Raw genomic sequence first — 115343 nt, 5'->3', positions numbered from 1 at the left:
CCTGATCTGGTTTCGTCTGCCACTGGCCAACGATCGCCGGGCCTGGAGCCTGACGACCCTGGGCGCCGTGGCGCGTGGCGATACCCTCGACAGTCACCTGGCACTGAATCTCTCTGAGCAAGAAGGCCTCTATGACATCAGTCTCAGTAATCAGGGAAACCTCGACAGCGCCTGGCCCGAACGCCTGACACTCGCGGTGCAGGGCTGTGACGGCGCCGATGCGCTGGCCGGTTATGCGTTGCAACAACGTCCGGATCTGCTTACCTTCACCCGCCTGCGCGACGGTCGAATACCGGCCGGCGAGCGGCGTGCCATTGGTTGGGCTCGTTGCGCACATATTGATCAAGGAGGTTCGAATGTTGACCCGTAACTGGCCCCGCCATCTGCTGTGCCTGAGCCTCAGTCTGCCGCTGGGTTCGGCGCTGGCCTGCGGGCCGGACTTCCCGATGCGTCTGTTGGACAACCGTGGCCAGTCGCTGGCGGAGCTGCCGGAAGGTAACTTCAGATTTGAAATCAGTCGCCTCGGGCATGCGGTCGCCGGGCTGAAGAACGTCACCGAAACCGCCTATGGCGTGGATGCGCCCGACTACGCAGAGCAGCGGGATAAGGCCGAGCAGATCGGTTTGACGGCTGAGCAGCAAACGCTGGTGAAACAGCTTCGCACGCTGACCGATGCGCATCAGGTCGAGATTCAGGGCGCGAGCCTGCCGGCTGAGCTCAAGCTTTATCTGGCCGGCGCTGTGGCATTCAATGCCGGTGATTATGGGCGGGCAGCTGAGTACTTTCAGATGGTGCTGGCATTGCCGGCGGATCAACGGGCGTTGCGCAGCACCTGGGCTGCTTATTCATTAGGTCGGACGCTGTTTGCCATGAACTCGGAAGCGGACGCTGGACCCGACCTGTTGGCTCTGTCTCGAAAGGCCTTCGAGCAGACCCGTCAGCTAAGTATCGACGGCTTCAGTGACCCACTGGAGCTGGGTGTCGCCAGTCTTGGCGAAGAGGCCCGCGTCGCCCGCACGAGCGGCGACTGGAACAGCGCCATCGAACTCTACGCCACGCAAAACCTTCAGGGTTCGGCGGTGGGTTACACCTCGCTGAAGCTGTTGATGGCCGATCTGGCGGCGCTGCCGGAGGATCAACTGGCCGGTTTGCTCATCGGCAAACCGGTGCAGCAACTGGTCACGGCGTCCTTGATCAGCCGACTGGGTTGGTCATTCGGTGATCAACCACCGAACGAATTGAAACTGATCAAATTGCTGCAAAACAGCACCCGCGGCAGCCTCGATAACGCTGATCGCCTGGCGGCGGTGAATTATCAACAGGGCGATTACGCGAGTGCGAAGGCGTTCCTCGAACACGCCGGTGATGGCGGACTGGCGTGGTGGTTGCGGGCCAAATTGGCAGTGCGCGAGGGCGATAAAAACGCGGCTGCCGCGGCGTATGCGAAGGCTGCCCAGGCCTTCCCGCAGAATGAATCCTGGGGTGAGCGACGCACGCCGGATTGGGATTTCGAAATGCTTCAGCCCAAGTGTCGGGTCGAGGGTGAAAGCGCGATCCTGGCGTTGCAACGCGGGGATTACCTGCAAGCGTTCGATCAGCTTTATCGCAGTAAAGATATCTACTGGTTCGACGCCGCCACGGTCGCCGAGCGGGTGTTGACCGTCGATGAGCTCAAGCAGTACGTGGACACTCAAGTGCCGGCGCCGCCACCTCTGACTCAGGAAGATCGCGATAACTATGTGCAGTTGCCGGTGGCGGCGAAATTGCGCAATTTGCTTGGGCGGCGTTTGTTGCGCGAGGAACGTTACGACGAAGCACCGGCATACTTTGACAGCGTCGAGTTGCAACATAAGGCTACGTGGTATGGACAGTTGCGCCACGACGCTGAATCAAAATGGTGGCCGACCAAACGGGCTTTCGCTTATTACCATGCCGCGACAATGGCCCGTTTCGACGGAATGGAGTTGTTGGGCTACGAGATGTCCCCGGATTACGCGACCTTCGGCGGCAATTACAGTCTGGAGGCTCCCGAGCTGAAGGTCGGATTGCTGATGGCCGAGGGTGAAGTGCAGCGCCAGCAAGCCACGGTGGCGCAACCTGATGCGCGTTTCCATTACCGTTTTGTCGCCACGGCGCTGGCGAGCAAAGCCGCTGATCATCTGCCCCACAGCAGTCAGGCGTTTGCTTCGGTGCTGTGCAAGGCTTCGTCGTGGGGCACCAGCCTGCAAGAGCAAAGCGCGCTCTACCGTCGTTATGTCGAGGAAGGTCCGTATGTGGTCTGGGCCGGCGATTTTGGTCATCAATGCCAGGATCCGGACTTTCAGAGCGCCGACAAGCGCTATGTGACCCAGGTCACCGACGCCGCGCGCTCACAGCTGCGACCCTACAAAAAACCGCTGCAGATTGGCGGTGTGATAGCGGTCTCGGCAGCGGCGCTGTTGCTGATCAACCGCCGCCGGCGTAAGGAGAGGTAGGAATCAAGTCTGTTGCACAAAGGTCAGCCGCACGGCGAAGCCGATCAACAGGCTGCCAAACAACCACTGCTGCAGGCGCTGGGCTGAAGGACTGCGTTGCAGCCATCGGCCCAGCGCTGCGCCGGTCAGTGCGTAAGCGCTGTCGAACAACAAACCGACACCGACCAACACCACGCCCAAGGTCGCAAACTGCGCGAGCACCGGCCCGGCGTGTGGATCGATGAACTGCGGCAGCAGCACCGAGCAGAACAGCAACGCTTTGGGATTGAGCAGGTTGGTCAGCAAACCGCGCTGGATCGCTGCGCGCCAGCGAGGTTTTTCGGTGGTGGTGTCTGCTCCGTTCAAACTTGGCAGCATTGTGGTTCGCAGGCATTGAATGCCGATCCATAGCAGATACGCGGCCCCCGCCAGGCGCACCACGTCGAACGTCCAGGGCGCTGCCTTGAACAGTGCCGCCAGCCCAAGCGCCGCCAAGGCCACATGGCAACCCCGGGCGATGCCCAGACCCACGGCGGTGGCCAGCGCCGCGCCTTTGCCCTGACGGGCACCGGTTTGCAACAACAGGATCATGTCCGGGCCCGGCAACAAGTAAACCACCGCCAGCGCCATGAAAAACAGCCAGAGTCCTGCCACGTTGCACCCCATTCGTTGTCGATTCAGTACGGCCAGTCTAGGGCTGAAGGGCAGGGCAGATGGTTGCGTAGTTCGCTTCTAAAATGCATCTGGTTGGCATAACCTGCCACTGAACTGCATTTAAACCATCAGGATCTGCCAAGCCATGAAACTGGATGCCTACGACCGCAAGATTCTCGCAGCCCTGCAGCGGGACGGTCGCTTGAGCAATGTGCAATTGGCTGACGAGATCGGCCTGTCCGCTTCGCCGTGTTTGCGCCGGGTGCGAATGCTCGAAGAAGCCGGGGTGATACGCGGTTACCAGGCCAATCTGGATCGCGACGAAGTAGGGCTCGGGCTGACGGTGTTTGTCGGGGTCAAGGTCGAACGGCACAACGATGAGCAGGCCGAATCCTTTCGCCTGGCGGTGACCGCGTTGCCCGAGGTGATTTCGGCCTTTCTGGTGTCAGGGGAATCGGATTTTCTGCTGCAGGTGGTGGTGCCGGACCTGCGCGCCTATGACCGTTTTCTCACGGGGCGTTTGTTGAAATTGCCGGGTGTGAGCGACATCCGCAGCAACTTTGCGATTCATACGGTGAAGACGCCGGGGGCGTTGCCACTGGAGCATTTACCGCTTTAGACCGAGTCGCCCCCTTCGCGAGCAGGCTCGCTCCCACATTAGATCTGTGGCGCTCACAAAACCAATGTGGGAGCGAGCCTGCTCGCGAAGGCGATAGACCAGCCACCGCCAATCTCCAGGCTTACATCTGCGTCGCCATCCCCTCCACATTCATCGCCGCCTGGCGCAAGGCCTCGGAGCGGGTCGGGTGTGGATGGCAGGTCAGGGCAATGTCTTCGGCAGAGGCGCTGAACTCCATGGCCACGCAGTATTCGCCAATCATTTCACTGACGCTTGGACCCACAAGGTGCACGCCGAGAATCTCGTCGGTGCGCTCATCGGCCAGCACTTTGGCGAAGCCTTCGGTCTCGTGGTTGATCTTTGCCCGGCTGTTGGCGGTAAAGGGAAACTTGCCGACCTTGTAGGCGCGACCTTCGGCCTTCAGTTGTTCTTCGGTCTTGCCGACACTGGCCAGCTCCGGTTTGGTGTAAATCACGTTGGGGATCAGGTCGTAATTGACCTCGCCAGCCTTGCCGACAATCTGTTCGATGCAGGCCATGGCTTCGTCTTCGGCCTTGTGGGCGAGCATCGGCCCGGACGTGACATCACCGATCACCCAGAAGCCAGCCGCTTCGGTGCGATGACCTTTGTTGGCGAGCATGCCGCGCTTGTCCGTGGCGAGACCGACGTTTTCCAGCCCCAGGCCTTGGGTGTAAGGCCGGCGTCCGATGGACACCAGCACGTAATCCGCTTCCAGCAGTTCGGCGGTGCCGCCAGCCGCGGGCTCGACGCTGAGCTGAACGCCGGTTGCCGAGGTCGTGGCGCTGGTGACTTTGGAACTCAATTTGAAGCTGATGCCCTGTTTGCTCAATGAGCGTTGCAAGGTTTTGCCCGCTTCACCATCCACACCGGGGCAGATCCGGTCGAGAAACTCGACGACGGTCACCTGAGCGCCCAGACGCCGCCACACCGAACCCAGCTCCAGACCGATCACCCCGGCGCCAATCACCACCAGATGCTTGGGCACTTCGGCCAGCGACAGTGCGCCCGTTGAATCGAGGATGCGTTTGTTATCAATGTCCACGCCGGGCAGGGGAGTGGGCTCGGAGCCGGTGGCGATGATGATGTTCTTGGCGTTCAATTCGGTCTTGCCGCCCTGGCTGTCGGTCACCGTCACTTTGCCGGGCCCGTCGATGTGGCCCCAGCCCTTGATCCAGTGCACTTTGTTTTTGCGAAACAGAAACTCGATACCTTTGGTCAGCCCGGTAACGCTTTCATCCTTTTGCTTCATCATCTGCGCGAGGTTGAGTGTGGGCTTTACTTCAATTCCCAGGTTGGCGAATTCCGCACCCATGGCGGCGTCGTAGAGTTCGGAAGCGTGCAGCAGCGCTTTTGACGGCATGCAACCGACGTTCAGGCAGGTACCGCCGAGGGTGGCCCGTCCTTCTACGCAAACCGCTCTGAGGCCCAACTGACCGGCGCGGATCGCTGCGTTATAGCCGCCGGGGCCACCGCCCAGAATCACGACGTCATAGGTGCTCATGGTTGTACTCCTGGAGTGAAAAGGGATCGAGAGGGGTAAACGTAGTTCCTGAATAAAATTACGAACGTAATATGTACGTCCCGCAGCATTTCGGTCAAGGCTTCAGCCGAGCGACAGGTTGAGCGCCTTCAGATAGTGCATTTAAGAACGGAAATTTCACGCCTTTCGTTATATCGTAACGAATTGTGATGTGAGCAACGATAAACACTGGGGTGGTATGCAAGTCGATCTCGATGTCGATGGGACGCAAGTAGCCGGGCTGCCGCGTTTTCAGCAGGCGGTTTTTCAAGGGCGGCGCTTGCGTCAGTTCGCAATCGGTCTGGGCGCGCTTGCGGCGACAGGTTGGCTGCTGGCGTTTTTTGTCGGGCTGTTTGCACCGCAGTCGCTCTGGCCGGCGTTGCTGGTCAATCAGAGCGCCGGTTTGCTGGTGCTGGTCGCTGGTTTGCAATCGGCTTGGTGGGTGACGCAGTGGCGTGCGCGGGCGATGAACCCGGTTGCGCAGGTCATCGTCGTTGACGAAGTTGTTGTCCCGGAGGGCTGGTACGAACGGCTGTTGGATCGGATCAGTCAACGATGGTTGCGAATGCTGGTGCAGATTGGCCCGCCGACACTGTGGCTTGGTGGCTGGTCGCTGTTGACGCTATTCACCATCGGACAGGTCTGGAACCTGGCACTGCCGCCGACCCCACTGGGATTGTCGGCCAGTGTCGGTGCGGCGCTATCGTTGTTGCTGGCCTTCGGTTTGCTGGTCCTGGAGCGGCAACTGGCCCAGGAAAACATCGCCCAATGGCCCGAAGCGGGGCCGTTGGCGCAGCTTACTCGGGTGGCAATCATCTGCCTGGTGCCTGGTGCTTGGCGCTTTGTGCCTGCTGTTGGGTAGCGAAACTTCGGTATGGCCGGCGCGTCTGGCGGTACTGATCGGCCTGCTGCCGGGGCTCGTCGCCGTCGAACTACTGTTGCGCGCCATGCTCTCGTTGTTCAGTCCGCAACGCGAACAACTCGAGCCTGCCTTGCTGGCGCGAAGCTTCGTCGCCGACATGCTGCGCTGGCCGCCGCAACCTTTGCTGGCGCTGCAGCACGAATTGCACAACCGCTTCGGCATCGACCTGCGGCAGATCTGGGCCTTCACCTACATGCGGCGGGCATTTCTACCGGTGCTGGCCGTGGTCTCGATTGTGGGTTGGTCGCTGACCGGCATTCACGAAATACCGCTGCAAGGGCGAGGCATCTACGAGCGTTTCGGCAAACCGGTGGAGGTATTCGGTCCCGGTTTGCACGCCGGTTTGCCTTGGCCTCTGGGCCGAGTGTTGAGCGTCGAGAACGGTGTGGTCCACGAGTTGGCTACCAGTGTTGGCGAAACACCGGCGCCGGTCGTGGCCGAACCCGCCGAAGGCCCGGCGCCCGCCATTGCCAATCGCTTGTGGGACGCCAGCCATGTGAACGACAAATCCCAAGTCATTGCCAGCAGCCGCGCCGACAAGCAGAGCTTCCAGATCGTCAACATGGACGTGCGCTTCGTCTATCGCATCGGCCTGAGCGATCAAGCGGCGTTGGCCGCGACCTACAACAGCGCTGACGTCCCGACGCTGATCCGTAGCACCGCCAGCCGGATTCTGGTTCATGACTTCGCTTCGCGAACCCTCGACGGGTTGCTTGGCGAGGACAGGGTAGGGCTCGCCGAAGAGATTGGCCGGGCGGTGCAGGCTGACTTGCAGAAACTCGACAGCGGCGTGGAAATTCTCGCCACGGTGGTCGAGGCGATTCATCCGCCGGCCGGTGCCGCCAATGCCTATCACGGTGTGCAGGCTGCGCAGATTGGCGCCCAGGCATTGATTTCCCGCGAGCGCGGTGCGGCGGCGGAGGCCACCAATCAGGCGCAACTGCAGGCCAGCATCGCTCGTGATCAAGCGACGGCCAGCGCTCGTGAAATCAACGCCACCGCCCAAGCAGCTGACTTGAGATTCGGCGCCGAGCAAAAGGCCTACGCCAGCGCCGGCCAGGCCTTCGTGCTGGAACAGTACTTGAGCCAACTCTCTCAGGGCTTGGCCAATGCCAGGTTGCTGGTGCTCGATCATCGTCTGGGCGGCAGCAGTAACGCGCCGACCATCGACCTCCGTACATTCACGCTGCCGGCTGACCCCGCGCCGCCGCGTAAGACCGCTCAGCCAGGAGCTGCCAATTGAGCCAGTCGCACACTCACGATCACGATGACCACACCGGCCACGATCACGGCCATGGTGGGCATCACCACGGCCATCACCATCACCACCACGGTGATCCACAAGAAGCGGGTCCGTTCCCGTGGCGGCGAATGGGCTGGGCGGCGTTGCTGGTGGCGTTCGCCATCGCGGCGGCAAGCCTGGTGCAAGTGCGTTCGGGGGAGGCCACGGTGATCACGCGTTTCGGTAATCCTTCGCGGGTATTGCTGGAGCCGGGTCTTGGCTGGCGTTGGCCTGCTCCTTTTGAAGCGGCGATTCCTGTCGATATGCGTCTGCGCACCACGTCCAGCGGTTTGCAGGACGTGGGTACGCGCGATGGTTTGCGCATCATCGTTCAGGCTTACGTGGCCTGGCAGGTTCAGGGCGATCCGGACAACGTGCAACGCTTCATGCGTGCCGTACAGAATCAGCCAGACGAAGCGGCGCGACAGATTCGCACGTTTGTTGGCTCTGCTCTGGAAACCACGGCCAGCAGCTTTGATCTGGCTAACCTGGTGAACACTGATGCCAATCAAGTTCACATCGCTGATTTTGAAGCGCAACTGCGTCAGCAAATCGATCAGCAGTTGCTTACGACTTACGGTGTGCGAGTGCTGCAAGTTGGCATCGAGCGTCTGACCTTGCCGTCGGTAACCCTCACCGCTACGGTCGATCGCATGCGCGCCGAGCGTGAAACAATCGCCACCGAACGCACGGCTATCGGCAAGCGAGAAGCGGCGCAAATCCGTTCCGCTGCCGAGCGTGACGCGCGAATCGTGCAGGCCGATGCCACGGTAAAAGCGGCGGACATCGAAGCACAATCGCGCGTCGAAGCCGCGCAAATTTACGGCCGCGCCTACGCCGGTTCGCCGCAGCTCTACAACCTGCTGCGCTCCCTCGACACGCTAGGCACGATCGTCACACCCGACACAAAATTGATTCTGCGCACCGATGCTGCGCCGTTCCGGGTGTTGGTTGACGGTCCGCCGACCGTCGATAACAAGTCCGGGTCGCAGCCATGAAATTAGTTCCACGTGGAACAAATGAGTTAAGCAGTCCCTGGATTCAGGCGGGGCGATTGGCTTTTTTGGCGCTTTACGCTGTTACAGTGCTCGCCGCTTTGGCGTGGGCGTTTTCCAATGTGCGGCAGATCGACCCGCAAAATCGCGCTGTGGTTTTGCACTTCGGCGCGTTGGATCGAATTCAGAATGCTGGCCTTTTATTGGCCTGGCCCCGTCCGTTTGAGCAGGTGATTTTGTTGCCCGCAGCAGATCGGGTGATTGAGCGTCGGGTGGAAAACCTGCTGCGCACCGATGCCGCGTTGCAGGCCGACCGAGTGGCGAGTTTCGCCAGACCGATCAGTGATGCACTTGCCGGCTCCGGTTACTTGCTCACCGGTGACGCGGGTGTGGTGCAACTGGATGTGCGGGTGTTCTACAAAGTCACCGAGCCGTATGCCTTCGTCCTTCAAGGTGAACATGTGCTGCAGGCGTTGGATCGATTGGTCACTCGCAGCGCGGTGGCCCTCACTGCCGCGCGAGATCTGGACACCATTTTAGTGGCGCGACCGGAACTCGTCGGCGCGGATAAACAGGCTGCGGAAAGACGCGAACGTCTGCGCGGTGATCTGGTGCAAGGCATCAATCAGCGCCTTGCGGAACTGACCGCGACCGGGCAGGGGATAGGCATAGAAGTGGCGCGGGTAGACGTGCAGTCGAGTCTTCCCGGCCCAGCGGTAAACGCCTTCAACGCTGTTCTGACCGCCAGCCAGCAAGCCGACAAAGTCGTGGCCAACGCTCGCACTGAAGCCGAGAAACTGACTCAGACCGCCAACGAACAAGCCGATCGCACGCTGCAAGTTGCCCATGCCCAAGCGAGTGAACGGCTGGCCAAAGCCTCGACCGACACGGCCACCGTGTTGAGCCTGGCCAAGGCGCAGCAACAGGGCACCGACCCGCAAATGCTGCTGCGTATCTACCGCGAGCGGGTGCCGAAGATTCTCGGACAGGCCGGTTCGGTGACCACGGTCAATCCGAAAGACGATTCCCGCCTGATCATTCAGGGAGCTGCACAATGACTACCCAAACCGCCGCCACGCCGAGCATGTTGTCCTCGGCTGAACAACGCAGTGCTGCGCGGCAATTGACCCTGGCCATGCTCGCTCTTGGTCTGCTTGCGCTTGGTTTGACCTGGCGCTGGGTGTCGCCGGAGCAGACTGGCGTGAGTCAGTTGCTGCTGGGCTTTGCTTCGTTATTGGTGGCCGTGCCGGTGATGCGTTCAGCCTGGTACAGCCTGCGTTATCCGAGCCTGCACGGGATCACTGATCAATTGATCGCCCTGGCCATGCTGGGGGCGTGGGCCACGGGTGATCTGCTGACCGCGGCGTTGCTGCCGATCATCATGATCTTCGGCCACGTGTTGGAAGAGCGCAGCGTGATCGGCTCCCAGGAGGCGATTCGCGCCCTCGGCAAACTGACTCGCAGCCACGCGCGCAAGGTTCAGGCCGATGGCGCCATCGTCGAAGTCGATAACGGCACACTCAAGGCCGGCGACCTCGTCGAGGTGCGCGCGGGCGATCGGGTGCCGGCGGATGGTCGGGTGTTGTCCGGTCAAGCAAGTCTGGACACTGCTTCGATTACCGGCGAATCGGTGCCGATGGAAGCAGACGTCGGTATGCAAGTCTTCGGCGGCGCGATCAACCTCGACGGTCTGCTGCGCATCGAAGTGACCCGCACCGGCAATGAGTCGACCCTCGGCAAAGTCATCGCGCTGATGCAAAGTGCAGAGCGCTCCAAACCACCGATCACGCGTCTGCTGGAACGCTACGCTGGCAGCTACATGGTGCTGGTGTTGCTGCTGGCCGCCGTGACCTGGTTCGTCACTAACGATGCTCAGGCCATGCTCGCGGTGTTGGTGGCGGCCTGTCCTTGTGCATTGGTGTTGTCCGCGCCGGCCACGGCGATTGCCGGCGTGGCGGTGGCCGCTCGTCACGGGATTCTGATTCGCAGCTCCGCGTTCCTCGAAGAGTTGGCAGACCTGACTTCACTGGTGGTCGACAAGACCGGTACCCTGACCTTCGGCACCTTGCGTTTGCAATCCATCGACAGTCCGCTCGAGGATCGCGGTCACGTTCTCAAACTTGCCGCCAGCCTCGGCTCCGCCAGCAGTCACCCGGTCAGCCGCGCGCTCGCCGGGTTGGTCACTCAGGAGCATTTTCTGCTGCTCTCTGACATTCACGAGCGTCAGGGACTTGGCGTGGTGGCGATGACCGAGCAGGGCGAGGCGGCGCTTGGTCGTCCGGAGCTGTTCGCGCAATTGGGTATCACCACTTCAAGCGTCCCCGACCACGATGGCCCGATTGCCGGGCTGGCGCTCAACGGTGAATTCCTCGCCTGGCTGTTGCTGGCCGACAGCGTCAAACCCGAGGCTCGATTTGCGTTAAGCGAGCTGCGTGAACTGGGGTTGGGGAGGCAGTTGTTGCTCACGGGTGATCGGCAAAGCGTGGCACACACGCTGGCTCGCGATGTCGGGATCAGCGATGTTGAAGCTCAGGCCTTGCCCGAGGACAAACTCAATCGTGTGCTGAAGGAAATCGGCAACGGTTTCCGGCCGATGGTGGTGGGCGATGGCATTAACGATTCATTGGCGCTCAAAGCCGGAGTGGTCGGCGTCGCCATGGGCGCGGGCGGGGCGGACATCGCGCTGGCCTCGGCCGACATCGTGTTGATCGGCAGCGATCTGCGTCGGCTCGGCACGTGTGTGCGTTTGAGTCGCCAATGTCGGCAGACGTTGCAGGTTAACGTGATCATCGGTCTGGGTTGGACGCTGGCGATTGTTGCGTTCGCCGCCTTCGGCTGGCTCGGCGCTGCGGGAGCGATGATTGCTGCGTTGCTGCACAACCTCAGCACGTTGCTGGTGTTGGGTAACGCCGGGCGTTTACTGCGATTTCAGGAGCCCTTGCTCAAGCTTAAGGATGGGGATTGAGTTCGGCTGGTGAAGCTCTAAACAGCGGGATCACGGGCGAATTCGAATTTTCAGAACTGTACGCCGAATCCGTAGTCATCTAGGTGAGGGCAATCACTTCTGTGAATTCGCGGCGGTTGGTTCGAACGCTACGAATCATAGAAAAAGGGCTATTAAATCGATAGCCAGCTATTTTTCAAGGATGGTCTACCCTCACATCAGACGTCTGAAACAAGGGGGATCCTCCATGCTCGCGCATCTTCCACCGGCCTTACAGAATCTGCAGTTACCGTTACGCCTGCGACTCTGGGACGGCCATGAATTCAACCTGGGGCCGACGCCCAGCGTCACCATTGTGGTCAAGGACCCACAAATGGTTACCCAGTTCACTCATCCAAGCCTGGACGCGCTCGGAACGGCGTTTGTCGAAGGCAAACTTGAGCTGGAAGGTTCCATCAGCGAGGTGATTCGCGTCTGTGATGAATGGAGTCAGGCGTTGCTTGGAGACCAGGATAGTCAGCCAGTGCGCACTGCTCACGACAAGGAGACCGACGCCAAGGCGATTTCCTACCACTACGACCTTTCCAACGCGTTTTATCAGCTGTGGCTCGACAGCGACATGGCGTATTCCTGCGCCTATTTCGAGACCGGCAGCGAAACGCTGGAGCAAGCTCAACAAGCCAAATTCCGTCACCTGTGCCGCAAACTGCGGCTGCAACCTGGCGAATACCTGCTGGATGTCGGTTGCGGTTGGGGCGGGCTGGCACGGTATGCCGCCCGGGAGTTTGGCGCGAAGGTGTTCGGGATCACACTCAGTAAAGAGCAATTGGAACTTGCCCGTGAACGCGTGACGGCCGAAGGCCTGGACGATCTGGTCGAACTGCAACTGCTCGACTACCGCGACCTGCCTCAGGACGGTCGCTTCGACAAAGTGGTCAGTGTCGGCATGTTCGAACACGTTGGCCACGCCAATCTGGCCGAGTACTGCAAAACCTTGTTCGGTGCGGTGAAAGAGGGCGGCCTGGTGATGAACCACGGGATCACCGCCAAGCACATCGATGGTCGTCCGGTGGGGCGCGGTGTCGGTGAATTCATCGAGAAGTATGTGTTCCCCAATGGCGAGCTGCCGCATCTGTCGATGATCTCTGCCGAGATCAGCGAAGCAGGGCTGGAGATCGTCGACGTCGAGAGTCTGCGTCTGCACTACGCGCGTACCCTGGACCACTGGAGCGAACGCCTGGAGGACAATCTGGAAGCTGCTTCCCGGCTGGTGCCAGAGCAGGCCTTACGGATCTGGCGGCTGTACCTGGCGGGATGTGCTTACGCGTTCGCCAAGGGCTGGATCAATCTGCACCAGATACTCGCGGTGAAAGCCCACCCCGATGGCAGCCATGAGCTGCCATGGACTCGCGACGATATCTATAACCCTTAAATTAAAGTATCGGTGAAATAAGCCGGGCGATCCGCATGCCGACCTGTTGCAGGCGGTGGGTCTCCCGGCTTTCTTCTTTGGCGATCTCATGGGCTTGGGCGAAGTCATCATTGAGCATCTGTTCTACTTCGGCGGCAAACGCGCTGTCGACCGTCAACAACATCACTTCAAAATTCAGCCGGAACGAGCGGTTGTCCAGATTGGCACTGCCAATGGCGCTGATTTCGCTGTCGATCAACACCACTTTCTGATGCAGGAAACCAGGCTCGTAGCGGAACACCCGCACGCCTGCGCGCACGGCCTCGAAGGCATAAAGGCTGGAGGCGGCGTAGACGATCCGGTGGTCCGGTCGTGAGGGCAGCAGCAGCCGCACATCTACGCCACGCATAGCCGCCAGCCTTAACGCAGCGAACACGGCTTCGTCGGGGATGAAATAAGGGCTGGTGATCCACACCCGTTTGGTCGCCGCATGGATGGCTTCGACGAAGAATAACGAGCAGGTTTCGTAGGAATCTGCCGGGCCGCTCGCAAGTAATTGGCAGAGCACACCGTCGTCCGGATAAACGTCCGGCAGGATCAGCGGTGGTAACGACCGCGCTGCCCAGAACCAGTCTTCGGCGAAAGACTCTTGCATGCAGGCCACCACCGGGCCCCGTACTTGCACATGGGTATCGCGCCACGGCGCCAGGGGTGGTTTCTCGCCCATGTATTCGTCGCCGACGTTGTGTCCACCGACGAAGCCCAGTATTCCATCAACCACTACAATCTTGCGGTGATTGCGGAAGTTGACCTGGAAGCGGTTGAGCCAGCCGCTACGGGTCGCAAAGGCTTTGACCTCGACGCCGGCATCGCGTAACGGCTGCACGTAACTGTGAGGCAGAGAGTGGCTGCCGATGCGGTCATACAATAAATAAACCGCCACACCTTCGGCGGCTTTCTTCAGCAGCAAGGTTTGCAGGTGTTGGCCGAGACGATCGTCGTGGATGATGAAAAACTGAATCAGCACCGCTTCCCTCGCGTTGCTGATGGCTTCAAAAATGGCGTCGAAGGTGGCCTGGCCGTTAATCAGCAAGCGCACTTCGTTGTTCGCCAAGCAGGGCATGCGCCCAAGTTTCGGCATCGCCCTCAATGACGCGTAAGCATTCGAGGCGCGAGCGGTCAGCGCCTCTTCTACCCAAGGGCGCCAGTTGAGCTCGGAGATGGCCTTGCGCATCTCTTCGTTGGCCTGGCGCCGAGCGTTGATGTAGCCATCGAAGGTGCTGCGGCCGAAGACCAGATACGGGATGAGCGTGAGGTAGGGAATAAACAGCAACGACAGGGCCCAGGCGATTGCTCCTTGGGCGGTGCGGACAGTGAGCACGGCGTGGATGGCAGCGATCAGGCCCAGCGTGTGAAGTAGTGCAATCGTGTAGCCGAAAATATGCGGTCCAAAGTAATCCATGGGGGCAGCCTTGCTCCTGAAGATTCAATGCTTAACAGACCATGTTCCGTGCAGAATGTCGCTATTTAATTGGCCCATGAACCGAAGCCACTGGCTGACGTCTAACGGCCACTACTGATCAGGAGTTACTCGATGAACGTTCGTCTTCTGGGTTTGGCCATGGCTGTTGGTTTGTCACTTCCTGTGGTCGCTCAGGCGCAGATGCTGCAGCCCGGCTTGTGGGAAATGACCACAAGCAACATGAAGGTCGATGACCAGAATCTCCCGGATTTGCAGCTGATCCTTGGCCAGATACAGAGCCAGATGACCCCTGAACAGCGCGCGCAGCTCGAAAAGCAGGGCATCACCATGGGCGGCAAAGGGATTCGGGCTTGTCTGACTCCGGAGCAGGTGAAGACAGACAATATTCCGCTGACCGATCCACAGTCGGGCTGCAAGCAGGAAATCACCGACCGCACCGGGAATCAGTGGAAATTCCGCTTCAGCTGTCCGAAAGCGCAGGGCACCGGTGTCGCCACTTTCCTCAGTGATCGTGAGTTCACCACCAAGGTAAATGGCACGTTCAACGCCACCGGCATTCAGCAGAAGGGCAGCCTCGATAGCCGCGCCGTGTGGTTGGGGCAGGATTGCGGGACGGTTAAGCCGAGAGCCTAAAAGCTTTGCGGGCAAATCGGATCGCCGCACCGCCCGCTCCTACAGGATTGTGTAGGAGCGGGTTTGACTCAACCATTCACACATGGCTTCGATCGCCATCCTGCCGAAATCCTCTCCTGTGCGACTTCGCACGCTGACAAACCCGCCGTCCTTTTCTTTCTCCCCGATCACCACCAGATACGGCACATGCTGACTGTGCTCGCGAATCTTGTGGCGGACTTTCTCGTGACGCAAATCCGCGCGGGCGCGCACGCCACTTCGGCGCAATGCCTCGGTCACCGATTGCGCGTAGTCCGCCTGACGTTCGTCCATGCTGACGATGATGACGTGTGGCGGCGTCCGCCAGTTTTCCAGCTCCTGTTGGCAGGGCCAGCACGTACCATAAATCCGCTGCTGCAACGTCCCACTGATGTGGTCGATGGTGAACGCTTGCAGCACTCTGGTGGCGGGGACATGCGGGCCCACTGTCGTCGATTCGAAGTTCCCCAGGCGATACAGCTGCGTCTTTCCTTGACGGCGAATCGAATGATTGGTCGCCGCCAGAGCCTGCATGCGCGCTTCGATCAGTGGCAAGTCTGTCTGCGTTAAAGATCGCTCGGCAGAAAACTCATAAAAGAACCCGTCCCCCAGCGCCATGCCTGCGTGCAACTGCACTTGTGGATAGAGTTGTTTGACGGCCATGGCGAGCATCAGTGCACAGGAGCGTCGCAGAATCTCCAGCCCATCGGGCTCTTGAGGCGTGACGATGCTGACACGGGCATCGGCCTCGATCATGAACTCACAGTCCACCAGCATGCCATCCACCCGACCCGCGACTGCCGCTTTCGCCAGCCCCGGTCCGATACTCGCGGCGAGCTCGTACACCGACAGTGGCTGGTCGTATTCGCGCAATGAACCATCGCTCAGGGTGATGTGAATCATGTCGGTGCTCTCGAGTGCTAGCGCATAAACCGTAGAGGAAAACCCTGACAGTTGTCATTAAGACGTTTGTCGTACCAGGCAATTTGCCCCGACACAATCGTGGTACTGACGCTGTGGCGAAAACGCTGTCGGGCGAAAGGTGTCCAGCCGCGACAGGATCGGCTGCTGGGAAACGGCGACACCGCCGGGTTCGGCTTTGATCAGAACGAGGTCGGCCCAATAGCCTTCGCGCAGATAACCGCGGTCGGGAATGGCGAACAGATCGGCGACGCGATGACTGGTCTTGGCCACGAGCGTGGTGATCGGCAGAATTTCATCCGCGACCAATTCCAGCAGCGCGGGCAGGGCGTGTTGCACCAACGGCAAGCCGGCAGGCGCCTGGTTGTACGGCCGCTGTTTTTCGGCCCAGGTGTGTGGCGCGTGATCACTGCCGATCACGTCGAGTCGATTGCTTAGCAATGCTTCGCGCAAGGCATAGCGGTCGGCCTGGGTTTTGATCGCAGGGTTGCACTTGATCAGATTGCCGAGGCTCGGGTAATCCCGATCATCGAACAGCAGGTGATGCAGGCAGACTTCGGCGGTGATGCGTTTCTGGTCCAGCGGCTTGTCTTCGAACAGCGCCAGTTCGCGGGCGGTGGTCAGGTGCAGAACATGCAGTCGGGTGCCGTGACGCCTGGCCAGGTCCACGGCCATTGAGGAGGAGCGAAAGCAGGCCTCGGCGTTGCGGCTCAGCGGGTGGGCCGCAGCTGGAATGTGTTCGCCGAACAAGTCACGCAGGTTCGCGGCATTGGCGTCGATGCTGGGCGTGTGTTCGCAGTGGGCCAACAGAATGGTTGGCACCTCGGCAAATAGCCGCTCGAGAATCCTTGGGTCATCGACCAGCATGTTGCCGGTCGAAGCGCCCATGAACACTTTGACGCCAGCGACTTCACAGGGATTGAGCTTGGCGACGGTGTCGAGATTGTCATTGCTCACGCCGAAATGAAAGGCGTAATTGGCGACAGAGTTGATCGCCGCACGCCGCTTTTTGTCAGCCAGTGCGCTGAGGGTCAGGGTCGCCGGATTTGTGTTGGGCATGTCCATGAAGCTGGTGATGCCGCCGGCAACCGCAGCCCGGGATTCGGTGTAGAAGCTGCCCTTGTCCGGCGAGCCAGGGTCGCGGAAGTGCACTTGGTCGTCGATCATGCCGGGCAGCAGCCATTGCCCTTGTGCATCGATTTCAACGTCGGCATTTTCACCGTGGATGCTGCTGGCGATCTTCACGATTCGACCGTTGCTCACCAACAGATCAGCGTCAAACTCGCGACCTTCATTCACCAGCCGGGCATTGCGAATCAGCACGCTGCTCATGGTCAGAACTCGTTCTGCAGGGCTTTGTAGCCGCGCACCAGGTCGACGTTGGTACGCGCTACGTCCTCGGAAAACTCCGAGGCGCTGACGCTCACCGGTGGGAACTGCGATAGATCTGTTTGCGGGCCGATGCGGGTGGTGGAGGGCACATAGAAGTCCTCAGGCAAATCGCGACCGTCGACCACCGAGTTGTGTCGCACCACGCAGCCGTCACCGACTGCGCAGTTGAACAGCACGCTGTTGAACCCGATAAACACCCGGTCGCCAACCTTGCACGGACCATGAACGATTGAGCGGTGGGCGATCGAACTGAACTCGCCGATAGTCACTGCCGCTCCGGACTTGGAATGGATCACCACGCCATCCTGGATGTTCGAGTTGGCGCCGATGGTGATCGGCTCCATCTCGCCCGAGGCATCCACCTCGTCGGCCCGAATCACCGCGTAGGGGCCGACGAAGACGTTTTCGCCGATCACCACTTTGCCGCAGACGATTGCGGTTTTATCCACGTAGGCGGATTCCGCTATCACGGGCAAATCACCCGAAGGGTTCTTGCGGATCATGGCTGCCTCAACGCGTCATACAGGGTGTTGAGGTTGTACTCGAACAACCCGACAAAAGTGCTGGCCGGACCGGTAGCCGCGAGGGCATCGGAGTACAGCGTGCCACCGATGTGCGCGCCGCTTTCATCGGCAATCTGCTTGAGCAAGCGTGCATCTTTGATGTTTTCCATGAACACCGCCTCGACCTTGGCCTGGCGTATCTGGGTGATCAGAGCAGCGACTTCGGCGGCGGACGGTTCGCGTTCAGTGGACAGGCCTTGAGGCGCCATGAAGTCGATGCCATAAGCCTGACCGAGATATCCGAAGGCGTCATGGGACGTGACGATTTTGCGATTACCCGGTGGTAGCGGGCCAAGTTTTGCCTTGGCTTCGGCAAGCAGCGCGTAGATCTGTTTCAGGTAGACCTGACTGTTGCGTTCGTAGTCAGCTTTGTGGGTCGGGTCGGCGGCAATCAGTGCCTTGGTGATGTTGCTGATGTACAGCTCAGCGTTCGCCAGGTTGTGCCAGGCGTGTGGGTCGGGCACCGTCTCGCCGTCCTCATCCAAGGAGCGCGGAATGACGCCAAGAGTCGCGTTGATCACAGGCGCTTGGGTTTCGGTGCTCGTCACCAGACGGTCCAGCCATGGCTCGAAACCCAGGCCGTTTTTAATGATCAACTTGGCTTTGAGCAACGCCTTGGCGTCGTCTGGAGTTGGCTCGTACGTGTGAGCATCGGCGTCCGGGCCGACCATGTTGGTGATCTGGATATGCTCGCCGCCGACTTGATGGGTCATGTCCGCGAGGATGCTGAAACTGGTGACTACCTGAAGTTTTTCCGCAGCAGACAGCGACATCGACAGCATCAAACTGAACAGCACGAGTAAAGCGCGCATCGGGAAACACCTCATTGGGATGTGAGCAAAGGTGGGCGGCGCAGCAAACCGTGCACCGGTCCGAACACCACGGACAGCAGATACACACCGCCGGCCACCAGCACGATCGCCGGTCCGCTGGGCAGTGAGTAGTAGAACGACAGCAATAAGCCGAGCCACACCGAGAGGCAGCCGAACAGGGCGGCAATGGCCATTAACGTCGGCAAGCGACGACTCCAGAAGCGAGAAGCGGCGGCGGGCAACATCATCAAGCCGACCACCATCAGCGCTCCAATGGCCTGGAAACCGATTACCAGGTTCAGCACCACCAACATCAGAAACACACCGTGGGCCAGTGGTCCGAGGCGGCTGACGGTTTGTAGAAAGAGTGGGTCGAGGGTGTCCAGTAACAGTGGTTTGTAGATGAATGCCATGGCAATCAGGCTGAAGCCGGAGACCCAAAACATGCCGATCAACGTCGGTCCATCGACCGCCAGCGCCGAGCCGAACAACAGGTGCAACAGGTCCAGGCGTTTGCCGGCGATGCCGAGGATCAGTACGCCACTGGCCAGTGAAATCGGGTAGATCGCGGCGAGGCTCGCGTCTTCCCGCAGGCCGGTGCGACGGGTGATCCAGGCGGCGAGTCCGGCCATGCTGAGGCCTGCGCCGAGCCCGCCGATGGTCAGTGCGGGGAGACTCAAACCTGCAAACCAGAATCCCAATGCGGCCCCCGGCAAGATACCGTGCGCCACCGCGTCACCGATCAGGCTCATGCGTCGCAGGATCAGAAACACACCGAGCGGTGCCGTACTGCACGCCAGGACCAATCCACCAAGCAGCGCCCTGCGCATGAACACGAACTCGTGGAACGGTTGCCAAAGATGAACGGCAGCGAGCATCAGGCCACCCGCGCTTGTGGTTGTTGATGGATGAGCTCAACGCTCGACCCGAGGACGCAGCCGGTGCTTTTGATCAGCAACGTCTGAGGAATGTGTTGGCAAATGGCGGCCAGGTCATGACACACGATCACCTGGGTTCGGCCTTCGGCATGCCAGGCGTGGATGTGTTTCCAGAGCAGTGCCTGGCCGAGTTCGTCGAGGGCGGCATGGGGTTCGTCGAGCAATAGCAATGGTGCATCCGCGAGGCTCAAACGGGCGAGCAGGGCACGCTGTAGTTCGCCGCCGGACAAGGCCATCAATGGGCGCTGCTCGAGTCCGGTCAGGCACCAGTTTTCCAGAATGGCTTTGAGGCGTTGGCTGCGAATCTCTGGAGACTGTGTGCTGCGCCAGAAACCGGCGGCCACTAACTCCTGCAAGCTGATGGGGAATTGGCGATCCAGGTGTTGTTGCTGTGGAAGGAACGAGAGGCCGCCCTTGAGTGGAACATCCAGTACGACTTTGCCGGTCAGCGGTTTTTGTAAACCCGCGATAACTTTCAGCAGGCTGCTTTTACCCGAGCCATTGGCACCGATTACAGCGGTCAAGCTGCCCTTGGGCAATTCGAAATCTACGGGTGGCGTGAGCGGTTGACCGGGTGCGCCCCATTGCAAGGCTTGGCAATGAATCATGTGGCCTCCCAATTCCAGCGGCTTTCGGCAACCGCGTCGTGTGCGTGGAGGCTTTCGGCGTGGACGACTCGTAGGTGGAAGGCGTTGATGCCGGGGGAGCGTTTCAGGGCCAGGTTCAAACGTCGTGCGGCGTCTTCGCAGAACATCAGGTTCTGACCGTTTGCCAGGGCGAAGGCTTGTTCGTCGGCGCGTTTTACGGCGGTTTGTACGGCGGTACCGAGGGCCGCTTCCGCGTCGTTGATGATTGCGATCAGCGGCAAGTCATCCAGATAGTCATCCAGTCGAAGCCGCAATTTCGCATTGCTCCGTTGGCTGTGAGGCGTTGCGATGATGCCTTTTGTGGAGCCGAGCCAAGTCAATACATCGGCGTGTTGCAGCGGCTTATTGGCGAAGTCTTCGACGAATTGCTGCTGAATCAACTGCCGGGAAAGCGCTGCGGAACACGGGCAGGTCGAGGAATAAGGCACGGCGATTTTTAGTTCCACGTGGAACATCGTGTTTTCCAAACAAGCTTCGATGCTCACTGGGTACGATTTCCAGCCGGCCAATGGACTGATGAGTGCCGGTCTTTTGAGCAGTAAATCGGTGTGAATTTTTAAATACGCGCTGGTCGACAGTCCTTCATGAGTGTCGAGAAAACGTTGCAAAACTCGCCGCAACAAGGCGGGTGTCAGGTTTTCTTGCTCGAGCACTTCCAGCGCCAAATACAGCCGCGACATATGAATCCCGCGCGCCTCGCCATCATCGAGGTTAACGCCCGCGTCGACTTTCGCACTCAGTCGTTGGCCGTCGAATAAAACAGGAAGAGCAATGCCGCACATGCCCACCCAGTCCAGTGGCAGGGCTTGGCGTGAGGCCTGCGCGGCAATGTCCGGCAGAGTCAGCGCATTCATAAGCAGGTCCATCGTGGGAGTCGATTTTGTATGTTATGTTATTACATTGAAATCAACCATGCCTTTTTTATAGCCCGACATTGCGACCGGGCATCCCTGTGAGGAATACCTGATGCCCAATCGTCTCCCCGTGACCGTTCTGTCGGGCTTTCTCGGCGCTGGAAAAAGCACGCTGCTCAACTACGTGCTGCGCAATCGCGACAACCTGCGCGTTGCCGTGATCGTCAATGATATGAGCGAAATCAACATCGATGGCAGCGACGTCCAGCGCAATGTCACCCTGAATCGTGCGCAAGAAAAAGTTGTGGAGATGAGCAATGGCTGCATCTGCTGCACCTTGCGCGAAGACTTGCTGGAAGAGGTGAGCAAACTCGCCAAAGAGGGTCGCTTTGATTATTTGCTGATCGAATCCACCGGTATTTCCGAGCCGCTGCCCGTAGCGGAAACCTTCACCTTCCGGGATGAAGAAGGGCAGAGCCTGGCGGATATCGCCCGACTCGACACCATGGTCACGGTCGTTGATGGCATGAATTTCCTGCTCGACTATCAGGCCGCCGAAAGCCTCGCCTCTCGTGGCGAAACGCTGGGCGAGGAGGACGAACGCTCGATTACCGACCTGTTGATTGAGCAGATCGAATTCGCCGACGTGATTCTGATCAGCAAGATCGACTTGATCAGCAGCAGTGAACGCCAGGAGTTGATTGCGATCCTTGAGCGGCTCAATGCCCAGGCAGAAATCATTCCGATGGTCATGGGCGAACTTCCCTTGGAGAAGATTCTGAATACCGGACGTTTCGACTTCGACAAGGCCGCTCAGGCGCCAGGTTGGTTACAGGAAATGCGCGGCGAGCATGTGCCCGAAACCGACGAATACGGCATCGCTTCGACGGCCTACCGAGCACGCCGACCGTTTCACCCTCAGCGCTTTTTCAGTTTTATCGATCGCCCGTGGGTGAACGGCAAACTGCTGCGCTCCAAAGGGTTTTTCTGGCTGGCCAGCAAACACATGGACGCCGGTAGCTGGTCACAGGCCGGCGGTTTGATGCGCCATGGTTTCGCCGGACGCTGGTGGCGTTTCGTGCCGAAACCTCAGTGGCCGCAGGACGAAGAAAGCACAGCCGGGATCATGGAAAACTGGACCGCAGCCACCGGCGATTGCCGTCAGGAACTGGTGTTCATCGGTCAGAACATCGACTTCGCGCAACTCACCACCGAACTCGACAATTGCCTGCTGACCGACGATGAAATGGCGTTGGGTGTCGAGGGCTGGCGATTACTGCCAGATCCATTTGGCCCGTGGCGTGAAGAGGCGGCAGCCTGATGTTGGCACCCCGTCCGACAGCGCGGCCGTTCATTCATCAGGTTCAAGGTGAGACGCCGCAAGCGCTAACCCGAATACTTGATGACGGCGTAAATCTCGCCGTTTGGCAGCGCCAACTGCCGGCACAGCTCTTTGATTTCGGGAGTTTGCTGCTGTCCCTGAACGAGCCGCTGGCCGAGTCGCTGGTTTTGGACCTGCCCAGCGATGACACTGAACCCAATCTTCACGGATTGGCCTCAGGTTTCAGTGACCTCGAAGGTTACGAGGGTTTCGTCGCCGACGTCTCCTGGCTGGTCAGTGCTTTCGCCTGTTTGCTGGGCGCCAAGCGTATCGGCCTGCGCCTGCGGGTTCTGGACAAGGCCATGTGCCCGCGTTTCCACGTCGATCATGTGCCGGTGCGGTTGATTACCACCTATGCCGGGATTGGCAGCCAGTGGTTGAAAGAAGGCGTGATGGATCGCCGTCAATTGAGCAAGCCTGAGGCCGAGCCTCAGGACGGTCCGCTGATCGAGCAGATCGCCAGCGGCGACGTCGCGCTGCTCAAAGGGGAGAAATGGCACGGCAACGAAGGCTTCGGCCTAATCCACCGTTCGCCACAGCTTGCGTCCGGTGAGCGGCGGTTGATTCTGACGCTCGACTGGCTTGCCTAGCGCTTCAAGGCTTGAGCCAGGTTCCCTGGCTCTGGGCTTCGCAAAACGGCTTTAAATACGCCGCATCCGTGGCTACGCCGTAATAGTGAATATCCTGCCGGTAAGGCATATTGGCGACTTGGGCGTTGCTGCACACGCCGAATGCGCCGGTGGGGCATTGATCGACGTACTGCACCTCGACTTTCTGTCCCGGAAGGTTAGGTTGGCAGAAACCATCGGCGAACAGCTTTTCCGGGATGTTGCGGTTCTGCTGGCAGACCTTTACGTCGAGTCGCGCACCCGTACTATGTACCATGCAAGCCTGGGCCAGGACTTCGCCTGAAGTGAGCGCCACGAGCAACGACAAGCCCATCAACCGCATCCTCTACCTCCTCAGAAAGCATCGACCATGTTGCAGAATATTCCCACTCACGTCATTGCTGGCCCGTTGGGTGCCGGCAAGACCAGCCTGATCAAGAATCTGCTGATGCAGCGGCCGGTCGGTGAGCGCTGGGCAGTGCTGATCAACGAGTTCGGCCAGATCGGCCTCGACGCTGCGTTGCTGACCCAGGACGCCGATGGTATCGCACTGGGTGAAGTGGCCGGGGGCTGTTTGTGTTGCGTCAACGGTGCACCTTTTCAGATCGGTCTCGGGCGTTTGCTGCGCAAGGCGCGCCCGGATCGGTTATTCATCGAACCTTCCGGGCTGGGTCATCCGGCGCAGTTGCTCAGGCAATTGAGTGAGGCTCCGTGGCAAGGCGTGCTGGCAGTTCAGCCTTGTGTGCTGGTATTGGATGCCCAGGCACTCGCCGCTGGCAAACCACTGCCCGAGGCGCAACAGGAGGCGTTGAGCAGCGCTGGTTTGTTGTTGCTGAACAAAGCGGAAGGTCTCGACGTCCATGATCGCCAGCGAATCGCCGCGCAGCTGCCTTCTCGGCCTCTGTATTGGACACAGCAAGCCCTCTTGCCGTTGAGCGAATTACCGGGGCTTTGGGTTCAGGCTGTGGCGGGTGTGGATAACTTCATCGCGCCCAAAGGATTGGCACAGATGCCGGCCATTTGGACGGATCTCGCACTGCCAATTTGCTTGAGTCAGGAACAGGAGGGCGGCTGGAGCGTCGGCTGGCGGTGGCATCCGAGTCAGACATTCGATGCGGCGCGCGTTGGCCAGTGGCTTGAAAGCCTTGTCTGGCGGCGGGCGAAGCTGGTTATCCACAGCGTCGACGATTGGGTTTCAGCGAATGCACTGGAAAACTCGGTGCTGGACTGGCAGCCCAGCGAATGGCGGCGTGACTCGCGTATCGAGCTGATTTTCAGTGAACCGCAGGATGTTGATTCGTTGCAAAGTGATCTAGCCGGCTGCCGAGTGAGCCCGACTTAAATCAAGGACGCCATTTAGTGTGTTCTTGCCGCCACTGGCTCAGCTCGATCACCTCAGCGCGCGGCTTCACGACATCGGCCACCGCAGGCGTTTCGTCGAACGGCATCGGGTAGGGCGCCAGCTCAATCTGTGCAGTGTGGGCACCGAATTGGGTGATGGTGCCGTTGTGACGGGTTTCACCGGTTACGGTGAATTCGAAGTTATACACACGGGCGAGACGCCGCCGGTCGTTGGCGTCTTTGATGAATGCGATCTTTTTCAATGCCACATTGCCGTCGAGCAGCTCGATTCCGAGTTTTGCGCAATGCTGATTGACCCGCTCCAGCGCACGCTCGCGCATGCCATGGTTGTGCCACAACCACGCGCCACCGGTGGCAAGCAGCATCAGGACGAAGATATTTCCAAGGGTCAGCATTAACTGGTTGCTCCAACAAGATAGTGTCAGCTTAACTGCGTCGCCGGTCTGTCGTACAGGCTGTGTTTAGTCGCATACTGCGCGGCTTGAATTTCAATCGGTTTACGGAAAACTCACCGCATGAAACGTACGCCCCATCTGCTCGCCATCCAGTCCCACGTGGTGTTCGGCCACGCCGGCAACAGCGCCGCGGTTTTCCCGATGCAGCGGGTCGGGGTGAATGTCTGGCCGCTCAATACCGTGCAGTTCTCCAACCACACCCAGTACGGCCAGTGGGCCGGTGAAGTGCTGGCGCCGCATCAGATTCCCGAGCTGGTCGAAGGCATCGCGGCGATTGGCGAGCTGGGCAACTGCGACGCCGTGTTGTCCGGGTATCTCGGCAGTGCGGCCCAGGGCCGGGCGATCCTGACGGGCGTGGCGCGGATCAAGTCGATGAATCCCAAGGCGCTGTATCTGTGTGACCCAGTGATGGGCCATCCGGAGAAGGGTTGCAGCGTTCCCGCGGAAGTCAGCGATTTCTTGCTGGAGGAAGCGGCTGCGGTGGCGGACTTCATGTGCCCGAACCAGCTGGAACTGGACAGCTTTTCGGGGCGCAGGCCGCAATCGTTGTTCGATTGCCTGGCCATGGCGCGAGCGCTGTTGGCGCGCGGTCCCAAGGCTGTGTTGGTCAAGCATCTGGACTATCCCGGTAAGCCGGCGGATGTTTTCGAGATGCTGCTGGTGACGGCCGAAGGCAGCTGGCATCTGCGTCGTCCCATGCTGGCATTTCCGCGTCAGCCAGTGGGCGTTGGCGATCTGACATCCGGGCTGTTTCTGGCTCGTGTGCTGTTGGGCGATAGCCTGGTGGCGGCTTTCGAGTTTGCAGCGTCGGCGGTGCATGAAGTGCTGTTGGAAACCCAGGCCTGCGCCAGCTATGAGCTGGAATTGGTACGGGCTCAGGACCGGATTGCTCATCCACGGGTGCGGTTCGAGGCGACGGCGATCAGCCTTTGAACCGCGTTGGCCCCATTCGCGAGCAAGCCCGCTCCCACACTGGATCTTTGTCGTACACAAAATATGTGTTCACTAAAGATCAACTGTGGGAGCGGGCTTGCTCGCGAAGACTATCTGAAGAACACCATCAGTCCGCCTGACCTGCTCAGGCGTCGTCCTTGATTTCCTGATAACGCTTTTCCAGTTCCTGACGAATCTGCCGACGTTGCTGGGCCTGCATGAAGCGGCGTTTGTCTTCGCTGTTCTGCGGTTGCAGTGGCGGGACCGCAGTCGGTTTGCGGTCGTCATCCACTGCGACCATGGTGAAGAAGCAGCTGTTGGTGTGGCGCACCGAGCGCTCACGGATGTTCTCGGTCACCACCTTGATGCCCACCTCCATGGAGGTGTTGCCGGTGTAATTGACCGAGGCCAGAAAGGTCACCAGTTCGCCGACATGAATCGGCTCGCGGAAAATCACCTGGTCCACCGACAGGGTCACCACGTAGCGGCCGGCATAACGGCTGGCGCAGGCGTACGCCACTTCGTCGAGGTATTTGAGCAAGGTACCGCCGTGGACATTGCCAGAAAAGTTGGCCATGTCGGGGGTCATCAATACCGTCATCGACAGTTGTGCGTTTCCGGGTTCCATAGCGTTCTCACGGTTCAAGGCAGAATTTCGGGAGGGCGGCACCTCTGCGGGGGCCTCGTCAGCTTTTCATACCAACAGTTATCGGGACGCCGGGCGGGTGGCTGCCGTCACGCTCGGATCGATCTGTTTTCCGGACAACCACAAGGATTCGTTCGGGCATTGACCACGCGGCGCGTCAGGTGGATCAACTTTCCAGCCAGACATCCCGCGCCCAGTGCCATACCGATTCCCAGGTTTCTTCGGCAACCAGCTCTTCTTCGGCCAACCACAGCACCACGGTGCCGTCTTCTTCGACCAGGTAGTAGTTGTCACCGTCCTGGCAGATCGGAATCATGCTGCGATCAACACCCGCATCCCAGGCATTGGCGGCAACGTCCGGCAGGTAGGTGTGGGATTGCGGGTCGGTAACGGTCACCGGCTCCAGGCTGCCGTAGACGACGTCGCTGACGGTCAGCAAAAATTCTCTGAAGACAAACGGAATGTCGATGAACAACTGTTCTTCGATTTCCACCAGTTGATCTTCGTCGGGCAACTCCAAGGGGACCGGTACCGGTTCGTTGGCTTCACGCAGTTGTTCGATGATTTCTTCCACGTCCGGGATCCTCTTGCTTGATGGCGCGGTTTAGTTGGGGCGGTTTATACAGTAGCTCGCTATAGATGCAACCGCGAAATAGAAAACCCCAGCCGAGGCTGGGGTTTTCATTACAGCATGCTTAACGCAGGAAGGATCAGCCGTTCTGGCGGATACCGGCGACCAGCCAAGGCTGGTTCTCGCCCTGCGGACGTTCCATGTTCCAGCTTTCGCTGAACACTTCGCCCTGGTCAAAGCGCGAGGTCTTCGACACACCGCTGAAGGTCAGGGTGGCGATGGTCTTGTCGGCGCGATCATCCACGCCGTCCAGTTGTACATTGAGGTTATCAATGTAGGTGGCCTGGAAACCGTCGCCCAGGTCGGCACGTTCGCGCTTGAGGAACTCCAGGAGCTGTGGGGTCACGAACTCGGAGATCTTGTCCATTTCATTGGCGTCCCAATGCTGTTGCAGGGACTGGAAGTGGTTGCGGGCCGCTTCAATGAAATTCTTTTCATTGAACCAGGCCGGAGCATTGATCACCGGACGAGCGGCAACAGGTGCAGCCGAGCCGCCGAAGATCGAACCCATGGCTGTTGGCTTCTGCTCGAACACTTCACGCTGCATCGGCGCGCCAGCTGGAGACAGATGCTCCTGTTGCTTGCGACGACGAGCGGCGATGAAGCGGAAGACCAGGAAGGCGATGACGGCCATGATCAGGATGTCGAAGATCTGCATGCCCTGGAAGCCGTCGCCCATGAACATGGAGGCCAGCAGGCCACCGGCCGCGATACCGGCCAGAGGGCCGAGCCAGCGAGAAGCACCGCCGGCCTTGGCGGCAGCGCCAGCGGCACCGGCCGCGCCGGCAGTAGCAGCAGCGCCACCTGCGGCAGAAGAGGGAGCCATTTGGCTGGTCTGGTGAGTCGGCGCAGCGCCGGAGCTCTTGCCGCCACCAAAGCGCTTGGCGGCATTGGCGTCGAGGCTCATCGTCAGGCCAATGCACAACGCCATGGCGATGCTAAGAAAACGTTTCATAAAGGGAATTCCCATTTGTGGAAGGCACGCGCGCCATGTTGCACAGCTGAAGTGTTACTGGCTAGCGGCAGAGTGTTTCGGGCTTTTGCCTGACAGGTTCCGTTCAGCTTCAGTCAGCGCAATAAGGCCTGTTAACTTTGGTCTGTAGGATTCGGGATTTAGTTCGGTAGGAATGAAATCCTGTGGGAGCGGGCTTGCTCCCACATTGGACCTCTGTGGGCTTTAGATCGCTTCCAGCTTCGCATAACCCAGCATCAGCCACTTGCTGCCTTCACCGAAGTTCACCTGCACCCGAGCCTGTGCACCGGCACCTTCGAAGTTCAGGATCACGCCATCACCGAACACCGAATGCCGTACCGCTTGGCCGAGGCTGAATCCGGTATCCGGGATCTCGCTACCGCCAAACAGGCTGCTGGAGCTCTGTTGCTGGCCGCCGCCGAACGGACGGCTGACGCTGTTGGACAGCCGCACTTCCTGGATCAGACCTTTCGGTACTTCACGTACGAAACGCGACACCTTGTTGTAGGTCTCGCTTCCATACAGGCGTCGGGTTTCAGCATAGGTCATCACCAGGTTCTGCATGGCCCGGGTGATGCCGACGTAGGCCAGACGGCGTTCCTCTTCAAGGCGGCCAGGTTCTTCGAGGCTCATCTTGTGCGGGAACAGGCCTTCTTCCATGCCCACCAGGAACACGTAAGGGAATTCCAGGCCCTTGGCGCTGTGCAAGGTCATTAACTGAATGCTGTCTTCGTGCTCGTCGGCCTGAGTATCCCCGGCCTCCAGCGACGCATGTCCGAGGAACGCCGCCAATGGCGTCAGATCTTCGTCTTCTTCAGCATTTTCGAAGTTGCGTGCGGCGCTGACCAGTTCCTCAAGGTTTTCTACCCGGGCCTGGCCTTTCTCGCCTTTTTCCGCTTCGTGATAGGCAATCAGCCCGGATTGCTCGATGACGGTCTGGGTCATCAGGTGCAGCGGCATGTCCATGCACTTGGCGGCGAGGTTCTCGATCAGCTCGATAAACGCCCCGAGCGCGCCAGCTGCACGACCGGTCAGGCCTTTATTGGCGACCAGCAGGCGCATGGCTTCCCACATCGACACATCGCTGTGACGGGCATGGTCGCGAATCGCTTCAACGGTTTTTTCGCCAATGCCACGGGCCGGAACGTTGATCACCCGCTCCAGCGCCGCATCGTTGCCACGACCTTCGAGCAAACGCAGGTAAGCCATAGCGTTCTTGATTTCTGCCCGCTCGAAGAAGCGCTGACCGCCATAGATGCGGTACGGAATGCGCTCGCGCAGCAAAGCTTCTTCCAAAACGCGCGATTGGGCGTTGGAGCGGTACAAAATCGCGATATCGCTGCGGGCCAAGCCTGTTTTCAGCGCACTTTCGATGGTTTCTACCACGTAGCGTGCTTCGTCGTGCTCGTTGAATGCGGCGTACAGGTTGATCGCTTCGCCTTCGCCGCCGTCGGTCCACAGCTCTTTGCCCATGCGTCCGGTGTTGTTGGCGATCAGGGCGTTGGCGGCCTTGAGGATGCCAGCGGTGGAGCGGTAGTTCTGCTCCAGACGAATGGTCTCGGCATCCGGGAAGTCGTCGGAGTACTGATAGATGTTCTCGATTTTTGCGCCACGCCAGCCGTAAATCGACTGGTCGTCGTCGCCGACCACCATCAGGCTGTCGCCGCCCTTGGCCAGCAAACGCAACCAGGCGTACTGCACGGCGTTGGTGTCCTGGAACTCGTCCACCAGAATGTGCCGGAAGCGCTTTTGATAGTGCGCCAGCAGACCCGGGTGATCACGCCACAGATCGAGGGCGCGCAGCAGCAGTTCGGAAAAGTCGATCACGCCGGCGCGCAGGCACGCGGCCTCATAGGCTTCATAAATGCTGCGCATGGTCGCCAGGAACAGGTCGCCGCTGGCTTGAATGTGCTGTGGACGCAGACCTTCGTCTTTTTGCCCGTTGATGAACCACTGGGCCTGCCGGACCGGCCAGCGTTGCTCGTCCAGGCCCAGCTCGCGGATCACCCGCTTGACCAGCCGTTGCTGGTCGTCGCTGTCGAGAATCTGGAAAGTCTGGCTCAGGCCGGCTTCCTGCCAGTGCGCACGCAACAAGCGGTGCGCCAAGCCGTGGAAGGTACCGACCCACATGCCGGCCGGGTTGATACCCATCAGCTGCTCGATGCGATGACGCATCTCGGCAGCGGCCTTATTGGTGAAGGTCACCGACAGGATCGAGTGGGGCGAGGCGTTTTCGACCTGGATCAACCAGGCGATACGGTGCACCAGCACTCGGGTTTTACCGGAACCAGCACCGGCCAGGACCAACTGACGACCCACGGAGGCAGCTACGGCCTGGCGTTGGGCATCGTTGAGGGAGTTCAGCAGAAGGGAGAGATCATCGCGCATCGGGGCATTCTAGGGTGCGCGGTCACACCGGGCAAACCGAGCTTTACATTAGCCGATGAAAGAAGCACGGATGACGACCGGTCGGTCATTGGCTGCAGGCGTTGGCGGGGCTCGCTCCAAGCCTTTTCCGCGGCTAAGAAGGGGGGCAGTTTTTGTCGATTTTATGATCTGGGGCAGTTTGGTCCGGGCAGTTGCTTGTGTATGCTCCGTCGACGTTTCGGGCTCATGCTCATCATTATAAGAACAAGAACATTGCCTATGACCCTCAGCACCGACCTGTCGGGCCCCGTTGTGGAGCCCCGGGTTATCCGCAAACAGTACGCCATGGAAATGGCGGTCGAACGCACGCGTCTGCTTTATCAGGGCTCGTTGCTGCCCACGTTATTCATGTTGATCAATGGTCTGGTCTGCGCTGGCTTGCTTTGGAGTCCGCAGCGCTACTTCCTGGTCAGCGTCTGGCTGGTGTGGCTGTTGTCGCTGGTGGCGTTGCGGGTGATTCAAGTCGCGGCCTTCGATTCGGCGATACCCAACCGTCAGGCCCATCCGATCTGGCGCCGCATGTTTTTGCTGGGTTCGGCCATGACCGGCCTGACCCTGGCCGGTGCCGGCATTGCCCTGGTACCTGCTGACAATTTCATGCAGCAAGCCTGGGTGTTCGGCCTGATCGGCGCAGCGGCCCTTTCGGCCAGTGTTGCCTACGCGGTCAGCCTGCCGGCGTTCCTTTCCTTTACCTTGCCCTGTTTGTTGCCGGCCATCGGCTATCTGTTCTGGGGCGGCGATGAACAAGGTCAGGGATGGGGCTGGTTCGGGCTGATTTTACTGGGCGCGCTGAGTGTGGTCGCCTGGCAGGTCAATCGGCTCATCGATAGCGGGCTGTTGCGACGCTTCCAGAATCAGGCATTGATCGAGCATTTGCAGCAGGCCCAAAGTTGCAGTGGCCAGCTTAATAACAAATTGGCCAAGGAAATCGACCAACGCCGTCGTGCCGAAGACGAACTGCGGCAAATTCAGGTCGAGCTGGAAAGCCGCGTCGCCCAGCGCAGCCTGGAGCTGGACGCCGCCAACCAGGCCCTGAGCAAGAGTGAGGCGCGTCTGGCGCTGGCGTTGAAGGCCAGTGAGTTGGGCTTGTGGGACTGGAACCTGCAAACCGACGAGGTCCATCACACCCACCTTCAAGAGCTGTTCGGCCTGGAGCCGGAACTCGTGACGGCGATGCTCCGCCACCTCAAGCCGCGACTGCACCCCGATGACTTGCCGTCACTGAAGCGCGCGCTGGTCGAGCATTTGAAGGGACGCAGCGAGGATTACCAAATCGAGTACCGCGTGCGCCACGGCGATGGCCATTGGGTCTGGATCGAGGACCGTGGCCGAGCCGTTGAGCGCGGCGAAAATGGTCGAGTGACGCGCATGGTCGGCACCCGTCGCGACATCAGCGTCAGCAAAAGTCTGGAAGAGCAGCGGCAATTGGCCGCGACAGTGTTCGAGGCCGCCAGTGAAGGAATTGTGATTTTTGATCCGAATTACGCGCTGATTGCGGTCAATCAGGCCTTCAGCCGAGTGACCGGCTACGACATTGAAGACATGATCGGACGCAACGTGGTCGAGTTGCCATGCAGTCGCGATGCCCGCCGGCACTACACGGTGATTCATCAGGCGCTGGAGCGGTACGGCAGTTGGCAGGGCGAGCTGGTAGAAACCCGCAAGAATGGCGAGGTGTATCCGCAATGGTTGCAACTCAATGCTGTGCGCGATGCTCGGGGAAATGTGAGCCATATCGTGGGCTTCTTCGCCGATTTATCGGCGCGCCGCGAATCCGAAGAGCGCATGCGCTACCTGACTCATTACGACGAATTGACGGGGCTGGCTAACCGTTCACTGTTCCGCGAACGGCTAAGCGAGGCCCATCAGCGAGTGCGCCAGGGCGGCCACCGCAATCTGGCGTTGCTGCATATCAATCTGGATCGTTTCAAGCTGCTCAACGACAGCCTTGGCCATGAAATCGCCGACCAGCTCTTGCAGAAAATGGCCCGGCGGATGATCAATGCGTTGCCTGAGGCGGACACCATTGCCCGCTTATCCGGCGATGAGTTTGGCGTGTTGTTCAATGCCTACGGCAACCTGTCGAGTCTGGCGCGGGTGGCGACCCGACTGTCGACCAAGCTGCGTTTGCCGATCACTGTCGATGGCCATGAACTGGTGATTAGCGCGTCCATGGGCATCAGCATGTTGCCGGACAACGCGCGTGAAATTTCCGCGCTGGTCAGTCAGTCGAATATGGCAATGGAGCACGCCAAGCACCTTGGCGGAAATAACTTCCAGTTCTACACCGACAGCCTGCAAGCCAGTACGTTGGAGCGCTTGCAGCTGGAAAATCAGCTGCGTAAAGCCATCGAAGAGAAGCAGTTGAAGGTGTTTTACCAGCCGAAGCTGTGCCTCGCCACGGGGCGGCTGAATGCCGCCGAGGCGCTGGTGCGCTGGGATCACCCGACCATGGGGCGCGTGCCGCCGGGGGACTTCATCGGCCTGGCCGAGGAGACCGGGTTGATCAGCCCGATCGGCGAGTTCGTGTTGCGTCAGGCCTGCTGGCAAGCCTGTGAGTGGCAGCGTCAGGGGCTCGCGCCGATTCGGGTGTCGGTCAATCTGTCGGTGCATCAGTTGCGTCAGGGCAAGCTGGTCAGCCTTGTCCGCCAGGTGTTGGAAGAAACCGGCCTGGCGCCGCACTACCTTGAGTTGGAGCTCACCGAAAGTCAGTTGCTCGACAGCGTCGAGCACATCATCGCGACCTTCCAGCAATTGCGTGATTTGGGGGTTAAGTTGGCGATAGATGACTTCGGCACCGGGTATTCGTCCCTGAGTTACCTCAAGCGCATCCCGGTGGATTACGTGAAGATCGATCAGGCATTTATCCGCGGTCTGGGGGAGGGCAGCGAGGATGCGGCGATTACCCGGGCGATCATTGCCATGGCGCACGGCTTGTCGTTGAAAGTAGTGGCTGAAGGGGTGGAGCGGCCGGAGCAGCTTGAGTTCTTAAAAACCGAGCACTGCGATGAAGTGCAAGGCTATTTGATCAGTCGTCCGGTCGAGGCCGATGGCCTGGCCGAGCTGTTGCGTGCGGACGCGAAACCCTTGTAGGGGCTACATGGAGCGCATGTGGCGTGAAATGGGGACATTGAGTTACGCATTGAGCAGGCAAAAAGCCGATTCTTGTAGTATAACTACAAGCGCGCTACATCCCCGGCACCTGCCAATAACAAAGAGTCCAGCCCTTTGAATCTGCTGCAACACATCGCCCAGTCACGCCACCTCTTACGCAAGTCGGAGCTCAAGGTCGCCGACCACGTGCTGCTTGATCCTGCGGCGGTGATGCACAGCTCGATGGCCGATCTGGCCCACAACGTTGGCATCAGCGAACCGACCATCGTGCGATTTTGCCGCGCTATCGGTTGTTCCGGTTTCCAGGATTTGAAGCTAAAGCTGGCGCAGAGTCTTGCTGCCGGCGCGAGCTTCGGCCAGTTCGCGATCCATGAAGACGATTCGGTTGCTGACTACAGCCTGAAAATTTTCGACACCACGCTGCACACGTTGATGGAGGTTCGCGAGAAGCTCGATCCGGTGGAGTTGCAGCGGGCTGTGTCGCTCATGTCTCAGGCCCAGCGGGTCGAGTTTTATGGCTTTGGTGCTTCGGGTGCAGTGGCGGCCGATGCCCAGCACAAGTTCTTCCGTTTGTTGCTGACTGCGGCGGCGTATTCCGACCCGCACATGCAGGCGATGTCGGCGGTCACGTTGAAACCGACCGACGTGGCGATCTGTATTTCCCAGTCCGGGCGTTCCAAAGACCTGTTGATCACTGCCAATCTGGTGCGCGAAAGCGGCGCTTCGCTGATCACCTTGTGCCCGAGCCAGACGCCGTTGGCTGAGCTGTCGACCGTCAACCTGGCGATCGATGTGCACGAAGACACCGAGATCTATACGCCGCTGACCTCGCGCATCGCTCACCTGGTGGTGATCGATGTGCTGGCCATGGGCGTGGCCATGGCGCGCGGGCCGAGCCTGGTCAATCACCTCAAGAGCGTCAAGCGCAGCCTTCGCAGCTTGCGGCTGTCGCCTAAATCGGTAAAAGCGCTGGACGACTGACGTCGTCGTAAGGTCGTTCCGACCTTAATCGCGAGCAGGCTCGCTCCCACACTTGACCGCGATTTAATGTGGGAGCGAGCCTGCTCGCGATGGCGTCCTCGAATACGGCAACATTCATCTCCCTGTAACCCACCCGCCGCCAAACCGTCATCCCCAATGCCCATCCTGTAACTCCCGTAATCGCCTTGGGAGACTCGAAATGGCCCAGCCCTACGAAGAACGCAACAGCGCCGTCAGAACCCGTCGTCAGCAGGAAGACCAGCGCCGCATGGAATTTCGCCGCGCTATCGAAGATCGCTGCGAGCGCCGCCAGCTTCTGGCCGAGATCGGCGATTTTCCTAACGATCTGGAACTCAACTACTGGCAGGCCGCACCGGTAACGTCCCGTCGAAACGTTCAACCAGCGCGCTGATCTGCACCCGCTCGCTGCGAATAAACGCAAGGAACGCGTGCGCCACCGGTGACAGCCGTTTCGCTTTGGCCTGCACCAGGCACCAGCTGCGGTACAGCGGCAGTTCTTCGATCGGCAGCTCGATGAGTGCGCCGGTCGCCAACTCAAGGTTCAGGGCGTGGCGCGTCAATAGCGCCAAGCCCAGTCCTGCCAGTACGCATTCACGCTGGGCTTCGGCCGATGCCACCTCTTGGGTCTGCGTGAAGTGCACGCGCTTTTCCTTGAAATACTCCTCGCACGCCAGCCGCGTACCGGAGCCCGGTTCGCGCAGTAGCAGCGTGTAGGGCTCAAGATCCTGCAAGCGCAGCGGCCCCATATGGGACAGTGGATGATCCGGCGGCGCCACGGCCACGATTGGATTGTTGAGAAACGGCAGAAACTCCAGCCCCATGTCTTGCGGCACCATCGACATGATCACCAAATCATCGCGGTTGTCCGAAAGGCGTCGAATCACTTGTCCGCGGTTAACCACCGTCAGGTGCAGGTTCACTTCCGGATGCTGGCGTTTGAACGCGGCAAACAGATGCGGCACGAAATACTTGGCGCTGGATTCGACCGCCAGTTTCAGCTGACCTTGCAGCGATCCCTGCATGTCCGAAAGCTGCATGTCGAGGTTTTCCAGGCGTCCGAAAATATCCCGGCTGGCGCGCTGAAGGGCTTCAGCTGCCTCGGTCATGTAGAGCTTTTTACCGACGTAGTCGAACAAAGGTTGACCAATCAGCTCCTCAAGTTGACGAATCTGCAGGCTCACGGCAGGTTGAGTGAGCGACATTTCGTCGGCCGCGCGGCTGTAAGACCTCAAATCACAGACTTCATTGAAGATCTGTAATTGACGCAATGTCATACGCATCAAGGACTTACGCATTTTATAGGCGCTCTCACCGCAGGCTGATGCTTCAACTATAAGTCTTTACTTATGCCTGACCCAATAATTATTCATTTTTGTTAATCCCTTGCGGGGGCTAGTGTGGGGCTGCGACTGAATCGAAACATTTGGTCACGCGTCGACCTGGGCTACCAGGTCGTGGGTACCACCGGCTCAAGGGAACCTCCAAGTGATAAAAAAGATCCTGATCGCCAACCGTGGTGAGATTGCCGTACGAATCGTGCGTGCCTGCGCCGAGATGGGCATTCGCTCGGTCGCGATCTATTCCGACGCCGACCGCCATGCCTTGCATGTGAAGCGTGCGGACGAGGCCCACAGCATCGGTGCCGAGCCACTGGCCGGTTACTTGAATGCGCGCAAGCTGGTGAACCTGGCTGTCGAAACCGGTTGTGATGCGTTGCATCCCGGCTACGGATTCCTCTCGGAAAACGCTGAACTGGCCGACATCTGCGCCGAGCGCGGCATCAAATTCATCGGTCCATCGGCTGAAGTGATTCGCCGCATGGGCGACAAGACTGAAGCACGTCGCAGCATGATCAAGGCGGGCGTGCCGGTCACGCCGGGCACCGAAGGTAACGTCGCGGACATCGCCGAAGCCTTGGTCGAAGGCGACCGTATCGGCTATCCGGTGATGCTCAAGGCCACCTCCGGTGGTGGTGGTCGTGGTATCCGCCGCTGCGACAGCCGCGAAGAACTCGAACAGGCTTTCCCCCGCGTGATCTCCGAAGCCACCAAGGCCTTCGGTTCCGCGGAAGTGTTCCTGGAAAAATGCATCGTTAATCCGAAACACATCGAAGCGCAGATCCTCGGCGACAGCTTTGGCAACGTGGTGCACCTGTTCGAGCGCGACTGCTCGATCCAGCGCCGCAACCAGAAGCTCATCGAAATTGCCCCGAGCCCGCAACTGACCCCGGAACAACGCGCCTACATCGGCGACTTGTCGGTGCGTGCGGCCAAGGCTGTGGGTTACGAGAACGCCGGCACCGTGGAGTTCCTGCTCGCCGAGGGCGAGGTTTACTTCATGGAGATGAACACCCGGGTGCAGGTGGAACACACCATCACCGAAGAAATCACCGGCATCGACATCGTTCGCGAGCAGATTCGCATCGCGTCCGGCCTGCCGCTTTCGGTGAAACAGGAAGACATCCAGCACCGCGGTTTCGCGCTGCAATTCCGGATCAACGCCGAAGACCCGAAAAACAACTTCCTGCCGAGCTTCGGCAAGATCACCCGTTATTACGCGCCCGGCGGCCCCGGCGTGCGCACCGACACGGCGATCTACACCGGCTACACCATTCCGCCGTACTACGACTCCATGTGCCTGAAACTGGTGGTATGGGCGTTGACCTGGGAAGAGGCGATGGACCGTGGCTTGCGCGCCCTGGACGACATGCGTCTGCAAGGGGTCAAGACCACCGCCGCGTATTACCAGGAAATCCTGCGTAACCCGGAATTCCGTAGCGGCCAGTTCAACACCAGCTTCGTTGAAAGCCACCCTGAGCTGACCAACTACTCGATCAAGCGCAAACCCGAAGAGCTGGCCCTGGCCATCGCCGCCGCCATCGCCGCCCACGCAGGCCTGTGAGGAATATTCCAATGACTAACTCTTTACCTACAAAGCGTATCCACGTTACCGACACAATCCTGCGCGACGCCCACCAATCGCTGCTTGCCACCCGCATGCGCACCGAAGACATGCTGCCGATCTGCGACAAGCTCGACAAAGTCGGCTACTGGTCGCTGGAATGCTGGGGCGGCGCGACCTTCGACGCCTGCGTCCGCTTCCTCAAAGAAGACCCGTGGGAGCGCCTGCGCCAACTGCGCGCCGCGTTGCCTAACACTCGCCTGCAGATGCTCCTGCGTGGCCAGAACCTGCTGGGCTACCGCCACTACAGCGACGACGTGGTCAGAGCTTTCGTCGCCAAGGCGGCGGTCAACGGCATCGACGTGTTCCGCATCTTCGACGCCATGAACGACGTACGTAACCTGCGCGTCGCTATCGAAGCAGTAAAAGCGGCCGGCAAACACGCCCAAGGCACCATCGCCTACACCACCAGCCCGGTGCACACCATCGACGCGTTCGTGGCCCAAGCCAAACAAATGGAAGCCATGGGTTGCGACTCTGTGGCGATCAAGGACATGGCCGGCCTGCTGACCCCGTATGCCACGGGCGAATTGGTCAAGGCTCTGAAAAGCGAGCAGTCGCTGCCAGTGTTCATTCACTCGCACGATACCGCTGGCATGGCAACGATGTGCCAACTCAAGGCCATCGAGAACGGCGCCGATCACATCGACACCGCGATCTCCAGCTTCGCTTCAGGCACCAGTCACCCAGGCACTGAGTCGATGGTTGCCGCCCTTAAAGGCAGCGAGTTCGACACCGGCCTGAACCTGGAACTGCTGCAAGAGATTGGCTTGTACTTCTACGCCGTGCGCAAGAAGTACCACCAGTTCGAAAGCGAGTTCACCGCCGTCGATACCCGCGTTCAAGTCAACCAGGTCCCGGGCGGGATGATTTCCAACCTGGCCAACCAGTTGAAAGAGCAGGGCGCTCTGAACCGCATGGCCGAAGTGATGGCCGAAATCCCGCGCGTTCGTGAAGACCTCGGCTTCCCTCCTCTGGTGACCCCGACCTCGCAGATCGTCGGCACCCAGGCGTTCTTCAACGTACTGGCCGGTGAGCGCTACAAGACCATCACCAACGAAGTGAAGCTTTACCTGCAGGGCGGCTACGGCAAGGCGCCGGGCACTGTGAACGAAAAACTGCGTCGCCAGGCCATCGGCAGCGAAGAAGTGATCGACGTGCGCCCGGCCGACTTGCTCAAGCCGGAAATGACCAAACTGCGTGCCGAAATCGGCACCGTGGCCAAGTCTGAAGAAGACGTGCTGACCTACGCCATGTTCCCGGACATCGGTCGCAAGTTCCTCGAAGAGCGCGCCGCCGGCACTCTGGCCCCAGAAGTGCTGCTACCGATTCCTGAAGCCGGAGGCGTGACCTCGGCCGGTGGCGAAGGCGTGCCGACCGAGTTCGTCATTGACGTCCACGGCGAAACCTACCGCGTCGACATCACGGGTGTCGGCGTCAAGGCTGAAGGCAAGCGTCACTTCTACCTGTCTATCGACGGCATGCCGGAAGAAGTGGTGTTCGAACCGCTCAACGAATTCGTCAGCGGCGGCAGCAGCAAGCGCAAGCAAGCCACTGCACCGGGCCACGTCAGCACCGCCATGCCGGGCAACATCGTCGACGTGCTGGTCAAGGAAGGCGACACCGTGAAAGCCGGCCAGGCCGTGCTGATCACCGAAGCGATGAAGATGGAAACTGAAGTCCAATCGGCCATCGCCGGCAAAGTCACCGCCATCCACGTGGCCAAGGGCGACCGGGTGAACCCGGGCGAAATCCTGATCGAGATCGAAGGCTGAGTTAACAGCCTCGATCCACCGCTTTAAACCTCGGGGGGGCATGTGCTCCCCTTTTTTTTCGCCCCGGATTTGTGGAGGTTAGAAGCTCATTCGCCATTGGCCGGTTACGCCATGATTGCGGCTGTCGGTGCCGATCTCACCGTTAAGGCCAACGCCCAACGTATGTTTTACTGACAAGCCAAGGTCCAGGCCTGCATCGACCAGCAAGCTGTCACGATCCAGCGGCGCACCGGAAACGGTGTAATTTTTCCCACCCGTTACCAGTCGTTGGCGGGTATCGCTGTAGACATCACCGTAAGTATGTTTCCAGCCGGCACTGAATCGCGGCGTCAGTTGCATACCGTTATCCAGCGTGTTGAGTTTCGCCAGTCGCAGGCCAAATGTGCTGTTCATGTTGTTCCGGGTTTGACCGTGAACTTTCAGCGCTGCTGCGCCACCTTTTTCCGTGTAGGTGTCGCGCTGATAGCGTTGGTAGCCCAGGCTGGCGAACGGTTCGAGGCTGACGTTGGCGCGACCCAGGTTGTAACCCACCTCCGCAAAGGCCTGCTGGGTGTTGGCATCGTAACGGCCTTCGGGACGGTCGCTGAAACCATTAAAGGCGACCCGGCGTTTAGTGCTGCCGTCGTGATTGCTGTAGGTCGCGCCCAGGCGCAGGGACATTGGTCCGTTCTGGTGCAGGGCATAGGCGCCCAGGTGCCAGCTGTCGAGATTGCCGTCGAATCCGCGGCTATCCAGACGAGTTTCGGATTTACCGCTCATCACCCCGAGTCGCCATTCCTCATCGATGCCCCAGTCCGCTCCCAGTACCAGGCCTTGGGTTGTGTGTTTCAGAGCGTCGTAGCCGCGATCCAGCGTCCCACCGTGACCCAGTGCTTGAAGCCAGACTCGACCATTATCTTCGCTGCCGGCGGCCAGGCGTGGTGCATTGCGCTTGGTGGAATTGCTGTAGTTACTGGCGCTGTCCAGCTGACGCATGGCTGAGAGCATGGTCGCGTTGACTGGGCTGTCACTGTTCAGGGTCGCCTTCGCAAGGTTGGCGTTGTTGCTGCCGGCCAGCTGTTCTATAGCAACAGATGCCGTTTGTTTGTCAGCGCTGAGCAGGGCTGCAACAGCAGCGTTTGTGGGGTTGGATGCCTTTGGCGCTGTAGCGACGGGATTGGTAGCTGGAGGTGCGGTTGAGGCTGTGACGGGCTTGTCAGTGGTGGGTGGAGTTGCGGCTGTCGAGGGTTTTTCAGCGGTAGTTGTCGGCGTGGAGACGGGAACGGATGTGTCGGAGCTTGTAGTTGGATTCAGGGCTTCAGCGATGGGGGAGGAATTGTCAGGTGGCGTCTGTGCTTGAGGTGTGTCCTTCGGCTCTTCAATACTTTGGGCGGCTTCCCTCCCGTTATCCGTGGTTGCGACACTCTCGATCGCCACATCGTTACGGACGAGAATCAGGCCGACTCTCTTTTCTTGGTAGTCGAGTTTGGGCGTTAAAAAGGCAAGGTTGTTGAGGACTTCCCCAAATTCGCCTTCGACTTTATTGGCAGAAAGGATGTGGTTTTCACTGATTAACGGGTAGTCACCCGGTGCTGCAACGATGTTCAGTGTGGCGCCGCCGAGGTTGGCGGTGCCACCGACTAATATCGTTTCACCTTTGCGGTCGGCATTGACCTCGTAGGTTAGCTCGGCAGTTTTGGAGAGATTCAAGTCACCTTTAACTTTCGGTGCGCCGTGCAAACTGTCGACAGAAAGCTTTCCGTTTACCTTCAGGGAACCGATTAAACCGTTGCCCGCAAAAGCGCCTTTTTCATGGATAACGACGTCGCCTTCGATAGCTCCAGGGTTGTTCAGGGTGCCTCCTGATTGCACGGTCGCGCTGCCGCCAATCTTTCCGTTGTTGACAAGCGTTCCTTGGGTCAACGCCCCACCTTGGATATGCCCATTATTTATTAGCATTGCTTTTGGGCGTATCCGGACACCGGTATTGAAATCACCAGAACCGGTCATGGTCCAAGTGCTTCGTTTGAGCTCCAATCCTTCAAAACGACGACTATCGCCTAACGTGCCACCGCTCGCAGTATCGAGTTGCAGGACGTTGATACCGTCACCACCGTCAATCACTCCGGCAAGAACTCCGCGGCCAGACACAATGACCAGATCGTCTCCATCACCGAATATCCGATCAATACCATCCGCTGCTTTGTTGATGGTGGTCTTGGGGGTGGCGGGATCATTTATAAATGCGTCCAGCGTCGCTATGAGCTGCTCCGGCGATTGAATTGAAGGAGTGGTGGCATCGATGGATACTTGCTGAGCAAGCGAAATTTCAGTGCAACCCAACGCAAGCGCAATGGCCAACGCCAGGTGTTGTGGTCGGTATTTATGTTGATCGGACATCGGATTCAGCCTCTTTTGAAATGAGGCCAAACTCTAAGAGGGAGGCTATAGGTGCCGATGTCAGCTGCTTCCGGCGGGCTTGCGGGGGTGGTCAGAAGGTTGTGTAGAAAATCGCCAAACACCTGAGGTCAGTTGTTTTTTGTCGTTTCGGGCTAACGCTTTTTCTTACAACAAATCGAGACGCTGTCGGCTATCGCAAACTCGGAAATCCATCTGCCGCTGACTGCTCAACCAAGACTCAACGTGTTGCTGCCGATACTGTTGAGGGTTCGTATCTGCATTATTCTGCGTATTTTCTATATAAGCTTTAGGTTATCTGCATTTTATTGCGTATGGATACGGTGCTTGGTGACAGTGAATGCACTATATTGCAGTTATAATGCGCACTAGCTTCTGAGAGCTGCATTTAAATGCAGGTGATAACGACATGTACGACCTGACTTTACAGATTTATACCGCCGGGAATTGGCACGATGCCATGGTCTTAAGCTTCGACAGCCCTGAAAAAGGTTTCGAAAGTCGATGCAACTTCGGCCCAAAGCAACAATGAATCACCCTCGAATAGCTTTGAAAAATCTGGAGCAGCGTTTGAAAGAGTGGGGCCTGAAATGAGCATCACCGTTGCCGAGCGCACTCTGCTCATAGAAAGCATTCAAGAGGCACTGGCCCAAGGCACTCTTGAAATTGGTGAAGCAGTCCGCCGCTTGCGAGTGGAAGTCACCGGTTTGCACCAAACCCAGTTTGCCAAGATGTGCAAAATTTCGGTGCGCACGCTGGTGCATATCGAACATGGAGAAGGCAATCAGACGCTGAAATCGCTGAATGCAGTGTTCCGCCCGTTTGGATTGAAGATGGGCGTAGTGCGTATTCGACGTGATCTCAGCTGATTCGGCTCTATGTAGATACCCTCTTGAACCTCACCGGGCAAGCGCAAGTTTCGGGTTATAGGGTTGGCCCGACTTGCCCGAGAAGGCGCCCGCCCAAGCTCCAAAGAATTACCCGCGGCACTCCGCCAGGGTCTTCACCTGCCCCGAATCCGTCTGGTTCTCATCGGACAACCAGCGCTCAAAGCCCGCCCCGATCGCTGGCCATTCCGAATCCAGAATCGAGTACCACGCCGTATCCCGGTTCTGACCCTTGACCACCATGTGCTGGCGAAACACGCCCTCAAAACTGAACCCCAGTCGTTCGGCTGCGTACTTGGAGCGGTCGTTGCCGTTGTTGCACTTCCACTCCAGGCGCCGGTAACCCAAGGCGAACGATTCTTTGGCGAGCAGATAAATCGCCTCGGTGCTTTTCGGCGAGCGCTGCATCGGTGCACCGAACGTGACATGGCCAATTTCGATCCGACCTTGTGCAGGGACAATCGACATCAAACTGAGGATGCCCTGCACATCGCCGCTGGGCCGGTCGATCACGCTGAAGAAATACGGGTCGCTATTGGCTGCATGATTGTTCAGCCAATCGTTGAACGCGCTGCGCTCCGAGAAAGGACCGTAAGGCAAATAGTCCCAGAGTTTCGGGTCGCAACCCGGGCCTTGCAGCGCCTTCCACAAACCATCGGCATGACGCGCCGGGTCAAGTTTCTCCAGGCGGATGAAGCGTCCTTCGAGGGCTTGAACCGACGGTGCCGGGGCGCCTTTCCAGTCAGCGAGTGAAGTCGACATGTTGTTCTCCTCGAACCTTAAATGGCTTTGCGAAACTGGATGAAACCGGGGCGTTCGGCGATGCGCTCATAAAGCTGAATCGCAGTGGCATTGGTTTCGTGGGTCAGCCAGTGGACCTTGCAGCAACCGCCTTCTTTGGCGGTGGCGTAGACGAATTCGATCAGCTGTCGGCCGACGCCGGTGCCGCGAGTTTCCGGCACTACCAGCAAGTCTTGCAGGTAGCAGGCGTTTTCGATGCTCCAGTTCGAACGATGGTAGATGAAGTGCACCATGCCCACCGCTTTGCCGTCGGCCCAAGCCAGCGCGGCATGGGTGGGTTCGCTCGGCTTGAGCAGGCGCTGCCAGGTGCTTTGGGTGACGGCCTCAGGCAGTTCGGTGTTGTAGAAGCGCAGGTACGCTTGCCACAAAGGCAACCAGGCGGCGTGGTCGTCAGCGGTGACCGGGCGAATGTCGATCTGACTCATGTTCGTTCCTTAACGCATCAAGTGGGCGAGGGCCTGGTCGTGCACATCAAGGCTGGCGGCAAGCCCCTCGCGCACACCGGCGATGTCTGCTGAGCTGCGGTTCTGGCTGAGCTTGCGCTTGCCTTCCAGGCGCTGGATCGGCAAGGCAAAACCGACGATGGCCTTGAGCATCCCATCAATGTAGTCGGCGGGGGCATCGGCGACTTTCCATGGACTGGCGCGACCGGCTTCATGACGATCAGTCAGCGCGCTGACCAGATGGCGCAAGCGATCGGAGTCAGTGAACACTTCGGCTGTGCCGTAAGCGTGTACGGCGACGTAGTTCCAGGTCGGCACCACGTTGCCGTGCTCGGCTTTGCTCGGGTAAAACCCTGGGCTGACGTAAGCGTCGGCACCGGCGAAAATCACCAGGGCTTCGGCGCCGTTCTGCAATTCCCGCCATTGCGGATTGGCCTTGGCAAAGTGTCCGTAAAGGGTGCCATTCGGGCCCTGGTCTGAACTCAACAGCACCGGCAAATGGCTGGCTTGCAGGCCTTGTTCCCCGTGTGTGACCAACACAGCGAGGCGGGTGCCGAGTATCTGCTGGTGCAGTTCATGCAAATCATCTATGGCAAAGCTGCTTGGGTTGTACATGGAGATTTCCCTTGGCGAATGCTTGCATCCTAGGCAGGCTATTGGTCTGTTGTAAGAGCCATTAACGACCAATTTCATAGGTCCATTGCCATGACCAGCGAGCCACTGTCCTTGTCATTCAACCCCGCGGGTATCGAACTTGATCGTCGTCAGGGATTGAGTCGTCAGCTCTATCAAGCGCTACGCGTACGAGTGCTCGACGGAAGGCTGGCCAGCGGTACGCGATTACCCGCCAGTCGCGATCTGGCGGCGGCGTTGTCAATTTCCCGAAACAGCGTGGTCCGTGCCTACGATCAACTCTACGCCGAGGGCTTTATTGAAGGGCGTGTCGGTGATGGGACGTATGTCGCGCAATTGCCTCAAGCAGCGTTGCCGGTAAAAAAACTATCCACAAAAGTATCCACAGGGTTGTCAACAGGGTTACCCACAGCCTTATCCACAAATTGGCTGGATTTACCTGTGGTTTCATCCAGCAAAGTTATCCACAGCGGTGCGCTGGGGCGCGTTGAAAAGAACCATTTAGCCTTGCCTCCGAGTGGTCCCCCCCGCGCATTTCGGGTGGGTGTTCCGGCGTTTGATCTGTTTCCGTTCGACGTCTGGGCCAAGCTGAATGCGGCTTTCTGGCGCAAACCGGACTTGCAGCAGTTGTGCTACGGCGATCCGGCGGGCGATGAGCGTCTGCGCGGACTCATTGCCGCGTATTTGCGCAGTTCGCGAGGGATGCAGTGCACGGCTGAGCAAATAGTGATCACCAGTGGCGCACAGCAGGGGATTAGCCTTTGTGCACAGCTGCTGGTCGAGCCGGGCGATGGGGTGGCCATTGAAAATCCGGGGTATCGGGCGGCCGGTCATGCGTTCGCTGTGGCCGGTGCGCGATTGCACGGGGTGGCGGTGGACAGCGAGGGTATCGACTGCACCGAATTGAACGGGCTTAACGATTGCCGATTGGCGTATGTCACACCGTCGCATCAATACCCGACCGGGGTGGTGATGAGTCTGGCGCGACGCCTGGAGTTGCTGGCCTGGGCCGAACGCACCCAGGGCTGGATCGTCGAAGACGACTATGACGGCGAATACCGTTACAGCGGCGCGCCACTGGCGCCGCTGGCGGCACTCGATCGGCAGGGGCGCGTGCTGTACGTAGGGACTTTCGGCAAGGTTGCCTTTCCGGCGTTGCGTCTGGGTTATCTGGTCTTGCCACCGGCACTGGTGAACGCTTTTTCTCAACGTCGAGCGGTCGATGTTCGGCATTCCGAGGTGAGCACTCAAGCAGTCATGGCCGAATTCATGGCTGCCGGGCACTTTCAGCGACACATTCGCCGCATGCGCCGTGCTGCGCTGAGCCGACGTAACACGTTGTTGGCCGGTTGGCCCAAGAACATTCCCGGAGTTGGCAACCTGCCGAGTGTCGCCGCAGGACTGCACTTGACGGTTGCTGTCGACTCTCAGGCCCGCGAGCGCGAACTGGTGGAAAAAGCCGCCAGTGTCGATGTCGAGATCAATGCGCTCAGCAGCTATTGGTTGCCCGATTCGCAAAAACCGGCGGACGAGCGCGCCGGGTTGGTTCTGGGTTTCGCGGCGGTGCCCGAAGCTGACATCAGCGCTGCATTGAGACGACTGGAAAAGACCTGGCGCCTTTGAAAAACCCCCACGTTTCTCAGCCGGGTGTGCTGCTCAGGATTTAGAGGAAGAAGGCTTTGACGTCGGCAAGAACAGCGCCTTGGCCAGTTGGGGGCTGATCTCACTGCGATAGATCGCGATCAGTTCGTTGCTGGACGTGGCTGTTTTCAGATCAAAACCGCCCCCCAACATACGTTGTGATGCGGTTTTCAGATGGGCCGCGGTATAGCTCTCGGCAGGTGTTTCGAGCTTGGGGTAATGAAAGTGCGCGTACCAAAGTAAAGCGCCACTACCGTCGCCAGCCTTCCCGATTCCACTGCCTGATCCGGTGCCACGCTCATGAATTTCATATTCCTCGAGAAAGTCCTTTCTATGTCCTTTGAGCCGGTTTCGACCCGGGGTCTTGACGATGTCCACCAGACCTTCGCGTTGCAGCCATTCAACACGGGCGGCGGTCGGTGGTTGTCGTTTGATCATGCTGATTCGGGTGAGGCGACCCTTTTCGTAAAGCCCGGTCGCTCCTTCATTGAGCTGCTTCGCCAAAAGGGCGGCCGAAACCGGCCCTCCGTCGGTGGCGTTCATGTCGGTCAGAGCCTTGTCGATCGCATTGGCCGCTTCTGTCATCCGACGGGCCTGTTGATTGAACATCTCCTCGATTTCCACAGGAATCCGTCCGGCCTGATTGGCGTGTGACTCGGTTCGACGGGTAAATGGCTGCAGTTGATCGAATAACGATTGGCCCTCCTGCATACAGGTGTCGAGTTTGAGGCGTACGGGCAGCGGCGCCTGAGTCTGTTGCGGTACATGTTCGAGCCAGTTACCGGGCGTTTTTTCGTGAAACGTCGCGATAACCTTACCGGTCAGTGGCGATGTCACGTCGAATAAATCAACTTCGTCACCGGCCGCTCGCTGGCGGGGGCTGCCAACGACCGTTCCTTTGAAGCGCGTCTTGATAATGCGCTTGGGAATCGGCGCAGGTCGGGACGGCCTCGGCGTCGGTTCAAGCATCCTGCGTTCATGCAACAGGTTTGCGAGTTGCGTCACGGTGGGCTCGTTGAATGACTTGATTCGCTCGCGCATGAGTTCCAGTGGCGGGGTGAGCAATTGATCGGGAAATTCCTCCGGCAGATCGGCAATTCGCTGGTCGAGGTTCGCAAATTGCTCCACCAGATCACTCAAGCCGCCGATTCGTTCAGGCAGCGGGAGAATCTCGCCGTCTTCAGCCAGGTCCAGAGAAGACTGGATGGTGAGGCCTGCATCTTCGACAAGCCGTTCCATTGCCTGCCGAGCCGACGCCATATCGGTCGGGCCGCTTTCATTCAGGCACAATTCCTGAGCCATGCTGATCTGGAATAATTTCAGATCCTGCAACTTGAACTTCGGTAATTGCGCGGCAAATTCACGGGCCACTTCGCTGGCTTCTTTACCCAGTCGTGTCAATTCGTCGATTCGAGCCCGGGCAGATTCGATCTTGTCGATAAAACCCTGTGTCAGGTCGCTCGTGAGCTGATGAATCTGGCGTGGCGTCTGTGTACTTTCGACCTTGTTCTGATCCAGCAGCGCAAGGGACTGGCGCATACGTTCGCCGAACGCGCGATTTTGCCGAATGAACCATTTCTCTGTCAGTGACAGCTGGAGCTCCAGGCAACTGACCATGACCGGGCGATAGTTGGGGATGGGTTCAAGGGAATTGAAAGTCTTGAGTTGTTCGATGTAGGTGCCGTAAGTGGTCAGCTGTGAATCCAGTGTTTCGATCAGAGATTGATGATTGGCATCGGTGGCGGCTTTTTCCACCGTTTCCAGTTCCGCTTTCAAGTCAGACTTGCGGCTATCAAACGCTTTGAGTTGTCCCTTCAACTCCTCCTTGCGCTGCTGGTTTGCGCGCTCAAGGGCTTTTCGACGACCGCCACCGCGTAGTCGAAGCCGTGTGTCTATGAACCATTCTCCCTTCGCGGAATGAATCAGCAGCGGGCCTTTAGCCACAGGTGTTTGTCGTGAGTCGATGATCTGCACATCGTCGTTTTCGTTCAGCATGACTTCGACCCAGCGTTGGCCGACCTTCGCGTACCACTTGCGGTTAAGTCCACTGAGATGTTGGTGGGCACCCGCGTCGAGCGACGGCGCCGTCAGGCCGCCGGGTTCTGGGATGCTCAGTTCATCAAGCACGGCGCCCAGACTGTTGGGCGTCAAAGCGCCGAGGGAGTGCAGAGAGGTTTCATGCGACGCCGGCAGTTGACTTGCGTGCCAATCGGGCAGGCGCGTCACGGTCAGCTTCGGGGTGGGCAGCGGCTTCGGTGCAGGGTGTGCGGCTTCGGTTTTTTCGAGTTGTCGCATAGAGGGCTTGTTGCGAGCGGCAGCCTGATGGGCGAGCACCATGCCAAGCGTCAGCAGCAAGTCGGTCATGGCGGACCAGACACCTTGGCTAACATCATTTTCGTTCGCGTCGGTCGCTTCCTGCAGGTCGTCCATGATCTGCCAGATCCAGGCAGCCGTACCGGCCGTGCGGCCAAGAAAGGGCAGTGCGATATTGAACAGCATCCACGCGCCTCGCTTGAGCGTTGCCCATCGGGCTTCGGCATTGGAGACCGATTGACGGTCAGCCAACGTCACCATCGCGTTGGCGTTCGCTTTGAACAAGGCTGCGTCAGGTTCTCCATCAAGCGCCTTCGTGCTGAACGTCACGCTTCCCATCTTGCCCAGAACCGAGGAGGGCTCGACCAGTAATTGCGTCAGGGTCCAGACCGAAGGCAGCTCGCCGGGGAAGACGTACTGGGAGTAGTCGAAGCGCACACTGTCCGGCAGCCAGGCCAGGATCGACTGGCGAAGGTCTTTGTTGTGCTTGATCGCATACAGCAGATTCGTCTCGCCCGGAAATTGCGTTAGCGGGTGGTCGAGTAGCGGCCGATAGAGCACGCAAGGCCCCTGTGTGGTGAGTCGCGGCCCGATCACAAACATGTTGGCGACTTCATCGGCCTTGCTGTCGGTGCGATCCCCAGTAATGAACGCCAGTGGGCGAATAATGATTTCCAGCCCGTCGACGAAGCGGTCCACCGGGTTTACCTGCATGGCCGCGACGACATACCGATACCCGCGCTCGTCAAATCCGGCCTGGCCGCGGATCTTGAATTGCAGCGCCTGCAGCGGCAATTGAAGGCGCAGATGTCGGCTATAGAGTCTTTGCCTTCGCGATGTTTCCTGCGGATTCGTGAGCAGTTTGCGCTTGATCAGCGCGGGGTAAGTGGCGCCAATGTCCACCTGCGTCACGAGCTTATCCAGGTACGCGGCCGTCATCCACGACGGTGTGGCCTCGCCATTTTTGTAGTGCACCGACTTGTTGCCCAAGGGCATGGCAATCAGGCTTTGCAGTGCAAGCTCCACCAGCGATAACGTGAGGGTCTGTGTTCTGCCGGGCACCACGAAAGTCCCAAGAACGACAACGCTGGTGATGCTGATTTCGACGTCTTCAAGATTCAGGGTCGCGGCCGTCGGATGGTCTTTGATCATCTGCTCGCGCAGACGTTGCACGGCAAAATCCGGCAGTGCCGGAATATCGTCCAGGAAGGTTTTACCGGCGTCCTGTTCACGCAGTCGGGCAATGTCCATCAAATGCCGGCTGTACCGGGTGAGGTCCGCCGGTGCAGCGTATCTGAGCCATTCCGGCAACAATCCCTGAACCTTGCTGAAGCGGTACGCAGGCAGAGCGTCGAGGTCAGCGAGGTTTTTTGCTGGAGAGTTGGGATGTGGTGAATGACCCGGCCGGGACGTGCCTTGAAATGTGTCCAATGCGCCGATGGCATCGACTTCAAGCGCAATCAACGCGCAGGCCTGATAACGGAAGAAATCGCCGTCGGGCTCATACAGACGCCACTGCAAATTCTGCTGGGCAAGCAGGGTGTCACCCAATGCCTCGATAGAATCAAAACGCCTGAACCCTTCGGCAATGGAGTGCGTGAGTACAAAGGTACGAGTACCCGTCGTACCCACGAGCACAGCGGTGTCCAGAATCAGCGAATGTTCATTCGCCGCCTCTTCCACGTGGTCGATGTCGATCAGACAAGCTTTGGTCAGGTACTTGTCCTGAGCGAGCCGTGTTGCGCGGTCCGGGTGATTGAACACCGCTTGGGCTATGGCTTTTTCGTCTTCGCTCCAGTCCGTTGATGCGTCGACATTCCAAATGTTTTGCAGTGTTCGTGAGAGCTGATGCCAGCGCGGCGTCGACGGGCTTGTTTGCTGGTTCCAGTATTCAAGCTGCTGTTGTTGCCAGGCCCCGAACAGCAACGGTGCAAGCGTATTGAGCAGGCATCCGATCGCATCGATTTTCACCGCGAGTTGAACCGCCGGTTCTACACCGGGTTGCAGGGTCAGAAAGTGTTCGCCGTCGATGTAAGTCACGGTCGATCCCGAAAGTCCGAGGCGCACCAGCACATCGGTGAGGGACTCATATAAGGGGTTGTCGCAAAGGACACGATCTTCAGCAATGACCCAGGTCGGCGTGACGACTGTGGCGAGCGAAGGATCAATCTTCAGATTCGGGTACAGCGTAGTAAGCGCAGGCGTCAGAAAAGTCGCAGCGACTTCGCTGATTGATGGGCCGGTGACCAGTTCGGTCAGTATCCCTTCTGCTTTTTTGGCGGTGGTTTCGGGCATGGTTGTCTCCTGATTGAACGTGCGTGCGGCTGTTGATCGCAGCGCTGGATCAGGTGACGTTATCGGGTCGCTACAGGCGTCTGGTGGTAGATAAATACTGCAGGCAAAAAAAGACCCGCAACGGTGCGGGTCTCAAAACGGCTGGCTGGAAATCAGGTCCCGGACTTGATCTTGGTCCAGGCCCGGGTCCGCGCCCGTTCGGCATCGCGGGGCAGCGGTTGCAGGGTGTACAGCGTGCTCATCGCCGTTTCGGTCGGGTACAGGTTCGGGTTGTTGCGGATTGCCGGGTCGACCATTTCCGTGGCGTCCTTGTTCGGGTTCGGGTAGCCGACGAAGTCGCTGACCGGCGCGATCACCTGCGGCTGCAGCAAGTAGTTGATGAAGGTGTAGGCGTCTTCCGGGTTCTTCGCGCCTTTGGGGATCGAGAGCATGTCGAACCAGATCGGCGCGCCTTCTTTCGGCAGGCGCATGTCGACGATCACGCCGTTCTTGGCTTCCTTGGCGCGGTTGGCGGCCTGGGCGAAGCTGCCGGAGTAACCGACGGCGACGCAGATGTCACCGTTGGCGATGTCGGCCATGTACTTCGAAGAATGGAAGTAGGTGACGTACGGGCGAATCTTCATCAGCAGCGCTTCAGCCTTTTCGTAGTCCGCAGGCTTCTTGCTATTGGGGTCCAGGCCGAGGTGTTGCAGGGCCAATGGCAGAATCTCCGAAGGCGAGTCGAGCAGGGCCACGCCGCACTGCTTGAGCTTGCTGATGTTCTCCTCCTTGAAGATCAGGTCCCAGCTGTCCACCGGTGCGTTGTCACCCAATGCAGCTTTGATCTTGTCCGGGTTGAAGCCGATCAGGATGGTCCCGTACATGTACGGCACGGCAAATTTGTTGCCCGGATCGTTGGCTTCGATCAGCTTCATCAGCTTGGGATCGAGGTGGTTCCAGTTCGGCAGTTTGCTGCGATCAAGCGGCTGGAAAACGCCGGCCTCGATCTGCTTGGCAAGGAATACGTTGGACGGTACGACCACGTCATAGCCGGAGTTGCCGGTCAGCAACTTGGCCTCCAGCGCTTCGTTGGTGTCGAAGATGTCGTAGACCAGTTTGGTCTGGGTGTTCTGGGCCTTGAAGTCTTCCAGCGCTTTGGGGGTGATGTAGTCGAACCAGTTGTAGACGCGCAACGTTCGCTCTTCAGCGTGGGCGGTGCCACCGAGCACCGTGGCGCATAGCACCGGTGCGATGTAACGCTTGAGTCTGTTCATTGTTCTAATTCCTCATTGGGCGCTTTCAAAACCTTCGAGAACGTTCACGGCATTGATGCCGATTTCTTCAACCGCGTAGCCGCCTTCCATCACGAACAGCGTTGGCTTGCCGAGGCCCGCGATGCGCGCGCCCATGGCCAGGTAATCCGGACTGTCGAGCTTGAATTGGGAGATGGGATCGTCCTTGAACGTATCGACGCCCAGGGAGACGACAACGATATCGGCGCCGTATTTTTCGATCTCTTTGCAGGCTTGTTCCAGCGCGGCGCTCCAACTGGCCCAGCCGCTGCCGGCCGGCAAAGGGTAGTTGAAGTTGAAACCTTCGCCGGCCCCCTCACCGAGCTCATCTTCATAGCCGAGGAAGAACGGGAACTCGGCTTCCGGGTGACCATGGATCGAGGTGAACAGCACGTCGCTGCGCTCATAGAAAATCGATTGCGTACCGTTGCCGTGGTGGTAGTCGACGTCGAGGATCGCAACCTTCTTGTAGCCCTGGTCGAGGAAGGCCTGAGCGGCGATGGCGGCGTTGTTGAGGTAGCAATAACCGCCCATCAAATCGCTGGCCGCGTGATGTCCCGGTGGACGGCATAAAGCGAAGGCACTGCGGGCGCCGCGTTGAATGACGGCTTGAGCGGTCAACGCGACTTGCGCCGCGCTGTACGCCGCTTGCCAGGTGCCGGCGGTAATCGGTGCGCCGCCGTCGAAGCTGTAATAGCCAAGTTGGCCATGCAGGCTGGTGGGCATGATTCGGCGCAGCGTGCGAGCCGGCCAGGTGTAGGGCAACAAGTCGCCGTCGGTATTGAATTCGGTCCAGCGCGCCCAGGCACCTTTGAAGAAGTCGAGGTAGTCGCGGCTGTGGATACGCGCAATCGGGTCGAGGCCGAAATCCTGGGGTGCTTCGACCGGGCCAAGGTCGCGGTATTGCACGCGTTGCAGCACATGGTCGGCCCGCGAGGGCATTTCGAAGCAGGGCATCAGTTGCCCATCCATCAATTCACAGCGGCCGTGGTGCAGGTGGTGATCGTCCGAGTAGATCGTCAGCATTTCTTGTTATCCGCAGGCTGATTCGGTTGAACACAGTCTTGGGGCAGGCGGTGTTTCGGAGAACGGCAGGAAAGGCCAAAAGGGGATCGATATGGCCAAAAGATCTGACCGAAATTCGCCCCTTATTGGCGCGAAGGTGCCCCGGCTAAGGGCGGAACTGGCTCGGCGCTACGCCACTCCAGCGGACGAACGCATGGCGGAAACTCGCGGTTTCGCTGAAGCCCAACGCTTCGGCGATCCGGTAGATCGGCATCTGGTCTTCACACAGCATTTGCTTGGCCTGTTCGAATCGCAGCTCATCCAGCAATTCCTGATAACTGCACCCCAGGTCCTTGAGATGCCGACGCAGGGTCCGCGCCGAGCACTTCATCTGCTCGGCCAACCCCTCAAGCCCCGGCGCTGCATTCAATTGTGCGCTGAGCAACTGGCGAATCCGCCCCAGCCAGGCCTGGCGGCCAGTGAACTCGGTGTTCTGCTTGCGACAGCGTTCAGTCATGGCCTGATGGGTGATGACGTCGGCCAGCGGCAACGGCTGGTCGAGCCAGCGTTTATCGAAGGCGAAGGCGTTGTCCCGCGCAGCGAAGTGCAGCGGGCAGTCGAAGTGCTCGGCGTAGGTCGCCTGATAGTCGGGCGCTGCGTGTTCAAAGCGTGCAGCCAGTAGCGGCAGCGTATGGCCGAGCAGGTCGTCACAGGTGACTTTCAGCGACACCAGACAGAATTCGGCATTGAATACCGCCAGCGCCGGATTCTCTCGGTAATCGGCGGCGACGAACCAGATGCGCTCGCCGTCATCTTCAAGGCTCAGTTCGAAAAGTGTTCCTAACAGCGCCGGATAGCGTATCGCCAGACGTAAAGCGTCACCGAAGGTGGCACTGGTGAGCAGCGCATAACCGAGCATGCCGTAGGACGAAACGTGCATCCGCCGGCCCAGCTCCAGGCCGATATCGCGTTTGAGGGCGACGGCATTGGCGCAGACCTGCATCTCCTGATTTGTGGTGATGCGCGTGTCCGCCCGGCTCAGATCCGCCGCGCTGATGCCGCTTCCCGCGAGCAGTGCTTCGCTGGGCAGACCTTCGGCCTTGAAGGCGTTGAGCACCAGAGAGACGGCGTTGAGGGTGGTGAGGTGGGAGTGGAGCATGGGGTGTTCCAGCCTTGGGATGCTGGAAAAGGAGCAAGTTGTGTGCCCAGTGAAGATCCAGTGGGAGCGAGCCTGCTCGCGAAGAGGTCGGCACATCCAACATTAATCTGTCTGACATACCGCTTTCGCGAGCAGGCTCGCTCCCACAGGGATTGGTGTTGGGTCAGCTCAGTTCGCCGCACAGGTCCAGTTCTACAAGGCGCCGCACTTCAGCAGTATCGAGCCCGGCACCCAGCAACCCATGTAACTTGCCGAACGCCGCTTCACGGGTCATGCCGCCGCCCGAAAGCACGCCTGAACCGCGCAACCGGCTACCGGCCTCGTAAACATCCAGCTCAACGCCGCCTTCATGGCACTGCGTAACCGCCACAACCACAACACCCTTGTCCCGCGCGCGCTCAAGACTGGCGAGAAATTCCGGGTTATCGCTCGGCCCGGTACCGCTGCCGTAGCACTCCAGCACCAAACCCTGGATGCCGCTGTTCAGCACACCATCAAGTTGCTCGGCGCCAATGCCGGGAAACAACGGCAGCACAGCGATTTTCGCCAGTTGCTTGTTCTGGTTGTAGTTCAGTTGCGCGGGTAGCGAAGTCGCTTTCACGCCGCCACCCTGACGCTCCAGTCGCTTGAACGGATGACGACCGAAACTGCGAACCTTCGCGCAACGAGTCGGGTCCAGCAGCTCGCCGTGGAAGTACAGATGAACGCCGGGCGCAAGGCCGAGGCCCAGAGCGACCAGCGCGCCGCTGAGGTTTTCCCAGGCATCGCTGTCGGCTACACCCGCCGGCAGCATGGAACCGGTGAACACCACGCGGGCCTGCAGGCCGAGCAACTGAAAGCTCATGGCCGCGGCGCTGTAGGCGAGGGTGTCGGTGCCGTGCAGGATCAGCACGCTGTCGCATCCCTGGACATCGACAGCGTCAACCACCGCTTCACGCAGTTGCTGCCAGTAAGCCGGGCTCATATTGGCGCTGTCGATCAGCGGCGACATCTCGCGAAAGCGCCACTGCGGCACGACAAGGTCAGGCTGGCTGTGCAGATATTCGCGCATCCGCGCTTCGAAACCCGACGCCGGGGTCAGGCCGTTGGCGCTGGCCTGCATGCCTATGGTGCCACCGGTGTAGAGCACCATGACGTGCCGGGCGGCAGGGTAGGTCGAGGAATTCATGAGGGTTCTCCGAAACAATGACTTCCCTTGTGGGAGCGAGCCTGCTCGCGAATGCGGTTGATCATTCAACATTGATGTCGACTGACACACCGCTTTCGCGAGCAGGCTCGCTCCCACATGGGATTGCGCACTTTAACTGATCAGCGTTGCGCTGCGGGTACGCCTCGCGGTTCAGCTTCGGCCTTAGGGGCGACAGCTGGCGGATTGGCAGGCCAGGCTTTCAAGTCCAGGTCCAGGTCCGGGAATTTGCTCGAATCGAACACGGGCGTCTTGATGCCGGCTGCGCGCTGGTCATCGTAGTCACGCAGGATGCGCATGCCGACTTTGAACAGCAGGAACAGCGCGATCAGGTTCACGAACGCCAGCAGGGTCATGGTGATGTCGGCGAAGGCGAACACCGTGCCGAGGTTTTCGATAGCACCCCAGAAGATCAACACCAGCACCAGTGCGCGGTAGCCGATCAGCGCCTTGCGGTTTTCACCGATCAGGAAGCGCAGGTTGCTCTCGCCCAGGTAGTAGTTGTAGAGAATCGAGGTGAACACGAACAACGCCAGCGCCACGGAGATAAACATCCGGCCCCATTCGCCGACTACGGCGGCCAGCGAGTTCTGGGTCAGGGCAATGCCGTCGCCTTCGAAGCCTGGCGTGTAGAAGCCCGAGAGCAGGATCAGCAACGCGGTGCAGGTGCAGATCACGAAGGTGTCGAGGAACACGCTGAACGCCTGAACCACGCCTTGTGCCACCGGGTGCTCGACCGACGCCACTGCGGCCACGTTCGGCGCACTGCCCAGGCCTGCTTCGTTGGCGAACACGCCGCGCTTCACGCCCATGACGATGGCGCTGCCGATCAGGCCGCCAAAGGCCTGGTCGAGACCGAAGGCGCTTTTGACGATGGTCATCAGCATCGCTGGAACGTGATCGAACTGCAGCACGATGACGTAGATGGTCACGCCGATGTACACCAGGGTTTTCACTGGCACCAACAGGTCAGCGACCTTGGCGATCCGCTTGATACCACCGATGAACACCAGACCCAGCAACACCGCCAGGGCCAGGCCCGTGTAAGTGGGGTCGAGGTCGAAAGCGTTTTTCAGCGAGTGGGTCACGGCGTGGGATTGCAGACCGTTGAAGGCGAAGCCGAAGGTGATCAGCAGCAGGAACGCCATGATCATGCCCAGCCAGCGTTTCTGCAGGCCGTGCTGGATGTAATAGGACGGGCCGCCACGGTATGTGCCGTCGGCGTCGCAGCGCTTGTAGAGCTGACCGAGGGAGCATTCGAAGAAGCTGCTGGACATGCCGACCAACGCGGTCACCCACATCCAGAACACCGCGCCCGGACCACCCAGGGTCACGGCGATACCGACACCGGCAATGTTGCCTGCACCGACCCGGCCGGCGAGGCTGAGCATCAGGGCCTGGAACGAACTGAGTTGACCGGCGCTGCTTTTCAGGCTGTCGCGGAACACCGCGAACATGTGGAAGAAGTGGCGCAATTGAACGAAACGCGAGCGGATCGTGAAGTAGCTACCGAGCCCGACAATGAGCACGATCAGTACTTTCCCTGAGAGGAAGTCGTTGATGACTTCAAGCATGGATTTTTCCTCGCTGTTTTTTGTGTAGGCAAATGCTGGAGGGTCAGAAATATCGCGTTACACCGGTTTGCGCGTGGCACAACAGGTGAGGCGAAGGTTCGTCCCGGTCCATATCGCGGGTTGTTATTAGTTCGGGTTTCGCATGGGTTTGGGCCTCGTTACCGACGACCGCTCACGCGAAGAGGGGCGGCACTATACCTATGAGCGTGCCGTCCGTCTGCACGGTTGTGGTGCAAAGATCGAAGCGAGGTGCTGCAAGATCAAAAGATCGCAGCCTTCGGCAGCTCCTACAGGTGTACGTCAAACCCTGTAGGAGCTGCCGAAGGCTGCGATCTTTGCGGTACCAGACATATTCGTATCCGCAAATGAGTTAAAAAAAAGGGCTTGGGGAATAAATCCCCAAGCCCTCAAAAGGTGAGAGGTGTCTAGTCCCTCGACCTGGTGAGCGTGGCGCTTGGTGCTCTTCGTTAAAAGAGCAAGCGCCGGCATTGCGTTCGGTTAAGCCTTCAGAGGCACCAGACGCGGAGCAATCATGTTTTCCGGGCGCAGGATGTCGGCGAGCATTTCGTCGTCGAGCAAGCCTTCTTCGCGCACCAGTTCCAGCACGCCGCGGCCGCTTTCGAGGGCGATACGGGCGATGCGGGTGGCGTTTTCATAACCGATGTACGGGTTCAGTGCAGTGACCAGACCGATCGAGTGTTCGACCAGTTCGCGGCAGCGCTCTTCGTTGGCAGTGATGCCGACGATGCAGTGCTCACGCAGCATGTCCATGGCGCGTTGCAGCAGGCGGATCGAGTCGAAGATCTTGAACGCGATCAGCGGCTCCATCACGTTCAGTTGCAACTGGCCACCTTCGGCCGCGATGGTCAGGGCCAGGTCATTGCCGATGATCTGGAACGCCACCTGGTTCACAGCTTCCGGGATGACCGGGTTAACCTTGCCGGGCATGATCGAGCTGCCAGGCTGACGCGCCGGCAGGTTGATTTCGTTGATGCCGGTGCGTGGGCCGCTGGACAACAGGCGCAGGTCGTTGCAGATCTTCGACAGCTTGACCGCGGTGCGCTTGAGCATGCCGGAGAACAGTACGAAGGCGCCCATGTCGGAGGTGGCTTCGATCAGGTCGGCGGCTGGAACCAGCGGTTGACCGCTGATCAGAGCCAGACGCTGAACGGCCAGGAGTTGGTAGCGGGGGTCGGCGTTGATGCCGGTGCCAATCGCGGTGCCGCCCAGGTTCACTTCGGTCAGCAGCTCAGGAGCCAGTGTCTTCAGACGCGCCAGGTCTTCGCCCAGCGTGGTGGCGAAGGCACGGAATTCTTGACCCAGGGTCATCGGCACGGCGTCTTGCAGCTGGGTACGACCCATCTTCAATACGTGGCTGAACTCTACACCTTTGGCGGCGAACGCCTGGATCAGGCTGTCGAGGCTGGCCAGCAACGCGTCGTGACCCAACAGCAGACCCAGACGAATCGCGGTCGGGTAGGCATCGTTGGTCGACTGCGCCATGTTCACGTCGTTGTTCGGGTGCAGGTATTGGTATTCGCCCTTCTGGTGACCCATGGCCTCCAGCGCGATGTTGGCGATGACTTCGTTGGCATTCATGTTGGTTGAAGTGCCAGCGCCGCCCTGAATCATGTCCACCACGAACTCTTCGTGGAAATCGCCGCGGATCAAACGTGCACAGGCTTCGCTGATGGCAGCGTGCTTGGCTTCACTCAGGTGACCCAGTTCGCGGTTGGCGTCAGCGGCGGCCTGTTTGACCATCGCCAGGCCGACAACCAGCTTCGGGTAATGCGAAATCGGAACGCCGGAGAGACGGAAGTTATTCACCGCTCGCAGGGTCTGGATGCCGTAATACGCTTGAGCAGGTACTTCGAGTACGCCAAGCAGGTCTTTTTCTGTGCGGAAAGATGCAGCGGAGGACATGATAGAAATCATCTCGATAGGGACCCGGTCTGTGCCGGAACACTGCAAATGCTAGGCTTGTGGAGAATTTTGGGCCAATGCTGTTAAACACTAGCCTATGCACATTCGGCATAATGCCGGTGTGACGCCGTGTCTGTGGCGAGCGTGTGACCTAAATTGGTGCGTGTCCGGGAGGCCGTAATGAACCTTGAAAGTAAATGGCTTGAGGACTTTAGTGCTCTGGCTGCCACCCGCAGCTTCTCCCAGGCTGCCGAAAGACGCTTCGTGACGCAGCCGGCGTTCAGTCGGCGGATCCGCAGCCTCGAATCTGCGTTGGGGCTGCAACTGGTCAATCGCTCGCGCACACCGATCGAGCTGACGGCGGCGGGGCAGCTGTTTCTGGTCACCGCGCGGACGGTGGTCGAGCAGCTCGGTGAAGTGTTGCGTCATCTCCATCACCTGGAAGGCGGGCAGGGCGAGGTGATGCAGGTTGCGGCCGCTCATTCGTTGGCGTTGGGTTTCTTTCCGCGGTGGATCGCGCAATTGCGCAACGAAGGTCTGAACATTGCCACGCGATTGGTGGCGACCAACGTCGGCGACGCGGTGCATGCGCTGCGTGAAGGCGGTTGTGACTTGATGTTGGCGTTTTATGACCCCGACGCCGCTATGCAGATGGACCCGGAAATCTTCCCGTCACTGCACCTCGGCCATACCGAGATGCTCCCGGTCTGCGCCGCGGATGCGGAAGGCAAGCCACTGTTCGATCTGGAAGGTGAAGGCAGTGTGCCGTTGCTCGCTTATAGCGCCGGGGCGTTTCTCGGGCGTTCGGTAAACATGCTGCTGCGCCAACGTGCGTTGCGCTTCACCACTATCTATGAGACCGCCATGGCCGACAGCCTGAAAAGCATGGCGCTTGAAGGGCTGGGCATCGCCTGGGTGCCGCAGCTCAGCGTGCGCGCCGAACTGGCGCGCGGTGAATTGGTGGTCTGCGGCGGCCCGCAATGGCATGTGCCGCTGGAGATTCGCTTGTATCGCTGTGCGCTGGTGCGCAAGGCGAATGTGCGGTTGTTGTGGCGCAAGCTCGAAGGTGGCGCGGCGGGCAACACTTGAAGAACGGGGCGCATCTTCCTGCTTGTGTAGTGGTTATGGAACACGACTCAGGTAGTTGCTTATCCGTGCGCGATTAGGGTCGGTAAAGACATAGCAGTTGGAGAGCAAAGGATTGACTTTGGCTGCCATGAAAGTTTCACACCACCATCCGTTATATCTAACTTCGGAGAACTCATGCTCCGCATCAAGCATATGGCCAAGTTCATGCCCGACAATTTGTTTGGAGTTTAACGTAGCGAGCGCGAACTGTTGCCCCATCCCTGCCAGGCCAAGCGTTTCACTATTCATCCACTCTTTGGTGAGCAGCATGAATTTCGTGGTTCGGCCAACAGGAAGGTTATTGGTCTCACGGTAGTTGATTCCAAGATCTTTCCATCCATCATAGGACGCCTGATTTTTTCCTCTGTACGCATAGTTTGTGTAGGGTGGAGCGTTGCGGATAAATATGACTGATACATCACGTCCCATCGTACTCCTGATCTCCTTTATGACAGGGAGAAAATGGTCCGGATAGATTGAAGGGATTTTTGATTCAGGAACATCATCATGTATGAAGGCGAAAATGAATATTGGTCTTTTTTCTACAGGAATGACACTCAGGGTTTTTGAACCAAAAGATTGGGCGAGTGGCCATGGTGTTTCGTCCTTTACGACAGTTGCTTGGACGGTTTGATTGACGAGTGCAGTTAATAGCAAAGTCAGTGCGAGTTTGTAGAGTCTTGGCATATGGAAGCTCAATTAATTAATATTTTTTTTGGGGGTTGCGGTTGTAAGCGCAGCCTGAATATTAATAAGGCTTATCAACTAACTTGTATTGGGTTGTTATGTTTCAGAGCGTGTGATGTTGTATTTTGGAAGAAAGAATCAGGCGCTATGTGCGCTGACTTCAGAGTCAATAAAATCACTGGTTTCGGCTGAAATCAATGAAGCGACAGTTGGTCGTAACGGGGGCTGTTTATCTGCCTCATTGAGGTATACTGCGCGGCCTTTGGCCGGCTCGTCCGGCCATAATTCGTACAATCAAGCCACGCATTTTGCGTGGTTTGTTGTTTTTTGACGCGCCTGAGGGCGCCCAGAGAGAAGAGGCACGACGATGAGTGCACTGGTTGGCGTGATCATGGGCTCCAAGTCCGATTGGTCCACCCTTAGCCACACCGCCGATATGCTGGAAAAGCTCGGCATCCCTTACGAGGTGAAGGTGGTTTCTGCCCACCGCACCCCGGACCTGCTCTTCCAGTACGCCGAAGAGGCTGAGGCGCGTGGCATCGAGGTGATCATCGCCGGTGCCGGCGGCGCGGCCCACTTGCCAGGCATGTGTGCGGCCAAGACCCACCTGCCGGTGCTGGGCGTGCCGGTGCAGTCGTCGATGCTCTCGGGCGTCGATTCGCTGCTGTCTATCGTGCAGATGCCCGCGGGCATTCCCGTCGCCACCCTGGCCATCGGCAAGGCTGGCGCGATCAACGCAGCGCTGCTCTCGGCGAGTATCCTCGGCGCCAAGCACCCGCAGTTCCACACGGTGCTGAAAACTTTCCGTGCTGAGCAGACAGACAGCGTCCTGGACAATCCAGACCCACGCATCGCCTGAGGTTGTTGACGATGAAGATCGGTGTAATCGGTGGCGGCCAGTTGGGTCGCATGTTGGCGCTGGCGGGCACTCCGCTGGGCATGAACTTCGCTTTCCTGGACCCCGCACCGGATGCTTGCGCAGCCGCGTTGGGCGAACACCTGCGGGCCGATTACGGCGATCAGGATCACCTGCGTCAGCTGGCCGATGAAGTCGATCTGGTGACTTTCGAGTTCGAGAGCGTTCCGGCCGAAACCGTGGCCTTCCTGTCGCAATTCGTCCCGGTCTACCCAAGTGCCGAAGCCCTGCGCATTGCCCGTGATCGTTGGTTCGAAAAAAGCATGTTCAAGGACCTGGGGATTCCCACCCCGGCGTTTGCCGACATTCAATCGCAAGCCGATCTGGAGGGTGCGGTTGCTTCCATCGGTCTGCCGGCCGTGCTTAAAACCCGCACCCTGGGTTATGACGGCAAGGGTCAGAAAGTCCTGCGTAAACCTGAAGACGTGGCTGGCACCTTCGCCGAATTGGGCAGCGTGGCCTGCCTGCTCGAAGGTTTCGTGCCGTTCACCGGCGAAGTCTCGTTGATTGCCGTGCGCGCTCGCGATGGTGAGACCAGGTTTTATCCGCTGGTTCACAACACCCACGACAGCGGCATCCTCAAGCTGTCCGTGGCCAGCACCGACCATCCACTGCAAGCACTGGCCGAAGACTATTCCAGCCGCGTGCTCAAGCAGCTGAATTACGTCGGCGTGATGGCGTTCGAGTTCTTTGAAGTCGACGGTGGCCTCAAGGCCAACGAGATTGCCCCGCGGGTTCACAACTCGGGTCACTGGACTACTGAAGGCGCCGAGTGCAGCCAGTTCGAAAACCACCTGCGGGCCGTTGCCGGTCTGCCACTGGGTTCGACGGCCAAGGTCGGTGAAAGCGCAATGATCAACTTCATCGGTAAAGTGCCGGACACCGAACAAGTCCTGGCCATTGCCGATTGCCATCTGCATCACTATGGCAAGGCGTTCAAGGTCGGTCGCAAGGTCGGTCACGCCAATCTGCGTTGTGCAGACTGCGAGACGCTGGCTGCACAGATCCTCAAGGTCGAAGCGCTCATCGCCGAATAGTTTCATGTGGCAGCGGCGGAACCATTCAGGTGCCGCCGTTCTCTCATGGCAGGATGCGAAAGTCTGACTAGGCTTCGTCAAGGTGTCCTGTCTCACCAATACTGTTCCTTTTTGACGGCGCCTGTTGCCGTCATGCTGCGTTGCCGCTCCTCGCCATAGCGGGCTATGACTCGTCGCGGTGCCTTGATTGACGACAACAGCCACTCATCAAAAGAGGAACGTATTGGTGAGACAGGACACAGCCATTCAATCAGAGGGGAATGCCATGGGAATTATTGGAACCATCTTTATCGGCTTGATCGTCGGCTTGCTGGCTCGGTTCCTGAAACCGGGCGATGACAGCATGGGCTGGATCATGACCATCTTGCTCGGTATCGGCGGTTCGCTGGCGGCCACTTATGGCGGCCAGGCTCTGGGCTTCTATCGGGCCGGCGAAGGCGCAGGCTTCCTGGGTGCGCTGGTGGGCGCCGTGATCTTGCTGGTGATCTACGGCTTGATCAAAAGGAACTGATTTAAGCGACAAAGCCCTCTCTGCTGCGCAAGCCGGGAGGGCTAGAATGCTCGGCGTTGCACTGTCCTCTCCTTTGCCGAGCACCTCCATGCGCCGTCTTTTACTGACTTTCCTTTTACTGGGCACGGGCCTTGCCCAAGCTGGCGAACTGCCGGAGACCGACTGGCTCGAATTGATGCCCAAGTCGGACCAGAAAGCCCTCGAAGTCATGCCCGAAATCGACCACAACTCCCCCGAGGCCAATGGCACCTTTACTGAGAAGGGTGGCATGAAGCAGAGCAAGGGCTTGCCGGCGGTGATGTACTCAACCAAAACCGTGCCGTCGATGAACGACAAGAACATCCGTATCGGCGGATATCCGGTGCCGCTGGAGTCCGACGCCAAGGGCCGCAGCACGCTGTTCTTCCTCGTGCCGTATCCGGGCGCCTGCATCCACGTGCCGCCACCACCGCCTAATCAATTGGTGCTGGTGCGTTATCCGAAAGGCTTGAAGCTGGATGATATCTACACGCCGCTGTGGGTGACCGGCACGCTGAAGATCGAGAAGGTCAACAATGACCTGGCCGATGCGGCGTATGCGCTGGATGCGGCGAAGGTGCGGGTGGTGGAAGAGTCGGATCTGTAGAAATTCAAAACTGTGGGAGCGAGCCTGCTCGCGATGAGGCCATAACATCCAACATCAATATTGACTGTTAAGCCGTCATCGCGAGCAGGCTCGCTCCCACATTGGTTTTGGTGTTGCTTATAAAAGCTTGCTGGCGATGCTCACACCAAGGGTATGGCTCGCACCCGGCGCCAATGTCACCACATCGTCCATCACATTCGCCGTTTCAATGCACAGCATCCGCTGCCAGCCATCGTCCGCCATGTCACTGAACGCCGCAGCGCGATCAATCCACGGATTCCAGATCACTGCCGAGCGTGAACCGCTGCTGGTCAACTCGATGCGCCGCTCCCAGGCCGGATCGACAATGCTCAGCTTCGCCGGGGTATTGAGGTAGATGCGATCGGTTTCGCCAGCGAAATGCAGGTTGCCGGTCTGAGTGGCGGTTTTCCAGTCGTCCAGTGTTTCGATGTAACTCAAGCCATCCAACCCTTCGACATGCACATTGCGTACATCGCTGACCGCGAAATAGCTGTGCAGCGCCTGGCTGATGGTGACGTTGTCAGTGCCTTGGTTGTGGCTGGTCAGGCTGATGTGCAGCTGCTCATCCAGACGAATGCTCAGCTTCAAATCCACCTGATGCGGCCAGCCTGGCAAGCCGCCGTCAGGGTAGGGCAGGATAAATTCCACTTTGAGGCTTTCGCCCTCGGTTTCAATGCCACCCAATTCCCAGTCCATCGCCCTTACCAGCCCGTGGGCGGTCGGCGGTTCATTGCTGACGCGCATCGCCTGAACGCTTTGCGGGTTGCGCGGCAGGTTACCAAACCACGGCCAGCACACTGGAACCCCGGCGCGGATGCTCTTGCCAGTCTTGAACACCGCCTCGTCGTTGAGCCAGATCAGCGGCGGTTGCCCGGCCAATTGATAACTGAGGATGTGCGCGCCTTGCTGGGCGACCAGCAATTCGGCCTGACCGTGGCGGATGCGCCAGCAGTTCAGTTCATCCAGTTTCACGGCTTCAACGTTGGGCGTGCTCATGGGGCAATTCTCGATCAGGAACAATGACTGCAATGGACCGCTGAAAGGTCGCAGTGTTTAACGAGCTCGTGGCGGAACCGAACGGGTGCGGCCGCTGCCATCGATGGCGACGAACACAAACACGGCTTCAGTCACTTTACGCCACTCGCTGGACAGCGGATCGTCACTCCAGACTTCGACCATCATCTGAATCGAGCTGCGGCCGATTTCCAGCGCCTGGGTATAGAAGGAGAGCTGAGCGCCCACCGCTACCGGAACCAGAAACGCCATACGGTCGATTGCAACAGTGGCCACGCGCCCGCCCGCGACTTTGCTGGCCATTGCGGTGCCGGCCAAATCCATTTGCGCTACCAGCCAGCCGCCGAAAATATCGCCAAAGCCGTTGGTTTCGCGAGGGAGCGCGGTAATTTGCAGGGCAAGGTCGCCTTGCGGGATTGGATCTTCTTGTTCGAGCTCTATCATGCCGGGGGTGCCTCTGACCCGTGACTCTTCATATAGGTAGCGGGTGAATAGCCGTCTTGGAAAAACGATTCAGCCCCGAACATACTACGTTCGTCACGTTTTTCGTAAGGCGCCTAAAGGGAAACTCTGCGAAATCGGCTGACGGGTGCCAACGACGTTTTCGCACAGCAACCCCTTACAAGCAGGTGCAGGTTTGCGAGTATATCGGTCGGTAGACTCCGAGACGACCGTCCGGTTCTCATTTTGACCGTCAATTACGCACCTCTATGTGCTTTTTCGAACAATTTGTTATCGTGCCGGACCTGCCCAAGCCTCCGCCAGCGTTGTTGGGGTTGCAGATCCGACTATAAGAGAAGCCTTGCCATGACCACCGCGCCCTCAAGCATCGCGCAGCCTACTCAGTCCGCACGTCCGCTGACCCGCAACGACTACAAGACTTTATCGCTGTCCGCCCTGGGCGGCGCGCTGGAGTTTTACGACTTCATTATTTTCGTGTTCTTCGCCACCGTGGTGGGCAAGCTGTTCTTCCCGGCCGACATGCCCGAGTGGCTGCGCTTGATGCAGACCTTCGGGATCTTTGCCGCCGGCTACCTGGCGCGGCCACTGGGCGGCATCGTCATGGCGCACTTCGGCGACCTGCTAGGACGCAAGAAGATGTTCACCCTGAGCATTTTCATGATGGCGGTGCCGACCCTGATCATGGGTTTGCTGCCGACTTACGCGCAGATCGGCATGTGGGCGCCGATCCTGTTGCTGCTGATGCGGGTGATTCAGGGCGCGGCGATTGGCGGTGAAGTGCCGGGCGCGTGGGTTTTCGTTTCCGAACACGTTCCACAGCGTCATATCGGCTACGCCTGCGGCACCCTGACCAGCGGTCTGACGGCAGGCATCCTGCTGGGGTCGCTGGTCGCCACCGCGATCAACAGCATTTACACCCCGGTGGAAGTGTCGGATTACGCCTGGCGGATTCCGTTCCTGCTGGGTGGCGTGTTCGGCCTGTTCTCGGTTTACCTGCGCCGCTGGTTGCACGAGACGCCGGTGTTTGCCGAGCTGCAACTGCGCAAGGCCTTGGCTGAAGAAGTGCCGCTGCGTGCCGTGTTGCGTGACCATCGCGGGGCAATCCTGATTTCCATGCTGCTGACCTGGCTGCTGTCCGCCGGCATCATCGTGGTCATTCTGATGACCCCGACCGTGCTGCAGACGGTTTACCACTTCGCACCGACTACCGCGTTGCAGGCCAATAGCCTGGCGATTGTGTTCCTGAGCTTTGGTTGCGTGGCTTCCGGTGCACTGGCTGACCGATTTGGTGCGGGTCGGGTATTCGTGTTTGGCAGTGCTGCGTTGTTGATTAGTTCGTGGACTTTCTACCACAGCCTGTTCAACCACCCTGACTGGCTGTTCCCGATGTACGCCTTGACTGGCTTGCTGGTCGGCACCATCGGTGCAGTGCCGTACGTGATGGTCAAAGCCTTCCCGGCGGTGGTGCGTTTCAGCGGGTTGTCGTTTTCGTACAACCTGGCTTACGCCATCTTCGGCGGATTGACCCCGATGGTCGTGACCCTGTTGCTCAAGGAAAGCCCGATGGGGCCTGCCTACTATGTGGCGATTATTTGTGGTGTGGGGATTCTGGTGGGTGCTTATCTCTGGAAGAAGGGTCGCTAAGCCGAATTATTTCATCGACTGCACTGACCCCTTCGCGAGCAGGCTCGCTCCCACATTGGAATGCATTTCCTTGTGGGAGCGAGCCTGCTCGCGAATGGAGCGACGCGAAATATCCTGCAAAAAAGCCGAATACTGGCCTTTCATCTAATTGTCATATTTCAGCCATAGAGTGTTCACACGGCCTGCTGATACTTGGCCCCGACTTAACACACCCTATCTGCTAGGAGTAAGGCATGAAACTGAAGCGTTTGATGGCGGCAATGACTTTTGTCGCTGCTGGCGTTGCGACTGCCAACGCGGTTGCCGCTGTTGACCCTGCTATCCCGAGCTACACCAAGACCACTGGTGTGTCGGGCAACCTGTCCAGCGTCGGCTCCGATACCCTGGCCAACCTCATGACCCTGTGGGCTGAGAACTACAAAAAAGAATACCCGAACGTAAACATCCAGATTCAGGCCGCCGGTTCTTCGACCGCGCCACCTGCGCTGACTGAAGGCACCGCTAACCTGGGCCCGATGAGCCGCAAGATGAAGGACAACGAGCTGCAGGCCTTCGAAACCAAATATGGCTACAAGCCAACCGCTATTCCGGTTGCCGTGGATGCCCTGGCTGTGTTCGTGCACAAAGACAACCCGATCCAGCACATGACCATGGAACAAGTCGACGCGATCTTCTCGTCCACTCGTCTGTGCGGCGCTAAAACCGACGTGAAAACCTGGGGTGACCTGGGTGTGACCGGCGACCTGGCGAACAAGCCGGTTCAACTGTTCGGTCGTAACTCGGTATCGGGCACCTATGGCTACTTCAAAGAAGAAGCCTTGTGCAAAGGTGACTACAAGCCAAACGTCAACGAACAACCAGGTTCGGCTTCGGTCGTACAGTCGATCAGCTCCTCGCTGAACGGCGTTGGTTACTCGGGCATTGGCTACAAAACCGCTAGCGTTAAAACGGTAGCTCTGGCCAAGAAAGGCAGCACCGAGTTCGTCGAAGACACCGAAGAAAACGCCCTGAACGGCAAGTACCCGCTGTCGCGCTTCCTCTACGTTTACGTCAACAAAGCCCCGAACAAGCCTCTGGCCCCGCTGGAAGCCGAGTTCGTGAAGCTGATTCTGTCCAAACAGGGTCAGGAAGTTGTGGTGAAAGACGGCTACATCCCACTGCCGGCCAAGGTTGCTGCAAAAGCACTGGCTGACCTGGGTCTGCAAGAAGGTAGCAACGTAGCAAAAAAGTAAAACCCTGAACCCGGGGTAATCCCGGGTTCAATGTGGGAGCGACGGTGCCGCTCCCACATACCCCCAAATTTTTGGTCCGCTGCCAGTTCCCACAGGCGGCGGATTTGTTGCGTCACTGCATTGTCATCTTTCTGTCATATAGGACCGCTAGGGTGTGCGCATGAATGATCTGGCCAATTCCACCATGACTACTAATCCTCCCAAGCGAATTGATTTCAATACGCCTGAGCTGCAACGCAAGCGCCGCATCCGCGCGCTCAAAGATCGCCTGACCCGCTGGTACGTCCTCGTGGGCGGCCTTGCCGTTCTCGGCGCGATTACGCTGATCTTCTTCTTCCTCGCCTACGTCGTCTTCCCTCTGTTCCAGGGTGCCGACCTGACGACCAAGGACGCCATCACGCCGGCCTGGATGCAAGACGCCGGCAAGCCGTTGATGATCTCCCTGGAAGAACAGAACCAGGTCGCCATGCGCGTTTCCGACAAGGGGCAGGCGCTGTTCTTCGACATCGACAGTGGCGCCGAACTTAAGCGCGTCGATCTGCCGGTTCCGGCGGGTGCCAGCGTCACGTCCATCGGCGAAGACCAGCCCGGCCATCCGCTGGTAGCGGTGGGTTTCTCCAACGGCCAGGCCTTGGTGTTCCGTCACACCTATAAAGTCAGCTACCCGGATGGCAAGAAGACGATCACGCCAGCCATCGAGTACCCGTACGGCGAAACCCCGATAGCGCTGAACGAGACTGGCGGTGCGCTGGAGCATGTCAGCCTTAACGCCACCGACACCACGCTGATGCTGGTCGGCTCTACCGGTGCGCAACTCAATGTTCTATCGCTGACCAGCGAAGAAAACATGATGACCGGCGAAATCACCAACGAGCAGAAGCGCATCGATCTGCCGCAGATGACCGAGCCGGTGAAGAACATCTTCGTCGACCCGCGCCAGCAATGGCTGTACGTGATTAACGGTCGCGCCCAGGCCGACGTATTCAGCCTGCGTGACAAGAGCCTCAACGGTCGTTACAAGCTGCTCGAAAATGGCGATGCCGAGATTACCGCCAGTACTCAACTGGTCGGCGGTATCTCGCTGATCCTGGGTGATTCGAAGGGCGGTCTGGCCCAGTGGTTCATGGCCCGCGACCCGGATGGCGAGCAGCGTCTGAAGCAGATCCGCACCTTCCAGATGGGCACTACGCCAATCCTTGAAATCACCGCCGAAGAACGTCGCAAAGGCTTTGTTGCTCTTGACGCTGCAGGCAAGCTCGGCGTGTTCCACAGCACCGCTCACCGCACCTTGCTGGTGGATCAGGTGGTCGATGGCCAAGGCCTTTTCGGTCTGTCGCCACGGGCCAACCGCATCATTGTGGAGCAGGGCGGCAAGCTGCAACCGCTGCTTCTCGACAACCCGCACCCGGAAGTTTCCTGGAGCGCGTTGTGGAGCAAAGTCTGGTACGAGAACTACGACGAGCCTAAATACGTCTGGCAATCGACCGCCGCCAACACCGATTTCGAACCGAAGCTGAGCCTGTCGCCACTGACCTTCGGCACCCTGAAGGCCGCGTTCTACGCCATGCTGCTGGCTGCACCACTGGCCGTCGCCGCTGCAATCTACACCGCGTACTTCATGGCCCCGAGCTTGCGCCGCAAGGTCAAGCCGGTGATCGAGTTGATGGAAGCGATGCCGACGGTGATCCTCGGTTTCTTCGCCGGCCTGTTCCTCGCGCCGTATGTGGAAGGTCATTTACCGGGCATCTTCAGCCTGCTGATGCTCCTGCCGATCGGCATTCTGGTGGCCGGTTTTGTCTTCAGCCGCCTGCCTGAGTCCATCCGCCTGAAAGTGCCGGACGGCTGGGAAAGCGCGATTCTGATTCCGGTGATCCTGTTCGTGGGCTGGCTGTCGCTGTACATGAGCCCGTACATGGAAACCTGGTTCTTCGGTGGCGACATGCGCATGTGGATCTCCCACGACCTGGGCATCACCTACGACCAGCGCAACGCTCTGGTGGTTGGTCTGGCCATGGGCTTCGCCGTGATCCCGAACATCTATTCCATCGCCGAAGACGCCGTGTTCAGCGTGCCTCGCGGATTGACCCTCGGTTCTCTGGCCCTCGGTGCCACGCCGTGGCAGACCATGACGCGGGTGGTGATCCTCACCGCCAGCCCGGGCATCTTCTCGGCGCTGATGATCGGCATGGGCCGTGCGGTCGGTGAAACCATGATCGTGCTGATGGCCACCGGTAACACCCCAGTCATGGAAATGAACTTGTTCGAAGGCCTGCGCACTCTGGCGGCCAACGTTGCGGTGGAAATGCCCGAATCGGAAGTCGGCGGCAGCCACTACCGCGTGCTATTCCTCTCGGCGCTGGTGCTGCTGTTGTTCACCTTCGTCATGAACACCCTCGCGGAACTGATTCGTCAGCGTCTGCGCAAGAAATACTCGTCGCTTTAAGAAAGGTAGAAGTCTGTGAAACAGAACTCCCTGAACGGATGGTTCAAGAGCGGCGCCCCTGGCGTCTGGATCAGCGGCGGCGCGGTGTCCATCGCGGTCATCATGACCATTGGCTTGCTGGCGGTGATTGCCGTGCGCGGTCTGGGTCACTTTTGGCCGGCGGACTTGATTCACGCCAGCTACGACGTGCCGGGCCAGGCTAATCACCTGGTCATCGGCGAGATCGTGCAGAAAGAAGAAGTGCCGCGCGAGCGCCTGAAAAGCGCTGGCCTGCCGGTGCCCGATCAGGGCCCGGAGTTCATGACCCGCGAACTGATCAAGGTCGGCAACCGTGACTTGAACGGCAACGACTTCACCTGGATCGTCGGCGAGTGGCTGACTAACCAGAAGACCCCGCCTGAGTTGATGGCCATTGAGCGTCGCGAGTGGGGCAATTTCTACGGTTATCTGGTCAACGTCAAACAGGACGGCAAGGTCATCGCTGAAGGCGAGGCCGCGTGGCCTGAGTTGCAGGCCCGTGTCGATCGCGTCAACAATCTTGCCGCGCAGCTCAAGAGCCTGGAAAAATCCGACATCGGCGCGATCAACGCAGGACTTGAACGCGTCCGTCTGCACGGTCGAAAACTGGAACTGGCCGGAAATCTCGACGCCGCCGCGCAAGCGGACATGGAATCCGAGCGCGCCGAGCTCAACGCTCGTTATCAAGACATTGAAGCCCGCCTGAACGACCTGCACGCTCAGTTCAATCGCGACAGCCTGACGGCCCGCGATGCAAACGGCAAAGAGATCGAAATCGGTATTGGCAAAGTGGTTCATGCCTACCAGCCGAACGCGATGGGCACCTTCACCAAGATCGGTTTCTACTTCAGCAAGATGTGGGAATTCCTCAGCGACGACCCGCGTGAAGCGAACACCGAAGGCGGGATCTTCCCGGCGATTTTCGGCACTGTGATGATGACCCTGATCATGGCGATGGTCGTGACGCCGTTCGGCGTGCTGGCGGCGGTCTACCTGCGTGAGTATGCGAAACAGAACACCATGACTCGTCTGATCCGCATCGCGGTGAACAACCTGGCGGGCGTTCCGGCTATCGTCTACGGCGTGTTCGGTCTGGGCTTCTTCGTCTACGTACTCGGCGGTTCGGTCGACCGGTTGTTCTTCCCTGAAGCGCTGCCGGCACCGACCTTCGGTACGCCGGGTCTGCTCTGGGCGTCCCTGACCCTGGCGTTGCTGGCGGTGCCGGTGGTGATCGTGGCCACCGAAGAAGGCCTGGCGCGGATTCCTCGCACCGTGCGTGAAGGCTCGTTGGCCCTCGGCGCGACCAAGGCTGAAACCTTGTGGAAGATCGTGCTGCCAATGGCCAGCCCGGCGATGATGACCGGCATGATCCTCGCCGTGGCTCGCGCCGCCGGTGAAGTGGCGCCGCTGATGCTGGTAGGTGTGGTGAAGCTGGCGCCGTCGTTGCCGCTGGATGGCAACTACCCGTACCTTCACCTGGATCAGAAGATCATGCACTTGGGCTTCCACATTTATGACGTGGGCTTCCAGAGCCCGAACGTCGAGGCCGCGCGGCCGCTGGTGTACGCCACGGCGCTGCTGCTGGTGCTGGTGATCGCTACGCTCAACCTGTCAGCCGTATACATCCGAAACCACCTGCGCGAGAAATACAAAGCGCTGGATAGCTGATTTCATGCAGCACTGATTTTCCTGTGGGGCGAGCCTGCTCGCGAAGCTTTTGGCGCCAGTGATGGCCCCTTCGCGAGCAGGCTCGCTCCCACACAACCGAACCGAATTTGTTAGCACAGGGAGCCTCCCATGCAGCACGAAACACATACCCACGGCATCAACATGTCGGCCTTGGGCCGCGACAAACAGAGCTTGAGCCTCGAGCAGGAAACCGTCGCGATCGAAGTACCAGGCCTGAACCTGTTCTACGGCGACAAACAAGCGCTGTACGACGTCAGCCTGAACATCCCGAAACAGCGCGTGACCGCCTTCATCGGCCCGTCCGGCTGCGGCAAATCCACGCTGCTGCGTACGTTCAACCGCATGAATGATCTGGTGGACGGCTGCCGTGTCGAAGGCGCGATCAACCTCTACGGCAACAACATCTACCGCAAGGGTGAAGACGTGGCTGAGCTGCGTCGTCGCGTTGGCATGGTGTTCCAGAAGCCTAACCCGTTCCCGAAAACCATCTACGAGAACGTGGTCTACGGCCTGCGCATTCAAGGCATCAACAAGAAGCGCATCCTCGACGAAGCCGTCGAGTGGGCGTTGAAAGGCGCGGCGCTGTGGGACGAAGTCAAAGACCGTCTGCATGAATCGGCACTCGGTCTGTCCGGCGGTCAGCAACAACGTCTGGTGATCGCTCGTACCATCGCCGTGGAGCCAGAAGTGCTGCTGCTCGACGAACCGTGCTCGGCACTCGACCCGATCTCCACGCTGAAAGTCGAAGAGCTGATCTACGAACTGAAATCGAAGTTCACCATCGTCATCGTGACCCACAACATGCAACAGGCCGCGCGGGTTTCCGACTACACGGCGTTCATGTACATGGGCAAACTGGTGGAATTCGGCGACACCGACACCCTGTTCACCAATCCGGCGAAGAAGCAGACCGAAGACTACATCACTGGTCGCTACGGCTAGGAAGCTGTTGTTGCTCACTGAACTGACGCTGCGGTCCTCCGCACCTTACCGGACGCTCCAAGGACGCCAACATGATTAGTAAAGAAGGCCTTACCCACCACATTTCCGCGCAGTTCAACGCTGAACTGGAGGAAGTGCGCAGCCACCTCCTGGCCATGGGCGGGCTGGTGGAAAAGCAGGTCAACGACGCGGTGACCGCACTGATCGAGGCCGACTCCGGCCTGGCTCAGCAGGTGCGCGAGATCGACGACCAGATCAACCAGATGGAACGCAACATCGACGAAGAGTGCCTGCGCATTCTGGCCCGTCGACAGCCTGCGGCGTCGGACCTGCGTCTGATCATCAGCATCTCCAAGTCGGTGATCGACCTGGAACGAATTGGCGATGAAGCGACCAAGATCGCCCGTCGCGCCATCCAGCTGTGCGAAGAAGGCGAAGCCCCACGGGGTTACGTCGAGGTTCGTCATATTGGCGACCAGGTGCGCAACATGGTTCGCGATGCGCTGGACGCGTTTGCCCGCTTCGACGCCGACCTGGCGTTGTCAGTGGCGCAGTACGACAAGATCATCGACCGCGAATACAAAACCGCTCTGCGTGAGCTGGCCACCTACATGATGGAAGACCCGCGCTCTATCTCGCGGGTCTTGAGCATTATTTGGGTGCTGCGTTCGCTGGAACGGATCGGCGACCACGCGCGCAACATCTCGGAGCTGGTGATTTACCTGGTGCGTGGCACCGACGTGCGTCACTTGGGTCTCAAGCGCATGAAGGAAGAAGTTGAAGGCACAAGTGGCGAAACCGCTAATGTTCCGGGTAAAGCTGACGATAAGTAAGATTGCCTGAGAAAAGCGCCCGGCCTTCTGGCCGGGCGTTTTTGTTTGTGGTTTATGCATTCGAAAGCAGCACCCGCGAACTAAAAGTCCCGGCGTGACTGGAGGTTTTTGGCAATGTGCCATCAGCAAAGCGGTATGCTTGCCGGGATTTTTTAAAGGGGTGATGGATGAGTAAGGTCAGTGTGTTGGTCGTGGACGACGCGTCGTTCATTCGTGACCTGGTGAAGAAGTGCTTGCGCAACTACTTCCCGGGGATCCGGATCGAAGACGCGGTCAACGGCAAGAAGGCTCAGGCGATTCTGGCGCGTGAAGCGTTCGACCTGGTGCTGTGCGACTGGGAAATGCCGGAAATGTCCGGGCTGGAACTGCTGACCTGGTGCCGCGAGCAGGACAACCTCAAGACCATGCCGTTCGTGATGGTGACCAGCCGGGGCGATAAAGAAAACGTGGTGCAGGCGATCCAGGCCGGGGTTTCCGGCTACGTCAGCAAGCCGTTCACCAACGAGCAACTGCTGACCAAGGTCAAGCACGCCCTGAACAAGGTCGGCAAGCTCGACACCTTGATGAACAGCGCACCGACCAAAATGAACTCGGCGTTCGGCAACGATTCCCTGAGCGCCTTGACGGGTGGCAAGGCTGCCGTGGTCGCACCCGCAGCGGCGCCGGTCAACCCGTTCGCCAAACCTGTCGCCGCCGCGTCAGCCCCGGCAGCGGCTCCGTCTCGCGGTTTGCTCAACAGCCCGCCGATCAAGCCTCCAGCGTCCTCTGCAGCGCCAACTGGCGGTCGTGGCCAGGGCCAACTGCGCCTGCCGAACGGCATTCAGCAATGTGTGATCAAGGCCTTGAGTCTCAAGGAAGCGTTGCTGGTGGTGAAGCGCACCGATACGCTGCCGCAAGTGCTCGACAGCGCGGTGCTCGATCTGGAGCAGGGCGACAACGCCGAAACCGCCCGCCTGAACGGCTACCTGCACGCCATCGTCGCCCACGAGCAGAAGCCCGACAGCGAGTGGCTGCAACTGACCTTCCGCTTTGTCGACCAGGATGCACAGAAGCTCGACTACATCTCCCGCCTGATTGCCCGCGGCACGGCGCAGAAGCATTTCATACCCGGCGCGTAATCTCCGTCGCCAGACAGTCCGCCTTCGCGGGCAAGCCACGCTCCCACAAGTTTTGTGTCGTTCATGTCATCGACAACAACCGAAATCCTGTGGGAGCGTGGCTTGCCCGCGAAAGGGCCATCAGATTCACCACACATCCGCTGAACTGCCCATTTTGAAACATCCGCCGACTACCCGGGTCCATTGCAGCTGCTAGGCTCCTACCCAGGCCTTACTCGACAGAATCTTACCCATGCTCGCGCGCCTGCTGTTTTTTTTCTGTGGTCTTTTCATGGCATCCACCCCGGCTGTGGCCATGACGATCTACAAGTCCACCGACGCCAATGGCGTGGTCTCCTACAGCGACCGCCCCACGACGGGCTCCAAGGTGTTCGTTTTTCGTGATCGCATGGTTGAGAATCTTGAGCGTCAGGTGTACCTCATCATCACGAAGAAGAAGGGCGTGGACAGCGTTTACGTGCGCAATGACCTGTATGCGCCGGTAGAAATCAAATTGAGCTTCGGCGGGCTGAAAAACGTCAGTGGTGCGCCGAGCCGACCGATTCGCCGGGTGATGCCGGCACGCAGCAGTATTCGTCTGGCGCTGCTCACGGCCACGCAGCCCGCAAGGCCACTCGCGTATACCCCAAAATTCGAATACTCCCTGGGCGATCCCTCAGGCGCCGCCATGGCCTATCGTTACCCGCTGCCCTGGCGCGGCGGACCGTTTCGGCTGAGTCAGGGGGCTAATGGTCAATACAGCCACTTTGGTCCAAAGAGCCGCTACGCGATGGACATCGCCATGCCCGAAGGCACGCCGATCATCGCGGCGCGAGGCGGCGTGGTGGTGAAAACCGAAAATGCCCAGACCGGACGCGGCACCGATCCGTCGGGCAATTTCGTGCGGGTGCTGCACGATGACGGAACGATGGGCGTGTACCTGCACCTCAAGCAAGGTTCGGTGAGCGTTCGCGAGGGGCAACGGGTGTCGGTTGGCAGTGCGTTGGCGCTGTCGGGCAATACCGGCAACAGCAGTGGGCCGCACCTGCATTTCGTGGTGCAGCGCAATACCGGGTTGGGGCTGGTGTCGATTCCGTACCAGTTCAATCAACCGGTAGGCGCGTTGCCCAACTTTGCGTTGGGCAAGCAGTGAGTCAAAGGTTGATGCTCAATCGAGCATCAACACCTTGGCCAGAATAATCTTCGGCCCTTTCATCTTCTTGATGATGATCCGCAAGCCTTCGACTTCCAGCACTTCTTCCTCTTCCGGCACCCGTTTCAGGGTTTCGTAGACCAGCCCGGCGAGGGTTTCGGCTTCGATGTGGTCCAGGTCGATGCCCAGCAGGCGTTCGACCTTGAACAGCGGCGTATCACCACGCACCAGCAGCTTGCCCGGCTGGTACGCGAGGATCCCGCGCTCAGCCTTGCGGTGTTCGTCCTGGATATCGCCGACCAGCACTTCCAGCACGTCTTCCATGGTCAGGTAGCCGATGATGTTGCCGTCAGCTTCTTCCACCAGGGCGAAGTGCGAGCCGCCCTTGCGAAACTGTTCCAGCAGCTGCGACAGCGGCATGTGACGAGAGACGCGCTCCAGCGGACGGGTCAGTTCGGCGAGGTTGAACGACTCGGGAATGTGGTCCAGGGCCGCCAGCTCCAGCAGCAGATCCTTGATGTGCAGCAGGCCGACGAACTCCTGGGTATCGCTGTCGTACACCGGATAACGGCTGAACTTGTGGCGACGGAACATCGCCAGGATTTCCTTCAGCGGCGCATTGAACTCCAGCGTCACTAGGTCTTCCCGGGAGTTGGCCCAGTCGACCACTTCCAGCTCGCCCATTTCCACCGCCGAGGCCAATACGCGCATGCCTTGGTCGCTAGGGTCCTGGCCACGGCTGGAGTGCAGGATCAGTTTCAGTTCTTCACGGCTGTAATGGTGCTCGTGATGAGGGCCGGGTTCACCTTGGCCGGCGATCCGCAGAATCGTGTTGGCACTGGCATTGAGCAGGTAAATCGCCGGGTACATCGCCCAGTAGAACAGGTACAGCGGCACGGCGGTCCAGAGCGACAGCAACTCGGGTTTGCGGATGGCCCAGGATTTCGGGGCCAACTCGCCGATCACAATGTGCAGGTACGAAATGATGAAGAACGCCGTGAAGAACGACACGCCTTTGACCACTTCGGCCGACTCCACGCCGACGGCTTCAAGCAGCGGTTCGAGGATGTGCGCGAACGCCGGTTCACCGACCCAGCCAAGGCCCAGGGAGGCGAGGGTGATGCCCAATTGGCAGGCCGACAGGTAGGCATCAAGCTGACTGTGAACGGTGCGCAGAATGTGTCCGCGCCAGCCGTTTTTTTCAGCGATGGCTTCGACCCGGGTCGAGCGCAATTTGACCATGGCAAATTCTGCCGCAACGAAAAAGCCGTTGAGCAATACCAGGATCAGAGCAAAAAGAATCATGCCGAAATCGGCGAAGAGTGTCGCGAGGGTCAAGCCAGGGGAAGGGTCCATGATGGAGTTTTGCGGGTTCCGTGTATTCGAAAGGAAAGAAAAAAGTGCGCCTGAAGGGCAGGCACAAGTCAGCCAATGTAGCGGCTGACCGGGCGATTGCCTAGTGGTGAGTGCTGGCCGGTATCAGTCGGTGGCGCTGATGACTCGGGTTTTTGTGACTTGGGCTGGCGGAAAGTGGCAGGTGAAGGTGCTGCCGTGGCCCGGCAAACTGCTGATTTCCATCCGCGCTCGGTGGCGCAGCAACACGTGTTTGACGATGGCCAGACCTAGCCCGGTGCCGCCAGTGTTGGAGTTGCGGCTGGAATCGACACGATAGAAGCGTTCGGTCAAACGCGGCAGGTGTTTGCTGTCGATGCCAATGCCGGAGTCCTGCACGCTCAAGTGTGCACCTTGCTCATCACCCCACCAGCGAATGCGGATATTGCCTTCGGCCGGTGTGTATTTCACCGCGTTGAACACCAGATTGGAAAACGCGCTGCGCAATTCGGCTTCGCTGCCCTTGAGCAGAATCGTCGGATCGGCTTCCAGCGTGATCTTCTGATTGCGCTGAGCAGACAACTGCTGAGCATCACTCTTGATTGATTGCAGCAAGCCGTCGATGGCCACCGGCTGGTTATCCGACGGGTAATCGGTGGCTTCCAGTTTAGCCAACAGCAGCAAATCGTTGAGCAAGGTTTGCATGCGTCCGCCTTGCTGCTGCATCTGCTGCAAGGCACGGGTCCAGCGCGGGTTCACTTCCTCGACGTTGTCAAGCAAGGTCTCCAGATAACCGCAGATCACCGTCAACGGCGTGCGCAGTTCATGGGAGACGTTGGCGATGAAGTCTTTGCGCATCTGTTCCAGCTGATGGATACGTGTCACGTCGCGCACCAGCATCAAATGTTCGTTGTTGCCGTAACGGGTGATGTAAAGCTGAATACGTACGCGGTCGTTGGTCGGCGAAGGGATTTCCAGTGGCTCGGCGTAGCTGTTCTGCTCGAAGTATTCTTTGAAGCTCGGATGGCGTACGAGGTTGGTCACCGGCTGACCGCTGTCTTGCGGCGTCTTGAGGCCGAGCAGGGTTTCGGCGGCGCGGTTCCACCATTCGAGGTTGCCGTCGCTGTCGAGCATGATCACCGCGTCTTTCAGCGCGGCGGTGGATTCCTGGACCCGGTCGATCACCGCTTGCAGGCGCCCGCGCACCCGTTGGTCGCGGCGTTGCAGGTGGTAGATGCTGTCGAACACTTCGCCCCACAGGCCATAGCCATCAGGCGGTGCTTCATCGGATTTGTGCAGGCGCAGCCACTCGTGCAGACGCAGCAGTTGCTTGAGCGTCCAGGCCAGGTAAAGGCCCAGGCCCGCGGCAAGGCTCCAGCCGTAGTAGCCGGAAATCAGGCCGATCACCAGGCAGGTGGTGACCAGCAACAGCATGTGGCGAATCAGGATGCCATGCCAGTTTTGGTTCACGGAAAATATGCGTCCTTGTCAGCGAGTCTGGCGGTCAGCTCAGGCCTTGGTGGAAAACCGGTAGCCGGTGCCGCGCACGGTTTGTACCAGATTTTCGTAGGCGTCGCCGAGGGCTTTGCGCAGGCGACGGATGTGCACGTCGACGGTACGCTCCTCAACATAAACGTTGCCGCCCCAGACCTGATCCAGCAACTGGCCACGGGTGTAGGCACGCTCCTGGTGGGTCATGAAGAATTGCAGCAGGCGATATTCGGTCGGGCCCATCTCGGCGGGTTTGCCGTCGATGGTCACGCGGTGGCTGATCGGGTCCAGCAGCAAGCCGCCGACTTCGATCGGCGTCTCGCCATCGGTAGGACCGGCACGGCGCAGCACGGCCTTCAGGCGCGCCACCAGCTCACGCGGGGAAAAGGGCTTGGTGATGTAGTCATCGGCGCCGACTTCCAGGCCCTGGATCTTGTTGTCTTCTTCGCCCTTGGCGGTGAGCATGATGATCGGGATGTCCCCGGTCAGCTCATCGCGCTTGAGGCGCCGGGCCAGTTCGATGCCGGACGTGCCGGGCAGCATCCAGTCGAGCAGGATCAGGTCCGGCTTGCGGTCAACGATGATGGCGTGGGCCTGCTGCGAGTTCTCAGCCTCCAGGCAGTCATAGCCGGCCATTTCCAACGCAACGGCGATCATTTCGCGAATGGGCGCTTCGTCGTCGACGATCAGAATGCTCCTGCCAACCATGCCTTTAACCCTCTTGTCATTTAACTGTCTTGCGCCGCATTAGATAACGGAATTATTGCAGTCGTGTGACAGTATTTTAGTCGCCCTGCGATTGTCGTGATCCTGAACTAAGCTCTAATTTCGAATCCTGACAACCACAAAAGGAAGGTTTCCATGAAGCAATGCGCGCAATCCTTCAAAGCTTTGATGCTGACTGCGGTCATGGCTATACCATCATTGGCCTTCGCGGCTGAGCCTGCAATGATGAAAGGCGATGTGATGGTCGACCAAAAGGGCATGACGGTGTACATGTACGACAAGGATGCTGGCGGCAAGTCAATGTGTAACGATGAGTGTGCCAAGAACTGGCCGCCAATGATGGCTCCGGCAGGTGCCAAGGCCGAAGGCAAATGGAGTGTCATTAAGCGTGATGACGGCATGATGCAATACGCTTACGACGGCATGCCGCTGTACACCTTTGTGAAGGACGAAAAGCCTGGAGAAATGAAAGGTGACGGCATGAAAGATGTCTGGCACGTCATCACCAATACCGGACCGAAGAAGTAAACCTGTAGCAGCTGGCGAAGCCTGCGTCCGGCTGCGCAGCAGTCGTGAATCCTGCGTACGCGGTTTACCTGATACATCGCGGAGACAGATTTCACGACTGCTGCGCAGCCGGACGCAGCCTGCGGCAGCTGCTACAGATCATTCGCAGTCAACGCAGCGCGTAATCCAGCACAATCCCCACGAAAATCGCCAACCCGGCCCAATGGTTGTGCAAAAACGCTTTGAAGCAGCGCATTCGGTCCTTGCCGCGGGTGTACCAGAACTCCCACGCAAAACAGCCCGCCGCCGCCAGCAATCCCAAGTGGAACCAGCCACCGAGCTCGAATTTCGACCCTGCCAGCATCAGGCAACCCAGCGCCAGCCCTTGCAGGGTCAGGATGATCACCCGGTCCGCCTCGCCAAACAGAATCGCCGTGGATTTTACGCCGATCTTCAGGTCGTCGTCGCGGTCGGTCATGGCGTAATAGGTGTCGTAGCCCACCGTCCACAGCAGGTTGGCGATCCACAGCAACCACGCCGCCGCCGGCAGTTCACCGGTTTCGGCAGTGAATGCCATCGGCATGCCCCAGGAGAACGCCGCGCCCAGCACCACTTGCGGGTAATAGGTGTAGCGCTTCATGAACGGGTAACTGAAGGCCAGTGCCAAACCGCCGAAGGACAGCCAGACCGTCGTGGCATTGGTGCAGAGCACCAGCAGAAAACTCACGCCCATCAGCAGCGCGAAGAACACCAGGGCTTCTTTGGAACTGATCTTGCCGCTCACCAGCGGTCGTTGTTCGGTGCGTTTCACGTGGCCGTCGACCTTGCGGTCCGCCCAGTCATTGATCACGCAGCCGCCGGCGCGGGTCAGCACCACACCGAGGACAAAAATCACGATGTTGGCCAGTGACGGTGAGCCTTTACCGGCAATCCACAGTGCCCACAGCGTTGGCCATAGCAGCAGATAAATGCCGATCGGCTTGTCCATGCGCGTCAGCTGAATGAAATCCCAGGCCCGAGGGTTCAAGCGATTCATGGACTTGAGCAGGCTCTGGTACATCAGCAATTCTCCGGATGGGCGCGGGTGGCGAGCCACAAAGTCGGAAGGAAAATCTCAGCGACCAGCACGCTCAAGGCGCCGCGGTCAAAACGCGAGCGCCGGCCCCAGAGTTCAGGTGCCCGGGACTCCATCGGCAGCCACTCTTGAGGATAGTGACAAACCTCGATAGCGCGGCGCTGGAACGCCTGATCGCAAAACAGCAATTCGCCCAGGGAGCGGCTGCCCAATTCGTCCATGTGTAACCCGTCGCCCTGCAACGCACTGCGCGCCGCCACGCTGCGTGCAAACACCCAGGCCTCGCCGTGGCCACGCAGATACACCTCACGAACCCAACCCTCACTGCCTTCGGTCAGCTGCAGTGCGGCACATTCGTCGGCGCGCAGGGGCTGCCAGCCTTCGTAGAGTGGCGTGACGCTGAAGCCGTCATTCGACAGACGGATCAGCCGTCGGGTCAGAGAGCCTTCGTCGAACAGCCAGTCGAGGGTAGACGTGTCAGGGAGGGGCGTCAGTTGGCTTTCAGGGAGCCAGAGCGGAGTCGCGGTGGGGGATTTTGAGTGCGGCACAGTGAGTCATTATTGGCAGCAAATGAGGCGGCGAGCTTACCATGTCAGCCGGCGATTTTGATTGATCCCGCCAGCCGTTGCGTCGAACAGGCTTGCATCTGCCGGGCCCGATCAGTACAAAACGCCCCTGAGCCGGATGGCAGCGCTCCAACCATCGACCGTTCGCGCCGGCAAAAGCCTGAATCCTGAGGATGTATGTGAATGAAAAAGTGGCAATGTGTAGTCTGCGGCCTGATTTATAACGAAGCCGACGGCTGGCCGGATGACGGCATTGCGCCGGGCACCTTGTGGCAGGACGTGCCGGAAGACTGGCTGTGCCCGGACTGCGGCGTGGGCAAGATGGATTTCGAAATGATTGAAATCAACTAAGACATTTAGAGGAGTAGGGAATGAACGCACCTGTCGTGATCATCGGCACCGGGCTGGCTGGCTACAATCTGGCTCGGGAGTTTCGCAAACTCGATAGCGAAACCCCGCTGTTGCTGATTACTGCAGATGACGGGCGCTCCTACTCCAAGCCGATGCTTTCCACTGGCTTCGGCAAAAACAAGGACGCCGATGGCCTGAGCATGGCCGAACCGGGCGCCATGGCCGAGCAGTTGAAGGCCGAAGTGCGCACGCACACGCGCATCAGCGGCATTGATCCGGGCCACAAGCGCTTGTGGATTGGTGAGGAATCGGTGATTTACCGTGACCTGATCCTCGCTTGGGGCGCGGAAACCGTGCGGGTGCCGATCGAAGGCGACGCGGCTGACGCCGTTTTCCCGATCAACGACCTGGAAGATTACGCACGCTTTCGCGCAGCGGCGGCCGGCAAACGTCGGGTGCTGCTGCTCGGCGCCGGTCTGATCGGCTGCGAGTTTGCCAACGACCTGATCCTCGGCGGCTACGAGGTGCAACTGGTTGCACCGTGCGAGCAAGTCATGCCGACCTTGCTGCACCCGGCGGCGGCCGCTGCGGTCCAGGCCGGGCTGGAAAGCCTCGGCGCACGCTTCCACCTCGGGCCTGTGCTCAACCGCTTGCAGCGCGTGGCTGACGGCCTGGAAGCGCATCTCTCTGACGGTCAGGTGATTCCTTGCGAGGTGGTGGTTTCCGCCATAGGTCTGCGTCCGCGCATCGACCTGGCGGCCGCTGCCGGTGTGCAGGTCAATCGCGGCGTGGTCGTCGATCGTCATCTGAAAACTTCTCACGCCAATATCTATGCCTTGGGCGACTGCGCCGAGGTCGACGGGCTGAATCTGTTGTACGTGATGCCCCTCATGAGCTGTGCGAGGGCGCTGGCTCAGACCCTCGCCGGAAACCCGACGGCGGTGAGTTATGGCCCGATGCCTATCACCGTGAAAACCCCGGTTTGCCCATTGGTGGTGTCACCACCGCCACGGGGTTTCGAAGGCGTGTGGACGGTCGAAGGGCAGGGCGCGGACATCAAGGTATTGTGCCGCGATGCCAGCGGCAAACTGCTGGGATATGCCCTGACAGGCGCGGCGGTGATGGAAAAACTGGCCCTGAACAAAGAGCTTCCGGCACTGCTGGCGTAAATACCGGTCGTTCTGTCGGAATCACCCCTCTTTTGCCCTTACAAAGGTCGCGCCGAGACTGGCGCGGCTCTTCCGTGCATGCCATTCTCACTCCCGTCTGCCGCAGAGTAGAGCAGCTGCGGCGCTTTGGGCGCTGTTCCAACGAGAACAGCACGGACATAACAACAAAAAACCGTCAAAGGGGCTTCACTAACATGCGTAAACCAGAACTCGCCGCAGCAATTGCTGAAAAAGCAGACCTCACCAAAGAGCAGGCCAACCGCGTTCTCAACGCCGTTCTCGAAGAAATCACCGGCGCTCTGCACCGCAAGGACAGTGTCACGCTGGTGGGCTTCGGTACCTTCCTGCAACGCCACCGCGGTGCCCGCACCGGCAAAAACCCGCAAACCGGTGAGCCAGTCAAGATCAAGGCCAGCAACACTGTTGCGTTCAAGCCAGGCAAGTCGTTGAAAGACAGCGTTAATCCGTAATCCGCATCCCTATCCCGCATAGCGGGGGAGCGGAATAAAAAATGGGCACGCCAACTTGGTTGGGTGCCCATTTTTTTATGGTGGCGAGAGTAATGCCGATCAGTCAAGCCGCGGCCCGAACCGAACGCAGGCTTCGCCAGCTGCTACCGACCGCGTCATGGCTCAACTGACCGGCATTAACGCTAATCAAATTTGTTTCTGCTTGCGGATCAGCTGACTCGGTTTTGTTGCTTGGCGAATATCGCTGCCATTTCCGGTTCATCCAAATGATCTAACGCTCGCTCCACCATCAAATGCACCCCATCGGCCAAGCGGCTGAGCGCCAAGGCTTTGGAGCGGCGTGAGCCATCCACATCGTCGGCGAGGTCGGCGGCGATGGCGTTGATGGAAAGTAGATCTTCCGAGGCGTTGGCGAGCAGGGTTTCTGTGTTGATGTCGGGGCAGACGCTGAAAAGTTGGCCGTTGAGTTTCGGCGGCTTCGGTTCGGCTGGCGGGAAGTGATGGTCGAGGGCGCGCTCGGCGGCTTCGTTGAGTTTGTTTGAATCGGGGCTTTCGTAGGGGGAGACCGGGTCGGTGTCTGGCGGGTTTGGAGTTACCTTGAACATGATCTTCAATTCCATAAGTGATGCTGACAACACTTCGCCGACTAAACGAAGGGGTGGCAGCTGTACGCAGGTTAGTCGGACCGGGGAATTGAAGAAGCCGGCGCACCCGAGGGTGCCCTACGCACAGCCACCATCAAATGCAGGTAGGAAATACCTGTCTGACAGAAGCTTGTGCAACTTCAATTACCAGCGAGCGACTAAACCCGATCACTGATGAGCAGTGACACGAATCAAGTTACCGACCAGTCCCAAGGTGCACAAGCCGGCGGATTCTGGCGTAGCCGTAGGCAACGACGCAAGGTGTTGTAGCTTTCACGACGTTACCTACAAGGCTTTTAAACAAGCATTCTCAGGCGATGTTTAATCATTGCGATCCTGGCACGCCTTACCAACTCCCATAGGGGATTCCAAATTTTTCGATGTAGGCTTTGGACTCCTCTGAAAGCGGCCGATGTTTTCCATTGGACGTGCCCCCGTAGGGACCTTTGGGGCTGATCGTGCCTTGGACACGGATGGCTTCGGTCGACAATAGGCATTGACCGCCAAGTCATACCTTGGCGATTCCTCCTGGCGCCAGGCCCACTACTACCATGTCTCGATAATCCGTTATCCATTTACCGTCCGCACGGCAAAAGGTTCTTTCACCCTGGAGCATGGTTTTGCGCGCCGATTCGGGGATCTCTATGTACGCTTCATAAGTCTGCGGTTCGGCCATGGACTGCCAGCGTACGTAGACGAAGCGAGGTAGGTCAGCGCCCCTTACAAATCGACCTTTTCCTTTCGGATGCTCAAACCACCCCTTTGCATCGCCCTTGAAGTGAGCCGGTACGCCTTTACTTAGCCCTCGGGGGTAACCAGTCGAGGGGATTCCGCTACCTGCACCTCGAAACACACGTTCATTGATATCAACGACATCCGCCGTTTCGATCCAGACTTCCATGTAGTCAGGCGAAAAAAATCTGAGGCTCCAATCGTCATAGGGTAATGATCTGCGCTCGCCATAGGCACATCCTCCCAACAACAACGCGAACAACAACGCGAAGCCTGATTTGAGCATGCATAGGCGTTTACTCATTGGGATGCACCACGCGTACATAGTTTTCGGTGGGTCGATTGATAAACACGATGTTCAGATCGCTGTTGTTCCAGCCTTTGGCAGCATTCCAGTTGGCAGACAGATGGATGTAACGGCGAAAGAGCAATTCCTCTTCATCAAGGCTCAAGTTCGCGCGACGTGTTTCACCCAGCGCATAAGCCATCAGTTTTTCGGCAATCGGTTTCAGCTCTACCGGTAACGCGTACGTTTGATCCTCTTCGTCTATAACGTTGAACGGGACGTCGTGCCTAGCTCCCAACTCCCGCATGATGCGCAGGTAAATCAAGGCCAGATCGTTGCGCACAGTCCGCTCGCTGTGGCGGCATTTTTCAAGGTAGTTGTCGCGTCAACCGTTCAACTATGCCGCTCTTTTCTCGTCCTGCTGCTCCCGATCCGGATTCAGCATCACCGCTCCTATCGGCTCCCAGTTCCGCGTCTGGCCTGACCAACGTTCCGGGCTTTTCTTGCGCGCTCGCTGGTACAGTTCATGCCGCCGCGCCAGGATCTGGTGGTCCAGCCCTCGATGCCGCTCCGTCGGTGTCACGAAGCGGATCCGGCTATGCCGGTGCTCGTTGTTGTACCAACGCATAAAATCTCTCACCCAAGCGCGTGCGGCGTCCAAGCTGGCAAAACCCTCCTGCGGCCATTGCGGGCAATATTTCAGTGTTCTAAACAGCGACTCCGAGTACGGATTGTCGTTGCTCACTCGCGGTCGGCCACGGGACGGCGTGATGCCCAGGTCGTACATCTTGCTCAACAGCGTCAGCGATTTCATCGGCGCACCATTGTCCGAGTGCAGCACCAGCGGCTCGCGTAAACACTGCTCGCCGATCACGCTGCGTTGCAGCAGCGCAGCGGCTTTTTCGCCGCTTTCTTCTTCGTAAACTTCCCAGCCCACGGCCTTGCGGCTGTAAATATCTTCGATCAAATACAGGTAGTAGTACTTGCCACGTATCGGCGACGGCAAATACGTGATGTCCCACGACCACACCTGATTGGGCGCTTTGGCGACATGCGTCGCCGGTGCCGCATGCCGTCTGGGTCGCTGGCTACGGCCCCGATGATGTTGCTGGCCGGCTGCACGCAGGATGCGATAAAACGTCGCTTCCGACGCCAGATAACGCCCCTCGTCAGCCAGCCTCGGTACGATCTGACTCGGCGGCAAATGGGCATACGCCGGGCTGTTACACAGCGTCACGATCGCTTGTCGTTCGATCTCGCTCAACGCATTACGTGGCGTGGGCCGCACGGTGGTTGTGCGGGCATCGGCTTGAACATCCTCACTCTGCGTCCATCGCTGCAAGGTTCTGAGCGACAGCCCCACCTCCTGGCACGCTCTGATTTTTCGAGCACCGGCCACGATGGCTTCGATCAACCAAGCCACCAACAACTGCCGTTCCGGCAAAGAGGTCAGGTGTCCTCGTTGTCGATCCCCCAGTAATCGTTGAGCTTTTTTCGCAGCACCAACAACGCGGCGGTCTCGGCCAGCGCCTTGTCTTTACGCAGCAGTTCGCGCTCAAGTTGCTGAATACGTTTCTTGTCCTTGCGAGACTGTTCGCGGTCGACCTTTTGTTGGTTCTGAACACTCTGCTGCCCCGTGATACAGGCTTGGCGCCAGGCGCTGACGTGTTCGGGGTACAGACCTTTTCGTCGGCAGTACTCACCCAGTTCGAGCTGCGACAGACCGGCGGTTTCAAGGACGACAGCGAACCGGGCTTCAGCAGACCAGTTCTCGGGGAGTGGCTTGTCTTCAGGCACTGCGCTTCCTTCAGAACTGACCTTCTTGCGCCAGTTGGACAAAGACATTTCGCTAACCCCTTCACGCCGGGAAACCTCGGCCATCGTCAGGCTCAGCGGGGGAAGCAGCATCTTGAGTAATGCGGCTTTGCGTTCAGGTGAATAGTACGGCACGACCAGTCTCTTTCCGCCCCCGATATGCTTTTTCAGGAAAATTCGGAGAGGCGACAACTATCCTGACACCGGGGGGTGGACCGCCGCATAGACATTTTTCCACTTGGCTCTATCCCCATTGACGTTGCGAGCAAACTCTACCGCCCAGGTTTTCACTTTCAGTGTCAGCCCATACAGATTGAGTTTTATCTTGAAGGCGACCCAATTCTTGCTCAGCCCAGCGATAGGCGGTTGACGCTGTAGAAGGCACGTAAAGATCTTCGTCGCGGCTACAGCGCGGCTTGCTAAGCAGAACTCGTTCAATGATATTTGGTAGATACCCGCCACCTAGGTCAGAGTGGACGCCGGGCAACACGATATCGGCAGAGCCGGCGCTGTTGAGCGAGAAGTTGTGGCGACGCTCATCCCCCGCCACCAAATGCACGACTTTTTTTGCGATATCGGGCGCTAGAAACAAGTTGACGCTGGGGTTTATGGCGTCATGGACGCTCAAATCACCGTCGGCAATGCTTGCGACGGCAGCAGCGGTATCGAAGATGCCGATAAAGTTGATGGAGAAATCGGTGTTGACGCGCCAGGCAAAATTTTCGGTGAACAATGAAGAATCGCCTGGCAATAGCGCTGCCAATGGACTCTGTTCTCCTTTCAATACTTCATTGGCATAGTGCCGTGCGGCAGCGGCGCCGCGACTGAAACCGAAGATATCAAACTCGATGGACTCAACTTTGCGGTTGGGATTTGCCAATTCGAATAGATGAATTTCACGAAAGATACTTGCTGGGCTTTGCTTAACTCTGTCCAATACACCTTGGGTGCCTTTGCCGGTTGCTAGTGAGAAAGGCGAATCCCCTTCGCCACTGATAGTACCGATGCCATCCAGATAACGGGGATGTACCCTATGGTTTCGTCATCAGCCAATAGACGCTCACTGTCATTGGTGTACAGGTCATACAGCTTCGCCACATTACTCGTGTTATTCCCATAACTGCTATCCGGCGTGTTCCCCTGAACGTCATACCCATGTGCCTGACAAAACCGCTGAATATCCTCAGCCTCCTCCAGCAGATTCACATCCCGCGCATAGCACCCGACAACCATCTCACTGTTGGATCGGTTATTCCCGGTGCCATCAAAAAACACCCCGATCCGCAACGTAATTCCCTCTTCCTCGACTTCCTCGACTTCCTCGACTTCCTCCTCCTTTTCCTCCAGCTCATCCTCTTCCAATGGCGCAGGCGCAACGGATGCCAACAACCCCACCACCGTCCCCGGCAACAATGCATGCGCCGCCATCCCCGCCACCGGCGAACCACCAACCTCAATTTCGCTACTGCTGAAAACCCCGTCAGCATCGATCACGATATGGTGACCACCCGCCTTCAAAGTGATGTTCGCTCCCGCGTCCAGCACCAGACTGGCCCCGGCCTTGATATGAACGTGCTCACCGGCCTCAACCACCAGTGCTGCGCCGATCCGTGTATGGCTGCTCCCGGCAATCTGTAGATAGTCGCTGGCCTTGAGCTGAATCTTGCGATCCGCCGTAACCGTGCGATGTTCCTCACCTCCGAGCACCGCGATGCTGTTGCCCTTGATGGTTTCCCAACGCTCGTTGCCCACCTCCAGCTGACTGTCGTATTCGACCCTCTGCTCCATATCCCGCTGAGCACGCAGGTAGATCAACTCCTGCCCGGCGCGGTCTTCAATCGACAATTCGTTGTAACCGCCCGTGCTGGGGGAGCTGTGGCTTCGAAGTACGGATTTGGTTTTGTTCTCGGGCAAAGGGTAGGGCGCCGGCGTGACTTTGTTGATCAGGCAACCGGTTATCAACGGACTATCGGGATTGCCTTCGAGGTAGGTGACGAGGACTTTCATGCCGATACGCGGAATGGCCACCGCGCCGAAATGATCCCCCGCCCAGCTGGATGAACCCCGCAGCCAGCATCTGCTTTTTTCGCTGTTGTGTTCAGCGCGGTCCCAATGAAATTCGACTTTGACGCGACCATATTCATCGCAGTAAATCTCTTCACCAACAGGCCCGGTGACTCGGGCGGTCTGGCAGACCAGTGTTGGTCTTTGTTTAGGCATCGGTGGCCGATAAAACACATCCCATGGAATCGCGCTGAAGCAGTTGCGGTAGCCCTGGGTAAAACCGTCCTCAGGTTCGGTCGCGCTGGTAATTGGTTCTTCAAGCACCTGAGGCTGCTTTCCGGAGTGGGTGACGCCGAGCAACAGCCATAGATCGTTGTACGTGTCGCGTGGGTGATCCGTCAGACTGAAAAAGTGGCCGCTACGAAGCGATGGTTGGTCGCTTTCACCCTCCGCTAATTGGTAATCGGCCCGGTGCCGTTCCAGCGCCTGTCGGGCGAGTTGTTTGCCGTGTTTTTCACTCTCGAAAAACAGTGGGTAGCGATAGTCTTCAAGCTCAGGGCTGAACTCGGCGGTGAAGCGACTTTCCAGCAGAGCATTCGGTCGTTTCAGATCATAGTGGCGGCGGGTAACTATGCTGGTGCGGGTGCTGAAAGACATGGATAACTGGCTGACGACCGGATGCTCCACCACCATGCCGGAGTCTTGCTGATACGGGGTTTCGCCCAGTTTAGGGAAGAAGGTCTGGTCATCGGTGAAGACCAGCACATGGCCTTCCCGGGAGTGCTGGTGATGCCACGTAATGCCGTCCTCGGCGCAGATCCGCTGGACGAATTCGAAATCACTTTCCCGGTATTGGGTGCAGTATTCGCGCTCGGGACTCGTTCTGACATGGAAGATAAAAGCATCGGCCTGGATGCCATGACCCTTGAGTACCTGAGCAATGATTTGCGGCACCGTCTGGCGCTGGAAAATCCGTTGATCGTGGCTGAACTGCAAGTAGTGAAGCGCCGGTACGAGGGTGAGGCGATAGCGGGTCAGGCGTTTGCCGCCATCGCCTATGGTCACCTCTGCGATATGACCATGAATACCTTCACCATGAAGGCCGAATTGGAGAAATGCAGGTTGGTTGAGCAGGCTCTCCAGATCGAAATCCGGATACTCGCTGACCAGGTCGACATGAATTGAGTACAACGCACTGATGGTTTCAGTGCCTTCAAAGGCCAGCACTTTGAAATCGTTGCGAACCGTTGGGATCACAAGCGTGAAGAGGGCAGCATTGGCCGGTGCGAACATGCGCTTATCCTTTTGCTTTTTTAGCTCCTCCTTGAGCTGAGAGAGAAAAAAATCGTGATGTCGGAGCCGCTTAGCCTGAACAAATCGCAAAGTTGCGCGGCACGCTAACAAGGCATCCAAAGGATTGATGTAGGAGGGATCCTGAAGCCGGGTATGAAATTTCCGCGATACCGAAAGTTCCATTTTGGAACTTTGGATTTAATACAAAGTGCCACCACGGTGATGGCACTTTTCTTATTGCTTGTTGTCACTCGCCGTTTTATTCACTGATACCGGTAACATTTCGGAATGCTCCTACATTCATAATTTTTTATTTTTGGCATGCTTCACGCCTGCCTCAGGGAGCGCATCGGCAATGAATACGGCGTTTATTAAGATGGAAGAGTCTGAAGGCTCTATCTCAACGGTTTCCGGCCAGTGGGTCGAACAATGAATAGTTAAACCGATCTCAGGGATTCCCTTGCTACATATAGGGACATCTCCTACGAGACAAAAACACGCTTCGTCTTATTGTTTAATCAGATGCTTGCTAGTGGCCATCATCGTGAGTACGATGCGCCCACTTGAAAGAGCGCGAACTCAATTGGATGAGACTCATCGCAGCTCTTTGATACTGTCCCACGCCCCGGTAATTCCAATAGGCGTAGGACTGTAATCCTAATTAAAGGCCATGGATGTCCTACTCAAGCAAACTTTCCGCTCATTACCTTGAGCTCGCAAAAGCCTCTGTTTCCAAAGAGAATTTCGCGGGCGAGGATGTTCGCTTTTCGAGCGAATATGAGGCATTGGAAAGCGAGCTGGGCAAAGCCCAGTCCATGCACGAAAGCGGTCAGATCGACTGGCTGAAAATCCGCGAAAACAGTGAAAACCTGCTGCGCACCCAGTCCAGGGATTTGCGGGTCGGTGCCTGGCTGACCTGGGCTCTGTACCAACGCGAGTCCTTCCAGGGGCTGCTGGCCGGCCTCGGACTTCTGCACCACTTGTGCGAGAACCACTGGGCCGAGGTTCATCCCCACAAGGCCCGCACCCGCTCCGCTGCCATCAGTTGGTTGGTGCCGCGTCTTGAGCAGGTGCTGAACGAAAACATCGCGATCAAAGAGCAGTTGCCGCTGTTCCGCCGCCTGGTGGAGCATCTGGAAGGCCTCGATGCTGCCTGCACCGAACACCTGGGCGACGATGCGCCGTTGTTGCTGCCGATCTCCCGCCGCCTGAAAAACATGGTCCAGCGCGCCGCTGACAACCAGCCGGAGCCCGGTGTGGTCGGGGCCGCCGTGGCCCAGGTCAAGCAGGCCGCCGCGCAGTTGTTCACTCCCGGCGCGCCGATCGACAACGAGAAAGAAGCCCATAAGGCCCTGCGCGCCCAGCAAGAAAACGCCCGTCCGCTGTGTGCCTGGTGGCTCAAGCAGAAAGCCACCGACCTGCGCGCCTTGCGCCTCAATCGCACACTGTTGTGGTTGCCCATAGACGCGGTGCCCGAGCGCAATGCCGAGCAAATCACCGTGCTGCGCGGCTTGCCAGCCGACAAGCTCAAGGCCTACCAGGACCGTTACGACCAAGCCAAATACGCTGACCTGCTGGTGGAACTGGAGGCGAGCCTGGCGAAGGCGCCGTTCTGGTTCGATGGCCAGCGAATGGTCTGGGAATGCCTTCAGGGGCTCAACGCCGAGTTGGCAATGCGCGAAGTGGAAATCCACTTCGCGCTTTTGATTCAGCGCCTGCCCGGCATCATCGAATTGCGTTTCCACGACGGCGCGCCGTTCGCTGATCCTGCCACCCGCGCCTGGGTCAGTGCCCACGTCATGCCACACCTGCAAAGTGCCAGTGCGCCGCGCAAGGTCGAAGTCACTGACAGCCAGCCGGCCTGGGAAGTGGCCCTGGAAGAAGTCCTGCCGATCCTGCGCAAGGACGGCCTCAAGGCCGCCGTACAAATCCTCAAGCAAGGCCTGCAAAGCGCCCACGGCGGACGCGTCCGATTCTTCTGGCAGTTCGCCCTCGCGCGGCTGTGCTTCATGGCCAAGAAATACGAACTGGCCAAGACCCAACTCGAAACACTGGACCAAACATTACAGGACTCAGGCCTGCACGCCTGGGAGCCCGATCTTGCGCTGGAAGTGCTGCATTTACTGCATAGCTGCTGCGATTTGTTGCCGCAGAACCATGCCGTACGTGAACGCAAGGAAGAGATTTATCGCAGGCTGTGCCACCTCGATCTCGAAGTGGTACTCGAATAGGCCCCAGGGCCACAACCGCAAGGAGAAAAGCCATGGCCAAAGAAGGCTCGGTAGCCCCCAAGGAACGCATCAACGTCACTTTCAAACCTGCCACCGGTGGTGCACAGGAAGAGATTGAACTGCCGTTGAAACTACTGGCAATCGGTGACTACACGCACCGCAAGGACGAACGCAAAGTCGAAGATCGCAAGCCGATCAGCATCGACAAAATGACCTTCGACGAAGTGCTGGCCAAGCAAGAGCTGAGCCTGACGTTGAACGTGCCGAACCGCCTTCAGGAAGAGGGCAGCACTGAAGAGCTGGGCGTGCAACTGCGCGTCAACTCGATGAAGGACTTCAACCCGGCCAGCCTGGTCGAGCAAGTGCCTGAGTTGAAAAAACTGATGGAGCTGCGCGACGCGCTGGTGGCCCTCAAAGGCCCGCTGGGTAACGCGCCTGCGTTCCGCAAAGCCATCGAAGGCGTTCTCGCCGACGACGAATCCCGCGGTCGCGTACTGGGTGAGCTGGGCCTGAACGCCGCAGCCCAGGACGCCTGAGTCTCCATCAGCCAAGGAAGCCAACACAATGAGCACTAGCGCAGCACAGCAAAAGAGCAAAGAGAACGGCGAATACAGCATTCTCGACAGCATCATCGCCGAGACCCGCCTGACGCCGGACGACGAAGCCTACGACATCGCCAAGCGTGGTGTGTCGGCCTTCATCGAAGAACTGCTTAAACCGCAGAACAACGGTGAGCCGGTCAAGAAAGCCATGGTTGACCGCATGATCGCCGAGATCGATGCCAAGCTCAGCCGCCAGATGGACGAAATCCTGCACCACCCGGCTTTCCAGTCCCTGGAATCGTCGTGGCGCGGTCTGCAGTTGCTGGTTGATCGCACCAATTTCCGCGAAAACATCAAGATTGAAATCCTCAACGTCTCCAAAGAAGACCTGCTTGACGATTTCGACGATTCGCCGGAAGTGATGCAGTCTGGCCTGTACAAGCACATCTACACCGCTGAATACGGCCAGTTCGGTGGTCAGCCGGTAGGCGCGATTATCGCTAACTACTTCATGTCCCCAAGCTCGCCGGACGTGAAACTGATGCAGTACGTCTCCAGCGTTGCCTGCATGTCCCACGCGCCGTTCATCGCGGCTGCCGGCCCGAAATTCTTCGGCCTGGAAAGCTTCACCGGCCTGCCGGACCTGAAGGATCTGAAAGATCACTTCGAAGGCCCGCAATTCGCCAAATGGCAGAGCTTCCGCCAGTCGGAAGACTCCCGCTACGTTGGCCTGACCGTGCCGCGTTTCCTGCTGCGTAACCCGTACGACCCGGAAGAAAACCCGGTCAAATCGTTCGTGTACAAAGAAACCGTCGCCAACAGCCACGAGCATTACCTGTGGGGCAACACGGCCTACGCGTTCGGCACCAAGCTGACCGACAGCTTCGCCAAATTCCGCTGGTGCCCGAACATCATCGGCCCGCAGAGCGGTGGCGCGGTTGAAGACCTGCCGTTGCACCACTTCGAAAGCATGGGCGAAATCGAAACCAAGATTCCTACGGAAGTATTGGTTAGCGACCGTCGTGAATACGAACTGGCCGAGGAAGGCTTCATCTCCCTGACCATGCGCAAAGGCTCCGACAACGCGGCGTTCTTCTCCGCGAGCTCGGTGCAGAAGCCGAAGTTCTTCGGCATCAGCGCGGAAGGCAAGGCTGCAGAGCTGAACTACAAGCTCGGCACCCAACTGCCGTACATGATGATCGTCAACCGCCTGGCTCACTACTTGAAAGTGCTGCAGCGCGAGCAACTCGGTTCGTGGAAAGAACGTACCGACCTCGAGCTGGAACTGAACAAGTGGATCCGCCAGTACGTGGCCGACCAGGAAAACCCAAGCGCCGAAGTCCGTGGCCGTCGTCCACTGCGTGCTGCCCAGATCATCGTCAGCGATGTTGAAGGCGAGCCTGGCTGGTACCGCGTCAGCCTGAACGTGCGCCCGCACTTCAAGTACATGGGTGCCGATTTCACCCTGTCGCTGGTTGGCAAGCTGGACAAAGAGTAAGCGGAGCGACTCATGACTGGATACGGCAGCCTTTTCGAACGCCTGGGTGGCGACGCGGACAAACGCGTCGGCTGGAGCCGCGAGGTCTCCGCCATGGCGTCCGTGGCTGCCCATCTGGCCAAGATGCTCAGCACCCGTGCGGGCAGCGTGCAAACGCTGTCCGATTACGGGCTACCCGATCTCAATGACATGCGTCTGAGCCTGCACGACTCCCTGAGTCAGGCCCGTTTGGCCATCGAAAATTTCATCGAAGCCTACGAGCCACGCCTGAGCAATGTGCGTGTCATTTCCCTGCCGCGTGACCACGATCAGCTTCGCCTGTCCTTCAGCATCGAAGGCTTGCTGGAAGTTGATGGTTTCAAGCGCCAGGTCAGTTTCGCCGCGCGCCTGGATGGCAGCGGTCAAGTGAAGGTCAACTAAGGAGATTCGTATGTCCGGCAAACCCGCAGCACGTGTCACCGACCCCACCGCTTGCCCGCTCCCCGGCCACGGCACCAACCTGATCGCCGCCGGTTCCGGCGACGTGTTCTTCGACGGCCTCCCGGCCGCCCGCCAAGGCGATGCCTCGGCGTGTGGTGGTGCGCTGGTTGGCGATCTTGCCACCACCGTTTTGATCAACGGTAAACCGGCGGCGACCGTGGGCTGCGTCGGTACTCATGGCAACAAAGTTACGGCCGGGTCCGGGACAGTGATTATCGGGAACTCGCATACGCCGGTGCCGTTTATTCCGCCGGTTCCATTGATGCTGTTTTCCCATTGTCAGCATGTTGTGATGGAAGATCAGGATGGAAATCCACTTCAGGATATTCCTTATCAGATTACAACCGCAAAAGGCGAAGTTATCTCCGGGCAAAGTGATGCAATGGGCAGAACCCAGTTGGTAGGGGGGGAAGAAGGTGAAACTTTTGACTTTCACGCCGCAATTGATGGAACGTCGGTATGAGTGCCGAAATTTTGTCTACCTTGATGGCACGGTCAATTGCATTAACTCCCAAGGCAGATCCGGTCGGGAAAAAAGTTACCTATAAAGTATTCTGGAAAACGACTGCTTTCTGGACTGATGCAGATATTGCTGCTTATCACGACGAAGCACCATTGATTGCGGAAAGATTGATCAATGAGCAGTATTGGGATAAAGATGGCAAGGTAAATAACTATAAGTTTACCTGCGAAGACTTTGCAATCATGGTCTTAGTAGAGTTTTCTAGTAAGCGCGGGCTTCCAGTTAAACTGGTTACTGGCGTCAGGGCTTATAGAAACATGGAAAATTATAGTCCGTCCGCTCATGACCGATACGGGTCGAATAAGTACGGTTTCGCTGAAATGGTGATGCTGACTTACGGCGCCCGTGAGATGCAAAAATCGACAGTCAATACTGTAGCCGTTGCCTCCGTGGAGGATTTGATGCCGGGCGACATCCTTGCGCAGGCACTTGATCGTCCGATGATGACTACTGCCCATCACATACAGATGGCTGTGGCGGTGACTGACTCACGAATTGATATACGGCAGGGAAATACAGACGCAGCAATTATCTGGCCATTCACATGGGGTGTGAAACTTACCGGGAAACATATGGCAGATCCCCAAAGTAGTGGATATGTAGGGCTTCCGGTACAAAAAGGATGCTTCATTAAGTCAGGGTCAGGCTGGACTTACCATAATCTGACGAAAGGCTCTGTTAATGAAGATTTTCTTAAGGCCTTTGAGTTATATCGCTGGAACTTCATGGGGTTTAATAAGGAATGACTATGGAAGGTTACTTTGCCGGTATGGTAGATAATGACTACTTCGGTGTGCTGGCGGTTTTCTGTTTTTTTGTTGGTGTTGCCGGACTTATTCCAAGTGTTAGGGAAACAAGGCTTCACAAGGTGTTGAATTTTATTTGTGTTATGGCCATTCCAGTTATGTTTGCGATGGGTGTCTACTATTTGACGCACTCCAGTGTTTGATTTTTTATTCAAGACACTCCGTTTCTGCTGGGTGAATTGAATGTTTCGATTTTCACAACTTTTTGCAAAACCGACAAACAGGTAACCCCTCGTGTCCTTTAACCACTACTACCAAAGCGAACTCACCGCACTTCGCCAGTTAGGTCGTCGATTCGCCGAGCGTAGCCCGGCGTTGGCGCCTTTCCTCGGGCAAGCCGGGCGGGATCCGGACGTGGAGCGGTTACTTGAGGGTTTCGCCTTCCTGACCGGGCGCCTGCGTCAGAAGCTCGACGATGAATTGCCGGAGCTCAGTCATTCGCTGATGCATCTGCTGTGGCCCAACTACATGCGGCCGCTGCCGGCGTTCAGCATTTTGCAGTTCGATCCGTTGAAGCGTTCGGGACCTGCATTGATGGTTGAGCGCGACACGCCGGTGGAGAGCGTGCCAATCGATGACGTGCGGTGTCGCTTCCGCACCTGCTACCCGACCGAAGTCTTGCCGCTGGACCTGGCCGCGCTGAATTACTCGGTGAAAGGCGACGGTTCGCTGTTGAGTCTGCGTTTGGAGATGAGCGCGGACGGTCACCTTGGTGAGTTGGAACTGAGCCGTCTACGTTTGCACTTTGCCGGTGAGCGTTACATCAGCCAGATGCTTTACCTGAGCCTGCTGCGCAACCTGGAAGGTATCGAACTGGTCCCGCTGGACTGTGCCGGCAAACCGATCAACGGCGTCAACGGCACACCGATGGCGTTCAAGATGCCTGGCGACCGCGTGCAGCCGGTGGGTTTTGCCGAAGAAGAAGCGTTGATCCCGTATCCGCTGAACACCTTCCGTGGCTATCGCTACCTGCAGGAATACTTCGCCTTCCAGGACAAGTTCCTCTTCGTTGATATCAACGGTCTGGACCTGCTCAAGGCACTGCCGGAAGACACTCTCAAACAGGTGCGCGGCCTGGAATTGCGCTTCGACATTCGCAAGAGCGGCATCCAGCGTCTGCGTCCGACCCTGGACAACGTGAAGCTCTACTGCACGCCGATCGTCAATCTGTTCAAACACGATGCGTTGCCGATCCGCCTCGACGGCAAGCAGGACGAATACCTGCTGCTGCCGGCCGAATTCGGTCTGGAAAACTGCGGCGTGTTTTCCGTGGAAACCGTCACCGGCTGGAAGCCCGGCGGCCTTGGTTATCAAGAGTACGTGCCGTTCGAATCGTTCGAGCACGACCCGAGTTTCGACGTGCCCAACAGCCGTCCGCACTACAGCATCCGCCAGCGTTCGTCCTCGTTGCACGACGGCCTCGACACTTACTTGAGCTTCGGCATTCGCCACACCGAAGCCCACGAAACCCTGTCGATCGAGCTGATCTGCACCAACCAGAACCTGCCGCGCAAGCTCAAGCTCGGCGACATCAGCCAGGCCTGTGAAGAGACGCCGGAGTTCCTGAGTTTCCGCAACATCACCCCGGCCACTCCCAGTTATGCGCCGCCGCTGAACCGTGACTTCCTCTGGAAGCTGATCAGCAACATGTCGCTTAACTATCTGTCGCTGGCTGACGTCAATGCGTTGAAGGTAATTCTCGAAACCTACGACCTGCCGCGCTACTACGACCAACACGCGGAAAAAGTCAGTAAACGCCTGCTGGGCGGGCTCAAGTCAATCAAGCACCAACACGTCGACCGATTACACCGAGGGTTGCCGGTACGCGGGTTGCGCACCGAGCTGACCATCGACCCGGAAGGGTATATCGGCGAGGGCGACCTGTTCGTTTTCGCTTCGGTTCTCAACGAGTTTTTCGCGCTTTACGCCAGTCTCAATTCGTACCACGAGTTGCGAGTAAAAAGCACACAGGGAGAGGTGTACCAATGGACACCACGTATGGGTCTGCAACCCCTGCTTTAAGCGGGCTGACCCGGGTAATACGCGAGTACTCGCTGTTTCAGGCCGTGCTGCTGGTGGTTGACCGGTTGCGCGAGGCGCACCCGTACCTGAGCGAAGACGATCTGTACGACCAGCTGGAATTCCAGGCCAATCCGAGCCTGGGTTTCCCCGGCAGTGATGTCGATCGCGTGGAGTTTTTCGAAGAGCACGGGCAGATGCGTGCGCGTTTGCGTTTCAACCTGATCGGCCTGGTCGGTTCCGGTTCGCCGTTGCCAGCGTTCTACGGCGAACAGGCCTTGGGCGACAGCGAAGACGGAAATCCGACCCGCCACTTTCTCGACCTGTTCCACCATCGCCTGCAGCGGCTGATGCTGCCGATCTGGCGCAAGTACCGCTACCGCGCGAGCTTCCAGAGCGGCGCCCTCGACCCGTTTTCCTCGCAACTGTTTGCGTTGATCGGCCTCGGCGGCGAGGAGATCCGCAAGGCCCAGGAGCTGAACTGGAAACGCCTGCTGCCGTACCTCGGTTTGCTCAGTTTGCGGGCGCACTCGGCGGCGCTGATCGAAGCGGTGCTGCGTTACTACTTCAAACACGCCGAGCTGACCATCGAGCAGTGCATCGAGCGCCGCGTCGAAATTCTCGACGAGCAGCGCAATCGCTTGGGCCGCGCCAACAGCCTGCTTGGCGAAGACCTGGTGCTGGGCGAACACGTACGCGACCGCAGCGGCAAATTCCGCATTCACATCCGTGAGCTCGACTGGCAACGCTTTCACGAATTCCTGCCGATCGGTTTCGGCTACCAGCCGCTCTGCGCGCTGGTGCGGTTCACCCTGCGTGACCCGCTCGATTACGACATTCGCCTGGTCCTGCGCCAGGAAGAAATCCGCGAACTGCGCATCGGTGAGCAGAACGCTTGTCGCCTGGGATGGACCAGTTGGCTCGGCCGCGAAAAAGCGGACGGCGTGGTGACTCTGGGCAGCAAAATTCATTAAGGACGTGAGACCTATGATCAACGTAGACCTGCAACAACTTATCCAGGCGCTGGACGCCGAAACCCGTCGTGATCTGGAAAGTTCGGCCGAACGCTGCGTCGCCCGTGGCGGCAGCAAGATCCTCGTCGAAGACTTGTTGCTGGGCTTGCTGGAGCGCCCGCAAGGCCTGCTCGCACGCGCGCTGCAAGACGCCGACGTCGATGCCGGTGAACTGAGCGCCGCGCTGCAATCGCGGGTCGAGCACAGCGCTTCGCGCAACCCGGTGTTCGCCCCGGAACTGGTGCAGTGGCTGCAAGACGCCTTGCTCGTGGCCAACCTTGAGCTGGGCCAGAGCCAGGTCGAGCAAGCCGCGTTGATCCTCGCGTTGCTGCGCAATCCGATGCGCTACGCCGGCAGCCGCTACCAGTCGTTGCTGGCCAAGCTGAACATCGAACGCCTGAAAGAATTCGCCCTGTCGCAGAAAGAACAACCGGCCACGGGTAAACCGGCTGTGCCCGGCGAATCGCTGCTGCAGCGCTTCACCCACAACCTGACCCAACAGGCCCGCGACGGCAAACTCGACCCGGTGCTGTGCCGCGATGGCGCGATCCGCCAGATGATCGACATCCTTGCCCGTCGCCGCAAAAACAACCCGATTGTGGTCGGTGAAGCCGGCGTCGGTAAAACCGCCATCGTCGAAGGCCTGGCCTCGCGCATCGCTGCGGGTGAAGTGCCGCAAGTTTTGAAAGGCGTCGAGCTGCTGTCGCTGGACATGGGCCTGTTGCAGGCGGGCGCGAGCGTCAAAGGTGAGTTCGAGCGTCGCCTCAAAGGCGTGATCGATGAAGTCAAAGCCTCGCCGAAACCGATCATCATCTTCATCGACGAAGCCCACACGCTGATCGGCGCTGGCGGCAACGCTGGCGGCTCCGATGCAGCCAACCTGCTCAAGCCTGCCTTGGCTCGCGGCGAGTTGCGCACCATCGCCGCCACCACCTGGGCGGAGTACAAAAAATACTTCGAAAAAGACCCGGCCCTGGCCCGTCGTTTCCAGCCGGTGCAACTGCACGAACCGACCGTCAGCGAAGCGGTGACCATCCTCCGTGGCCTGGCTCAGGTTTACGAGAAGAGCCACGGCATCTACCTGCGCGATGACGCCGTGGTTGCGGCGGCCGAGCTGTCCGCTCGCTACCTCGCAGGCCGTCAGCTGCCGGACAAAGCCGTCGACGTGCTCGACACCGCGTGCGCCCGCGTGCGCATCAGCCTCGCCGCCGCGCCGGAAAGCCTGGAGCGTCTGCGTGGCGAATTGGCCGAAGGTGGCCGTCAGCGTCAGGCCCTGCGCCGTGATGCTGAAGCCGGTCTGTTGATCGATCACGAAGCGCTGGACGTGTTGGAAGATCGCCTGGCCGCGGCTGAAGACGAAAGGGTCGCGCTGGAAGCGCTCTGGACCGAACAGAAAGAACTGGCCGAGCGCCTGCTGGACCTGCGTCAGCAATTGGCCAAGGCACGCGAAGCCGCCGCCGTCGAGCCAACCGTCACGGTTGAAGAAGACGCCGAAGGCACCGTGATCGAGACGCTCGCGGTTGATGAAGCGCAAAGCGTCGCATCCCTGGAAGCTGCGCTGAACGAAACCCACAGCGCCCTCACCAATGCTCAGGTCAAAGAGCGTCTGGTGAGCTTCGAAGTGTGCCCGCGTCTGGTGGCCGAAGTGATCAGCGCCTGGACCGGCGTGCCGCTGGCGCAACTGGCCCGCGAGCACAACGCCAAAGTCGCGAGCTTCGCCACCGACTTGCGCACGCGCATCCGTGGTCAGGAACAAGCGGTTCACGCACTGGATCGCTCGATGCGCGCTACCGCTGCCGGTCTGAACAAACCCGATGCGCCGGTGGGCGTGTTCCTGCTAGTCGGCCCGAGCGGCGTCGGCAAGACCGAAACCGCGTTGGCCTTGGCGGACTTGCTGTACGGCGGTGATCGTTTCATCACCACCATCAACATGTCCGAGTTCCAGGAGAAACACACCGTCTCGCGCCTGATCGGTGCGCCACCGGGCTACGTGGGTTACGGCGAGGGCGGCATGCTCACCGAAGCGGTGCGCCAAAAGCCTTACTCCGTCATCCTGCTCGATGAAGTCGAGAAAGCCGACCCGGACGTGCTCAACCTGTTCTACCAAATCTTTGACAAAGGTGTGGCCAACGACGGCGAAGGGCGCGAGATCGACTTCCGCAACACGCTGATCCTGATGACTTCGAACCTGGGCAGCGACCGCATCAGCGAGCTCTGCGAAAACGGCGCACGCCCATCGGCCGAAGTCCTCGAAGAAACCATTCGCCCGGTCCTCAGCAAGCACTTCAAGCCGGCACTGCTGGCGCGGATGCGCGTAGTGCCTTACTACCCGGTTGGCGGCCCAGTGCTGCGCGAGCTGATCGAAATCAAACTCGGTCGTTTGGGCGAGCGCCTGAACCGCCGTCAGCTGGATTTCACCTACTCGCAAGACCTCGTCGATCATCTGGCCGAACGCTGCACCCAGAGCGACAGCGGCGCGCGCCTGATCGACCATTTGCTCGACCTGCACGTGCTGCCGCTGGTGGCTGACCGCTTGCTCGATGCGATGGCGACAGGCGAAAGCCTCAAGCGTGTCCACGCGACGCTCGACGGCAACGCCAGCGTGACCTGCGAGTTCGCCTGAGGTGGGTGTGATGTTCACTCAAGTGCCGCAACCGCTGGTCTATGCCGAAGCCTTGCTGGCGCAGTTCGCCAGCTTGTCGCGGGCGGCGGACGGTGCTGCGCTGCTGGGTGACTTCGTGCGCGGGTTGGCCGTGCTCAGCGGTTGTGAGCTGACTCAGTTGTACCTGCTGGACGCGACCCACACGTGCCTGGGAATGAACGCCGAGTGCCTGAACGGGATTCTGCAGCCTCGGGAAGCGGCGAGCCTGCCGGCGGATTACAACGGTGAACAACTGCTGCAATTCGCCCTGTGCCAGAACCGTGCGGTGTGCCTCAGCGAGCTGAGCGGCAGCCTGCACGAAACCAGTTTTCTGCCGCCTCAGGTCACGCCTTGGCAGTCGCTGTTGTGCGTGCCGCTGGTCAATCAGCAGAAGGCCGTCGAAGGCTTGCTGCTGTGTGCCAGCCGTCGGCACATCGACCTGCAAGGCTTCGCCGATTCCCTCGGTCAACTGGGCTCGTTCGTCCTTGGCCAACTGCATTTGCTGCAGCGTTTGCGTCAGCCGACCGGTGATGCACGACCGGCGAAGGTCAGCGTCCCGAGTGCCAGCGGCTATGGCTTGATCGGCAAGAGTTCGGCCATGCGCCAGACCTATTCGCTGATCAGCAAAGTGCTGCACAGCCCCTACACCGTGCTGCTGCGCGGCGAAACCGGCACCGGCAAGGAAGTGGTTGCGCGGGCGATACACGATTGCGGCCCACGACGCTCCCAGGCGTTCATCGTGCAGAACTGCGCGGCGTTCCCCGAGAACCTGTTGGAAAGCGAACTGTTCGGCTACCGCAAAGGTGCGTTCACCGGCGCTGATCGTGATCGCGCCGGCCTGTTCGACGCGGCCAACGGCGGCACCTTGCTGCTGGATGAAATCGGCGACATGCCGCTGTCCCTGCAAGCCAAGCTGTTGCGGGTTCTGCAGGAAGGCGAGATCCGCCCGCTGGGTTCCAACGACACCCACAAGATCGACGTGCGCATCATCGCCGCGACTCACCGGGATTTGTCGGTGCTGGTCAGCGAAGGCAAATTCCGCGAGGACTTGTACTACCGCCTCGCGCAATTCCCGATCGAGTTGCCGGCCTTGCGTCAGCGCGAAGGCGACATCCTCGACCTCGCCCGACACTTCGCCGACAAGGCTTGCTCGTTCTTGCAGCGAGATGCGGTGTGCTGGTCCGATGCGGCGCTGGATCACCTGTCCGGTTATGCCTTCCCCGGCAACGTGCGTGAACTCAAAGGCCTGGTCGAACGCGCGGTATTGCTGTGCGAGGGCGGCGAATTATTGGCCGAGCATTTCTCTCTGCGCATGGAAGCCATGCCGGAAGACAGCAGCGGCCTGAACCTGCGCGAGCGCCTGGAGCAGGTTGAGCGCAGCCTGCTGCTCGATTGCCTGCGCAAAAACGACGGCAACCAGACCCTCGCGGCCCGCGAACTCGGTCTGCCACGCCGCACGCTGCTGTACCGCCTCGGGCGCCTGAATATCAACCTCGGTGATTTCGATGGCTAGGCAAAAGACCGTCGACTTCACCGCATCCGCTTTTAATAGCACCGCCCAAACGGGTCGGTGCTTTGTACTTTGTCTACCCCTGGAGACCCTCTGATGTCTGTTCGTCACTGGCAAGCCGTCCTGCTGACCCTCGTCGTTCTATGCGGCCTCGGCGGCTGCAGCGGCAATTACAAATTCAACGACAACACCTATCGCCCATTGGGTGATCCGCAGGCGGTCAATCGCGGCAAGTGACCGCAAGGAGTATCACCATGGAACTGGTTTTCGAAATGCTGAACACCAAGCAGTTCGTGCCCACGGATTTGTGCCAGAAGACCTTCAAGCAGGCCGGCGGCGTGATTGGCCGGGGCGAGGATTGCGACTGGATCATTCCGGACCGCAAGCGTCACCTGTCCAACCACCACGCGTTGATCAGCTACCGCGAAGGCACGTTTTTCCTGACCGACACCAGCAGCAACGGTATCCAGGACAGCGAAAGCGGCGCGCGCCTGCGCAAGGGCGAAGCGATGCGCATCGAGCACGGCAGCGTCTACGTGCTGGGTGATTTCGAGATCCGTGCGAGACTGGTACGCGACCCGGCGACCTTCGACGTCGAAGTCGGCCGTCCGCAAGCGGCGGGCAGCATCATTCCGGACGACGCATTTCTCGACCTCGACCCGTTGAACGCCCTCGATCAGCAAGAGCGCGTGTACTCGGAAATCGACGAATTGATCTCCCCGAGCACCACCATCGAGGACTCTCGTCAGCGCGCCGACTACGCACGCATCGACATGGAAAGCCTGATGGTCCCGGAGCTGATCAATGCCCCGGCAGAGCCAGCACCCGCGCCACCGCCGAAAGCGGTCGAGCGTCAGAGTGAAGGTTTCTGGGAGCACTTCGGTGCGGCGCTGGGCGTGGACCTCAGAGGCCTCGACCACGACGCCCGCGAAGCCCTGGCGTTGAACGCTGCACGCCTGCTCAAGCAAAGCGTCGGCGGTTTGCAGCAGAGCCTGCGCACCCGCAGCGAACTGAAAAACGAACTGCGTCTGGCCCAGACCACCGTGCAAGGCGCCCACAAAAACCCGTTGAAATTCGCCGTCGATGCCGGTGAAGCGCTGGGCATTCTGTTGCAGCCGAACAAACCGGGTCAGTTGCCGGCCGAGCAGGCGATCTCCCGTGCGTTCCGCGATTTGCAGGCGCATCAGGTCGCCCTGTTGACCGCTAGCCGCGCTGCCGTTCGCGGCACGTTGGAGCATTTCTCGCCACAGCAATTGACCCTGCGTTTCGAGCGCGACAATAAGCCACTGCTCGCCACGTCCGGCAGCCGCTGGAGAGCTTACGGTCGTTATCACCAGGCCCTGCGTCAGGACGATGACTGGAGCGAGCGCCTGCTGGCCCGCGACTTTGCCCAGGCCTACGAAGAACAGATCCGCCTGATTTCCACCCTTCACACCGACCACCAAGGATGATGCGCATGTCTCGCTGCTCGACCGCTTTTTTCAAGACGCTGACTGCGCTCACCGCCCTGGTGCTACTGGCCGGCTGCTCGTCGCTGTCGCCGTATTCCCACGTCACCAAACTCAACCTGAAGCTGACCGCCAGCGATCAGCTGAACCCGGACCTCAACGGGCGTCCGTCGCCAATCGTTGTGCGTCTGTTTGAGCTCAAGCACCCGGTGACGTTCGAGAACGCTGACTTCTTCAGCCTGTACGAGCGCGCCAAGGAATCCCTGGCCCCGGACCTGGTGGCCAGCGAAGAAATCGAGCTGCGCCCGGGCGAAACCGTGGAGATGAAACTCAGCGTGGAGAAGGGCAGTCGTTACGTCGGCATCCTCGCCGCCTACCGCGATCTGCCGGAAACCAAATGGCGTTACACGGTGCAAATCACCCCGGTGGAAGTCACCAACGCTGATCTGACCCTCGACCAGGCGGGTATCCGCAACAGCAACGAAACGCTCGCCAAGGCGGATGACTGATCATGAATTCCCACAAAGTCATTTGGCAGGAAGGCATGCTGCTGCGCCCGCAGCACTTCCAGCACAACGATCGCTACTACGACCACCAGATGAAGACCCGCACTCAGTTGCTGGGCAGCTACACCTGGGGCTTCCTGAACCTGGACATCGACTTGCAGTTCCTCAACATGGGCAAACTGGTGATCAGCCAGGCCTCGGGGATTCTGCCGGACGGCAGCCTGTTCGAACTCGGCGGCAACACCGAGCCGCTGGCCCTCGACGTGCCGCCGAACACCGGTAACACGCCGATCTACCTGGCACTACCACTGGTCACCGGCAACCACATCGAGTCGCGCCGTCCGGAGCAATCCGACGTGTTGGCGCGCTTTACCGCGTACGAAGCGGAAGTCGCCGACTCCAACGCCGGCGACGACTCTGCCAGCCAGGTCAGCTGCGGCCGTCCGGACTTCAAACTGTTGCTCGGCGAGCAGCAGAGCGATCAGGCCTACGTGAAACTGAAGGTCTGCGAAGTGCTGGACACCACGCCCGACGGCGTGATCAGCCTCGACCCGGACTTCGTCCCGACCTTCCTCCAGGCGCATTCGTCCAGCTACTTGCTGTCGTGTCTCAAAGAAGTCATCAGCATGCTCGGCCACCGGGGCGACACCATCGCCGAGCGCATCCGTTCCAACGGCAAAGTCGGTGGCGCGGAAGTCGGTGACTTCATGATGCTGCAACTGATCAACCGCACCGAACTGTTGTTGCGCCACTACCTCGGTCTGGAACAGGTTCACCCGGAAGAGTTGTACCGCACGCTGCTGACCATGCTCGGCGACTTGGCGACCTTCTCCAGCGACAGCAAACGCCCGCGTCTGGACAGCCGTTACCAGCACAGCGACCAGGGCGCGAGCTTTCGCAAACTGATGGAAGCGATTCGTCAGGTGCTGTCGATGGTGCTCGAACAGCACGCCATCGAACTGGTGCTGCAAGCGCGTCAGTACGGGATCATCGTCTCGCCGTTGCACGACCACAAACTGCTGGGCTCGGCCTCGTTCGTGCTCGCTGCCAGTGCCAACTGCGACTCCGAAGAACTGCGCCATCGCTTGCCGGCGCACCTCAAGGTCGGCCCGGTGGAGCGCATCCGCCAACTGGTCAACCTGCATCTGCCGGGCATCAAGGTCAAACCGTTGCCGGTGGCCCCGCGGCAGATCGCGTTCCACTCCAACAAAACCTATTTCATTCTCGAACTCAGTTCCGAAGACCTGGCGCAACTCGAGCGCTCCGGCGGCTTCGCGTTCCACGTGTCCGGCGAATTTGCCGAGCTTGAACTGAAATTCTGGGCCATCAGGAACTGACCGACATGATCAAGGACATGGAACACAACCAGGACGATAAAACCGTCCTGCTCGACCGTCAGGGCCACGGCCCGGCGCAGAGTCCGCTGACAGATTTCGCCGCACCGCCGCGTTTTGAACAGCTCGAAGAACGGATGATCTACGCCGCGCGTTTGCGTCCGGCCGAAGCATTCAACATCAGTCTCAATTCGCTGGTGGCCGCAGCGTCCGACCTGTTGTCGGAAGTGGTGCGACTCAAGCACAGCGACACCCGCGAAGACATGTACGCGCTCAACGAGCGACTGACCGCCGGGTTGAAACTGTTTGAAGTGCGTGCGCTGCACAACGGCGCCGAAAGCAGCCAGGTGATGGCTGCGCGTTACGTGCTCTGCACCGTGGTCGACGAAGCCGTCGTGACCACGCCGTGGGGCAACGAAAGCGAGTGGTCGCAGATGAGCCTGCTCAGCAGCTTCCACAACGAAACCTTCGGCGGCGAGAAGTTTTTCCAGCTGCTGGATCGCCTGTCGAAAAACCCGGTCAAGCACCTGCCGATGCTGGAGCTGATGTACCTGTGCCTGTCGCTGGGCTTCGAGGGCAAGTACCGCGTGCAAGCCCGCGGCATGCTCGAACTCGAAGGCATCCGCGACGCCTTGTATCGCCAGATTCGTCAATTGCGCGGTGACGTGCCGCGCGAACTGTCGCCGCATTGGGAAGGCTTGAACGATCAGCGCCGCAGCCTGGTGCGCATCGTGCCGGCGTGGATGGTGGTGCTGTTCACCGTGGTTTGCCTGGTGGTGATGTATTCGGGCTTCGCCTGGGTATTGGGCGAGCAACGCGAAACCGTTCTGCAACCTTATCAGCAGCTAGATCCGGCCGCGGTTCAGCCGCCGTCGCAGCCGTAAACAGGGACGTGTGATGAAAAAGTTTTTCAAGAAAGTCGGCGCATTCTTGCGCAAGACCTGGGTCTGGACCTTGCTGGTGGTGCTGTTTGTCGCGCTGCTGGTGTGGTTCGTCGGGCCGCTGCTGGCGGTCAATGACTACAAGTTATGGGAAGGTTCGACCTCCCGCCTGCTGACCATCAGTGTGCTGTTCCTGATCTGGGGCCTGACCATGGTCTTCGTCAGCTGGCGCGCTGGCGTACGCAAGAAAGCCATCGAAGACACTGAAGACGGCCAGGATCGTATTCGCCGTGAAGAGCTGATCGACGAAGAGCAGAAAGAACTTCGCGTGCGCTTCAAGGATGCGTTGAAAACCCTGAAGACTTCGAGCCTGTATCGCGGTCGCAGCGAACGCTGGCGCAGTGATTTGCCCTGGTACTTGCTGATCGGTCCACAGGGCAGCGGCAAGACCAGTCTTCTGGACTTCTCGGGCCTTGAGTTTCCGATCAACAAGATCGACCGCAAACTGACCCGCGACACCCTCGGCACCCGTCATTGCGATTGGTACTTCGCTGACCACGGCGTGCTGATCGACACCGCTGGCCGCTACCTGACCCAGCCGGATGCCGAAGTCGATGGCAGCGCCTGGAGCACCTTGCTCGACCTGCTGCGCAAGCGTCGTCGCAACCGCCCGTTGAACGGCGTGCTGGTGACCATCCCGGTTGAACTGCTGCTGGGCAACACCGAGCAAGACCTCGACACCCTGGCTCGTCAGGTGCGTGCGCGTCTGCAAGACGTGCATCAGAAACTGCACGTCGATGTGCCGGTTTATCTGGTGCTGAGCAAGGCGGACAAGCTGCTCGGTTTCGACGAGTTCTTCGATCAACTGACCCGCGAAGAAAGCGATCAGGTGCTCGGCACCAGCTTCCGCAAAGAGCAGAGCGGCACCGACGTCGCCGTCCTGCGCAGCGAATTCGAAGAGCTGCTGCGTCGCCTGAACAGCCAGGTCATCATGCGCATGCACCAGGAGCGCGACACCCAGCGCCGTGGCCGCATTCTCGACTTCCCGCATCAACTGGGGCAGATCGGCGAGCGCCTGTGCCTGTTCGTCGACATGGCGTTCACCGGCAACCGCTACCAGCGTGTCAGCCAGTTGCGCGGTTTCTACCTGACCAGCGCACCGCACCTGACTCAAGAGATGGACCAGACCACCGCCAACATTGGCGCCAATCTGGGGATGAACGCCGGCATGCTGCCGACCTTGCGCAGCGGCCGTTCGCGGTTCATCCACCATTTGCTCAGCCGGGTGATTTTCCCGGAGGCCGACCTGGCCGGTCTGGACAAGCGCGAACGCAGCCGCATCCATTGGGGCCAGCGCGCCTTGTACGTCGGCGCTTTGGCGGCACTGGCGCTGTTCGGCATGCTGTGGGCGGGCGGATTCTCGGCCAACTACGAGCGTCTGGAAAACCTGCGTAACCTGGCACAAAACTGGACTCAACAGCGCTCGGCCCTGACCGCGCGTGATGACTCCATGGCGGTGCTAAAGACCCTCGACACCCGCTTCGCGGCGACTCAGGTCTTCCCGAAAAAAGGTGACGTGTCGTACCACGAGCGTGGCGGTCTGTACCAAGGTGAAGACGTCAATCCAGTGGTCAAGGACGCCTACGAGCGTGAGCTTGAAGCGCAACTGCTGCCACGGGTCGCGACGCTGCTGGAAGGGCAGATCCGCGCCAACATGAAGGACCGCGAACGCCTGCTCAACAGCCTGCGCGCGTACCTGATGTTGAACATGAAGGATCGTCGCGATGCGGCGTGGCTCAAGGATTGGGTCGCCACTGACTGGTCCCAACGTTACGCCGGCAACACCGCCGTGCAGAACGGTTTGAACACGCACTTCGAGCGCTTGCTCAAGCAGCCGTTTATCTACCCGCTGAACGATCAACTGGTGGCGCAAGCGCGTCAGGTGCTGCGCAGCGAGTCGCTGGCCAACGTGGTTTACCGGATGCTGCGCGAGCAGGCTCGCAACCTGCCGGAATACCGCTTGAGCCAACACATCGGCCCGCAGGCTTCGCTGTTTGTTGGCGCCGATTACGTGATTCCGGGGTTCTACACCCAACAGGGTTATCAGCAGTATTTCTCGATTCAGGGCAGTGCGCTGGTCACCGACATCCTGCGTGATAACTGGGTGCTGGGTGAAGGCGCGGGCATCAGCGGCATGGACCTTCGTCGCTTGATGGTCGAGCTGGAGCAACTGTACTTCCGCGACTACGCCAACTTCTGGAGTGAAGCGGTCGGCCAGGTTGCGTTGCCACCGATCAACGATGCGGGCGAGGGCGCCGAGCAATTGGCGGGCCTTACATCCGCCAATTCCCCAGTGCTGCAACTGCTGGTGGAAGTGCGTGAGAACACCCGTTTCCCGGCAGAAGCCGAACCGGTTGATCAAGCGGCTGATGCCGCTGCAGCGCTGGGAGAGCAGAAGGGCAAGTTGGGCAAGCTGGGCAAACTGGCGTCTGCCGCAGCGGACCAAGCCTCGGACATGGCCGCGACCAAGAACCTGCCGGACACCGCGAAGAAATCCCTGCAACGTCGCTTCGAACCGTTGCACCGTTTACTGGATGACAACAATGGCCCGGCCGCTGATTTGACCCCGGCACTCGCGGCGCTCAACGACCTGCAACTGCAACTGGCGAGCCTGGCGCGTGCCAGTTCCCCGGATCAGGCCGCGTTCGAAATGGCCAAGACCCGCATGAGCGGCCAGCGTGATGCGCTGAGCGCCCTGCGCAATGCTTCGAATCGCCTGCCGCGTCCGGTCAGCGTGTGGTTCAACGTGTTGGCCGAAGACACCTGGCGTCTGGTGCTGAACGATTCCTACCAGTACCTGAACCAGCGTTATCAGAGCGAGCTGTACAGCTTCTATGGCAAGGCGATCAACAAGCGGTATCCGTTCAGCGCCCACAGCACCAGCGACGTGGCGATCAGCGACTTCCGCGAGTTCTTCAAGGCCCAAGGCATCAACGACCGCTTCTTCGAGACCTACATGCGTCCGTTCGTCAGTGGAGATCCCGGGAACTACCGCATGCGCAGCATCGATGGTCACAGCCTGCCGGTGTCCAAGGTCTACCTCGACCAGATGGCCGCAGCACAAGTGATTCGCCAGAGCTTCTTCTCGATCAATCCGGCCGAGCCACAAGTGCAATTCAAACTGGAGCCGTACACCCTCGACCCTGCGGTCAGCCGTTCCGAGTTCAAGTTTGGCGACAAGACCATCGAATACCGTCACGGTCCGATCGTGCCGGTGTCGTTCAAATGGCCGACCGATGCTGAAGACGGTCGCACCAGCCTGGTCCTCGACAAAATGGCCGGCCGCCCGATCGGCATCGAAAAGAACACCGGCCCTTGGTCGCTGTTCCGTCTGTTCGACCTGATGCAGACCGAGTACCTGAGCGGTCGCGATGTGCTGGTGCTCAAAGCTGACGTAGGCGGCCTGCGCGCCAACTACTTGCTGTCGAGCCAGCGCACGCCGAACCCGTTCGACATGGGCGTGCTGCGTACCTTCCGTATGCCGGTGCAGCTCTGATGCTGGTTGCCAGTCCCTGGCGCAGCGCTGCGCGTACCGATCCGGGCAAGGTTCGGGCGCGCAACGAAGATGCTTTTCTGGACTGTCCACAGCAGGGTCTGTGGGTGGTCGCGGACGGCATGGGCGGTCATCAGGGTGGCGACATCGCCAGTCAGTTGATCGTCGCCAGCCTGGCGGAATTGCCGGTGCAAGACGACTTCGACGAACGACTCAAGGGCGTACGCCAGTGCCTGCACTGGTTGAATCGCCGCTTGGGTCAGGAGTTGACCGTCACCGCCGGGCGCCATGACAGCATCATGGGCAGCACCGTAGTGGCGCTGCTCGTAGAAGGTAATCGCGCGGCCTGCATCTGGGCCGGCGACAGCCGTTGCTACCTGTGGCGTGGCCAGCGTTTGTATCAGCTGTCCAAGGACCATTCGCTGCAACAGCAACTGATCGACGAGCAAAACATGAGCGTCGAAGACGCCCGTGCGCATCCTTCGGCCCATGCCCTGACCCGTGCGGTCGGGGCTGCCGAGCAGCTGACCTTGGACGTGCTCGAACTCGAGGTTTACCCCGGCGATGCGTTTCTGTTGTGCAGCGACGGTTTGTACCAAGGGCTCAGCAGCGATGCCTTGGGCAACGCCCTGAGCCTGACCGCGCCGCACGTAGCGCTGGAGCGTCTGTTCGACGGCGCTTTGCGTGGCTCGGCCCGGGACAACCTGACTGCTGTGGTGATCCGAAAATGACTGAACTCATGCCGCCGCTCGACGACCTGCTGGTGACCGACGAGGAAGCCAATAACCTGACTTACTTTGCGTTCGCCACGCCTCTAAATGGAAAGCCGCACAAGGCTGAACCCGCGCTGGCGCCGACCAAGGCCAGCATCGGCGAAATGCCCGACGTGTTGGCAGGCCGTTATTGCATCGAGCGCCTGCTCGGTGCCGGTGGCATGGGCGCGGTTTACCGTGCACGGGATCTGCTGAGCGAGCAGTTCGGCGATCCCGACCCTTACATCGCGCTGAAAATCCTCAGCGAAGAATTTGCCGAATCGCCGGACGCCAGTGCCTTGCTCTACAGCGAGTTCGCCCTGACCCGACGCCTGCGCCACGACAACGTGCTGCGTTTGCACAGCTTTGAAGTGGACACCGACTGCCAGCGGGCCTTCATCACCATGGAACTCATGCGTGGGCTGACCCTGGATAAATTACTCTGCGAGCGGCCGCTGGGCCTACCGTGGAAAGAACTGCGCGACATCGCGCTGCCGCTGCTCGACGCGCTGGCCTTCGCCCACGCTCGCGGCGTGCTGCACGGTGACATGAAGCCGAGCAACGTCATGCTCAGCGAAGAAGGCGTGCGCCTGTTCGACTTCGGTCTGGGCCAGGCCGAGGAGGGCATCTTGCCCGGCCTGCCACACCTGAGCCGCAACCGCTTCAACGCCTGGACCCCCGGCTACGCCGCCCCCGAACTGCTCGAAGGCCAACCACTGTCGGCCAGTGCGGATGTCTACGGCGTGGCCTGCGTGTTGTACGAATTGGCGGGCGGCAAACACCCGTTCCGCCGCTTGCCCTCGACCGAGGCCCGCGACGGGCACCTCGAACGCGAACTGCACGCTCCACGGAACCTACCGAAACACTGCTGGCCAGTCCTGCGAACGGCGCTGGCTTTCGATGCGGCTAAGCGCACCATCACCGCCGCCCAATTGCGTGACGCCTTGGGCGCCACTTCGTCTTTGCTGCAACGCCTGCGACTGCGGGCGTAACGGATGACTACCGAACAGGGAGCAAGCAATGTTCAACCTCGCTAACGAAACCCACTTCAGCCTGACCGTCGAAGACTACGTGGGCGACCTGCAAGTGCTGTCGTTCACCGGCACCGAAGGCATCAGCCAGCCGTATCGCTTCGACCTGGAACTGGTCAGCGAAAACCCCGATCTGGACCTGGAAAAACTCCTGCACAAGCAGGCATTCCTCGCGTTCGATCCGCAAGGCAGTGGCATTCACGGCCAAATCTACCGCGTCGCCCAAGGCGATGCCGGCAAACGCCTGACCCGCTACAAAGTGTCGCTGGTGCCGCAACTGCAATACCTGCATCACCGCACCAACCAGCGCATTTACCAGCAGATGTCCGCACCGAAAATCATCACGCTGATCCTCGATGAACACGGCATCAAAGGCAACGCCTACAGCTTCCAGCTCAGCCAGCCGTGCCCGGACCGCGACTACTGCGTGCAGTACGACGAAACCGACCTGCACTTCATCCAGCGCCTGTGCGAAGAAGAAGGCATTCACTACCACTTCCAGCACAGCGAAAAAGCCCATTTGCTGGTGTTCGGCGACGACCAGACCGTGTTCCCGAAACTCGGGCAGCCAACGGCGTATGTGCAAGGCAGCGGCATGGTCGCCGATGAACCGGTGATCAAAGGCTTCAAACTGCGCCTCGAAACCCGCACCGGCCGCGTTACGCGCCGCGACTACGATTTCGAAAAACCGCGTCTGCAACTTGAATCCGCTTACAAACCCGACGGCGAAAGCACCGAGCCAGACCTCGAAGACTACGACTACCCCGGCCGCTTCCTCGACCGCGCGCGCGGCAAATTCCTCAGCCAGCGCGCCCTCGAACGCCACCGCGCCGACTACCGCCAGGCCGAAGGCCACGGTGACCAGACCCGATTGATCAGCGGCCACTTCCTGGAACTCTCCGACCACCCGCGCACCGAGTGGAACGACCTCTGGCTGCTTACCGAAATCTTCCACGAAGGCAAACAACCGCAAGTCCTCGAAGAGTCGGTGACCAGCGACACCACCGACAACAAAGACGACTTCCACCAGGGCTACCGCAACCGCTTCCTCGCCACGCCCTGGGACGTGTTCTACCGCCCGGCGCTGCAACACCCGAAACCCCGCGTCCTCGGCAGCCAGACCGCCATGGTCACCGGTCCCAAAGGTGAAGAAATCCACTGCGACCAGTACGGCCGCATCAAAGTGCAATTCCACTGGGACCGCGAAGGCCTGGCCGACGACAAAACCAGCTGCTGGATGCGCGTTTCATCGAGCTGGGCCGGCGACCGCTACGGCGCCATCGCCATCCCGCGCATCGGCATGGAAGTGCTGGTGACCTTCCTTGAAGGGGATCCCGATCAGCCCGTCGTCACCGGCTGCCTGTACCACAAGGAAAACCTCGTCCCCTACGACCTGCCGGCGAACAAAACCCGCAGCGTGTTCAAAACCCTCAGCTCACCGGGGGGCGGCGGGTACAACGAACTGCGGATTGAAGACAAGAAAGGTGCGGAGCAGATCTACATCCATGCCCAGCGGGATTGGGATGAAAACATTGAGCATGATCAGAAGATTCGCGTCGGCAATGAGCGGCATGACACGGTGGAGAAGAACACTTACACCGAGCTGAAGGCTGAGGAACATCGGACCACGATTGCTGATCGCAAGACTGAAGCGCGGATGGATGATCACCTGACGATTGGGCAGAACCAGCATGTGAAGTTGGGGACTGCGCAGCTGACTAGTGTTGGGAAAGAGATTCATCTGAAGGCTGGGGCGAAGATTGTCATCGAAGCCGGGATGGAGCT

General features: G+C 59.2%; 93 protein-coding genes and 5 pseudogenes (2 of these 98 running past the window's edge). 57 read left to right on the top strand and 41 right to left on the bottom strand.

From position 1 onward, the window contains the following. Positions 1 to 370, top strand: partial view of a DUF3142 domain-containing protein gene (locus ACYZTX_RS01445; RefSeq protein ID WP_462032649.1) — the final stretch only. It extends 824 nt beyond the left edge of the window; the window shows 370 of its 1194 coding nt (coding positions 825–1194); its start codon lies beyond the left edge, outside the window; its stop codon occupies positions 368 to 370. After that, on the top strand, positions 357 to 2474 hold the full coding sequence (locus ACYZTX_RS01440) for a hypothetical protein (protein ID WP_462032648.1): 2118 nt from the start codon (positions 357 to 359) through the stop codon (positions 2472 to 2474). The genes ACYZTX_RS01445 and ACYZTX_RS01440 overlap by 14 nt, the downstream gene beginning before the upstream one ends. 3 nt (positions 2475 to 2477) lie before the next feature. Here the strand turns inward: ACYZTX_RS01440 and ACYZTX_RS01435 are convergent, their stop codons facing one another. Further along, positions 2478 to 3107: a LysE family translocator gene (locus tag ACYZTX_RS01435; RefSeq protein WP_462032647.1), complete on the bottom strand. Its 630-nt coding sequence runs from the start codon at positions 3105 to 3107 to the stop codon at positions 2478 to 2480. A 145-nt stretch (positions 3108 to 3252) separates the two neighbouring features. Between ACYZTX_RS01435 and ACYZTX_RS01430 the strand changes: the two genes are divergently transcribed. After that, entirely contained in the window at positions 3253 to 3726 is a 474-nt protein-coding gene (locus ACYZTX_RS01430; protein WP_163910566.1) for an Lrp/AsnC family transcriptional regulator, read from the top strand. A gap of 121 nt (positions 3727 to 3847) precedes the next feature. Here ACYZTX_RS01430 and lpdA read toward each other — a convergent pair whose 3' ends face one another. Then, positions 3848 to 5248, bottom strand: coding sequence for a dihydrolipoyl dehydrogenase (gene lpdA, locus ACYZTX_RS01425; RefSeq protein WP_462032646.1), 1401 nt, complete (start codon positions 5246 to 5248; stop codon positions 3848 to 3850). A 217-nt stretch (positions 5249 to 5465) separates the two neighbouring features. Between lpdA and hflK (ACYZTX_RS01420) the strand changes: the two are divergent. The 5 genes and pseudogenes from hflK (ACYZTX_RS01420) to cfaB all read left to right on the top strand — a co-directional run bounded on the left by hflK (ACYZTX_RS01420) (position 5466) and on the right by cfaB (position 12841). Then, positions 5466 to 7431, top strand: a pseudogene (hflK, locus tag ACYZTX_RS01420) (protease modulator HflK). Further along, positions 7428 to 8468 carry a protease modulator HflC gene (gene hflC, locus ACYZTX_RS01415; RefSeq protein ID WP_462032645.1) on the top strand — a complete coding sequence of 347 codons (1041 nt, stop codon included), beginning with the start codon at positions 7428 to 7430 and terminating at the stop codon, positions 8466 to 8468. Before hflK (ACYZTX_RS01420) ends, hflC begins: the two are co-directional and overlap by 4 nt. Next, entirely contained in the window at positions 8465 to 9523 is a 1059-nt protein-coding gene (gene hflK / locus ACYZTX_RS01410) for a protease modulator HflK (RefSeq protein ID WP_462032644.1), read from the top strand. The genes hflC and hflK (ACYZTX_RS01410) overlap by 4 nt, the downstream gene beginning before the upstream one ends. Continuing rightward, the gene (locus ACYZTX_RS01405) at positions 9520 to 11430 is read left to right on the top strand and encodes a heavy metal translocating P-type ATPase (RefSeq protein WP_462032643.1); all 1911 of its coding nucleotides are present in this window, start codon (positions 9520 to 9522) and stop codon (positions 11428 to 11430) included. Before hflK (ACYZTX_RS01410) ends, ACYZTX_RS01405 begins: the two co-directional genes overlap by 4 nt. A gap of 226 nt (positions 11431 to 11656) precedes the next feature. Then, positions 11657 to 12841, top strand: coding sequence for a C17 cyclopropane fatty acid synthase CfaB (gene cfaB, locus ACYZTX_RS01400; protein ID WP_462032642.1), 1185 nt, complete (start codon positions 11657 to 11659; stop codon positions 12839 to 12841). Between the two features lies 1 nt (position 12842). On the opposite strand, the gene cls is transcribed toward cfaB, so the two are convergent. Further along, the gene (cls, locus tag ACYZTX_RS01395; RefSeq protein ID WP_462032641.1) at positions 12843 to 14282 is read right to left on the bottom strand and encodes a cardiolipin synthase; all 1440 of its coding nucleotides are present in this window, start codon (positions 14280 to 14282) and stop codon (positions 12843 to 12845) included. A 132-nt stretch (positions 14283 to 14414) separates the two neighbouring features. Between cls and ACYZTX_RS01390 the strand changes: the two genes are divergently transcribed. Then, positions 14415 to 14936 carry a DUF3617 domain-containing protein gene (locus ACYZTX_RS01390; RefSeq protein WP_462032640.1) on the top strand — a complete coding sequence of 174 codons (522 nt, stop codon included), beginning with the start codon at positions 14415 to 14417 and terminating at the stop codon, positions 14934 to 14936. Positions 14937 to 14975: 39 nt separating this feature from the next. Here the strand turns inward: ACYZTX_RS01390 and ACYZTX_RS01385 are convergent, their stop codons facing one another. The 7 genes and pseudogenes from ACYZTX_RS01385 to folE2 form a co-directional block, all read right to left on the bottom strand. After that, positions 14976 to 15857, bottom strand: coding sequence for a His/Gly/Thr/Pro-type tRNA ligase C-terminal domain-containing protein (locus ACYZTX_RS01385; protein WP_462032639.1), 882 nt, complete (start codon positions 15855 to 15857; stop codon positions 14976 to 14978). A gap of 17 nt (positions 15858 to 15874) precedes the next feature. Continuing rightward, positions 15875 to 17207: pseudogene (locus tag ACYZTX_RS01380) on the bottom strand (dihydroorotase). Between the two features lie 2 nt (positions 17208 to 17209). Further along, positions 17210 to 17770, bottom strand: coding sequence for a gamma carbonic anhydrase family protein (locus ACYZTX_RS01375; protein WP_462032638.1), 561 nt, complete (start codon positions 17768 to 17770; stop codon positions 17210 to 17212). Next, positions 17767 to 18642 carry a metal ABC transporter substrate-binding protein gene (locus ACYZTX_RS01370; RefSeq protein ID WP_462032637.1) on the bottom strand — a complete coding sequence of 292 codons (876 nt, stop codon included), beginning with the start codon at positions 18640 to 18642 and terminating at the stop codon, positions 17767 to 17769. Before ACYZTX_RS01370 ends, ACYZTX_RS01375 begins: the two co-directional genes overlap by 4 nt. 11 nt (positions 18643 to 18653) lie before the next feature. Then, the gene (locus tag ACYZTX_RS01365; protein WP_462032636.1) at positions 18654 to 19520 is read right to left on the bottom strand and encodes a metal ABC transporter permease; all 867 of its coding nucleotides are present in this window, start codon (positions 19518 to 19520) and stop codon (positions 18654 to 18656) included. Next, positions 19520 to 20188, bottom strand: a complete 669-nt coding sequence (locus ACYZTX_RS01360; RefSeq protein ID WP_462032635.1) for a metal ABC transporter ATP-binding protein — start codon at positions 20186 to 20188, stop codon at positions 19520 to 19522. The genes ACYZTX_RS01365 and ACYZTX_RS01360 overlap by 1 nt, the downstream gene beginning before the upstream one ends. Continuing rightward, positions 20185 to 21081: a GTP cyclohydrolase FolE2 gene (gene folE2 / locus ACYZTX_RS01355; protein ID WP_462032634.1), complete on the bottom strand. Its 897-nt coding sequence runs from the start codon at positions 21079 to 21081 to the stop codon at positions 20185 to 20187. Before folE2 ends, ACYZTX_RS01360 begins: the two co-directional genes overlap by 4 nt. 112 nt (positions 21082 to 21193) lie before the next feature. Between folE2 and zigA the strand changes: the two genes are divergently transcribed. Both zigA and ACYZTX_RS01345 read left to right on the top strand, forming a co-directional pair. Next, positions 21194 to 22402 carry a zinc metallochaperone GTPase ZigA gene (zigA, locus tag ACYZTX_RS01350; protein ID WP_462032633.1) on the top strand — a complete coding sequence of 403 codons (1209 nt, stop codon included), beginning with the start codon at positions 21194 to 21196 and terminating at the stop codon, positions 22400 to 22402. Continuing rightward, on the top strand, positions 22402 to 23052 hold the full coding sequence (locus tag ACYZTX_RS01345; protein ID WP_462032632.1) for a DUF1826 domain-containing protein: 651 nt from the start codon (positions 22402 to 22404) through the stop codon (positions 23050 to 23052). The genes zigA and ACYZTX_RS01345 overlap by 1 nt, the downstream gene beginning before the upstream one ends. A 4-nt stretch (positions 23053 to 23056) precedes the next feature. Here ACYZTX_RS01345 and ACYZTX_RS01340 read toward each other — a convergent pair whose 3' ends face one another. After that, a complete protein-coding gene (locus ACYZTX_RS01340; protein ID WP_462032631.1) occupies positions 23057 to 23413 on the bottom strand; it encodes an NADH:ubiquinone oxidoreductase in 357 nt (118 codons plus the stop codon). A 27-nt stretch (positions 23414 to 23440) separates the two neighbouring features. Between ACYZTX_RS01340 and ACYZTX_RS01335 the strand changes: the two genes are divergently transcribed. After that, positions 23441 to 24412, top strand: a complete 972-nt coding sequence (locus tag ACYZTX_RS01335; RefSeq protein WP_462032630.1) for a CobW family GTP-binding protein — start codon at positions 23441 to 23443, stop codon at positions 24410 to 24412. 1 nt (position 24413) lies between these two features. Here ACYZTX_RS01335 and ACYZTX_RS01330 read toward each other — a convergent pair whose 3' ends face one another. Beyond that, positions 24414 to 24827 carry a DUF3301 domain-containing protein gene (locus ACYZTX_RS01330; protein WP_462032629.1) on the bottom strand — a complete coding sequence of 138 codons (414 nt, stop codon included), beginning with the start codon at positions 24825 to 24827 and terminating at the stop codon, positions 24414 to 24416. 120 nt (positions 24828 to 24947) lie between these two features. Between ACYZTX_RS01330 and pdxY the strand changes: the two genes are divergently transcribed. Beyond that, positions 24948 to 25820: a pyridoxal kinase PdxY gene (gene pdxY, locus ACYZTX_RS01325; protein WP_282382853.1), complete on the top strand. Its 873-nt coding sequence runs from the start codon at positions 24948 to 24950 to the stop codon at positions 25818 to 25820. 145 nt (positions 25821 to 25965) lie between these two features. On the opposite strand, the gene ACYZTX_RS01320 is transcribed toward pdxY, so the two are convergent. From ACYZTX_RS01320 to uvrD, 4 genes are all read right to left on the bottom strand, one after another. Beyond that, positions 25966 to 26448 (bottom strand): acyl-CoA thioesterase, encoded by a 483-nt coding sequence (locus tag ACYZTX_RS01320; RefSeq protein WP_461975589.1) that lies wholly within the window; start codon positions 26446 to 26448, stop codon positions 25966 to 25968. Between the two features lie 184 nt (positions 26449 to 26632). Further along, positions 26633 to 27040, bottom strand: a complete 408-nt coding sequence (locus tag ACYZTX_RS01315) for an SMI1/KNR4 family protein (RefSeq protein ID WP_149419544.1) — start codon at positions 27038 to 27040, stop codon at positions 26633 to 26635. 136 nt (positions 27041 to 27176) lie between these two features. Beyond that, a complete protein-coding gene (locus tag ACYZTX_RS01310; protein ID WP_462032628.1) occupies positions 27177 to 28052 on the bottom strand; it encodes a Tim44 domain-containing protein in 876 nt (291 codons plus the stop codon). A 222-nt stretch (positions 28053 to 28274) separates the two neighbouring features. Next, positions 28275 to 30458: a DNA helicase II gene (uvrD, locus tag ACYZTX_RS01305; protein WP_461975583.1), complete on the bottom strand. Its 2184-nt coding sequence runs from the start codon at positions 30456 to 30458 to the stop codon at positions 28275 to 28277. A 258-nt stretch (positions 30459 to 30716) separates the two neighbouring features. On the opposite strand from uvrD, the gene ACYZTX_RS01300 reads away from it, so the two are divergent. The 3 genes from ACYZTX_RS01300 to ACYZTX_RS01290 all read left to right on the top strand — a co-directional run bounded on the left by ACYZTX_RS01300 (position 30717) and on the right by ACYZTX_RS01290 (position 35004). Continuing rightward, positions 30717 to 33590 (top strand): EAL domain-containing protein, encoded by a 2874-nt coding sequence (locus tag ACYZTX_RS01300; RefSeq protein ID WP_462032627.1) that lies wholly within the window; start codon positions 30717 to 30719, stop codon positions 33588 to 33590. Between the two features lie 135 nt (positions 33591 to 33725). Continuing rightward, entirely contained in the window at positions 33726 to 34592 is an 867-nt protein-coding gene (gene hexR / locus ACYZTX_RS01295) for a transcriptional regulator HexR (RefSeq protein WP_008156648.1), read from the top strand. Positions 34593 to 34791: 199 nt separating this feature from the next. Next, positions 34792 to 35004, top strand: a complete 213-nt coding sequence (locus tag ACYZTX_RS01290) for a PA3496 family putative envelope integrity protein (RefSeq protein WP_462032626.1) — start codon at positions 34792 to 34794, stop codon at positions 35002 to 35004. Here the strand turns inward: ACYZTX_RS01290 and ACYZTX_RS01285 are convergent. Next, on the bottom strand, positions 34946 to 35908 hold the full coding sequence (locus tag ACYZTX_RS01285; RefSeq protein ID WP_462032625.1) for a LysR family transcriptional regulator: 963 nt from the start codon (positions 35906 to 35908) through the stop codon (positions 34946 to 34948). The genes ACYZTX_RS01290 and ACYZTX_RS01285 overlap by 59 nt on opposite strands. Before the next feature lie 190 nt (positions 35909 to 36098). Between ACYZTX_RS01285 and ACYZTX_RS01280 the strand changes: the two genes are divergently transcribed. Both ACYZTX_RS01280 and oadA read left to right on the top strand, forming a co-directional pair. Next, positions 36099 to 37514 carry an acetyl-CoA carboxylase biotin carboxylase subunit gene (locus ACYZTX_RS01280; RefSeq protein ID WP_462032624.1) on the top strand — a complete coding sequence of 472 codons (1416 nt, stop codon included), beginning with the start codon at positions 36099 to 36101 and terminating at the stop codon, positions 37512 to 37514. A gap of 11 nt (positions 37515 to 37525) precedes the next feature. Beyond that, positions 37526 to 39349, top strand: a complete 1824-nt coding sequence (gene oadA / locus ACYZTX_RS01275; protein WP_462032623.1) for a sodium-extruding oxaloacetate decarboxylase subunit alpha — start codon at positions 37526 to 37528, stop codon at positions 39347 to 39349. A gap of 78 nt (positions 39350 to 39427) precedes the next feature. On the opposite strand, the gene ACYZTX_RS01270 is transcribed toward oadA, so the two are convergent. After that, on the bottom strand, positions 39428 to 41728 hold the full coding sequence (locus ACYZTX_RS01270; protein WP_462032622.1) for an autotransporter outer membrane beta-barrel domain-containing protein: 2301 nt from the start codon (positions 41726 to 41728) through the stop codon (positions 39428 to 39430). 608 nt (positions 41729 to 42336) lie between these two features. Between ACYZTX_RS01270 and ACYZTX_RS01265 the strand changes: the two genes are divergently transcribed. Then, positions 42337 to 42615, top strand: coding sequence for a helix-turn-helix domain-containing protein (locus ACYZTX_RS01265; protein ID WP_462032621.1), 279 nt, complete (start codon positions 42337 to 42339; stop codon positions 42613 to 42615). A gap of 108 nt (positions 42616 to 42723) precedes the next feature. Here the strand turns inward: ACYZTX_RS01265 and ACYZTX_RS01260 are convergent, their stop codons facing one another. The 3 genes from ACYZTX_RS01260 to ACYZTX_RS01250 are packed head-to-tail and all read right to left on the bottom strand — an operon-like array spanning position 42724 to position 44492. Then, complete coding sequence (locus ACYZTX_RS01260; protein ID WP_462032620.1) at positions 42724 to 43395, bottom strand: GNAT family N-acetyltransferase; 672 nt, start codon at positions 43393 to 43395, stop codon at positions 42724 to 42726. A 17-nt stretch (positions 43396 to 43412) separates the two neighbouring features. Further along, positions 43413 to 43859 carry a GNAT family N-acetyltransferase gene (locus ACYZTX_RS01255; RefSeq protein WP_462032619.1) on the bottom strand — a complete coding sequence of 149 codons (447 nt, stop codon included), beginning with the start codon at positions 43857 to 43859 and terminating at the stop codon, positions 43413 to 43415. A 9-nt stretch (positions 43860 to 43868) separates the two neighbouring features. Beyond that, on the bottom strand, positions 43869 to 44492 hold the full coding sequence (locus ACYZTX_RS01250; protein WP_462032618.1) for an FMN-binding negative transcriptional regulator: 624 nt from the start codon (positions 44490 to 44492) through the stop codon (positions 43869 to 43871). A gap of 90 nt (positions 44493 to 44582) precedes the next feature. Here ACYZTX_RS01250 and pdxR point away from each other — a divergent pair, with 90 nt between their 5' ends. Then, complete coding sequence (gene pdxR, locus ACYZTX_RS01245) at positions 44583 to 46133, top strand: MocR-like pyridoxine biosynthesis transcription factor PdxR (protein WP_462032617.1); 1551 nt, start codon at positions 44583 to 44585, stop codon at positions 46131 to 46133. Positions 46134 to 46166: 33 nt separating this feature from the next. Here the strand turns inward: pdxR and ACYZTX_RS01240 are convergent, their stop codons facing one another. The 7 genes from ACYZTX_RS01240 to aspA form a co-directional block, all read right to left on the bottom strand. Next, positions 46167 to 50759 (bottom strand): dermonecrotic toxin domain-containing protein, encoded by a 4593-nt coding sequence (locus ACYZTX_RS01240; RefSeq protein WP_462032616.1) that lies wholly within the window; start codon positions 50757 to 50759, stop codon positions 46167 to 46169. 152 nt (positions 50760 to 50911) lie between these two features. Beyond that, entirely contained in the window at positions 50912 to 52012 is a 1101-nt protein-coding gene (locus tag ACYZTX_RS01235; RefSeq protein WP_462032615.1) for a polyamine ABC transporter substrate-binding protein, read from the bottom strand. 12 nt (positions 52013 to 52024) lie between these two features. Continuing rightward, positions 52025 to 53056, bottom strand: coding sequence for a histone deacetylase family protein (locus ACYZTX_RS01230; RefSeq protein WP_462032614.1), 1032 nt, complete (start codon positions 53054 to 53056; stop codon positions 52025 to 52027). 145 nt (positions 53057 to 53201) lie between these two features. Beyond that, positions 53202 to 54194: an AraC family transcriptional regulator gene (locus tag ACYZTX_RS01225; protein ID WP_462032613.1), complete on the bottom strand. Its 993-nt coding sequence runs from the start codon at positions 54192 to 54194 to the stop codon at positions 53202 to 53204. Positions 54195 to 54357: 163 nt separating this feature from the next. Continuing rightward, entirely contained in the window at positions 54358 to 55362 is a 1005-nt protein-coding gene (locus ACYZTX_RS01220) for an asparaginase (RefSeq protein WP_462032612.1), read from the bottom strand. Positions 55363 to 55502: 140 nt separating this feature from the next. Further along, positions 55503 to 56954 (bottom strand): alanine/glycine:cation symporter family protein, encoded by a 1452-nt coding sequence (locus tag ACYZTX_RS01215; RefSeq protein ID WP_462032611.1) that lies wholly within the window; start codon positions 56952 to 56954, stop codon positions 55503 to 55505. A 498-nt stretch (positions 56955 to 57452) separates the two neighbouring features. Then, positions 57453 to 58877 carry an aspartate ammonia-lyase gene (aspA, locus tag ACYZTX_RS01210; RefSeq protein ID WP_403142790.1) on the bottom strand — a complete coding sequence of 475 codons (1425 nt, stop codon included), beginning with the start codon at positions 58875 to 58877 and terminating at the stop codon, positions 57453 to 57455. A 180-nt stretch (positions 58878 to 59057) separates the two neighbouring features. Between aspA and ACYZTX_RS01205 the strand changes: the two genes are divergently transcribed. Continuing rightward, positions 59058 to 59966 (top strand): LysR substrate-binding domain-containing protein, encoded by a 909-nt coding sequence (locus ACYZTX_RS01205; protein ID WP_462032610.1) that lies wholly within the window; start codon positions 59058 to 59060, stop codon positions 59964 to 59966. Positions 59967 to 59999: 33 nt separating this feature from the next. Here the strand turns inward: ACYZTX_RS01205 and ACYZTX_RS01200 are convergent, their stop codons facing one another. Continuing rightward, positions 60000 to 60692: a hypothetical protein gene (locus tag ACYZTX_RS01200; protein WP_462032609.1), complete on the bottom strand. Its 693-nt coding sequence runs from the start codon at positions 60690 to 60692 to the stop codon at positions 60000 to 60002. Between the two features lie 367 nt (positions 60693 to 61059). Between ACYZTX_RS01200 and purE the strand changes: the two genes are divergently transcribed. From purE to ACYZTX_RS01180, 4 genes are all read left to right on the top strand, one after another. Beyond that, complete coding sequence (gene purE / locus ACYZTX_RS01195; protein ID WP_282376340.1) at positions 61060 to 61551, top strand: 5-(carboxyamino)imidazole ribonucleotide mutase; 492 nt, start codon at positions 61060 to 61062, stop codon at positions 61549 to 61551. A gap of 11 nt (positions 61552 to 61562) precedes the next feature. After that, positions 61563 to 62645: a 5-(carboxyamino)imidazole ribonucleotide synthase gene (locus tag ACYZTX_RS01190; protein WP_462032608.1), complete on the top strand. Its 1083-nt coding sequence runs from the start codon at positions 61563 to 61565 to the stop codon at positions 62643 to 62645. A gap of 265 nt (positions 62646 to 62910) precedes the next feature. Further along, the gene (locus ACYZTX_RS01185) at positions 62911 to 63156 is read left to right on the top strand and encodes a GlsB/YeaQ/YmgE family stress response membrane protein (RefSeq protein ID WP_462032607.1); all 246 of its coding nucleotides are present in this window, start codon (positions 62911 to 62913) and stop codon (positions 63154 to 63156) included. 88 nt (positions 63157 to 63244) lie between these two features. After that, on the top strand, positions 63245 to 63781 hold the full coding sequence (locus tag ACYZTX_RS01180) for a DUF3299 domain-containing protein (protein WP_462032606.1): 537 nt from the start codon (positions 63245 to 63247) through the stop codon (positions 63779 to 63781). 117 nt (positions 63782 to 63898) lie between these two features. Here ACYZTX_RS01180 and ACYZTX_RS01175 read toward each other — a convergent pair whose 3' ends face one another. Together ACYZTX_RS01175 and ACYZTX_RS01170 are read right to left on the bottom strand one after the other, a co-directional pair. Continuing rightward, the gene (locus ACYZTX_RS01175; protein WP_462032605.1) at positions 63899 to 64798 is read right to left on the bottom strand and encodes a D-hexose-6-phosphate mutarotase; all 900 of its coding nucleotides are present in this window, start codon (positions 64796 to 64798) and stop codon (positions 63899 to 63901) included. Positions 64799 to 64855: 57 nt separating this feature from the next. Beyond that, complete coding sequence (locus ACYZTX_RS01170; protein ID WP_007896491.1) at positions 64856 to 65260, bottom strand: acyl-CoA thioesterase; 405 nt, start codon at positions 65258 to 65260, stop codon at positions 64856 to 64858. A gap of 363 nt (positions 65261 to 65623) precedes the next feature. Here ACYZTX_RS01170 and ACYZTX_RS01165 point away from each other — a divergent pair, with 363 nt between their 5' ends. The 8 genes from ACYZTX_RS01165 (at position 65624) to ACYZTX_RS01130 (ending at position 76329) form a co-directional block, all read left to right on the top strand. After that, positions 65624 to 66922, top strand: coding sequence for an MFS transporter (locus ACYZTX_RS01165; RefSeq protein ID WP_462032604.1), 1299 nt, complete (start codon positions 65624 to 65626; stop codon positions 66920 to 66922). Between the two features lie 233 nt (positions 66923 to 67155). Then, positions 67156 to 68154: a phosphate ABC transporter substrate-binding protein PstS gene (locus tag ACYZTX_RS01160; RefSeq protein WP_462032603.1), complete on the top strand. Its 999-nt coding sequence runs from the start codon at positions 67156 to 67158 to the stop codon at positions 68152 to 68154. A gap of 409 nt (positions 68155 to 68563) precedes the next feature. Continuing rightward, complete coding sequence (locus tag ACYZTX_RS01155; protein ID WP_462036973.1) at positions 68564 to 70597, top strand: ABC transporter permease subunit; 2034 nt, start codon at positions 68564 to 68566, stop codon at positions 70595 to 70597. A gap of 15 nt (positions 70598 to 70612) precedes the next feature. Further along, on the top strand, positions 70613 to 72283 hold the full coding sequence (gene pstA / locus ACYZTX_RS01150; RefSeq protein ID WP_462032602.1) for a phosphate ABC transporter permease PstA: 1671 nt from the start codon (positions 70613 to 70615) through the stop codon (positions 72281 to 72283). Positions 72284 to 72412: 129 nt separating this feature from the next. Beyond that, entirely contained in the window at positions 72413 to 73246 is an 834-nt protein-coding gene (pstB, locus tag ACYZTX_RS01145; protein WP_462032601.1) for a phosphate ABC transporter ATP-binding protein PstB, read from the top strand. A gap of 71 nt (positions 73247 to 73317) precedes the next feature. After that, on the top strand, positions 73318 to 74079 hold the full coding sequence (gene phoU / locus ACYZTX_RS01140; RefSeq protein ID WP_008150055.1) for a phosphate signaling complex protein PhoU: 762 nt from the start codon (positions 73318 to 73320) through the stop codon (positions 74077 to 74079). Between the two features lie 167 nt (positions 74080 to 74246). Continuing rightward, positions 74247 to 75197, top strand: coding sequence for a response regulator (locus ACYZTX_RS01135; RefSeq protein WP_462032600.1), 951 nt, complete (start codon positions 74247 to 74249; stop codon positions 75195 to 75197). A gap of 232 nt (positions 75198 to 75429) precedes the next feature. Then, on the top strand, positions 75430 to 76329 hold the full coding sequence (locus tag ACYZTX_RS01130; RefSeq protein WP_462032599.1) for a peptidoglycan DD-metalloendopeptidase family protein: 900 nt from the start codon (positions 75430 to 75432) through the stop codon (positions 76327 to 76329). A gap of 15 nt (positions 76330 to 76344) precedes the next feature. Here the strand turns inward: ACYZTX_RS01130 and ACYZTX_RS01125 are convergent, their stop codons facing one another. The 3 genes from ACYZTX_RS01125 to phoB form a co-directional block, all read right to left on the bottom strand. After that, complete coding sequence (locus ACYZTX_RS01125) at positions 76345 to 77685, bottom strand: hemolysin family protein (RefSeq protein WP_462032598.1); 1341 nt, start codon at positions 77683 to 77685, stop codon at positions 76345 to 76347. Positions 77686 to 77808: 123 nt separating this feature from the next. Further along, positions 77809 to 79131, bottom strand: coding sequence for a phosphate regulon sensor histidine kinase PhoR (gene phoR, locus ACYZTX_RS01120; protein ID WP_462032597.1), 1323 nt, complete (start codon positions 79129 to 79131; stop codon positions 77809 to 77811). 39 nt (positions 79132 to 79170) lie between these two features. Next, complete coding sequence (phoB, locus tag ACYZTX_RS01115) at positions 79171 to 79860, bottom strand: phosphate regulon transcriptional regulator PhoB (RefSeq protein ID WP_008150066.1); 690 nt, start codon at positions 79858 to 79860, stop codon at positions 79171 to 79173. Between the two features lie 153 nt (positions 79861 to 80013). Between phoB and ACYZTX_RS01110 the strand changes: the two genes are divergently transcribed. Next, positions 80014 to 80406: a COG4315 family predicted lipoprotein gene (locus tag ACYZTX_RS01110; RefSeq protein ID WP_462032596.1), complete on the top strand. Its 393-nt coding sequence runs from the start codon at positions 80014 to 80016 to the stop codon at positions 80404 to 80406. 148 nt (positions 80407 to 80554) lie between these two features. On the opposite strand, the gene ubiA is transcribed toward ACYZTX_RS01110, so the two are convergent. Together ubiA and ACYZTX_RS01100 are read right to left on the bottom strand one after the other, a co-directional pair. Next, complete coding sequence (gene ubiA / locus ACYZTX_RS01105) at positions 80555 to 81445, bottom strand: 4-hydroxybenzoate octaprenyltransferase (RefSeq protein ID WP_462032595.1); 891 nt, start codon at positions 81443 to 81445, stop codon at positions 80555 to 80557. Further along, a complete protein-coding gene (locus ACYZTX_RS01100) occupies positions 81445 to 82008 on the bottom strand; it encodes a chorismate--pyruvate lyase family protein (protein ID WP_462032594.1) in 564 nt (187 codons plus the stop codon). Before ACYZTX_RS01100 ends, ubiA begins: the two co-directional genes overlap by 1 nt. 201 nt (positions 82009 to 82209) lie before the next feature. Here ACYZTX_RS01100 and ACYZTX_RS01095 point away from each other — a divergent pair, with 201 nt between their 5' ends. From ACYZTX_RS01095 to ACYZTX_RS01085, 3 genes are all read left to right on the top strand, one after another. Then, positions 82210 to 82377: a rubredoxin gene (locus ACYZTX_RS01095; RefSeq protein ID WP_007954349.1), complete on the top strand. Its 168-nt coding sequence runs from the start codon at positions 82210 to 82212 to the stop codon at positions 82375 to 82377. Between the two features lie 20 nt (positions 82378 to 82397). Then, entirely contained in the window at positions 82398 to 83546 is a 1149-nt protein-coding gene (locus tag ACYZTX_RS01090) for an NAD(P)/FAD-dependent oxidoreductase (RefSeq protein WP_462032593.1), read from the top strand. Between the two features lie 194 nt (positions 83547 to 83740). Then, complete coding sequence (locus tag ACYZTX_RS01085; protein WP_003213368.1) at positions 83741 to 84016, top strand: HU family DNA-binding protein; 276 nt, start codon at positions 83741 to 83743, stop codon at positions 84014 to 84016. 209 nt (positions 84017 to 84225) lie between these two features. Here ACYZTX_RS01085 and ACYZTX_RS01080 read toward each other — a convergent pair whose 3' ends face one another. The 5 genes and pseudogenes from ACYZTX_RS01080 to tssI all read right to left on the bottom strand — a co-directional run. Further along, positions 84226 to 84621 carry a DUF6124 family protein gene (locus ACYZTX_RS01080; protein ID WP_462032592.1) on the bottom strand — a complete coding sequence of 132 codons (396 nt, stop codon included), beginning with the start codon at positions 84619 to 84621 and terminating at the stop codon, positions 84226 to 84228. 385 nt (positions 84622 to 85006) lie between these two features. Beyond that, a pseudogene (locus ACYZTX_RS01075) lies at positions 85007 to 85696 on the bottom strand (DUF2931 family protein). Next, a pseudogene (locus ACYZTX_RS01070) lies at positions 85689 to 86036 on the bottom strand (type VI secretion system tip protein TssI/VgrG); the annotation flags it as partial. The pseudogenes ACYZTX_RS01075 and ACYZTX_RS01070, both read right to left, overlap by 8 nt. Positions 86037 to 86075: 39 nt before the next feature. Continuing rightward, a protein-coding gene (locus ACYZTX_RS01065; RefSeq protein WP_462032591.1) for an IS3 family transposase occupies positions 86076 to 87628 on the bottom strand; the annotation gives its coding sequence in 2 pieces (ribosomal slippage) (positions 86076 to 87166 and positions 87166 to 87628; 1554 coding nt in all). A gap of 205 nt (positions 87629 to 87833) precedes the next feature. Next, positions 87834 to 90790, bottom strand: a pseudogene (tssI, locus tag ACYZTX_RS01060) (type VI secretion system tip protein TssI/VgrG); the annotation flags it as partial. Positions 90791 to 91464: 674 nt separating this feature from the next. Between tssI and tssA the strand changes: the two are divergent. The 20 genes from tssA to ACYZTX_RS00960 form a co-directional block, all read left to right on the top strand. After that, on the top strand, positions 91465 to 93021 hold the full coding sequence (tssA, locus tag ACYZTX_RS01055; RefSeq protein ID WP_462032590.1) for a type VI secretion system protein TssA: 1557 nt from the start codon (positions 91465 to 91467) through the stop codon (positions 93019 to 93021). 32 nt (positions 93022 to 93053) lie between these two features. Next, positions 93054 to 93557 carry a type VI secretion system contractile sheath small subunit gene (gene tssB / locus ACYZTX_RS01050; protein ID WP_282376254.1) on the top strand — a complete coding sequence of 168 codons (504 nt, stop codon included), beginning with the start codon at positions 93054 to 93056 and terminating at the stop codon, positions 93555 to 93557. 28 nt (positions 93558 to 93585) lie between these two features. Next, a complete protein-coding gene (gene tssC / locus ACYZTX_RS01045; RefSeq protein WP_094469955.1) occupies positions 93586 to 95061 on the top strand; it encodes a type VI secretion system contractile sheath large subunit in 1476 nt (491 codons plus the stop codon). Between the two features lie 12 nt (positions 95062 to 95073). Then, positions 95074 to 95481 carry a type VI secretion system baseplate subunit TssE gene (gene tssE, locus ACYZTX_RS01040; RefSeq protein ID WP_008150080.1) on the top strand — a complete coding sequence of 136 codons (408 nt, stop codon included), beginning with the start codon at positions 95074 to 95076 and terminating at the stop codon, positions 95479 to 95481. Positions 95482 to 95491: 10 nt separating this feature from the next. Then, positions 95492 to 96004 carry a PAAR domain-containing protein gene (locus tag ACYZTX_RS01035; protein ID WP_462032589.1) on the top strand — a complete coding sequence of 171 codons (513 nt, stop codon included), beginning with the start codon at positions 95492 to 95494 and terminating at the stop codon, positions 96002 to 96004. Further along, positions 96001 to 96810 carry a hypothetical protein gene (locus ACYZTX_RS01030; protein ID WP_462032588.1) on the top strand — a complete coding sequence of 270 codons (810 nt, stop codon included), beginning with the start codon at positions 96001 to 96003 and terminating at the stop codon, positions 96808 to 96810. Before ACYZTX_RS01035 ends, ACYZTX_RS01030 begins: the two co-directional genes overlap by 4 nt. Positions 96811 to 96812: 2 nt before the next feature. Beyond that, the gene (locus ACYZTX_RS01025) at positions 96813 to 97013 is read left to right on the top strand and encodes a hypothetical protein (protein ID WP_462032587.1); all 201 of its coding nucleotides are present in this window, start codon (positions 96813 to 96815) and stop codon (positions 97011 to 97013) included. A gap of 91 nt (positions 97014 to 97104) precedes the next feature. Then, positions 97105 to 98892 (top strand): type VI secretion system baseplate subunit TssF, encoded by a 1788-nt coding sequence (gene tssF, locus ACYZTX_RS01020; protein ID WP_462032586.1) that lies wholly within the window; start codon positions 97105 to 97107, stop codon positions 98890 to 98892. Next, positions 98856 to 99863 (top strand): type VI secretion system baseplate subunit TssG, encoded by a 1008-nt coding sequence (tssG, locus tag ACYZTX_RS01015; RefSeq protein ID WP_462032585.1) that lies wholly within the window; start codon positions 98856 to 98858, stop codon positions 99861 to 99863. Before tssF ends, tssG begins: the two co-directional genes overlap by 37 nt. A 13-nt stretch (positions 99864 to 99876) precedes the next feature. Further along, complete coding sequence (gene tssH, locus ACYZTX_RS01010; protein WP_462032584.1) at positions 99877 to 102525, top strand: type VI secretion system ATPase TssH; 2649 nt, start codon at positions 99877 to 99879, stop codon at positions 102523 to 102525. Between the two features lie 10 nt (positions 102526 to 102535). Further along, positions 102536 to 104056, top strand: coding sequence for a sigma-54 interaction domain-containing protein (locus ACYZTX_RS01005; RefSeq protein WP_462032583.1), 1521 nt, complete (start codon positions 102536 to 102538; stop codon positions 104054 to 104056). Positions 104057 to 104149: 93 nt separating this feature from the next. Continuing rightward, complete coding sequence (locus ACYZTX_RS01000; RefSeq protein ID WP_008030659.1) at positions 104150 to 104290, top strand: hypothetical protein; 141 nt, start codon at positions 104150 to 104152, stop codon at positions 104288 to 104290. Positions 104291 to 104307: 17 nt separating this feature from the next. After that, positions 104308 to 105504, top strand: a complete 1197-nt coding sequence (tagH, locus tag ACYZTX_RS00995) for a type VI secretion system-associated FHA domain protein TagH (protein WP_462032582.1) — start codon at positions 104308 to 104310, stop codon at positions 105502 to 105504. Between the two features lie 5 nt (positions 105505 to 105509). Further along, positions 105510 to 106010, top strand: a complete 501-nt coding sequence (tssJ, locus tag ACYZTX_RS00990; RefSeq protein ID WP_461967241.1) for a type VI secretion system lipoprotein TssJ — start codon at positions 105510 to 105512, stop codon at positions 106008 to 106010. A gap of 2 nt (positions 106011 to 106012) precedes the next feature. Further along, the gene (tssK, locus tag ACYZTX_RS00985; RefSeq protein ID WP_462032581.1) at positions 106013 to 107344 is read left to right on the top strand and encodes a type VI secretion system baseplate subunit TssK; all 1332 of its coding nucleotides are present in this window, start codon (positions 106013 to 106015) and stop codon (positions 107342 to 107344) included. A gap of 5 nt (positions 107345 to 107349) precedes the next feature. Beyond that, positions 107350 to 108225: a type IVB secretion system protein IcmH/DotU gene (gene icmH / locus ACYZTX_RS00980; RefSeq protein ID WP_462032580.1), complete on the top strand. Its 876-nt coding sequence runs from the start codon at positions 107350 to 107352 to the stop codon at positions 108223 to 108225. Positions 108226 to 108238: 13 nt separating this feature from the next. Then, positions 108239 to 111778 carry a type VI secretion system membrane subunit TssM gene (tssM, locus tag ACYZTX_RS00975; protein WP_462032579.1) on the top strand — a complete coding sequence of 1180 codons (3540 nt, stop codon included), beginning with the start codon at positions 108239 to 108241 and terminating at the stop codon, positions 111776 to 111778. After that, the gene (locus ACYZTX_RS00970; RefSeq protein WP_462032578.1) at positions 111778 to 112506 is read left to right on the top strand and encodes a PP2C family protein-serine/threonine phosphatase; all 729 of its coding nucleotides are present in this window, start codon (positions 111778 to 111780) and stop codon (positions 112504 to 112506) included. The genes tssM and ACYZTX_RS00970 overlap by 1 nt, the downstream gene beginning before the upstream one ends. Next, positions 112503 to 113519, top strand: a complete 1017-nt coding sequence (locus ACYZTX_RS00965) for a serine/threonine-protein kinase (protein WP_462032577.1) — start codon at positions 112503 to 112505, stop codon at positions 113517 to 113519. Before ACYZTX_RS00970 ends, ACYZTX_RS00965 begins: the two co-directional genes overlap by 4 nt. Positions 113520 to 113547: 28 nt before the next feature. Then, positions 113548 to 115343 carry the 5' portion of a type VI secretion system Vgr family protein gene (locus ACYZTX_RS00960; RefSeq protein WP_462032576.1) on the top strand. Its footprint extends 241 nt past the window's final position, so only the first 1796 of its 2037 coding nucleotides appear in the window; it begins with the start codon at positions 113548 to 113550; its stop codon lies off the right edge, out of view.

Source organism: Pseudomonas sp. MDT1-17 (assembly GCF_054898105.1).
Note: the sequence above shows the minus strand (reverse complement) of the source record. Positions and strands in the feature narration are given on the sequence as shown.

Bases quoted from the DNA above. Each gene is read 5' to 3' on its own strand.
- ACYZTX_RS01440 (WP_462032648.1), top strand. From the start codon at position 357: ATGTTGACCCGTAACTGGCCCCGCCATCTGCTGTGCCTGAGCCTCAGT.
- ACYZTX_RS01430 (WP_163910566.1), top strand. From the start codon at position 3,253: ATGAAACTGGATGCCTACGACCGCAAGATTCTCGCAGCCCTGCAGCGG.
- lpdA (WP_462032646.1), bottom strand. From the start codon at position 5,248: ATGAGCACCTATGACGTCGTGATTCTGGGCGGTGGCCCCGGCGGCTAT.
- hflK (WP_462032644.1), top strand. From the start codon at position 8,465: ATGAAATTAGTTCCACGTGGAACAAATGAGTTAAGCAGTCCCTGGATT.
- ACYZTX_RS01405 (WP_462032643.1), top strand. From the start codon at position 9,520: ATGACTACCCAAACCGCCGCCACGCCGAGCATGTTGTCCTCGGCTGAA.
- cfaB (WP_462032642.1), top strand. From the start codon at position 11,657: ATGCTCGCGCATCTTCCACCGGCCTTACAGAATCTGCAGTTACCGTTA.
- cls (WP_462032641.1), bottom strand. From the start codon at position 14,282: ATGGATTACTTTGGACCGCATATTTTCGGCTACACGATTGCACTACTT.
- ACYZTX_RS01390 (WP_462032640.1), top strand. From the start codon at position 14,415: ATGAACGTTCGTCTTCTGGGTTTGGCCATGGCTGTTGGTTTGTCACTT.
- ACYZTX_RS01385 (WP_462032639.1), bottom strand. From the start codon at position 15,857: ATGATTCACATCACCCTGAGCGATGGTTCATTGCGCGAATACGACCAG.
- ACYZTX_RS01375 (WP_462032638.1), bottom strand. From the start codon at position 17,770: ATGATCCGCAAGAACCCTTCGGGTGATTTGCCCGTGATAGCGGAATCC.
- ACYZTX_RS01370 (WP_462032637.1), bottom strand. From the start codon at position 18,642: ATGCGCGCTTTACTCGTGCTGTTCAGTTTGATGCTGTCGATGTCGCTG.
- ACYZTX_RS01365 (WP_462032636.1), bottom strand. From the start codon at position 19,520: ATGCTCGCTGCCGTTCATCTTTGGCAACCGTTCCACGAGTTCGTGTTC.
- ACYZTX_RS01360 (WP_462032635.1), bottom strand. From the start codon at position 20,188: ATGATTCATTGCCAAGCCTTGCAATGGGGCGCACCCGGTCAACCGCTC.
- folE2 (WP_462032634.1), bottom strand. From the start codon at position 21,081: ATGAATGCGCTGACTCTGCCGGACATTGCCGCGCAGGCCTCACGCCAA.
- zigA (WP_462032633.1), top strand. From the start codon at position 21,194: ATGCCCAATCGTCTCCCCGTGACCGTTCTGTCGGGCTTTCTCGGCGCT.
- ACYZTX_RS01345 (WP_462032632.1), top strand. From the start codon at position 22,402: ATGTTGGCACCCCGTCCGACAGCGCGGCCGTTCATTCATCAGGTTCAA.
- ACYZTX_RS01340 (WP_462032631.1), bottom strand. From the start codon at position 23,413: ATGCGGTTGATGGGCTTGTCGTTGCTCGTGGCGCTCACTTCAGGCGAA.
- ACYZTX_RS01335 (WP_462032630.1), top strand. From the start codon at position 23,441: ATGTTGCAGAATATTCCCACTCACGTCATTGCTGGCCCGTTGGGTGCC.
- ACYZTX_RS01330 (WP_462032629.1), bottom strand. From the start codon at position 24,827: ATGCTGACCCTTGGAAATATCTTCGTCCTGATGCTGCTTGCCACCGGT.
- pdxY (WP_282382853.1), top strand. From the start codon at position 24,948: ATGAAACGTACGCCCCATCTGCTCGCCATCCAGTCCCACGTGGTGTTC.
- ACYZTX_RS01320 (WP_461975589.1), bottom strand. From the start codon at position 26,448: ATGGAACCCGGAAACGCACAACTGTCGATGACGGTATTGATGACCCCC.
- ACYZTX_RS01310 (WP_462032628.1), bottom strand. From the start codon at position 28,052: ATGAAACGTTTTCTTAGCATCGCCATGGCGTTGTGCATTGGCCTGACG.
- uvrD (WP_461975583.1), bottom strand. From the start codon at position 30,458: ATGCGCGATGATCTCTCCCTTCTGCTGAACTCCCTCAACGATGCCCAA.
- ACYZTX_RS01300 (WP_462032627.1), top strand. From the start codon at position 30,717: ATGACCCTCAGCACCGACCTGTCGGGCCCCGTTGTGGAGCCCCGGGTT.
- ACYZTX_RS01290 (WP_462032626.1), top strand. From the start codon at position 34,792: ATGGCCCAGCCCTACGAAGAACGCAACAGCGCCGTCAGAACCCGTCGT.
- ACYZTX_RS01285 (WP_462032625.1), bottom strand. From the start codon at position 35,908: ATGCGTAAGTCCTTGATGCGTATGACATTGCGTCAATTACAGATCTTC.
- oadA (WP_462032623.1), top strand. From the start codon at position 37,526: ATGACTAACTCTTTACCTACAAAGCGTATCCACGTTACCGACACAATC.
- ACYZTX_RS01270 (WP_462032622.1), bottom strand. From the start codon at position 41,728: ATGTCCGATCAACATAAATACCGACCACAACACCTGGCGTTGGCCATT.
- ACYZTX_RS01265 (WP_462032621.1), top strand. From the start codon at position 42,337: ATGAGCATCACCGTTGCCGAGCGCACTCTGCTCATAGAAAGCATTCAA.
- ACYZTX_RS01260 (WP_462032620.1), bottom strand. From the start codon at position 43,395: ATGTCGACTTCACTCGCTGACTGGAAAGGCGCCCCGGCACCGTCGGTT.
- ACYZTX_RS01255 (WP_462032619.1), bottom strand. From the start codon at position 43,859: ATGAGTCAGATCGACATTCGCCCGGTCACCGCTGACGACCACGCCGCC.
- ACYZTX_RS01250 (WP_462032618.1), bottom strand. From the start codon at position 44,492: ATGTACAACCCAAGCAGCTTTGCCATAGATGATTTGCATGAACTGCAC.
- pdxR (WP_462032617.1), top strand. From the start codon at position 44,583: ATGACCAGCGAGCCACTGTCCTTGTCATTCAACCCCGCGGGTATCGAA.
- ACYZTX_RS01240 (WP_462032616.1), bottom strand. From the start codon at position 50,759: ATGCCCGAAACCACCGCCAAAAAAGCAGAAGGGATACTGACCGAACTG.
- ACYZTX_RS01235 (WP_462032615.1), bottom strand. From the start codon at position 52,012: ATGAACAGACTCAAGCGTTACATCGCACCGGTGCTATGCGCCACGGTG.
- ACYZTX_RS01230 (WP_462032614.1), bottom strand. From the start codon at position 53,056: ATGCTGACGATCTACTCGGACGATCACCACCTGCACCACGGCCGCTGT.
- ACYZTX_RS01225 (WP_462032613.1), bottom strand. From the start codon at position 54,194: ATGCTCCACTCCCACCTCACCACCCTCAACGCCGTCTCTCTGGTGCTC.
- ACYZTX_RS01220 (WP_462032612.1), bottom strand. From the start codon at position 55,362: ATGAATTCCTCGACCTACCCTGCCGCCCGGCACGTCATGGTGCTCTAC.
- ACYZTX_RS01215 (WP_462032611.1), bottom strand. From the start codon at position 56,954: ATGCTTGAAGTCATCAACGACTTCCTCTCAGGGAAAGTACTGATCGTG.
- aspA (WP_403142790.1), bottom strand. From the start codon at position 58,877: ATGTCCTCCGCTGCATCTTTCCGCACAGAAAAAGACCTGCTTGGCGTA.
- ACYZTX_RS01205 (WP_462032610.1), top strand. From the start codon at position 59,058: ATGAACCTTGAAAGTAAATGGCTTGAGGACTTTAGTGCTCTGGCTGCC.
- ACYZTX_RS01200 (WP_462032609.1), bottom strand. From the start codon at position 60,692: ATGCCAAGACTCTACAAACTCGCACTGACTTTGCTATTAACTGCACTC.
- purE (WP_282376340.1), top strand. From the start codon at position 61,060: ATGAGTGCACTGGTTGGCGTGATCATGGGCTCCAAGTCCGATTGGTCC.
- ACYZTX_RS01190 (WP_462032608.1), top strand. From the start codon at position 61,563: ATGAAGATCGGTGTAATCGGTGGCGGCCAGTTGGGTCGCATGTTGGCG.
- ACYZTX_RS01185 (WP_462032607.1), top strand. From the start codon at position 62,911: ATGGGAATTATTGGAACCATCTTTATCGGCTTGATCGTCGGCTTGCTG.
- ACYZTX_RS01180 (WP_462032606.1), top strand. From the start codon at position 63,245: ATGCGCCGTCTTTTACTGACTTTCCTTTTACTGGGCACGGGCCTTGCC.
- ACYZTX_RS01175 (WP_462032605.1), bottom strand. From the start codon at position 64,798: ATGAGCACGCCCAACGTTGAAGCCGTGAAACTGGATGAACTGAACTGC.
- ACYZTX_RS01170 (WP_007896491.1), bottom strand. From the start codon at position 65,260: ATGATAGAGCTCGAACAAGAAGATCCAATCCCGCAAGGCGACCTTGCC.
- ACYZTX_RS01165 (WP_462032604.1), top strand. From the start codon at position 65,624: ATGACCACCGCGCCCTCAAGCATCGCGCAGCCTACTCAGTCCGCACGT.
- ACYZTX_RS01160 (WP_462032603.1), top strand. From the start codon at position 67,156: ATGAAACTGAAGCGTTTGATGGCGGCAATGACTTTTGTCGCTGCTGGC.
- ACYZTX_RS01155 (WP_462036973.1), top strand. From the start codon at position 68,564: ATGCAAGACGCCGGCAAGCCGTTGATGATCTCCCTGGAAGAACAGAAC.
- pstB (WP_462032601.1), top strand. From the start codon at position 72,413: ATGCAGCACGAAACACATACCCACGGCATCAACATGTCGGCCTTGGGC.
- phoU (WP_008150055.1), top strand. From the start codon at position 73,318: ATGATTAGTAAAGAAGGCCTTACCCACCACATTTCCGCGCAGTTCAAC.
- ACYZTX_RS01135 (WP_462032600.1), top strand. From the start codon at position 74,247: ATGAGTAAGGTCAGTGTGTTGGTCGTGGACGACGCGTCGTTCATTCGT.
- ACYZTX_RS01130 (WP_462032599.1), top strand. From the start codon at position 75,430: ATGCTCGCGCGCCTGCTGTTTTTTTTCTGTGGTCTTTTCATGGCATCC.
- ACYZTX_RS01125 (WP_462032598.1), bottom strand. From the start codon at position 77,685: ATGGACCCTTCCCCTGGCTTGACCCTCGCGACACTCTTCGCCGATTTC.
- phoB (WP_008150066.1), bottom strand. From the start codon at position 79,860: ATGGTTGGCAGGAGCATTCTGATCGTCGACGACGAAGCGCCCATTCGC.
- ACYZTX_RS01110 (WP_462032596.1), top strand. From the start codon at position 80,014: ATGAAGCAATGCGCGCAATCCTTCAAAGCTTTGATGCTGACTGCGGTC.
- ubiA (WP_462032595.1), bottom strand. From the start codon at position 81,445: ATGTACCAGAGCCTGCTCAAGTCCATGAATCGCTTGAACCCTCGGGCC.
- ACYZTX_RS01095 (WP_007954349.1), top strand. From the start codon at position 82,210: ATGAAAAAGTGGCAATGTGTAGTCTGCGGCCTGATTTATAACGAAGCC.
- ACYZTX_RS01090 (WP_462032593.1), top strand. From the start codon at position 82,398: ATGAACGCACCTGTCGTGATCATCGGCACCGGGCTGGCTGGCTACAAT.
- ACYZTX_RS01085 (WP_003213368.1), top strand. From the start codon at position 83,741: ATGCGTAAACCAGAACTCGCCGCAGCAATTGCTGAAAAAGCAGACCTC.
- ACYZTX_RS01080 (WP_462032592.1), bottom strand. From the start codon at position 84,621: ATGTTCAAGGTAACTCCAAACCCGCCAGACACCGACCCGGTCTCCCCC.
- tssA (WP_462032590.1), top strand. From the start codon at position 91,465: ATGTCCTACTCAAGCAAACTTTCCGCTCATTACCTTGAGCTCGCAAAA.
- tssB (WP_282376254.1), top strand. From the start codon at position 93,054: ATGGCCAAAGAAGGCTCGGTAGCCCCCAAGGAACGCATCAACGTCACT.
- tssC (WP_094469955.1), top strand. From the start codon at position 93,586: ATGAGCACTAGCGCAGCACAGCAAAAGAGCAAAGAGAACGGCGAATAC.
- tssE (WP_008150080.1), top strand. From the start codon at position 95,074: ATGACTGGATACGGCAGCCTTTTCGAACGCCTGGGTGGCGACGCGGAC.
- ACYZTX_RS01035 (WP_462032589.1), top strand. From the start codon at position 95,492: ATGTCCGGCAAACCCGCAGCACGTGTCACCGACCCCACCGCTTGCCCG.
- ACYZTX_RS01030 (WP_462032588.1), top strand. From the start codon at position 96,001: ATGAGTGCCGAAATTTTGTCTACCTTGATGGCACGGTCAATTGCATTA.
- ACYZTX_RS01025 (WP_462032587.1), top strand. From the start codon at position 96,813: ATGGAAGGTTACTTTGCCGGTATGGTAGATAATGACTACTTCGGTGTG.
- tssG (WP_462032585.1), top strand. From the start codon at position 98,856: ATGGACACCACGTATGGGTCTGCAACCCCTGCTTTAAGCGGGCTGACC.
- tssH (WP_462032584.1), top strand. From the start codon at position 99,877: ATGATCAACGTAGACCTGCAACAACTTATCCAGGCGCTGGACGCCGAA.
- ACYZTX_RS01005 (WP_462032583.1), top strand. From the start codon at position 102,536: ATGTTCACTCAAGTGCCGCAACCGCTGGTCTATGCCGAAGCCTTGCTG.
- ACYZTX_RS01000 (WP_008030659.1), top strand. From the start codon at position 104,150: ATGTCTGTTCGTCACTGGCAAGCCGTCCTGCTGACCCTCGTCGTTCTA.
- tagH (WP_462032582.1), top strand. From the start codon at position 104,308: ATGGAACTGGTTTTCGAAATGCTGAACACCAAGCAGTTCGTGCCCACG.
- tssJ (WP_461967241.1), top strand. From the start codon at position 105,510: ATGTCTCGCTGCTCGACCGCTTTTTTCAAGACGCTGACTGCGCTCACC.
- tssK (WP_462032581.1), top strand. From the start codon at position 106,013: ATGAATTCCCACAAAGTCATTTGGCAGGAAGGCATGCTGCTGCGCCCG.
- icmH (WP_462032580.1), top strand. From the start codon at position 107,350: ATGATCAAGGACATGGAACACAACCAGGACGATAAAACCGTCCTGCTC.
- tssM (WP_462032579.1), top strand. From the start codon at position 108,239: ATGAAAAAGTTTTTCAAGAAAGTCGGCGCATTCTTGCGCAAGACCTGG.
- ACYZTX_RS00970 (WP_462032578.1), top strand. From the start codon at position 111,778: ATGCTGGTTGCCAGTCCCTGGCGCAGCGCTGCGCGTACCGATCCGGGC.
- ACYZTX_RS00965 (WP_462032577.1), top strand. From the start codon at position 112,503: ATGACTGAACTCATGCCGCCGCTCGACGACCTGCTGGTGACCGACGAG.